This window comes from Paenibacillus alginolyticus DSM 5050 = NBRC 15375 (assembly GCF_000422905.1).
Taxonomy (GTDB): Bacteria; Bacillota; Bacilli; order Paenibacillales; family NBRC-103111; genus Paenibacillus_E; species Paenibacillus_E alginolyticus.
This window is the reverse complement of record NZ_AUGY01000010.1, coordinates 57672-162156: the sequence shown is the minus strand read 5'-3', so window position 1 is coordinate 162156 and position 104485 is coordinate 57672. Positions and strand designations below refer to the sequence as shown.

85 protein-coding genes, 4 pseudogenes and 2 riboswitches (1 of these 91 running past the window's edge) are annotated in these 104485 nt (G+C 44.1%); of the genes and pseudogenes, 16 read left to right on the top strand and 73 right to left on the bottom strand.

Annotated features, from left to right (window positions below; translation table 11 throughout):
* The 4 genes and pseudogenes from G519_RS0105225 to G519_RS47245 all read right to left on the bottom strand — a co-directional run.
* A pseudogene (locus tag G519_RS0105225) lies at nucleotides 1-209 on the bottom strand (ISL3 family transposase); the annotation flags it as partial.
* 308 nt (nucleotides 210-517) lie between these two features.
* On the bottom strand, nucleotides 518-1621 hold the full coding sequence (locus G519_RS0105220; protein WP_029193789.1) for an SGNH/GDSL hydrolase family protein: 1104 nt from the start codon (nucleotides 1619-1621) through the stop codon (nucleotides 518-520).
* A 279-nt stretch (nucleotides 1622-1900) separates the two neighbouring features.
* Nucleotides 1901-2731 (bottom strand): amidohydrolase family protein, encoded by an 831-nt coding sequence (locus tag G519_RS0105215; protein ID WP_029193788.1) that lies wholly within the window; start codon nucleotides 2729-2731, stop codon nucleotides 1901-1903.
* Between the two features lie 3 nt (nucleotides 2732-2734).
* Nucleotides 2735-4609 (bottom strand): ADP-ribosylglycohydrolase family protein, encoded by a 1875-nt coding sequence (locus tag G519_RS47245; protein ID WP_051253078.1) that lies wholly within the window; start codon nucleotides 4607-4609, stop codon nucleotides 2735-2737.
* 687 nt (nucleotides 4610-5296) lie between these two features.
* On the opposite strand from G519_RS47245, the gene G519_RS0105205 reads away from it, so the two are divergent.
* Nucleotides 5297-6748, top strand: a complete 1452-nt coding sequence (locus tag G519_RS0105205) for an IS1182 family transposase (protein WP_029193787.1) — start codon at nucleotides 5297-5299, stop codon at nucleotides 6746-6748.
* Between the two features lie 176 nt (nucleotides 6749-6924).
* Here the strand turns inward: G519_RS0105205 and G519_RS49940 are convergent, their stop codons facing one another.
* The 15 genes from G519_RS49940 to G519_RS0105130 form a co-directional block, all read right to left on the bottom strand.
* Complete coding sequence (locus G519_RS49940; protein ID WP_154669539.1) at nucleotides 6925-7083, bottom strand: hypothetical protein; 159 nt, start codon at nucleotides 7081-7083, stop codon at nucleotides 6925-6927.
* Nucleotides 7084-7138: 55 nt separating this feature from the next.
* Entirely contained in the window at nucleotides 7139-9316 is a 2178-nt protein-coding gene (locus G519_RS41775) for a hypothetical protein (protein WP_036632079.1), read from the bottom strand.
* Nucleotides 9317-9417: 101 nt separating this feature from the next.
* Nucleotides 9418-11100: a type 2 periplasmic-binding domain-containing protein gene (locus tag G519_RS0105190; protein WP_029193786.1), complete on the bottom strand. Its 1683-nt coding sequence runs from the start codon at nucleotides 11098-11100 to the stop codon at nucleotides 9418-9420.
* A gap of 50 nt (nucleotides 11101-11150) precedes the next feature.
* Complete coding sequence (locus G519_RS0105185; RefSeq protein WP_029193785.1) at nucleotides 11151-12044, bottom strand: carbohydrate ABC transporter permease; 894 nt, start codon at nucleotides 12042-12044, stop codon at nucleotides 11151-11153.
* 40 nt (nucleotides 12045-12084) lie between these two features.
* Nucleotides 12085-13047: an ABC transporter permease gene (locus G519_RS0105180; RefSeq protein WP_244280017.1), complete on the bottom strand. Its 963-nt coding sequence runs from the start codon at nucleotides 13045-13047 to the stop codon at nucleotides 12085-12087.
* Nucleotides 13048-13205: 158 nt separating this feature from the next.
* On the bottom strand, nucleotides 13206-14828 hold the full coding sequence (locus tag G519_RS0105175; RefSeq protein ID WP_029193783.1) for a response regulator: 1623 nt from the start codon (nucleotides 14826-14828) through the stop codon (nucleotides 13206-13208).
* On the bottom strand, nucleotides 14821-16554 hold the full coding sequence (locus G519_RS0105170) for a sensor histidine kinase (RefSeq protein ID WP_029193782.1): 1734 nt from the start codon (nucleotides 16552-16554) through the stop codon (nucleotides 14821-14823). The genes G519_RS0105175 and G519_RS0105170 overlap by 8 nt, the downstream gene beginning before the upstream one ends.
* A gap of 400 nt (nucleotides 16555-16954) precedes the next feature.
* Nucleotides 16955-19348, bottom strand: a complete 2394-nt coding sequence (locus G519_RS47240) for an EAL domain-containing protein (RefSeq protein WP_051253073.1) — start codon at nucleotides 19346-19348, stop codon at nucleotides 16955-16957.
* A 114-nt stretch (nucleotides 19349-19462) separates the two neighbouring features.
* Nucleotides 19463-19548, bottom strand: a riboswitch (cyclic di-GMP riboswitch).
* A gap of 219 nt (nucleotides 19549-19767) precedes the next feature.
* Nucleotides 19768-21480 (bottom strand): adenine deaminase C-terminal domain-containing protein, encoded by a 1713-nt coding sequence (locus G519_RS0105160; protein ID WP_029193781.1) that lies wholly within the window; start codon nucleotides 21478-21480, stop codon nucleotides 19768-19770.
* A 21-nt stretch (nucleotides 21481-21501) separates the two neighbouring features.
* On the bottom strand, nucleotides 21502-22563 hold the full coding sequence (locus G519_RS0105155) for an ABC transporter ATP-binding protein (RefSeq protein ID WP_029193780.1): 1062 nt from the start codon (nucleotides 22561-22563) through the stop codon (nucleotides 21502-21504).
* 15 nt (nucleotides 22564-22578) lie between these two features.
* Nucleotides 22579-23367 (bottom strand): ABC transporter permease, encoded by a 789-nt coding sequence (locus G519_RS0105150; protein WP_029193779.1) that lies wholly within the window; start codon nucleotides 23365-23367, stop codon nucleotides 22579-22581.
* A gap of 4 nt (nucleotides 23368-23371) precedes the next feature.
* Entirely contained in the window at nucleotides 23372-24193 is an 822-nt protein-coding gene (locus G519_RS0105145) for an ABC transporter permease (protein ID WP_029193778.1), read from the bottom strand.
* Nucleotides 24194-24220: 27 nt separating this feature from the next.
* Nucleotides 24221-25153 (bottom strand): nucleoside hydrolase, encoded by a 933-nt coding sequence (locus G519_RS0105140; RefSeq protein ID WP_029193777.1) that lies wholly within the window; start codon nucleotides 25151-25153, stop codon nucleotides 24221-24223.
* Between the two features lie 69 nt (nucleotides 25154-25222).
* Nucleotides 25223-26332, bottom strand: a complete 1110-nt coding sequence (locus G519_RS0105135) for an ABC transporter substrate-binding protein (RefSeq protein WP_036632072.1) — start codon at nucleotides 26330-26332, stop codon at nucleotides 25223-25225.
* A gap of 261 nt (nucleotides 26333-26593) precedes the next feature.
* Complete coding sequence (locus tag G519_RS0105130) at nucleotides 26594-26941, bottom strand: hypothetical protein (protein WP_029193775.1); 348 nt, start codon at nucleotides 26939-26941, stop codon at nucleotides 26594-26596.
* Between the two features lie 331 nt (nucleotides 26942-27272).
* Nucleotides 27273-27361: riboswitch (cyclic di-GMP riboswitch) on the top strand.
* Between the two features lie 129 nt (nucleotides 27362-27490).
* Between G519_RS0105130 and G519_RS0105125 the strand changes: the two genes are divergently transcribed.
* Nucleotides 27491-27853 (top strand): response regulator, encoded by a 363-nt coding sequence (locus tag G519_RS0105125; RefSeq protein WP_029193774.1) that lies wholly within the window; start codon nucleotides 27491-27493, stop codon nucleotides 27851-27853.
* Nucleotides 27854-27961: 108 nt separating this feature from the next.
* The gene (locus G519_RS0105120; RefSeq protein WP_051253071.1) at nucleotides 27962-28876 is read left to right on the top strand and encodes an HD-GYP domain-containing protein; all 915 of its coding nucleotides are present in this window, start codon (nucleotides 27962-27964) and stop codon (nucleotides 28874-28876) included.
* 76 nt (nucleotides 28877-28952) lie between these two features.
* Here the strand turns inward: G519_RS0105120 and G519_RS48735 are convergent.
* The 15 genes and pseudogenes from G519_RS48735 to G519_RS0105045 all read right to left on the bottom strand — a co-directional run bounded on the left by G519_RS48735 (nucleotide 28953) and on the right by G519_RS0105045 (nucleotide 44362).
* Nucleotides 28953-29230, bottom strand: a pseudogene (locus G519_RS48735) (winged helix-turn-helix transcriptional regulator).
* Nucleotides 29231-29678: 448 nt separating this feature from the next.
* Nucleotides 29679-30518 carry a carbohydrate ABC transporter permease gene (locus G519_RS0105110; RefSeq protein WP_029193772.1) on the bottom strand — a complete coding sequence of 280 codons (840 nt, stop codon included), beginning with the start codon at nucleotides 30516-30518 and terminating at the stop codon, nucleotides 29679-29681.
* Between the two features lie 11 nt (nucleotides 30519-30529).
* Nucleotides 30530-31399 (bottom strand): carbohydrate ABC transporter permease, encoded by an 870-nt coding sequence (locus G519_RS0105105; RefSeq protein WP_036632070.1) that lies wholly within the window; start codon nucleotides 31397-31399, stop codon nucleotides 30530-30532.
* A gap of 95 nt (nucleotides 31400-31494) precedes the next feature.
* Nucleotides 31495-32817, bottom strand: a complete 1323-nt coding sequence (locus tag G519_RS0105100) for an ABC transporter substrate-binding protein (protein ID WP_029193770.1) — start codon at nucleotides 32815-32817, stop codon at nucleotides 31495-31497.
* Entirely contained in the window at nucleotides 32807-33760 is a 954-nt protein-coding gene (gene rbsK / locus G519_RS0105095) for a ribokinase (protein ID WP_029193769.1), read from the bottom strand. The genes G519_RS0105100 and rbsK overlap by 11 nt, the downstream gene beginning before the upstream one ends.
* 26 nt (nucleotides 33761-33786) lie before the next feature.
* Nucleotides 33787-34260, bottom strand: coding sequence for a ribose 5-phosphate isomerase B (gene rpiB / locus G519_RS0105090; RefSeq protein WP_029193768.1), 474 nt, complete (start codon nucleotides 34258-34260; stop codon nucleotides 33787-33789).
* A 284-nt stretch (nucleotides 34261-34544) separates the two neighbouring features.
* A complete protein-coding gene (locus G519_RS0105085) occupies nucleotides 34545-35555 on the bottom strand; it encodes a LacI family DNA-binding transcriptional regulator (protein WP_029193767.1) in 1011 nt (336 codons plus the stop codon).
* Nucleotides 35556-35839: 284 nt separating this feature from the next.
* Nucleotides 35840-36979 carry an exo-beta-N-acetylmuramidase NamZ family protein gene (locus tag G519_RS0105080; protein WP_029193766.1) on the bottom strand — a complete coding sequence of 380 codons (1140 nt, stop codon included), beginning with the start codon at nucleotides 36977-36979 and terminating at the stop codon, nucleotides 35840-35842.
* Nucleotides 36980-37264: 285 nt separating this feature from the next.
* The gene (locus G519_RS0105075) at nucleotides 37265-37972 is read right to left on the bottom strand and encodes a PIG-L deacetylase family protein (RefSeq protein WP_029193765.1); all 708 of its coding nucleotides are present in this window, start codon (nucleotides 37970-37972) and stop codon (nucleotides 37265-37267) included.
* Entirely contained in the window at nucleotides 37973-38941 is a 969-nt protein-coding gene (locus tag G519_RS0105070) for a GNAT family N-acetyltransferase (RefSeq protein ID WP_029193764.1), read from the bottom strand.
* A gap of 33 nt (nucleotides 38942-38974) precedes the next feature.
* Nucleotides 38975-39835, bottom strand: coding sequence for a carbohydrate ABC transporter permease (locus tag G519_RS0105065; protein ID WP_029193763.1), 861 nt, complete (start codon nucleotides 39833-39835; stop codon nucleotides 38975-38977).
* Between the two features lie 54 nt (nucleotides 39836-39889).
* Nucleotides 39890-40795, bottom strand: coding sequence for a carbohydrate ABC transporter permease (locus G519_RS0105060; RefSeq protein WP_029193762.1), 906 nt, complete (start codon nucleotides 40793-40795; stop codon nucleotides 39890-39892).
* Between the two features lie 90 nt (nucleotides 40796-40885).
* Nucleotides 40886-42331, bottom strand: coding sequence for an ABC transporter substrate-binding protein (locus G519_RS0105055; RefSeq protein ID WP_029193761.1), 1446 nt, complete (start codon nucleotides 42329-42331; stop codon nucleotides 40886-40888).
* A 73-nt stretch (nucleotides 42332-42404) separates the two neighbouring features.
* Nucleotides 42405-43319 (bottom strand): N-acetylmuramic acid 6-phosphate etherase, encoded by a 915-nt coding sequence (murQ, locus tag G519_RS0105050; protein WP_029193760.1) that lies wholly within the window; start codon nucleotides 43317-43319, stop codon nucleotides 42405-42407.
* Nucleotides 43320-43495: 176 nt separating this feature from the next.
* Nucleotides 43496-44362 (bottom strand): MurR/RpiR family transcriptional regulator, encoded by an 867-nt coding sequence (locus G519_RS0105045; RefSeq protein ID WP_029193759.1) that lies wholly within the window; start codon nucleotides 44360-44362, stop codon nucleotides 43496-43498.
* 102 nt (nucleotides 44363-44464) lie between these two features.
* On the opposite strand from G519_RS0105045, the gene G519_RS48730 reads away from it, so the two are divergent.
* Nucleotides 44465-44614, top strand: coding sequence for a family 4 glycosyl hydrolase (locus G519_RS48730; RefSeq protein WP_409371989.1), 150 nt, complete (start codon nucleotides 44465-44467; stop codon nucleotides 44612-44614).
* Nucleotides 44615-44802: 188 nt separating this feature from the next.
* Here G519_RS48730 and G519_RS0105040 read toward each other — a convergent pair whose 3' ends face one another.
* The 17 genes and pseudogenes from G519_RS0105040 to G519_RS0104970 form a co-directional block, all read right to left on the bottom strand.
* Complete coding sequence (locus tag G519_RS0105040; RefSeq protein WP_029193758.1) at nucleotides 44803-46008, bottom strand: ATP-binding protein; 1206 nt, start codon at nucleotides 46006-46008, stop codon at nucleotides 44803-44805.
* Nucleotides 46009-46153: 145 nt separating this feature from the next.
* On the bottom strand, nucleotides 46154-46873 hold the full coding sequence (locus G519_RS0105035) for a ThuA domain-containing protein (protein ID WP_029193757.1): 720 nt from the start codon (nucleotides 46871-46873) through the stop codon (nucleotides 46154-46156).
* Between the two features lie 32 nt (nucleotides 46874-46905).
* Nucleotides 46906-47964, bottom strand: a complete 1059-nt coding sequence (locus tag G519_RS0105030; protein WP_029193756.1) for a Gfo/Idh/MocA family protein — start codon at nucleotides 47962-47964, stop codon at nucleotides 46906-46908.
* Between the two features lie 32 nt (nucleotides 47965-47996).
* Nucleotides 47997-49025: a LacI family DNA-binding transcriptional regulator gene (locus G519_RS0105025; RefSeq protein ID WP_029193755.1), complete on the bottom strand. Its 1029-nt coding sequence runs from the start codon at nucleotides 49023-49025 to the stop codon at nucleotides 47997-47999.
* A gap of 34 nt (nucleotides 49026-49059) precedes the next feature.
* The gene (locus G519_RS0105020) at nucleotides 49060-49614 is read right to left on the bottom strand and encodes an HAD family hydrolase (RefSeq protein ID WP_029193754.1); all 555 of its coding nucleotides are present in this window, start codon (nucleotides 49612-49614) and stop codon (nucleotides 49060-49062) included.
* Nucleotides 49607-50623 carry an ABC transporter ATP-binding protein gene (locus tag G519_RS0105015; RefSeq protein ID WP_029193753.1) on the bottom strand — a complete coding sequence of 339 codons (1017 nt, stop codon included), beginning with the start codon at nucleotides 50621-50623 and terminating at the stop codon, nucleotides 49607-49609. Before G519_RS0105015 ends, G519_RS0105020 begins: the two co-directional genes overlap by 8 nt.
* A gap of 2 nt (nucleotides 50624-50625) precedes the next feature.
* Nucleotides 50626-51669: an ABC transporter ATP-binding protein gene (locus G519_RS41765; RefSeq protein WP_036632067.1), complete on the bottom strand. Its 1044-nt coding sequence runs from the start codon at nucleotides 51667-51669 to the stop codon at nucleotides 50626-50628.
* Between the two features lie 29 nt (nucleotides 51670-51698).
* Nucleotides 51699-52844 (bottom strand): ABC transporter permease, encoded by a 1146-nt coding sequence (locus G519_RS0105005; protein WP_051253069.1) that lies wholly within the window; start codon nucleotides 52842-52844, stop codon nucleotides 51699-51701.
* Nucleotides 52845-52847: 3 nt separating this feature from the next.
* The gene (locus G519_RS0105000; RefSeq protein ID WP_029193751.1) at nucleotides 52848-53846 is read right to left on the bottom strand and encodes an ABC transporter permease; all 999 of its coding nucleotides are present in this window, start codon (nucleotides 53844-53846) and stop codon (nucleotides 52848-52850) included.
* 90 nt (nucleotides 53847-53936) lie between these two features.
* Nucleotides 53937-55901: an ABC transporter substrate-binding protein gene (locus G519_RS41760; protein ID WP_244280016.1), complete on the bottom strand. Its 1965-nt coding sequence runs from the start codon at nucleotides 55899-55901 to the stop codon at nucleotides 53937-53939.
* Nucleotides 55902-56315: 414 nt separating this feature from the next.
* Nucleotides 56316-57020 carry an ABC transporter ATP-binding protein gene (locus G519_RS0104990; RefSeq protein WP_029193749.1) on the bottom strand — a complete coding sequence of 235 codons (705 nt, stop codon included), beginning with the start codon at nucleotides 57018-57020 and terminating at the stop codon, nucleotides 56316-56318.
* Nucleotides 57004-57186 carry an ABC transporter ATP-binding protein C-terminal domain-containing protein gene (locus G519_RS53465; protein WP_409371988.1) on the bottom strand — a complete coding sequence of 61 codons (183 nt, stop codon included), beginning with the start codon at nucleotides 57184-57186 and terminating at the stop codon, nucleotides 57004-57006. The genes G519_RS0104990 and G519_RS53465 overlap by 17 nt, the downstream gene beginning before the upstream one ends.
* A gap of 95 nt (nucleotides 57187-57281) precedes the next feature.
* Nucleotides 57282-57816 (bottom strand): annotated as a pseudogene (locus tag G519_RS41755) (ABC transporter ATP-binding protein); the annotation flags it as partial.
* Nucleotides 57809-58750, bottom strand: coding sequence for a branched-chain amino acid ABC transporter permease (locus tag G519_RS0104980; protein ID WP_029193748.1), 942 nt, complete (start codon nucleotides 58748-58750; stop codon nucleotides 57809-57811). The gene G519_RS0104980 and the pseudogene G519_RS41755, both read right to left, overlap by 8 nt.
* A gap of 10 nt (nucleotides 58751-58760) precedes the next feature.
* Nucleotides 58761-59152 (bottom strand): annotated as a pseudogene (locus G519_RS52895) (ABC transporter permease subunit).
* 10 nt (nucleotides 59153-59162) lie between these two features.
* Complete coding sequence (locus G519_RS52890; protein WP_244937250.1) at nucleotides 59163-59639, bottom strand: branched-chain amino acid ABC transporter permease; 477 nt, start codon at nucleotides 59637-59639, stop codon at nucleotides 59163-59165.
* A gap of 28 nt (nucleotides 59640-59667) precedes the next feature.
* The gene (locus G519_RS0104970) at nucleotides 59668-60819 is read right to left on the bottom strand and encodes an ABC transporter substrate-binding protein (RefSeq protein WP_029193747.1); all 1152 of its coding nucleotides are present in this window, start codon (nucleotides 60817-60819) and stop codon (nucleotides 59668-59670) included.
* 291 nt (nucleotides 60820-61110) lie between these two features.
* Here G519_RS0104970 and glpX point away from each other — a divergent pair, with 291 nt between their 5' ends.
* The 3 genes from glpX to G519_RS0104955 all read left to right on the top strand — a co-directional run bounded on the left by glpX (nucleotide 61111) and on the right by G519_RS0104955 (nucleotide 64501).
* Complete coding sequence (gene glpX, locus G519_RS0104965; protein WP_029193746.1) at nucleotides 61111-62076, top strand: class II fructose-bisphosphatase; 966 nt, start codon at nucleotides 61111-61113, stop codon at nucleotides 62074-62076.
* 274 nt (nucleotides 62077-62350) lie between these two features.
* Nucleotides 62351-63562, top strand: a complete 1212-nt coding sequence (locus G519_RS0104960; protein ID WP_127528313.1) for an MFS transporter — start codon at nucleotides 62351-62353, stop codon at nucleotides 63560-63562.
* A gap of 99 nt (nucleotides 63563-63661) precedes the next feature.
* On the top strand, nucleotides 63662-64501 hold the full coding sequence (locus G519_RS0104955; RefSeq protein WP_029193744.1) for an aldo/keto reductase: 840 nt from the start codon (nucleotides 63662-63664) through the stop codon (nucleotides 64499-64501).
* 167 nt (nucleotides 64502-64668) lie between these two features.
* Here the strand turns inward: G519_RS0104955 and G519_RS0104950 are convergent, their stop codons facing one another.
* From G519_RS0104950 to G519_RS47235, 5 genes are all read right to left on the bottom strand, one after another.
* Nucleotides 64669-65568 (bottom strand): LysR family transcriptional regulator, encoded by a 900-nt coding sequence (locus G519_RS0104950; RefSeq protein WP_029193743.1) that lies wholly within the window; start codon nucleotides 65566-65568, stop codon nucleotides 64669-64671.
* Nucleotides 65569-66723 carry an MFS transporter gene (locus G519_RS41745; RefSeq protein WP_084160028.1) on the bottom strand — a complete coding sequence of 385 codons (1155 nt, stop codon included), beginning with the start codon at nucleotides 66721-66723 and terminating at the stop codon, nucleotides 65569-65571.
* Nucleotides 66724-66810: 87 nt separating this feature from the next.
* Nucleotides 66811-67470: a type 1 glutamine amidotransferase domain-containing protein gene (locus G519_RS0104940; RefSeq protein ID WP_029193742.1), complete on the bottom strand. Its 660-nt coding sequence runs from the start codon at nucleotides 67468-67470 to the stop codon at nucleotides 66811-66813.
* Between the two features lie 174 nt (nucleotides 67471-67644).
* A complete protein-coding gene (locus G519_RS0104935) occupies nucleotides 67645-68301 on the bottom strand; it encodes a YheC/YheD family protein (RefSeq protein ID WP_029193741.1) in 657 nt (218 codons plus the stop codon).
* Between the two features lie 91 nt (nucleotides 68302-68392).
* A complete protein-coding gene (locus tag G519_RS47235; RefSeq protein WP_051253067.1) occupies nucleotides 68393-68950 on the bottom strand; it encodes an Hcp family type VI secretion system effector in 558 nt (185 codons plus the stop codon).
* A gap of 222 nt (nucleotides 68951-69172) precedes the next feature.
* Here G519_RS47235 and G519_RS0104925 point away from each other — a divergent pair, with 222 nt between their 5' ends.
* A complete protein-coding gene (locus G519_RS0104925) occupies nucleotides 69173-70537 on the top strand; it encodes an MFS transporter (protein WP_029193740.1) in 1365 nt (454 codons plus the stop codon).
* A 396-nt stretch (nucleotides 70538-70933) separates the two neighbouring features.
* Here G519_RS0104925 and G519_RS0104920 read toward each other — a convergent pair whose 3' ends face one another.
* The 6 genes from G519_RS0104920 to G519_RS0104895 form a co-directional block, all read right to left on the bottom strand.
* Nucleotides 70934-71818: a carbohydrate ABC transporter permease gene (locus G519_RS0104920; protein ID WP_029193739.1), complete on the bottom strand. Its 885-nt coding sequence runs from the start codon at nucleotides 71816-71818 to the stop codon at nucleotides 70934-70936.
* 17 nt (nucleotides 71819-71835) lie between these two features.
* Nucleotides 71836-72726: an ABC transporter permease gene (locus G519_RS0104915; protein ID WP_029193738.1), complete on the bottom strand. Its 891-nt coding sequence runs from the start codon at nucleotides 72724-72726 to the stop codon at nucleotides 71836-71838.
* 70 nt (nucleotides 72727-72796) lie between these two features.
* Complete coding sequence (locus G519_RS0104910; protein WP_029193737.1) at nucleotides 72797-74515, bottom strand: extracellular solute-binding protein; 1719 nt, start codon at nucleotides 74513-74515, stop codon at nucleotides 72797-72799.
* A gap of 160 nt (nucleotides 74516-74675) precedes the next feature.
* Nucleotides 74676-75800, bottom strand: a complete 1125-nt coding sequence (locus G519_RS0104905; protein WP_029193736.1) for a response regulator transcription factor — start codon at nucleotides 75798-75800, stop codon at nucleotides 74676-74678.
* Nucleotides 75793-77553, bottom strand: a complete 1761-nt coding sequence (locus G519_RS0104900; RefSeq protein ID WP_084160025.1) for a sensor histidine kinase — start codon at nucleotides 77551-77553, stop codon at nucleotides 75793-75795. Before G519_RS0104900 ends, G519_RS0104905 begins: the two co-directional genes overlap by 8 nt.
* A 30-nt stretch (nucleotides 77554-77583) precedes the next feature.
* Complete coding sequence (locus G519_RS0104895; protein ID WP_029193734.1) at nucleotides 77584-78507, bottom strand: AraC family transcriptional regulator; 924 nt, start codon at nucleotides 78505-78507, stop codon at nucleotides 77584-77586.
* Between the two features lie 131 nt (nucleotides 78508-78638).
* Here G519_RS0104895 and yicI point away from each other — a divergent pair, with 131 nt between their 5' ends.
* Nucleotides 78639-80960: an alpha-xylosidase gene (yicI, locus tag G519_RS0104890; RefSeq protein ID WP_029193733.1), complete on the top strand. Its 2322-nt coding sequence runs from the start codon at nucleotides 78639-78641 to the stop codon at nucleotides 80958-80960.
* 141 nt (nucleotides 80961-81101) lie between these two features.
* On the opposite strand, the gene G519_RS0104885 is transcribed toward yicI, so the two are convergent.
* The 5 genes from G519_RS0104885 to G519_RS0104865 all read right to left on the bottom strand — a co-directional run bounded on the left by G519_RS0104885 (nucleotide 81102) and on the right by G519_RS0104865 (nucleotide 88252).
* The gene (locus G519_RS0104885; protein WP_036632066.1) at nucleotides 81102-82670 is read right to left on the bottom strand and encodes a response regulator; all 1569 of its coding nucleotides are present in this window, start codon (nucleotides 82668-82670) and stop codon (nucleotides 81102-81104) included.
* Complete coding sequence (locus G519_RS0104880) at nucleotides 82648-84486, bottom strand: ATP-binding protein (protein ID WP_244280015.1); 1839 nt, start codon at nucleotides 84484-84486, stop codon at nucleotides 82648-82650. The genes G519_RS0104885 and G519_RS0104880 overlap by 23 nt, the downstream gene beginning before the upstream one ends.
* Before the next feature lie 86 nt (nucleotides 84487-84572).
* Nucleotides 84573-86261 carry a type 2 periplasmic-binding domain-containing protein gene (locus G519_RS0104875; protein ID WP_084160024.1) on the bottom strand — a complete coding sequence of 563 codons (1689 nt, stop codon included), beginning with the start codon at nucleotides 86259-86261 and terminating at the stop codon, nucleotides 84573-84575.
* Nucleotides 86262-86336: 75 nt separating this feature from the next.
* Nucleotides 86337-87224, bottom strand: a complete 888-nt coding sequence (locus G519_RS0104870) for a carbohydrate ABC transporter permease (RefSeq protein ID WP_029193729.1) — start codon at nucleotides 87222-87224, stop codon at nucleotides 86337-86339.
* Between the two features lie 59 nt (nucleotides 87225-87283).
* Nucleotides 87284-88252: an ABC transporter permease gene (locus G519_RS0104865; RefSeq protein WP_036632063.1), complete on the bottom strand. Its 969-nt coding sequence runs from the start codon at nucleotides 88250-88252 to the stop codon at nucleotides 87284-87286.
* Nucleotides 88253-88446: 194 nt separating this feature from the next.
* On the opposite strand from G519_RS0104865, the gene G519_RS0104860 reads away from it, so the two are divergent.
* Complete coding sequence (locus G519_RS0104860; protein WP_036632061.1) at nucleotides 88447-90069, top strand: cellulase family glycosylhydrolase; 1623 nt, start codon at nucleotides 88447-88449, stop codon at nucleotides 90067-90069.
* 465 nt (nucleotides 90070-90534) lie between these two features.
* Here the strand turns inward: G519_RS0104860 and G519_RS0104855 are convergent, their stop codons facing one another.
* Together G519_RS0104855 and G519_RS0104850 are read right to left on the bottom strand one after the other, a co-directional pair.
* A complete protein-coding gene (locus tag G519_RS0104855; RefSeq protein WP_029193726.1) occupies nucleotides 90535-91506 on the bottom strand; it encodes a Gfo/Idh/MocA family protein in 972 nt (323 codons plus the stop codon).
* A gap of 358 nt (nucleotides 91507-91864) precedes the next feature.
* The gene (locus G519_RS0104850) at nucleotides 91865-93013 is read right to left on the bottom strand and encodes an MFS transporter (protein ID WP_051253085.1); all 1149 of its coding nucleotides are present in this window, start codon (nucleotides 93011-93013) and stop codon (nucleotides 91865-91867) included.
* A 286-nt stretch (nucleotides 93014-93299) separates the two neighbouring features.
* On the opposite strand from G519_RS0104850, the gene G519_RS41735 reads away from it, so the two are divergent.
* Complete coding sequence (locus G519_RS41735) at nucleotides 93300-96017, top strand: EAL domain-containing protein (protein ID WP_051253066.1); 2718 nt, start codon at nucleotides 93300-93302, stop codon at nucleotides 96015-96017.
* 101 nt (nucleotides 96018-96118) lie between these two features.
* Entirely contained in the window at nucleotides 96119-98536 is a 2418-nt protein-coding gene (locus tag G519_RS0104840) for a beta-propeller domain-containing protein (RefSeq protein WP_029193724.1), read from the top strand.
* A 63-nt stretch (nucleotides 98537-98599) separates the two neighbouring features.
* On the opposite strand, the gene G519_RS41730 is transcribed toward G519_RS0104840, so the two are convergent.
* On the bottom strand, nucleotides 98600-99832 hold the full coding sequence (locus G519_RS41730) for an MFS transporter (RefSeq protein ID WP_036632059.1): 1233 nt from the start codon (nucleotides 99830-99832) through the stop codon (nucleotides 98600-98602).
* A gap of 416 nt (nucleotides 99833-100248) precedes the next feature.
* Between G519_RS41730 and G519_RS0104830 the strand changes: the two genes are divergently transcribed.
* From G519_RS0104830 to G519_RS51985, 4 genes are all read left to right on the top strand, one after another.
* Nucleotides 100249-101199, top strand: coding sequence for an ABC transporter permease (locus G519_RS0104830; protein WP_036632057.1), 951 nt, complete (start codon nucleotides 100249-100251; stop codon nucleotides 101197-101199).
* A 79-nt stretch (nucleotides 101200-101278) separates the two neighbouring features.
* The gene (locus tag G519_RS0104825) at nucleotides 101279-102997 is read left to right on the top strand and encodes an extracellular solute-binding protein (RefSeq protein WP_029193722.1); all 1719 of its coding nucleotides are present in this window, start codon (nucleotides 101279-101281) and stop codon (nucleotides 102995-102997) included.
* Between the two features lie 82 nt (nucleotides 102998-103079).
* Nucleotides 103080-103454 carry an ABC transporter permease family protein gene (locus G519_RS51990; protein ID WP_244280013.1) on the top strand — a complete coding sequence of 125 codons (375 nt, stop codon included), beginning with the start codon at nucleotides 103080-103082 and terminating at the stop codon, nucleotides 103452-103454.
* A 58-nt stretch (nucleotides 103455-103512) separates the two neighbouring features.
* The gene (locus G519_RS51985) at nucleotides 103513-103746 is read left to right on the top strand and encodes a hypothetical protein (RefSeq protein WP_244280012.1); all 234 of its coding nucleotides are present in this window, start codon (nucleotides 103513-103515) and stop codon (nucleotides 103744-103746) included.
* A 42-nt stretch (nucleotides 103747-103788) separates the two neighbouring features.
* Here G519_RS51985 and G519_RS49935 read toward each other — a convergent pair whose 3' ends face one another.
* The 3 genes from G519_RS49935 to G519_RS0104805 all read right to left on the bottom strand — a co-directional run.
* Nucleotides 103789-103956: a hypothetical protein gene (locus tag G519_RS49935; RefSeq protein WP_154669537.1), complete on the bottom strand. Its 168-nt coding sequence runs from the start codon at nucleotides 103954-103956 to the stop codon at nucleotides 103789-103791.
* A 28-nt stretch (nucleotides 103957-103984) separates the two neighbouring features.
* Nucleotides 103985-104188 (bottom strand): hypothetical protein, encoded by a 204-nt coding sequence (locus G519_RS0104810; RefSeq protein WP_029193721.1) that lies wholly within the window; start codon nucleotides 104186-104188, stop codon nucleotides 103985-103987.
* Nucleotides 104189-104443: 255 nt separating this feature from the next.
* Nucleotides 104444-104485 carry the 3' end of an NAD-dependent malic enzyme gene (locus G519_RS0104805; protein ID WP_029193720.1) on the bottom strand. It continues 1380 nt past the right edge of the window, so the window shows 42 of its 1422 coding nt (coding positions 1381-1422); the start codon falls outside the window, past its right edge; it ends in the stop codon at nucleotides 104444-104446.

The window sequence follows — 104485 nt, the reverse complement described above, 5'->3', positions numbered from 1 at the left end:
TTTTTTTCAAATGCTGGCAGATGCCGGACAGTACGTAAACCGTTGCTCCCTTTAAGCGTGACGGCTTCATCTGATAGACAAATCGGACAGCATTGCTTTGAGGCCATAGGCACCGCTTCAATCTGTATTTCATCTGCATTCATCGGCAAAATCTGGTGAATCTGTAACTCTGGTATGTTAAGCATTTCACTGATATACTGGATTTGCATCTGTCTATTCCTTTTGTTGTTTGGTAGGACTTACAACAATACTGGATTGGCAGATGTTTTTCCATTTTCAACCGTAGTTCATACCGTCAAGCACTGATTTCTGTTTTGAGCCAAAAAAATAGCTTGGATGGGAATATAAAGTCACTTACTGAATCATTAAGTAACTATCCACCATCCCACTCAGCTCAGTGAAAACCATATCACACCTAGCTAAATTGGGGTAAGCTTCGACTTGTCGCTAACACTTAAGAATTCTTGCAAGTAATATTATAAAAAAAGAACCTCGCGAGTAACCTCGCAAGGCTTTGTTATTTCAATATCCCGATCAGTCCCAAGTGAAAATTCGTCCCCTTGCATTCCGGGCAGTTTCCATGAACAACCTCCAGTTCAATATGGTGTGTTCCCTCCATCAGCTCGTCAGCAATCCAGTAGATTTGAAACCATCCTCCATCTCCGCACCAATCCGGCCTTTCCCGGCAGGTAATGATGGCGTCCGCTCCATCCAGCCGATAGCTGAACTCCGCAGACTTTTTGCCGAAATCGAATGCTAATGCTAGCCCCTTTCCTACAAATGAGAAAGAGAGCTTTGCTCCAATGGCCGATGTACTCAGTATTCGATCTACCCTAGGCATAACAGCAGTCGATCGTCTTATCGTCCAAGGTCCTTCCAACTGCACATCTTCAAAAGGCAGCAGTTGCACGTTCTCCCAGTGACATGGATTGAGCGGAGTCAGAAGTGGCTTCTCTTTCTCCTTGTCGACTCTTTCTAAGGTTTGTTCAGTTATCCGGTCTCTTTCCAAAAATGAGATCACACTCTGACCGTAGCTCAAACTGCCTCGATGGGTAGGATGAAGGCCATCCGGTAACCATTCATCCCAGGTCATCCGACCTTTCTTTACTTCGTTCCATGCATGCAGCCCCATCCAAACCGAACTGATTCCATAATGTTCTGCCAATTGTTCAAACTCTTGGATCGTAGCAGGAACCACATTATGGGACATCGCATCGTACATGTCTTGGCAATACGTGTAAACGATCACGAGATTGCTTCGCCCCTCCGCCAAGAGCTTGCGGATCAACCCTTCTCTCGCCCGCATTCTCCTCTCGGAAGGTGTCCCATTGTCATTCACGGCAAATTCGATAAAAACCAGATCACACGCACGATCAATCAAATCGCGGTCTGCCCGGAACACAGCAAGGTCGCTTCCCGTTGCGCCGATAGCTGCATTTTCTACCGTTATGCGAGCATGCGGGAACGATTCAACGAACCAACGCGTGACGGGCTCGGGCCAATTGTGTGCAGCTCTTCCATCCTCCGTAATGGACCCTCCGATAAATCCAATCGTCAATTTCCCTTGCTCGAGTTTATTCCATATCTTTGACAAGCTGTTTCGATGTTGGTTAATGTCCATTCTTCTCACCTTTCTCTCTCAATATCGTCAAATCGACCCTTCCCTTTGCTCTTGGAAATAAGTCGTTTTTTACATACATTCCTTCGTAGATAAAGTTTAATGAACCATCTGGTTTGAAACAATGTACCTTGCTACATTTATTTGAAAAATTCTACGATTTTTTTGAATCTAAACTTTGGTTTATGTCGATGTCTATGATATCTGTATGTGACGGATTCGATAAACGCAAAAGAGCACTTGCGGTCATTGAACGACCACAAGAGCTCTATATAATCAAGCCTACAATAATTGATAAAATCGTGCTGCATTACCTCCAAAGATAGCTAAATGATCCTCACTAGTCAGGTTGGAGGGCAATGCGTTCATCAAAGCCAAATAAACTTCATCATAGCTGCAAGTAGCTAGACATACTGGCCAATCGCTGCCAAACATCACTCGATCTGTGCCAAACACTTCGATGACATGATGCACATAAGGAGCCAGATCCATCCAGTTCCAAGCTTGCTGATCAGCTTCTGTTACTAATCCTGACAGCTTGCACATGACATTAGGAAATGCAGCCAGTTCAGCCATCTCCGTCTTCCACGGTTCGAGGATGCGTCCAGCGATAAAAGGCTTTGCCGCATGATCGACTACTGCCCGAAGTGTCGGAAAGCTTCGAAACGCCTCCAGTATATAAGGATGATGCCGTGGTCTAAGCTGCAAATCAAGCGGAAAATCATCCTTGACCAGCTGCTCCATATTCTGCATGACTTGCGGTCGAAGAATCCATGAATCCGGCAGATCCTGAAGCATCGGACGAAAGCCAACAAACCCTTTATACCTTCGAAACTTAGCATATTGCTCGCTAAATTGCGGTGAATCCAGATCTAGCCAACCGACCACTCCAGCTATACTTTCATACTCATCATATAAAGAGAGCAAGAATTGCGTTTCCTCCAGCGTCGGCGCGGCTTGCACGACAATCGTGCGTTCGAATTGATATCGACGAAGTGAATCCTGCAGCTGCTCCGGCATATAATCCACATATAAAATACCCTGCTCAGGAGTCAACCAGCCATAGTCTCCGCGTTCCGTCTTCCAATAATGCTGATGCGCGTCAATTCTCATAGGTCACCCAAACAAAATATCGGTAAAATAATAGTGCGGACCAGGTATTGTGGTGTTAAGAAGTGCCACTGGTAAGACATAAACTTCTAGAGGACAACCATTTCTTATAGCCTCTACTTCAATCTCATAGCTTCCTACAGGTAGTGTCATTTCAATCCTTTGTTCTTCCGGAGCCCGATGATAAGCTGGCATGAATTCCAACGATTCTTTACATTCAATGACGATTTGACCGTTTAGTTTCAATACGATAGGTCCTCTTGCGGCCGCAATAACACGAATCTTTCGCTCTATCGGGTTGAAGAGCTTCGTTTGAGCGCGGTATAAGCCATCGTCATCACTACCGAGTTCCTTCTTCCAATCCAATTGATTGCCTGGGAAAAATACTTCCTTCCCTTCGCTGCTGTTCGGTCCCCAAATCATCCACTTTGAAGCGTTTACCAACGAAAAAGGAACCTTCTGAGCAGCCCATACGGATTGGTCGTGAAATCTCGTCCAAACGAATGCAAGCTCATAACTAGACTTAGCGATCGCGGAAGCTCGGATTTCTGTATGCCATTCGATCGATTCATTAGGTTGTAGGCTCACTTCAAGTGAATTCGGCATCTGCCAGTCCTCGGGCACTTCTAACGCAATATTGCCTACAATTGATGTTAACGAACGGTTGGTGAACGTGATATGCAGCTTCTTCTTCTGATTCACTCCGATGGCTGGACCTTCTTGACCAAAATCGATCTCAAGCTCAGCATCCGGACTGTTATGAGTTCCTTGCGGCAGCAAGTAGTGATTAGCCGTTACCTTCCTCGTCCAAAGCTCCTTTATTTTCCCTTCCGTTTCGTTCGTTTCTACGGGTTGGTTCAAGGTTGTCGGAAGGTCAGGATGCACCAGTATGTCCGTATCCCAAGCTGCAAGAATTTGTTTGCCCATGCGAATGGTACGTCGGGTTAATTCATCCAAATCCTTGGGTGCTGGAAATCCTTTAATTGGCGGACTGACGACAACCCGATCGCCGACAGGCTTCACCCATTTATCCGGCAAACCTTCTGGACCAAGCAGCATGCCTAATATAGCGCCAAGTGTAGCTGCTGTACAATCGGTATCATAACCGCAGTTGACCGCTTTCAAAATCGCATCCTCGAAATCCTCGCCATATAACCAGCCAAGTATGGTAAACGCAATATTTTGCGGGGCATCCGTAAAGTTATCATTGCCATGATGCTCCAGAATGAGCGAACGCACTTCGAGCCAATTCTTCCCTTCCTTATGCCAATGGAGCAGATCTTTCAATGCATTGGCGGTGCGACAATTTTCAGGTATATAGGTCATGCCGATCTGAATCAAGCGATCCCGATCCTTTTCATAGAAAATAGCGCTCTCGAGGGCGGCAAAAAACATTTCTCCGTACACCCCTTCTCCGCCGGCATGATCCACAATAGCGTCCTGATATGCATAATGAGCTGCTGTACTAGGCGATCCAGGAGTCACCATGGCCCAGATTTCGGAACGAATGGGTGAACCCATACACTCTTTGAACGGATTGTTGAATGATCCAGCAACGGGTGCAAGAAGACCTCTTCTTAGATTCGTAAGCGCGTAACCATACTCATCAAATGGGAAAAAGATATGCTCCAACCACTCCTGCCCAAGCTCTCGCGCAGTCAATCCCGGACCGTATTGCTCCAACGCATGCAGCCACACCAATTGTAAGTCCAAATCATCGTTCTCCAAAGGACCATCCGGCAGCTCCGGATAAAAGGTCAACTCTAGCAGCTCCTTAACGCCCTCTACCGGTGCACCAAGTGTTCCCCCTATATTTTTCCCAAGCCATCCCCCATATACGATGCGATAATAATCTTGTTCATTCAGAATTCGGATACTCATGTAGAAACCTCCGTCAGTTGTTATCGTGTACACAACTTCATCATAAGATCGGTTTCTTCAAAGAGCCATGTCCATCGTTATGTTTTCAAAAGAATAAATATTAGCGGATGTCATGGAACGTCGATCAGCTATTTGGACAAAAAAACCCCCGGAATCATGCGGGAGTAACTATAATGATAGCCTCCTCAAGCATGAGAAGCTTTTTTTCATATTAATTTCTTCGCTGGGCCAGGGGATAATTGCAGCACATATAAGCAAACAGCAGCTGAGAGGTCCTTTTCTGACGTCTCGCGCCACTTTCACTCCATTCGAGCCTCCGAGACTGCCTTTTCTGCCTTCTCAGGACGCAAACACGCTAACACCCCTTCTCTCAGCAGCTGAGAGATCCTTTTCAGACGTCTCGCGCCACTTCAAATCCATTCAAGCCTCCGAGACAGCCATTTCTGCTTTCTCAGAACGCAAACACGCTAAATCGCCTTCTCTCAGCAGCTGAAAGGTCCTTTTCAGACGTCTCGTTCCAAACTCAAAACAAATAAATTCTATCGTGCAAAAAAAGGCACTTCGCTAATAAGGAGGCCACTGAAAAAGTCCTTTCATACGAAAAAGGTACAGTCCCTCAAAAAAATTGAGGAGGCTGTACCTTTTTTGCCGTATAATTAAGGCATCACGAAAAGTGGGTGAGAGCAGATGATTCGGCAACAACAAACTTTGGTTCTGAGTCCTTACGCGGCACTGTATGACATCGTCGTGCCGAAGGACAATATGCTCCGTCAAATCAACGAACTGGTGGACTTCACTTTCATATATGAGGAACTGGAAGCAAAATATTGTTTAGACAATGGACGTAACGCCATTGACCCCATTCGCATGTTTAAATATCTACTGTTGAAATCCATCTTTGAACTATCTGACGTAGACATTGTCGAGCGCTCTAAGTATGACCTTTCGTTCAAATATTTCCTAGGTATGGCGCCGGAGGATCCGGTTATTGACCCGAGTTCGTTGACGAAATTTCGCAAGCTACGGTTAAAGGACATCAACCTGTTGGACATGCTTATCGGGAAGACGGTAGCTCTCGCCATCGAGCAGAATATTCTGAAGAGCAACTCCATTATCGTTGACGCTACGCATTCGAAAGCGCGCTATAATCAGAAATCACCGCAAGAAATTCTACAAGATCGTACACGGAAATTACGAAAGGCCGTTTACAGCGTGGATGAATCGACCAAAGTCAATATGCCAGTAAAGAACACGAGTAACGTACTCGAAGACGAAATTAAGTATTGCCAAAAACTCGTCGCCTTCATCGAAAACGAATCCGGAATCGCACAAGTGCCGAAAATTCTTGAGCCGCTCAACTTGTTGAAGGAGACGGTGGAAGATGACGTCGAACAACTTCGCCTGGTGGCGGATCCGGATGCTCGTGTGGGACACAAGAGCGCTGACTCCGCCTTTTTTGGATACAAAACACATCTAGCCATGACCGAGGAACGTATTATTACAGCGGCTGTCATTACAACTGGTGAGAAGAATGATGGCAAACAATTGCAGACGCTCATCGAAAAAAGCAAAGCAGCTGGCATACAGGTCAACACTGTCATTGGCGATACCGCGTATTCGGAAAAGGATAATATTTCGTACACGAAGAGTAACGAGATTGAACTCGTAGCAAAACTCAATCCGCTCATCACGCAAGGCAGCCGTAAGAAGGAAGACGAATTTCTGTTCAACAAAGATGCCGGCATGTACGTATGTCCAGCTGGTCACATGGCGATCCGAAAGGCTCGTGAGGGTAAAAAAGGTGTCGGCCAAAACCAGACGACTACCTATTATTTTGATGTAGAGCTATGCAAGCGGTGTCCGCTCAAAGAAGGCTGTTACAAAGAAGGTGCCAAAAGCAAGACGTATTCCGTAACCATTAAATCCAATGAACATTTGGAGCAGATGGCCTTCCAAGAGACGGAATACTTCAAGGAGAAGTTCAAGGAGCGGTACAAAATTGAAGCAAAGAACAGCGAACTTAAACACGGACACGGGTATGATGTCGCCACATCCTCGGGTCTGCTTGGCATGGAAATGCAAGGTGCAATGACTATATTCGCTGTAAATCTTAAGCGAATATTGAAACTGATAGATTGAAAACACGGCGAGTAGACCGATATAGAGACCCTAAAAAAAGACATCCGCCCCCTAAAAAATGGAGGTGGATGTCTTTTTTGCAATTTGTGCGAGACGCCCGTAAAAAACATAAGTTCTTCAGTGGCCTCCTAATAAGCGAAATGCCTTCTCTTACAAAGTGCCGAAACACCAAGCTGCTAGGTTTCAAGCGTCTTTCTTATATCTACGTCCATCTCTCCATTAAGCTGCTTGGCATAATCGCGCATCAAATCAAAATCAGGATTGCAGATTTCCTCCTGCATGCAGGCTTCATCTACATCATGCGTATTCAAAAGATTCCTATTCTCGTTGTCCATCCTACTCTCTCCTTCCTTCTTGAGAGTAGGTTTTCCATTCTTATACAATTTATCCCTATTCGAAAATGACCGTAACGAGGGTCCCCTCCGGTACGCCGGGATAGCGGATCAGAAGCGTTCGAGTTCCGGGTTCCCAGCTTCGATCTATGATTTCAAGACCATCCGCGATGACAAGATCGGGTTCCTCTGTTAATTGGAGCCTTGTACTAACGGTTACGCCAGCAGGCGCCTCGGAAACGAACTGGAGCTTCCCATTTACGACGGCTTTCTCGTCGCGAATTCGCGATGAACTGACGATGACTGCTGAAGTCAGATCAGCAGCAACCTCAAGGTCAAATAGCAGGCTGCCCTTGCCTGGTTCGACAACCGGATTGCTCACAACAGCAAGTCTGGCATCGAAAAGGTCGATATAGCTGCCATGAACAGTGACAGCCTCATCCGTAAGCGACTCCGTCATGACGCGTGTCGCGACATAGGGGCCTCGGCGGATTTGAAGGTAATGCTTTTCACGCAATGGCTCCTCTTCTCCGAGCATGGCTAGTGCACGCTTTACGCTTTCGCGGACCCAATTCGCGCCTTCTTCGGATTCGGCCAGTCGGGCTGGATGTACGCGGTGGACAATAACACCGCCTTGACCTACCCGGTACTCCCCATCCTCAAGGCGGCGTCCGATCCCAATCGCCTCGAAGAGGTGATCGTCTGGCCGCTCGTAGGCTTTGGCACCTCGGTTCCACCATTCCTTGACACTGTGGTACGGGTCACTGCCATCTCCCACATAGATCAAGCAGCCTCCATCTCGTATCCACTGCGACAGCACTTGATGAAGACCGGCGTGCTCCGGCTTCATAAATTCATAACTGAGCAGCAGCACCCGATAATCGTCCAAATACCCCGGGAAATGAAGCAAATTATCCAGCTGCACCGGGCGAAGCGGTATGCCATGTTTAACAAGCGGCAGCGCCAGCCCATAGAAAGCTGACCAATTCAGCATCTCTTCGTGATGCTCGGAAGGGAGAATTAGCGAACTGATGGTGCCATCGTAACGAAAGCCAGCCTCATCTGACTGCAACTCAATGTCTCCCCGTTGGAACATCGCTGAGTTGGCTAGTAGAAGACCGATGCCATCCGTTTGTTCATCGGAAATGGTTTCCTCATGGCGGTGCATATCACGAAGTACATGCATGACGGTCATCAGCTCGGTCGCGTAATCGGGCGGGATCATTTCTTTTCCCTTGCCGTCTTCCTTCGGGTAGGCAACCTCGAACACTCTTCGCGGCCAAGGGCATATCTCATAATTGTTTACATAAGGATGAAGCAGAGAAGCCACGACTGTATCTTCATAATTGACTTTATAGTCCGACCACGTGTAATTCGGATTGTCCTCAATTGGATCATGCAGAAACCACATATCACGACCCGTGCCGCGAACGAGCTCTTGCATGACGCCGTACTCAAGGAATGCCGTTTCGAACGTTCGCTCCTCACGGATGCCTTTGTACACATTGCGCGTACGCGCAGTCCCCGTCCATACTTGAGCAATAAAACCGTCGCAAGCTGGCATGTTAACGAGCAGCGCTTCCGGACTCACAATCCGCCACTGCGTGTAATTGATCAGACTATGCGTCGGCACATAAAAACGGATCGCACGCCCATAATGGACTTCCGCATATTCCTTCATCTGCGCACATAAGCGATCTAGCGTACGATAGTACAAATACGCCTTTAACTTGGACGCTCGGTATTGCGCGTCTGGCGACTCATGAGGCGGTATCCACGGCTCCTGATAGAAGATGCGCCATTCCCGCTTGATGGCTTCCGAATATCCACCGGCTACCCAAAACTCCGGCTCCTCCAGATGGATAGCTTCGGCCCCACAATCAATTGCCCGCTTAATACCGGCAGCAAGGTACTCGCTGAAGGAAATCGTCGGGACCATATAAGGTACGTCTTTGCCGTGCAGCAGCCGGTCGCCGGCGCGATTGGTCTGAGCTTCGTCCCAATGATCACGGCCGTCATACTTTCCGTACAAATAGTCCTGGTATTCTCCCCATGACACTCCTGTCATGAGGTGGATGATATAGCCCTTTTCTTTCCACCCGGCGATTCGTTCCTCTAAATCGTCCGAGATGCCATAGACCATGACAAAATCGCTGCGCAAATCGTACTTTGCCCCATACGGCCGCGATTCTTGGAAACCCGTCCATTCCTTCCTATCCGATACCGGTCTCGACAAAGGTAATCCCTCCTCCAGGAGTTCACGCTCAGCAGAACAAGAACGGGAGAGTCTTATTGCCTCTCCCGTCGTTCTCCGCTAAAGCGGCCTCTTGTTATGTTTTAGTTAGGCATTTGAAATTTCACAACGTCTTTGCCTTTTAGATTATCATTCGTGAATTTGATCGCTTCGCGATAGCCTGTTTTCACCATCTGCCCACGTAAATCATTAATGATTTTGAGTGCAGCCTCGTCGGATTTGGCAAATATCGCTTCCTTCCAAGCATCCCCTGTTTTATCCATGGATGGCTTGAGCGATTCCCATTGAGGAGCTTTCGTAATGACATCCCAAGGATTATAGGCTGTAATGACTTTAATGCCGTTCGGTCGTAAAATTTTACGCGCTTTCTCTAGAGAAGCCACGCGATTCTGATCGGCCCAGATGTCCCCGTTACCTTTGGAATTCGTGCGGTCTAGACCTGTCAAACTTTCGTAGCCGACGCCGATCCCTTCGTTCTTTTTCAGCTTCCCGGTTTTGTCATTCACAAACTTATCAAACCATTCCTTTTTCGCTGTCGGTTTGCCGTTTTGCATATCCCAATGAACGCCTTGAACACCGTACCGAGTAAGCATGAAGCCTTCATCAGAAGCTAGGAAATCCAACAGGCGCAGGGCCGCATCCACATCCTTTGCTTGCTTCGTAATGACAGTCACATTGTTGCCTTGCACGCCTAGATCAGCCGGACGGTTGGCTTCAGCGCCTGCTCTTTCCAGTGGACCTACCGGCACATAATCGCTGCCCGGGTGAGACTGGACGTAGTCCTTGGAGGCATCTAGAATAGCCGGATAGTGAGCTGCGAGGACGGCAACGCGCCCTTGCTTTACTTTCTCATTCGCGATTGGATCCGTCTGCGTGAACGCTTCGGGATCGAGCAACCCTTGGGAAATCAGCTTCCGATAATATAACGTGTAGTCTTCGTATTGTTTAGTAAAGAAATTATTCTCTAGAGAGCCGTCCCCTTTATCGAGGAAGCCGGAACCCATAAACATCTGATCGCCGATATTAACAGCCCAACCGTTGTGAAAGCCGCCGAGTGGAATGACCGGTTGACCGCTTTCTTTGAGACCCGCATCCTTGATTTTCTTCAAGAAATTGTACAAGTCGTCCTTTGTTTTGACGGACTGCGGGTCGACGCCTACTTTATCTGCAATGTCTTTGCGTACATAGAAACCGTATAGCCAGTCCATAGCATCTTTGTCCGTTGCAGGATGATTTTGATATAGCAAATATTTTTTGCCGCTATAGGCGTCAATCGCTTTTTCGTAAAGAGCAGGCGGTACGTTCTCTTTGGCGATTTCTTTGGCTAGGTTGGGATAATTAGCCAGCTTGCCGGAGAGATCAACCAATTGGCCCTCTTTGGCAGCTTTGACGATGCCATCCAGCTCACCGCCCCATGCCGGTCCCGTATATATATCAGGCAGGTCTTGCGTTGCGAAGATCGTGTTAACTTTCTCCACTTCGCTGCCTTTCGTGTATTCCATTTGAATCGTTACCCCGGTTTTCTCCTTAATCACTTTGGCGACGGCATTCATATCGCTCTCAGAACCGCTGGAACCATTCCAGTTGTGCAAAACTTTAAGTGTGACCTCTTTTTTGGTGTCCGATTTGGCTGTATTACTTGGACTTGTGCTTGAATTTGCGCTTGGGCTTGGAGACGTTTCATCCTTCTGAGTACAACCTACTAAACCACCAGCAAGCGTTAATGCTAATACAACGGAAGCACCTCTAGACCATTTCTTTTTCATGAAAACCCTCCTTCATTCATATATGATAAGCCCCCCAAAATCGAGGACAGCTAACCCTTAACGGAGCCTAGCAAGACGCCCTTGACAAAATATTTTTGCAAGAATGGGTATATGCATAAAATCGGGAAGACCGTGATAACCAAGAGTGCCATCCGTAACGATTCCGGCGTTGAACCGGCTGGATTCATGCTAATCGTTTGTCCTCCTTGCTGCGCTGCCCGCTGCATCGAATTCGAGAGTGCTTCCGCTTCCGTCAGCATTTGCTGCAGCAGTGTTTGAACAGGAACTAGGTTTTTGTTGGATACGTAGTAAGCCCCAGCAAACCAATCATTCCAATGTGCGACACCTATGAACAAACTTATTGTTGCAAGTACTGGACCAGATAAAGGCAGGATAATTTTCAAAAAAATTGTGAAATCGCCGTATCCGTCAATGCGTGCCGACTCGTCCAGCTCTTCCGGTATCCCCTGCAGGAACGTCCGGATGATGACGATATGCATGAAGTTGAATAACATCGGAATGATATACACCCAGAAAGTGTTGATCAGATGAAGCTTTTGCAGTGTGATGAAGTAAGGAATGAATCCCGCGCTGAAGATCGTTGGCAAGAAGATATAGAAGGTGAAAAACGTTCTTCCCGGCAGTGTTTTCTTCGACAATGCGTAAGCCATAAGGGTACACAAAAGCACGTGTAGAAATGTGCCGAGAATCGTGCGCAGCAGTGTAATTTTGTAAGCTTGCCAGATGCGAGGGTTGTGGAACACTTGCGCATAGTTATCTAAGGTAAACTGCCGAGGCCAGAAATACAGCGCACCCTGCATGGAGTCATTTCCATCGTTTAACGAGTACACAAGAATGTAAATAAACGGGTAGATCATCGAGAAACCGATCAGTGCCAGGATGATATAATTTAGTGTGCTGAACAAGGATATATTGCGCTTCATCTCATCACTTCCTTAGCGTCTTCGTGAGTAAACACATGCTTTAAAAAAGGGACACGTCGCTGTATTTCTTAGAGATTCGGTTGACGACCAGAATCATCACTAAACCGATAATGCTTTGGAACAAACCAACGGCAGCCGCATAGCTTAGTCGACCTCCACTAATACCGGAAGTGATGACATGTACATCGAGGACACTCCCGATTCGGGCAGTTGCCGGCCCATTCAAGAGCAGCAATTGCTCGTATCCGGCGCTCATCAAGCCCCCGACGGAGAGAATAAAGAGAATCACAGCAATGTTGCGAATACCCGGGAGCGTGACATGCCACATTTGCCGAAAACGGTTCGCGCCGTCAATCTTTGCCGCTTCGTACAATTGCTGATCAATCCCGGCTATCGCCGCCATATAGATGATGGAGTTCCATCCTATGTTTTTCCATACATCAGACCCCAATATCATGGGATAAAACCATGTTGTGTTGTAAAGGAATTGAATGCGTTCCATGCCTAGTGAGGCAAGCAGGTCATTCAACGGTCCGCCGTAAGGAGTTAGGAGGCGCTGCATCAGCGTCACGACTACGACCCAAGAAACGAAGTAAGGTAAGTAAGAAAGGGTCTGGACAACCTTTTTGAATTTCACTCTGCGAACTTCATTCAGAAGAATCGCTAGAATAATTGGCATTGGAAAACCGATAAGAAGCTTTGACAAACTGATCACAATGGTGTTCCGGACAAGCTCTGTAGCTTGATAGTAATCGAAGAATTGACGAAAGTATTTCAAGCCGGCCCAAGGACTTCCTGAGAAGCCGCCGGTGAACGTAAAATTGCGAAACGCCACTTGAATTCCGTAGAGGGGAACGTAAGAAAAGATGAAGAACCAAATGATGCCTGGCAGCATGAATAAGTAAAATACTTTATGCTGCCAGATGCGTTTCCACAGCAAACGCTTGAATGACATCGATTTTCGGGGTTGAACTTCGGCCATAGAATTTGTAAATGATTCCATTGTAAGCGTTTTACCTCCTTATTGGACTTATTCATAGGTTTCATTTGTTATATTCATTATATCAGATATGAATGCCCACTCGGTAGTCCAAATATTTATGATCAGGTATCACTTTCTTTGGAATTGTCATGTTTTTTGTTTCTCACTTTATCTTATTTTCACTTCATCTTGAGCCGTTCCCTGAACTGCGTCGGCGTCATCTCGTAGTAATCTTTGAATACCTTTGTAAAATAGCGGTAACTTTGGTATCCGACCTCATTCCCAACTTGAGCGACGGTTAATGCCGTTCCTTCAAGAAGTTCCAAGCTCTTCTCCATGCGAAGCCGAACGAGAAAATCCACGAAGTTATAACCCTTCTCTTGCTTAAATAAGGTGCTGAAATAAGAAGCACTGATCCCCACATATTCAGCGACTTCATGAAGGGAAATATCCCGAGACAGCTTGATCTTCATGTATTCAATGCCTTTGGAGACCGGCGACAGAGCAAGGGCTTCGATTGCGATCGATTGCAGCATAAACTGAATCAACTCTTTCGCCTTCTCGGCAAGCTCAGCATACGTTTCCTGACAACGGATTTCCTCAATAAACATTTCCATGACTTCACTTATCACAGGAAGTGATTTAACTTCCCTCAGCTGACGAAACAGATTAACGAGCATTTCGCCCACAATGAATCGTATGGCATCCTCCGATTCCCCGCTGCTGCACAAGCTCCGCAGAAATTCAGTAAAGAGTCCATAACCCCCTTGCTCGTCACCATGCTTGAAGGCGATAATGAGTTTTTTTTCAAGCTCAGTCGGGTAGAAGCCTTCGCTTTGTCCTTGCGGTGATGGATGATATAGATTGACAGACCCTTTACCCGTGAAAAATTTACACCTAAGCGCCTTGAACGCTTGCTCATAGGCCTCAGGAACATTGGAAATACCCTCGAACCGTTGACTGCATCCCACTGAAAGTTGAACGCTAAATAACCGCAAATAATTGTTTAAACCCTCTTGGAAAGCTTGGCCTGCTAGAAGTCCTTTGTTATCGATCTCACTTTCTGGTCCTGCTTCAAGGAGAAAAACGTAACGGTTCGGCGGCAACAGCACAGAATCCACCGCTCCGTACTTGTGAGAAATTTCATCCAAGATATTATGAACGATGAAACGGCATAGCTTCTGATCTTCATCGTTATAATGATCGGTGAACTTAGCGTAATCATCGAATTCCGCGACAAGCATAAGAAATGAGCCATTCACGATGTCTAATTGAGCGTCAAATGGATTGAACCAACGCTCTGGAGAGATCATGATGTCTTTACGTGTCAGCCAGCGCTCATACATTTGCGCTTTTTGGAGCAATGCCTTCTCCTTCTGCATTTGATTCGCATATTGGATTTTCGTCGATTGCAAATGCCGCTCATCCAATCTTCGCGCAATGACCTCGAATACTTCTGTTAATTGCTCTTTGGTCACCGGCTTCAGCAAATAATCACGCACGTCAAGCTTAATGGCCTGCTGTGCATAATCGAATTCCCCAAAACCGCTAAGAATGACAATTTCCACAGGCTCACCCGGCAGCGATCGGATGCGCTCCGTTAGTTCCAAACCATCCATGTAAGGCATCCGTATATCGGTCATCACCACGTCCACTTCAGGACGATCCTTCAGGATTTCCCATGCTTGCTGTCCATCTTCCACAATCGCAATAACTTCAAAACCATTTTGCTCCCAATTAATAACCTTAGTGAACCACTTGCGTGTTGATAATTCGTCCTCCACAATAAGCAGCTTATACATGTTCAACCTCCTCAAGCACTGGCAGCGTTAATACAACATCCGTCCCTTTCCCCAGCTCCGACTTAATTGACAAGCCATACTCGCTGCCGAAATACATCCGAATTCGACTGTTCACATTGTACAATCCGATGCCCTTGCTGGGTGAATGATCACTTAGCAACGTTTCTGCTTGTGCCTTCGTCATCCCCACACCATTGTCACGAACGGTCACGATGACAGCTTGCTCCGTCAGTTCGCCTATCACGGTCACAGAGCCTCTTGCCATCCCCTTCAACCCATGCTGGATCGCATTTTCCAGGAGAGGCTGAAGGATAATTTTCAAGGTATAGAGACTTGGTATCCGCTGATCTATTTGCCATTCGATCGTATGACGAGCACCGAAACGGATTTCTAGAATCTTTAAATAACAGTTGGCGTGATCAATTTCTTGTTCGAAAAGGATGGTGTTACTTCCCTTGGATACCGAGATTCGAAAAAGGTCTGCTAGTGCGATGACCATGCCTATGGCTGTCTGCTTCTCGTCCATGTCTATCTCGTTCTTGATTGCATCCAGTGTATTGTATAGGAAATGAGGATTAATCTGAGCTTGTAAAAAATTGAGTTCCATTTCCCTTCTTTCCAGCTTCTCCACATAGTTTTGGTGAATGAGGTCTCGCAAATTATCGAGCATATTATCAAAATTTCGATCTAGTTCATCGATCTCATCGCCTTTAACACGGACTCTGCGGCTCGTAGAGAGCACCCCTCTGCCTACCCGGGATACTTTGGCGTGGAGACGTCGGATCCCGCGGGTCAGTTGACGGGTTATTAGCAAGGTTAGAAAAGAGAAAATAATCATGCAAATGATGCTGACTGTCACAATCGTTTGGCGAATTTCATTCACTTTGGATTGAATCGACGCTTTGGGTACAAGAAGGTACATCGTCCAGTCCACATTCTGGAGCTTGCGGTACCACATGACATAGTCGGTTCCTTGTATATGTAGGTTCAGCTCGGACTCTGAGCTTCGATCCGCACTCGTCCGTTCGACGATTTCCTGTGGAAGCGGCTTGCCAAGTTGATCGGTGTCAGGGTTAAACATGATGGTTCCCTTACTGTCTGCAATGATTAAGCTTCCACTTGCGTCTACTGCTTTGCTGCCCCTCGTTTCCTGTACATACGTCACAGAAGGGATTTGGATCGTTAGCTTGATGTAACCAATTTTCTTAAACTCCCCGATACTGTAAATCGGCCGTACCAACGCATAATAATATTTACCGTCATATTGTTCAAGAATCCAAAACTTCGAGTCCGGTATCTCATTCAAGCCGAGAACCTTTCGAAGCCTATCTACTGGAAAAAGGTATACGCCATCGGACATAACATCCGGTGATGTGGAGAAAAATTCGATGCTCTCGACATCGGTCGCCTGATAGGCTTGAATAAACCGGACCGCACGAGAGATTTCCCGATTCATGATAATAATGCCTTTTTCCCGGTATACATCGGGTTCCGAAAGCACGTTTTGAACGGACTCCGACACCGTTAAATTGTCAAGAATGCTTTCATAGAAGCGGATATTGTAGTAAATGCCGTTATTGGATTGGACTAGGATCTTTTGATAAGAATCAGATACGTACCGGATAATGAGGTCTGACATTTGATTAAGGAAGTAATTCGTTAACCCTACAATCGGAAGCAGAATGGTTACCAAATATACGATCATTAATTTTTTGTGCAGCTTCATGCATGTCTATCCCCCTTAGTTTAAGTAAGCATAACTGTCTCTTCAATTCCCTAAGGGGACAGACATTTCTTTTATGGTAATAATTAACCAACGAGATTGCGCTCATTCCACCCAATTATAGTAAAGCGATTGTGTATTCGGCTTCGAATGGATTGACTTGCCATTTGTATTATACAATATATCGCTAACATATTGTACATGTCATTTAGATCATTCAATAATTTATAATCGCGTCATTTAGGCCATGTTTCGACATAATAAACTACTATATAAAATTGCAGGCTGGGCCTCATATCCTAAGCGATAGATGGTTATCAAATCACAAAAAAAGTCAAGCCAGATTCCGCACAGCATCCCTGACTCAACTTATTCAATTGATCTTATAATGTATTTACATATGTCATTTTGTTTCGGGTACCTGAAACAAATCAGAAGAATTCAACATCTCTATGATTCTGCCGGCCGGCACCGGTTTACTGATGAGAAATCCTTGAATCTGATCGCACCGGTATGTTTGGAGAATACGAAACTGCTCCGGCAGCTCAACTCCTTCCGCCACTACGGTTAACTGAAGTCGGTGAGCCATTTCGATCAACGACGATACGACAACTTGACTTCGAATGTTATCTGCCAGTTGATCGATCAACGTTTTATCAAGCTTCATACATTGTATGGGGAGTTGGCATACATATTTCATTGAAGAATAGCCTGCTCCAAAGTCGTCAATAGAGATCATAAAACCTAGATTACGCAATTCGATCAATATGTTAATCACTTCATCAAAGTTTTCGATTGCAAAACTTTCCGTCACTTCCAGCTCGAAATGGCATGGATCGACCTCTTCTTCGGCGAACAACCTGCGAATTCGGTCAAGAAAGTTTGGCTGCAGCAGTTGGACACCCGAAATATTGATGGCAACGATAAGAGATAGGTCTGCAGTTTGCTTTCGCCATGCGTTGAATTGCTGACATGCCGATCGCATAATCCATTCACCTATCTCATTAATGATTCCAGAACACTCAGCAATGGGAATAAATTCATAAGGAGATACATGGCCGAGTTGTCTGTTCGTCCACCTGAGCAGCGCTTCCACCCCGACAATTTTATTCAGTGCCAAATCCAATTTCGGCTGGTAATGAAGAGTAAGCTCGTCGTTGTCAATCGCACATTTCAAGTATTGCTCTAAGAGCATCCTTCTGGTCCGAATGGCTTCAATCGATTCCGAGTACAAGCGGTAATTATTTTTGCCTGATTCTTTGACATCCAACATAGCCACATCGGAATGATGAAGCAGGCTTTCCGAATCCTTTCCATGATCAGGATAAAGGCTTATTCCGATACTGGCTGAAATCGTGGCACGATAGCCACCTAGATCGTAGGTCACATTAATCGCCTCTTTGATAACCTTCGCCAAGTATTCAATTTGGTTGAAGTCGTGTTCGTAATGGGAAACAATGCAAAATTCGTCGCCCCCCAATCGGCAAAGGAATTCATCATCCTTCATACAGAGCCCTAATCTCCCGGCAACCTCAATCAGCAGCAAGTCTCCCGTATGATGTCCCATCGTATCATTGATTAGCTTAAAGCGATCCAAGTCGATGAAGATTACAGCAAAGCGGAATGGAAGCTGATCGTTTTGTGTAATGATTTTCTCAAGATACTCGAAAAAAGCTTTCCGATTGTTCAGACCGGTTAAATTATCATGATTCGCTTGATATTGAATTTCGTTTTGTGATTGTTCGAGCGACGTCATCATGTGGTTAAACGATTTCACGAGCTGTGTAATCTCGTCTTTGCCGGTTTCCTGAATGCGTATCGAAAAATCTTGTTTCGTTTTGATCACATTCATCCCATTGATCGTTTGGTTCAATCTAGCAAATATCGTTCGCTGAAGAACGCAGCTAATAATGAAAAAGAATATCAAACCGGAAAGCCCGAAATAGAACAAGTAAAATAGGACACTTCTCTGAGCTTCCTTGTATAATTCTCTCGACTTCACGAACTTCAGGAGAACGGCGGGTTTATTATTGACGTCAGAAAGCAATGAGAAGCCTGTGATCGTTGTTTTATCGGACACGGTCCAAAACGGCACAGCGTTTCCCGAAACGTTTACAGTTGAAGCTTGAGCAGGAGGAGTAAAAGATGGATCCACAATAGATATACTTAAAGGCATGTCTGTTTTTTCGGAAATATACTGAACGTAATTCGAGTCCAAGAAACGAGCGAAAACCAAGGTTCCGTGAACGGGTCCTTCATTGTTGCTCGTTAAAATCGGGTATGAGGTTGCGATCAGCGGCTGCTTATCAACCATCAATAACCCCATCTTCCGGGAAGAGGCGTCCGACTGTTCAAGGAAAGAAGCATACTTTGTCTGTAGTGTATGGATGAATGTACTCGGATAGCTAAGTGGGTGGCTATTGCCATAATCGTAAGCTTTTCCGAAGTAAACTTGTTTTTGGTTATTCATCAGAAGTGTTATATTAAGACGACTTGACATAAATAATGAATCCGTATAATTGACCGTGAGATAAGGATCAGTAGCAGTAGGAATCGTCGGCCTATCGATAAAGTTGTATGTATCGTCCCAGCCCGCATAATTAATCGCAATTGCACCAAGATTTGTATACTCATCAAAATAAGAAAGAAGGTTTTGCTTCATGTTTTCACGCAAACTTTCAAGCTCCATCTGCTCATAATTGCGCAAAAGAGCTCTCTCTGAAATGAAGTATAGAAGTGAAAGCATGCAAAGCGTGGTCATCCCAACGTAAATGATGATTTTCCGGCGAAGCGACATGGCAACATCAACCTCCAATGATGAATTTCTTTAAGCAATAGTCCTTAGGTTGAATAGCTGCCAATTATCTCCGTTCAAAAAAAACCACATCAGCTTAGGAGAGTGGCTTTCTTTTACGGCAACTGGCTGGCGTGGCGCATTGCCCTATAGCCCCTTTAGTTTTGCGTCCCCGGATTTCTGCGGGTTTGCCTTTAACGGTATTCATATATGTATTTATCTCATTTGATTATAATGGACTATAAATAAACACACAATATATAGTTCTAAAGTATTATAAAAACTTCCCGAAATAACTACGAAAGTGCAGATATTTTTGCTAAAATCATTTAAAAAGAGGCTATCCTCAAGTAGATTTATCTACTTGAGACAGCCCCTTTTTCTATGATTTCAATTAGCTTCCACCCTGAATCCGTGAAAGTTCAGTTGTGTATGATTAAAGGCACAACTTTCCCTACATTCACATCAATTAAACCATAATCCGTTATTTTCAGTGCTGGACTAACCGGTAATGAATGCGTACTGATCGACATGATCGGATTATAATGACGGTAGCCTAATGATTCCATAGCCTTGCGCAGCTGCTCAACTTCCTTGGCGACTTGCTCCAAAAGGACTTCGGTTAAAATACCGCCGACAGGCAGCTCAAGACTTGCAATCACCTCGCCGTTCTGGGCAACACTAAAGCCCCCTTGATTCTTGATGACCTCATTCACAGCGATCATCATATCGACGGGATTGTGCCCGACAACAAGCATGTTATGGTTATCGTGGGAATAAGTCGTTGCTATGGCTCCTCGCTTGATCGTATCACCGCCGATTAAACCAAAAGCGCGATTCCCGTTTTTTCCGTAGCGTTCAAACGTAGCGATAAGTCCATAGCCGCTATCCTGCCAGTTAAGCTTTCCTTGACGAACCTCTACATCGACCTGCTGCTCCTCTGTAAACGTGGATCCATCTTTCACCATCATTGCTCGGCAAGCATACCAGCCATCCGCTATTTCTGCGCTCACTGAGAAATCCGCATCAGTTAACGGCGACATATGCACGCTTTGATAATAGTGGTCAGGAAAAGCGGGTGGATGGACGATTGGTTCGTAGGGTTCGTTTACATCATAAACCTTGCGGCCATGCTTGTACACTTGATCGATCGTCAGCTGCTCCAGATCGGATATCAGTTGAAAATCGCCAATTTTACCGGGCGCAATAACGCCACGATCATACATCCGCATTCTTTTGGCTGGAGAAAGTGTGCTGGCATAAATGGCTTGCTCAGGCTTCATGCCCATGCCAATCGCTTTACGAACAAGGTGATTCAAGTGCCCCCGACGCTCGAAGGAGTCGGCCATCACATCATCGGTTACAAAGCAATAGTGCTCAGATACCTCATGTTCCATTAAATACGCCATCACTTCAGGCGTCATCGATTTTTCTTGAATTTCAATAAACATCCCCGCAGCGATCCGAGCTTCCATGCCCTCGATCGATTGATGTGTATGATCGGAATCTACCCCGCTATAGATCATTCGATGCAAGTCCAGATCCAATAGTTTCGGGACATGACCTTCAATAATCAGATGAGGATAATGAGTGCGGATATGATTTAAAATATGGTTCGTTTTGCAATCGGGATCCGTTATCACATCTACGTAGTTCATGATTTCGCCTAAACAAATGATGCGTTCTGTACGAAGCAGTTCATCCAAATCCTCGATTTCAATCGCGCCTCCGGTCGTTTCCATCGAAGTGGCAGGAACCGAGCTCGGGATGGCATAGAACATGTCCGCTACACAGTGCTGGCTAGCTTTAATGAATTCCTTTACCCCATCAAGTCCGAAGACATTAGCGATCTCATGAGGTTCTGGAACGATAGTTGTAACACCGTTGCGAATGAGTCCGTAAGAGAACGTCTCCGGCGTAACCATCGTGCTTTCGATATGCAGATGGATATCAATGAGACCGGGAATCATATAACGTCCTTGTCCGTCCAAATGCTCGGCCGCCTCGAAGTTATCGGCAGCCCGTTCCCCGATATATAGAAACCTTCCATCCAAGATCGCTGCATTGCCTTGGATAAATATTTTAAAATAACTATTATAAATTCGTACATTCTCAATCAGTAAATCTACACGCATCTGCCTTCGCCTCCAAGTACATTACTCAACTAGAACTAATTTCTCGCTAGGAAAAAGAAGCCGGACCTCTTGACCATTCTGGTATGGAAGCTCCATTTCTTTATTCACTGTGAAATTCCCCAGCTCCGTCTCGACAACGTATTGATAGCTTCTTCCAAGGAAGGTGCTGACCTTGACACGACCTGCCAATCGATTCGCTCCTGCATCGATTTCATCAGGCTTTTCAATCACGACATCATCCGGGCGGATAGCCCCTTGCTTGCCCAGCTGTTCTCCTTTGCTGGCATGCTTCGTAACAGCGAACATATAGTCTTTCACCTTCAACGCAATCTCATCGTTTCCATCGAATCTCGAATCGAAATGAATAAAATTCGTAAAGCCAATAAACCGAGCCACAAATTCCGTTTTCGGATATTTAAATATCGCCGCTGGAGCGCCCAACTGTTCAATGATGCCTTTATTCATAATCGCGACTTGATCGGAGATAGAGAAGCACTCTTCCTGATCATGTGATACATAGACAGTAGTAATACCAAGCTCCTGCTGAATGCGGCGGATCTCCACACGCATGTTAATACGCAGATTCGCATCCAAATTGCTTAGCGGTTCGTCGAAGAGCAGCAGTTCCGGCTCGATCACAAGCGCCCTGGCAATAGCAACCCGTTGTCTTTGGCCGCCTGAGAGCTCCTTCGGAAACCGCTTTTCGAAGCCGGACAAGCTTACGATATCCAGGATATTCCGGACCCGCCGATCGATCTCTGCCCCGCTCACTTTCCGAAGACGCAGACCGAAAGCTACATTATCATAAATGGATAAGTGCGGAAACAAAGCATAGCTCTGAAACACGAATCCGAAGTTCCGTTTGTTGACGGGAACGTGCGTATAATCTTTTCCGTTTAGCGAAAATTTGCCCGCCTTTGCCTCTATGAATCCTGCGATTAGCCGCAAAGTCGTCGTTTTCCCGCATCCACTTGGACCGAGCAGCGAGATCAGACTTCCTTTTTCAACACTGAGGTTGAAGTCTTGCAGAATATATTGCTGGTCATAGGCAACCGAAATATTTTCCAGTGATAGCAATGCCATGGATGAAAGCCTCCGTTATCGTTTGGTGAAATAGGATAAACCCATCAACCGTTCAATGATGAACATAAGTACGGCAGTGAAGAGCATGAGTAAGACAGATATAGCGGCAATTGTCGGGTCAAAATGATTCTCCACATACGTCAGCATCTGTATTGGCAGCGTACTGACTCCGGGACCCGTCATAAAGACCGAAATGTCGACATTATTAAATGATTCTAAAAATGCAATAAGAATGGCTGCGATAATACCGGACTTGATGTTCGGCAGGACGACTTTGAAAAAGGTTTTAAGCTGACCGGCGCCAAGACTTAATGCAGCTTCCTCAATCGCAAAATCAAAATTCGATAAGCTTGATGCAATAACGCGGATGATAAAAGGAAGCATAATCACGGTATGTCCAATCAGCAGTGCTGCATAGATCGGCAAGTGATAGGTGACGATAAGGTACTTAAGCATCGTAAACCCAAGCACGATACCTGGAATAAGCACCGGGGAAATAAAAATCGCATTCAGCGCTCCTTTTCCCTTAAACTCAAACCGGCTTAACGCATAAGCCGCTGGGATACCAAGCAGCAGTGCAAACAAATTACCGATCATCGATACGATAACAGAGGTACCCGCGGTCTTCATGAACATCTTGACTTCCAAAATGTTGCGGTACCATTTCAATGAGAATCCTGTCGGAGGGAATTTCAATACACTCCCTGGCTCAAATGAAGCAAATGCAATAATGACGAGCGGCCCGAGCAAGAATATATAGACAAGTAGTGTAAATAAGGCCAGTCCTCGATTCTTCTCTCGCATACTTCTACCCCTTCGGATTTAATTTAGTAGCCAGTTTGTTCATAAGCGCGATAACCACGAAGGTGATCACGATCATAATCACGGCAATGACGGAGGCGAGATACCAATCGTTCAGTGTAATCGCATTCTGATAGAGGAATGTGGAAATGACCCGCTGCTTGCCTCCGAGCAAAGCTGGTGTCGTATAAGCTGTCAGGCTTCCGACAAAAACAAGGATACTGCCTATAATTAATCCGGGTACACTAAGCGGCACGATAACCTTGACGAAAGCCGTAAATCGGTTGGCTCCCAAGCTCTCCGCCGCTTTGATCAGATCCGGATCTATATTCTCAAGAACACCGACCAACGTAATAATGATGAGCGGTAAAAACAAATGGAGAAGACCAATCATCATCGCAGCAGGCGTATACAAAATATCAAGTGGCTCTTGGATGAGACCAATGGCCATCAAAGCATTATTGAGCAGCCCTTTTTTACCCAAAATTATCATCCAGCTAAACGATCTGACAACCGAGCTTGTAAGCAGCGGAAAAATAGCTAATGCAAGTAAGATCGCCTTTTGTCTCGGACTTTGTTTGGAGATGAAGTAAGCTACTGGAAATCCAAGCAATATACAAAATAATGTAGTTACCAAGCTGACACGAAGCGTTGTCCATACGATTTTGAGAAAATAAGGGTCTTTAAAGAAGTTCAAGTACCCTCCAAGCGTAAATGTCCCTTTATCGAAAAAGGTTGAACCTATCGTGAGTAGGATCGGTACCACCATGAAAATCGTCAAGAAAAGTAGTCCCGGTAGCAATAATAAAAATAAGAACTTTTTTTTCATGTAGCTTTACTCCTGTTCCTGGGTTCGCTAGGCACGCAGCGCATTTATAAAAAGCTGGAGGAATTCGTCAGCCGATACATCCATACAAACATGAACATTAGCCTCTTTGGATAAGCGGTTCTGGAAATCGCATACAGTTTGTCCGTCGCAAAGCTCGCTGCGTGTTTCGACATCTACGTAATAATGGCGCGTCGTGACCAGCTGTTTATTCAGAGCCACTCCGACTGCAAGCGGATCATGAAGCGCACAGGCCCGAACTCCGTTACGTTCATAATAACGCTTCATATAGTTTGCTGTGCTTTCCTGAACATAACGGGCTATTGGAGAATCACCGAGCTCGCGAATATGTTCATCGGTTAGCAGCGCTTTACGCGTTACATCCAACCCTACAAGGGTTAAAGATGGAAAACCTGCCTGGAAAACGATCTTCGCGGCTTCCGGATCGACATACATATTGTACTCCGCCGTGGGCGTTATATTGCCGAAGCCTTGAACAACGCCGCCCATCACAATCACTTCCTTGACCTGATGAATCAGATCAGGATGCTTCATAACCGCCAAAGCCAGATTCGTTAGCGGAGCTGTCATAACTAAAGTGACTTCTCCGACATGCTCCCGCACTTGATTTACGATAAAATCGGATGCGTGTCCAGCAGTCGTCTGCATATGAACCGGCATATCGCTTAAAGCGCCGCCAAGCCCATCATTTCCATGGACATGATGCTCAAAGTGAGAAGCTCGCATCAATGGCTTATCTGCCCCTTTAACCACTGGAATCTTCTCTTCCATCCCAAGCAGTTGGAGGATCTTGCATGTATTCTTAGTCGCTTGATCCAGAGAAACGTTGCCATTCACGGTTGTAATTCCGAGCACATCCATATTTCCGCTGCGAACGGCCAGCAGAATACCTAACGCATCATCCACACCCGTGTCTACATCTAGGATGACCTTCTTTTTCATGACTAAGCCCCCTTAAGTCCTATTGAAGAAATCAAGGGTATATTGGCATATACCCTTGATTGGTTTTATTTATTGAGCAACTTCCTTGTTCCAACGTGCAATCCATGCTTTAAGATTTTGATTGACGATTTTCATATCCAATTTGCGAAGTTTACTCACAACGTCTGCGCCATAAGTAATTCCCGTAGCTTCTTCAGTCGAAAGCTGAAGTGTCGTGTTTACAGGTGAATCTACTTTTGCTTTCGCTGATTTCTCCTGTACTTCTTTGCTCAAATGCCAGTTGATGAAATCTTCAGCCAGCTGCTTATTTTTACTTCCTTTAATCACGTTGACCGTATTCATAACGGCGTAAGCTCCTTCTTGCGGGGAGACGAACTTCGTTTCTGGTACTGCTGCTTTCAAATCCTTCACATACATTTCCATGATAGGACCCGCTGCAATTTCCCCTTGCGAGAACATGTTAACGAATTCGGAAGTTTGGCCGTAATATTTAACGACTCCTTTGTTCAGTTCCTTAACCTTTGCGAAAGCTTGATCTTCGTTAAAAGTCGTGTTGCCAGCAACCACAGATGCTGCATCCAAGACCATTGGGCCTGTTGTTGCCGTGATATTAGGAAGAGTCAGCTTCTTGGAAAGCTCAGGACTCCAAAGGTCGCTCCATGACTTGATTTCTTTGGTTGTTGCTTTCGGATTGTAGGCAATACCTAGTCGACCTACTGTGTAGGCAGGACCGTAATCTTCACCCAGTGGCGCTTTGGCCAAATCATAGATGTCTTTCAAATTCGGAATGCGACTGCGATCGATTTTATCGAAAAGTCCCGCTTCAATTCCTTGTTGTGCGTAATAGTCAGATAAATAAATGAGATCCACGCTCGAGCTGCCTTGTTTCACTTTGTTCAAACGTTCTGCGTTATTGCCTATTTCGAGAACAATCTTAGCGTTATGCGCTTTCTCAAACGGCGCGTACACTTCTTTCTTGAAGAAGTCATCCGAAAACCCCCAGGTGGAAATGACTAAAGTTGTAGGTTCCCCTTTGGATGCCGATGTGGCAGCGGCTGTGGGTGCTGTTGTAGCTCCACTTGTATTGCCCTGGTCCTTCGCGGGCGCTGTGCCGCAACCTGTCAAGGCTAGTCCTACTACAGATAAAGAAATTAAACCACGAACCATTTTTTGTTTCATTATTCATCGTCCTCCCAGTTTTATCATGTATGATTTTTTATGCGTGAATCCCCTGTTAAATTTTTACTAGTATTCTTCAAGACCCTAGATCTATGCGCATCTCGCTCTAACGGCAACATGCAAAAAAAAAGAAAAGTACCCTTGATAGAAAGAAGCTTCTAACAAGAGCACTCTTCATTGTAAACAATGCAAAGTGACATCTATTGGTATACATGTGGTTTTCTCTTAAGATAAATCAAAAGAGAACACCGCCCGGCAAGACTATTCGGTTTGTTTAAGAATAATATTCGTTATTGCCCTTTGCGTCGGCGGATCATAGTCCCTTAATACGGCATCCATGGATAAGCCAAGTTCTTGCTCCAGCCTTTCACGGATTCTCTTCTTGTATATGGAGGACATATAAAAATCGACTTCGTGTTTGAGCGTTGGCGCCTCGCCTTCTAATGCGGTTGAACGTGGTGAGCGGCGATGTTTGGCATGAAAAGTAATAATGTTTTGTTCTATTGAAACCTTCAGCAGTGTTGTGCCAAACCCGAACAGCTCTTTGGAAATTTCGTTATAGAGGTGACACAGCTTCTTCTTGTATTCATTAGAATCTAGTTGTGGCATGGAATCACCTTCAAGATTAATTGTCAACCCTTACGCATGTAAAATCTATCTTAATAATACATAGGATTTCAGAATTAATCAAGAGAATCGTTCGTCTTTCTCACTAAAAAAGGGCATTATTTAACTACAACTCATCTAAATGATCCAATTTCCCGAATGTCTTACAAATTTTGATGCAAATGTTGGATCTTGCTTACAGGTGCTTCATGCTTATCATGCATTTTTCCCTTAGAATGTGTATATTATTCAGGAATGATCACTTCCTTTACCACTAGTACTTTATTACTGGTAACTAGAGTGGTATACTTAAAAAAATAGCAATTCTTCTGTTATACGATAAGAGCAAAGCTAATGAAAATTAGTGACGCAAAGCTACAGGAGCTAAGGCGAATTACTTCGCTATGCTTGCCAGTTACCGAAGGAAGGGATATATCCACGACTCCCCTTATTCTTCTAATATGGGGAGTTTTTCTTATGTAACGAATTATTGTAGCTATCTATAACAGTAAACAGCTAGGTAGAAAGCCCCCCTGAAAGGTGATAATTAAAATGGCGAGACTAATGGTTGTAGATGATTCTATGTTTATGCGATTGATGATTAAGAACATCCTCTTAGAACTAGGGCATGAAATTGTAGCCGAAGCATCGAATGGACTTGAGGCAATCTCTCTATTTTTACAACATTCTCCTGACATCATTACGTTGGATATTACAATGCCTGAGATGGATGGTATTACTGCATTAAAGGAAATAATAAATTACAAGAGCGATTCAAAGATCATTATGGTGTCCGCAATGGGGCAACAATCATTTGTGATTGAAGCTATTACCCTTGGCGCTAGAGATTTTATTGTGAAGCCCTTTGATAAAGACAGAGTAGCTGAAGCTGTAAAAAAGGTATTGAATACGTGAATGCCCTCAAAGCTTTCCACCTGTACGCCTCGCCACTCCACTTTCCGGACCCAATTGTTAGAATACAAACTTAGTAAATCACAATACTTAAACAAGGCGGAATTTCCTATGCATTTACGATCTAAAGAAAGAGTAATCACTCATTTCAGCCGTGATTATGTATTTCGATACGGATTCTTTCTAACTCTACTATTGAATACGATTATATATGTATTTATTTTTCCTGAGTTTGATACATATGCTTTTTATCTGCTTTCAGTTGTATTTCTTGGCATTGGCTTTTCGAAAAAACCGTTGGCGGTCCTAATCATTCTTTGTACAATGGTAGTTTTATTGAGGTCCTATGTAGAATTTAAACAAATCCCTCCCATGGATTCGTTCCTCACTCTTTGGTGTGTGTATGTGATCATGACCCTCATTGCGACTAGAATGGAAAATAATTACCAAAAAAGAAGAGAAGTCACATTTGACTTGATCTCAGCTCTAACGAAATCCTTAGATTCTAGAGATACATACACCGCAAGACATTCTGAAAAAGTAGCTAATTATGCTTTAAAAATCGCAAAAGAGATGAAACTTTCCAGCGAGCAATGTGATGCCATTTATGTGGGCGGCTTACTACACGATATAGGCAAAATCGGTGTTCCCGAATATATACTTACGAATACAGGGCGATTATCGGATGAGGAGTTCAAAATTATTCAAAAACACCCCGTTATCGGCTACGAAACAATTAAACATATTTCTGCATTTAACAAAAACGGTATAATGGATATTGTTCTATATCATCATGAAAAATACGATGGAACAGGGTATCCAGAAGGATTAAAAGGCGAAGAAATCCCTTTATACGCTCGCATCATGGCTATTGCAGATTCTTATGATGCCATGACATCTACACGTGTCTACAGGAAACCTCTGAGTAAAGAATCAGCTATTAATGAAATAAGCAAAAAAAAAGGGATACATTTCGATCCACATATAGCTGATCTCTTTATTGGGATATTAAATAGAGAAAAATAAGCTAGGTGGAATCCTAAAAACAGAAACCAGGTAACAACACAAGAATGTGTTATTGCCTGGTTTTTTATTACGTATTCTACAAATTAAATCCAAATCTCTTTAATTCAACAAATATACGTTCCAATCTCCGTCCTTTTTCCGTTAACGTATATTCAACGCGTGTTTTTGGGCTAATCCCATCCATTGATTCAGCAGATCGCTGAATCGCAGCGTACCTTCGATAAGAAGGTCCCGAATAATTAAAAAGGTCCATTTCGTCCCAATCACGTCATACCTACTGGATACAACACAAGAAAAGCAAGTGCAATCTTTCTTTGAAACCGTTGGCCAGTTCTCCACGTGGAAAGTGGACATATTTTGACGTAAGGATACAAGGAAGCCGATGCTTCTCTTGGGAATGATACACAGAAAAGGCACTTCACGCAACCTGCCTATTTTATTGTAAAGACTTGTTCCAATCACTGAGTGATTTTACCCAACTTCGATAAATAAGCACCAATATTGCCCTGGAAATCCAACGTGTTTCCTTGGGAATCAGGGTGGTGCCAATTCATCGCATGCTAGTAGTATAAGCAAAAAAACAATCTCTCCCTTCTCGCAAGCATCGGTCAATTCCGCAAGATACTTAGCTGTGATAATCATATATTTAAAACCAGTGTTTTTCACGACCCGAACCACTTTACCGCGTCAAAATGAACCGGGTTATGAAAAACGCACACAATCAAGTCTTAGACAAACACATTAAACAGCAAAAAAAGCGTATCCTGCCTCATCACGGCAATCTACGCTCTTTGCTATTTGTCTATTTGATTCCAGACGTCGCTATACCTTCGACAATATATCGTTGAAAGAACAAGAAGATTAAAAATACCGGAATAATGGAAACCACCGACATGGCGAATAGCGACCCGAGAGCTGCCTCACCGCCAGCATCGGTAAACATGCGAAGCGCAAGTGTTACGGTATATTTTTTCACGCCACTAAGGTAAAGAAGCTGGCTAAAGAAGTCATTCCATGTCCAAATAAATGTGAAAATCGTTGTAGTTACGATGGCTGGAGTCGTCAAAGGCAGAATAATCCGCGTATAGATGGTGATTGGACCACATCCGTCGACTGTAGCTGCTTTATCTAGCTCGCGTGGTAGCGTTCGTATAAATTGAACAGTTAAGTAAATAAAGAATCCTTCTACAGCAAAAAATTTCGGTACGACGATCGGAAGAATGGTGTTGACCCATTCCAATTTATTGAAAACGATGTACTGGGGAACAATAAGCACATGCATTGGAATCATCATTGTCATTAGCATTAAGGCAAACATGATTTTTTTTCCTTTAAACTCCAATCTTGCGAATGCATAAGCCGTTAGCGAACAAGATACGATGTTGCCAATTACAGCCAACCCGACCATGAGCAGCGAATTCAAATAAAACGTGCTGAACGTTGTTCCCGATGTACCTTTCCACCCTTTAAAATAGTTCATGAGCGTCAAATTTTTCGGTATAAGACTGTTATCCGTCAAAATCGTTTCCGTTGGTTTAAACGAACTGATGATCATCCATAATACGGGGTACATCATGAGTACGATACCTGTGATAATAAGTGCGTGAAGCAGTAATTTATGAACCTGAACCTTCATTGCCATCCCCTCACCCCCTAATCTCCATAATGAACCCATTTTTTTGATGTCAAAAAAACCAACCCTGTAAAGCAAGCAATGACAATGAGCAGTACCCAGGCCATAGCAGAAGCATAGCCCATCTGAAAGTTACCAAAACCGTTCTGGTACAAATACAGCGTATAAAATAGGGTAGAATTCACAGGTCCACCTGTACCGTTACTGATAATATAAGCAGGTGTGAAAGCCTGAAACGAACTGATAATCTGCATGATCGCGTTAAACAAAACAATCGGTGACAGAATCGGCAGGGTGACATGAAGAAATTGCTTCCATCTGCCAGCACCGTCCAGTGATGATGCTTCGTAGTAATCCTGCGGGATTTGCTTGAGTCCGGCTAGGAAGATGACCATCGGCGAACCAAACTGCCAAACCTTCAGCAAAATAATCGACCAAATCGCATAGTCCGGAGTCCCCACCCAACTCGGCATATCGATTCCGATAGTTCCAAGCACTTGATTAACAATGCCGTGCTCTCCAAACACCTGCTGCCATAATATTGCAATGGCCACGCTTCCGCCAATTAACGATGGCACATAATAAATGGCACGGTAAATGCCTAGCCCCCGAATCCCTTTGTTTAACATCAGCGCCAGAAAGAGAGCAAAAGCTAACTCAAGTGGAACAGCAATGAGAACGTATGTAAACGTAACCTTCATTGCTTGCAAGTATTGAGGATCCGAGGTGAACATGGCAACGTAGTTTTTTAATCCAATCCAGTTAGGACTGTTCACAAAATTATAATTCGTAAAGGAGAGGTACAATGAACTGAGAATCGGAATGGTGCTGAACAACAACAGACCAATCAGCCAGGGCGTTAGGAAAAGGTATGGGATGATCCATAACATCGTTTGCGGTTCAATAATGTCGACATGACATGAACTCCTCTGTGTGAACAAGGGCTCCAGATTTGCTTCTTGAGCCCTTGCCCTTAGTAAATGACTTATCGGTTCAGAATTTGATTCGCTTGTGCAAAAAATTCGTCTACTGCCTGCGGAATCGTTTTTTTACCGAATGCGATCGCTTCATTATTGGAAAGCAGCAGCTTCTGTACGGATGTGCTACCGCCCGGCATTGTTGGATATGGTTTCGTGGAAGGCAGCATTTCATTTACAAATGCGTATTCCTTGCCTTCTGGAGCGCCGAGTAACGGTTTTATCACTTCTTGCATTTTCTTGGAAGCTTGCGGGCCATGCTCACCTAGAAAAATTTGAGCCGCTTCTGGATCATTAGCGACGAAATCGATGAGCATAGCTGATTCCTTTGGATGTTTGGTTTTCGCAGTAATTCCGAGCGATGCTACGATCAGCGGAATCTTTTTATCGCCTTTCGGATCCATCGGATAACTTACGATGCCAAGCTCGTCTTTGGCGCTGCCTTGATAGATTTTCAGCTGATTGGAGCTTTTACTGATCATGGCCACCTTGCCACGCGCGAGCATCGACTGTTCCTGCGTTTTATCGCCTTGTTCAGCTTGAATCGCTGGAGGCGGCGTTAAGCCGTCTTTCCGCATTTTATCCCAAAAGGTGAACCAGTCCGTCAAATCCTGTTTCTCGATGCCAAGCCCCTTTTCTTTGAACACCGATTTGCCTCTTTGTTGGGCGAATAACTCTAACACCCGATAAACGCCACCTTCGTCCTCAGTAGCCCACGCATCATTACCTAATGATTTTTGGACAGTTTTTGCTGCTGCGACATAGTCGTCCCATGACCAATTATTTTTGGGCAGCTCTAAGCCCGCTTTTTTGAACATGGCTGTATTATAGAGAACACCAGTAATATTATGTCCAAGGCTAATCGCATACAGCTTGTCGTTAACTTTACCGCCGCCTACATCGATGGGATCGAAATCCTTCGTATTCACGGCTCCTGATGAAACAAACGGGGTCAAATCAAGCATCATATTTCGGGTCACAAAATCGAACTGGAAGAAGCTGCTTGTTTGTATAACATCAGGCGCATTGCCTCCCGCCGCTTGCGTCGTGAATTTCTCTGCATATTGATTCTCTGTTGTAAATTCACGCGAAACCTTGATGTTCGGATGTTTTTGTTCAAACAGATCGAATAGTTTATTCATCTTGTCATGACGGGCTTGACCTCCCCACCATGCTACGCGAAGGTCAACTTTCTCAGCTGCAGCAGGTGCAGTTGCAGCGGTCGGCGTCGTAGTCGTTGCCCCATTATTCGTTTCTTTCGTACTGCAAGCAGATACTCCCAAAACCAACATGATGGACATGATAGAATGAATAATTGTTTTATGATTCATAAACTTCTCCTCCATTGGATCGTTTATTGTGAAAGTGTTCCACTTCGATTCTGCTTGGCATCGCTGGTTGAGCGCCCAGCTTTGCAACTGACAATGCTGCTGCTTTTTGAGCAAATTGTACCGCTTCTTCAAGTGAACCGCCTTCGGCGAGGTAGACGCCAAGCCCTGCATTAAAGGAATCGCCAGCCCCTGTGGTATCCACGACTTCCATTTGATGCGCTTTCAAATGTTGAATGGTTCCCTTCTCGGAGTAAGCAGCCCCATCGCCGCCAAGGGTCATAACGACACGTTTTACGCCCTTATTGATAAGCGTCGAAATGATTTCTTCCACGCTGGCATCCCCGTCGGCCTGACCGGTAATGATAAGCTTGCCTTCCGTTTCATTCGGAGTCAGGATATCCACTTGCTTCAGAAGTGCTTCCGATAGCTGGTTCGCAGGAGCAGGATTGAGTATTACCGGAACCTGATGGCGGTTCGCAATTGAAACGGCTTCTTCTACGGTCTCCATTGGAATTTCCAATTGAATCAAGAGCAGATCCGAGGAGCATATGACCGACTCCGCTCGTCGAACATGATCAGGTGTCATTCGGGCATTGGCTCCTGAGGAGACAACGATGCTATTTTCTCCGGATTCATTCACCGTAATCATGGCCACTCCGCTCGATATGCCAGCTAGCGTTGAAACATATTCTGTATCAATGTTCTCTTGGTTTAAATGGGCGAGCAGTTCTTGACCAAACCCATCGTCACCAACACAGCCAACCATGTGCACCTTTGCGCCAAGCCGGCTGGCGGCCACCGCTTGATTGGCGCCTTTACCGCCAGGCATGGTAGAAAACTGCCCGCCTAGAATCGTCTCTCCTTCAAGAGCTATCCGAGGCGCTACGACGACCAAATCCATATTCAAACTTCCGACAACAACAATTCTTGCTGGTTGCGCCATTGTAACCTCCTGTGAATTCAGCATTTTTACTCGGAAACCGCTGGATTCTGCGGCGTGTACTGGCGCTCCATCTCGTGCAGTTTTTCAACTCTTCTGCGGAACTCCTCTGCGGTACTGAATTCCGCTTTCAAGAAGCTTTCGAGCAGTTCCACTACGATTACTGGACCGATAATTTGTGCGCCAACACACATAACATTGACGTCATCGTGTTCCACACACTGATGTGCGGAATAGATGTCGTGGCAAACGGATGCGCGAATACCCGGTATTTTATTCGCTGCGATGCACGCTCCCACACCTGTTCCGCATACCATTATGGCTCGTTCTGCTTCACCCGAGAGCACTGCTGCGCATACCGTTCGGGTAATATCAGGGAAATCGACAGGATTACTATCATACGATCCATAATCCATCACCTCGTGCCCCAAAGCTTTTAAAGCGTTTACAACAGTCTCCTTTAATGGAAAGCCTGCATGGTCTCCTCCAACTGCTATTTTCATGTTCGTTTCCTCCAAGATGTTTTTATTTTTTTAAAAATAGGATGCGATCACTTCGCGGAATCTGATACATTGCGTACAAGTTACGGTAAAAGTAAGGATGATTTGTCGCGTGGTTTCCGGCTTCAGTAAAAATTTACTTTTAAGCTTAATTATGAGCATTTTTTTGGTTAATCGATTAAATAACCGCTTTAAAAAAATTGAAAATGAGCCGATGAGTCCACTTATCGGGTTTACGACAGCTGCTCTTAAGAGCTTTTCTCTTCTGGTCGAAAACCCTATTGGTCTTATTCACCCGTACAGCCACAGGAGCGTCGGATAATCAATGTTGTATCCATATACATAATTTCACGCTTCACTTGCTTTTCATTTATTCTAACGAGCATTAAGTTCGCCGCGTGTACACCCAATTGATAGGCTGGCTGCCTAACCGTCGTTATCGGCGGATCCACGATATCTGCCCAATCGGGGTCGTCATATCCGAGAACCGCGATCTGGTCGGGTATACGAATTCCCGCTTCCTTTAAGTATTTATACGCCCCTAGTGTCATCGAATTGTTGGAAACAAACACGGCATCCGGCTTCGAATCCTGCTCCATCAGTTCTTTCATCTTGTCGTAACCGCTCTGGATAGTGAACAGTCCCTCTTTCACAAGCGTGTCCGATAAAGCAACACCGTAATCCTCAAGCGCTCTCTTATAGCCGATCAACCTGTCTTTGCCTGTACTAATGGAAGAAGGCCCAGTAATAATTGCGATTTTACCGTAACCATGCCGAATCAGATGTTCGGTGGCAGAATAAGCCCCCTGAATATTATTCGTCATAATCACATCGGAATTCATGAATTCCGGGCACCTGTTCAGGAATACAATGGGAACACCCGTCTTATCCAGGGATCGGAAATAATCGCCTGAGTTACCAGCGGAGGAGACAACCAAACCATCTACCCTTTTGCCGATCATCACTTCAAGATACTTTCGCTCTTTCTCCACAGAAGAATCCGTGTTGCAAAGTAGAATGCTATAGTTGCTTTTGGATAATTCTTCTTCGATTCCTCTTACAACAATAGAGAAGAATGGATTGGCTACATCCGAGATTAGCACACCAATGATGCGAGATTCCTGTACGCGCAGGCTCTTGGCTACAATATTAGGCTGATAATTCAGCTCTTCAATTGCCTTATTAATCTTGTCTTTGACTTCTTCACTAACGTATTTCGTTTCATTTAGTGCATTGGATACGGTAGCCGTAGATACGCCAGCTAGCTTAGCTACCTCTTTGAGTGTCGACCTCTTCAATTAGCCGTTTCACCTCCTTATTTAATCGATTAACTGAATTATAAGGCTGGAATATCTTTCATGTCAATATAAATGTCTACGCTTTCTTTTTAAAGTAGTAAATTGCACCTTTTTTCCTTGCTGTATCTCGTTTATTCAAATACAACGACTCCTTTTCAAGTTTGTGCGTTCTTTAATCAACAGCCAAAAGAGCATGTTCCGATTTCGTTGAGGGAACATGCTACTTCTGTTTTTTTCCACAAGATCAACTGCTCGTAAGTAATTCATTAGTCGCTCTAAACGCCTTAATACAGATGATACTGCTGTTTCATGTGTGCAAATTCCCGACTTTCGTCCCGAAATTGCTCCAACAGCACCGAAACATCTAATGGATCTTCACGATACACCTTATCCCCGCACAATAAATCAATAAAAGGCCTGGATCCCTCTTTCAGCGGTGGAAGGAACGAAAATTGTTCATAGTTACGCTTAATGGTATACATCAATGTAATCGCTGTCTCCAAAGGACGAATCGCTCGGGTATCCAGCACATGAAGCTGCACACCGCTGCAAGACTCCCCCTGAAATTTGGAAAAGGTCGGTTTAAAATAAACCGGACGGAAAACGACCCCAGGCATTTTCTTGCTGTTCATATCGTCCGCCAGTTGTTGAGCGTTGATAAACGGAGCTCCAACTATTTCAAAAGGAATTGTGGTTCCTCTGCCTTCAGACAGGTTAGTACCTTCAAATATACAGGTGCCTGGATACAACAATGCTGTTTCAAACCGAGGAATCCCCAAAGAAGGCATCACCCAATGTCGACCGGTATCAGCGAATTGCATCTTCCGCTCCCAGCCGTTGGCACGAATTACATGGAGATCACATTGCCAGTTCATTTGATCGTTAGCCATGGTGGCCACCTCACCGGCAGTCAGACCGTAACGCACACAAAGTGGGTAATTGCCAACAAAAGATTGATAGTCCTGCTTTAAAATGTTACCTTCTACCGTCACTCCATCCAGTGGATTGATCCGGTCCAAAATGACAAACGGCTTGCCTGCTTTCGCACAATCTTCCAAAGCATATAGCATCGTATAAATAAAAGTGTAGTATCTTGCACCTATGTCCTGAATATCATAGACGACCATATCAACCTCATCAAGCATTTCCTGGCTCAGGCGCTTGGAATCCTTACGGTACAAGCTATGCACCGGCACCTGTGTGATCGGGTCCAGATACGTTTCTACCAGGGCACCTGCTGCTTGATCTCCACGAACACCGTGCTCCGGTGAAAACAAGGCTGTAAGATTGAAATTCTCATGCAAAATTTGAATGGTGGATACGAAGTCATTGTTTAAGCCGGTAGGGGCCGTAATGAGTCCCAATCGTTTCCCTTTGAATATATGAGTGTACTCCCCAATGCAATCGATACCGTTTCTGATCATAGCTGCCTCCCACATTTTGTTTGATAAAAAGAAAACAGATGCTGCCGTCCTTGACGAGCGTGTTAATTATGGTTGATGCTAAGTACGTTTCGCTTAAGATCTGTTGCTCATCTGTACAAAAATCATCACCTATCCGAGTGATTATCCATCTAAATCTCCCTTGTGCATGGCAGCAAACTGCAAAATCGAAGGTCATACTCGCTTCTACCCAAACGTATTGTTAAGAAAACCTCTAACGAGGCCATTCATGAATGAATAGCCGCGTGTAGAGGTTGGTTTTATTTGTTATAATTCAGTTTTGAGCACACGCATATTTTCTTCTGGAATCATGAAGGTTTGTGCATATTCTTTTCTGGCTTCAAGGCCGCGGACTCTCATCAAATGCTTGTAGTATTCCAAATACTTGAACGACTTGCTGCCGGTTACGAACCAGTGCGTGGAGACGGCCTTCACCCATAGATCAAAGGCTTCCTGATCATAGTCGACATACACATACGGACGGTAGTCTACCGCATCCTCCCAGTTCTCTGCATAATACAATCTCTGTGCAAAATGGGCAGGAAGCTCCCGCTCAAACGTCGGCAAGGCGGCAAAAAAGCGGGCGTCATTGACGATGCGATGTGTTGTCATATGGTCCTTGTGCATGCTGTTCTTCCAATGCGTAATAATGACGTTCGGACGAACTTGACGAATGACGTCTGCTACTCGAAAACGCATTTCTTGGTTATCCTGCAGCTCGCCATCTGGAATGTCGTCGAATACGAACGCTTCTCCGCCAAGCATCTCGGCAAAGGTTTTCGCTTCATTCACTTTCTGTACGCGATATTCGGCCATATCTTGACCTGCCGGAACGCCGCGTTCTCCTGCTGTCAGCGCTAGAGTCGCAATGCGGTCCCCCTTCAAAAAGTGACTTGCCAATACGCCTCCTGCGGTTAATTCGGCATCACCCACATGGCCACCAATGGCCAGAATCGATAACTTTTGCTCGCTCACTCACACAAACTCCCTTCTCATAACAGAAAATTGTTTGACGGTTGTAAAGCCTGCCTTCTCGTAGATGCGGATAGCCGGATTCGTACTGCCCGTATAAAGCGACATGTAGTCGGTTCCAATCGAGCGAAAAGCCTCACACAGTTTAAAGAATAAAATGCTGCCCAACCCGTGTCCCTCATGATCAGGAGGCACGCCTATTCCGGCGAAATAGCCTCGGCCGTTGTCCTGACGAATCACAGGTCCTGCAAATCCGATGACCTTGTCTTTATATGCAGCAATCACAACTGGCACACCATCTGCCGTGCTTTGCCCGATTTCCTTTTGCCATAAAAGATTATCAAATCCTTGGAGCATTTCATCTACGCCGTTATGCTTTTCCGAATTAAACAATTCCACCGTGTAACCCTCAGCGGCTGCTTTATTTTCTTTGGCCATTACATCCTCCGGGATGGTGAAGCCATCCAGCTTCAAATACATGCCGCACTCTTTGGCACGCTCCACATACCCTGCTCGCAGCAAAAATTTATACAATTTACTCTCAATCGGCACACCTGGCGCATTGTTATGCTCATGCTTTGGAGTCCCCGGTATATACCATGGCAATAACATCGGGTTAAAAAATAAAACATCGCCTTGCTTTTTCCCCTGCTGCTGAAAGCGATGCTCCAAAGCGTCTAACATGCCTTGATAAATCTCATCGGTTTTGAAGTCTTCAGCTAGAACGATGCAAGTGATGTACCCAGCCACTTCTCCAAGCGGCAGGTCATCACCTGTACACCCGCAGGCAAAGCCTTTAACCTCATTTTGATCCAATAAAATAAACGTATTTTGACCATCGAAATAAGGGTTTGCCGTGAAAATACGTTCAAAGCTTTGTTCGTTAAGCTCCTTGTAGCCTTCTTTCACAGCTTCTTCATTCCATAAGTCGATTATCGCCTGACGATATTGTTGATCCCAGGACACTATCATGCTGAGTGATGCCTCCCCTACGCGCGGCTTGTATTAACCCTTCACCGCTCCAACCGTTACACCTTCTAAGAAGTACTTTTGCAAGCTGAAGAAAAGAATAAACATCGGCAGTGCTGAGATCGTAGCCCCCGCCATCATCGGCGCGATAAACGTCGTATTGGCGAAGCGGAAGTTTTTCAAACCAACTTGGATCGTCTGCATATCCATCGTATTAGTGACAAGCAGCGGCCAGAAGAACGTATTCCAGCTATCCATAAACGTTAGAATTGCCATTACAGCGAGCACCGTTTTAGACAAAGGCAGAATGATTCTCCAATAGATGGTGAATTGGCTGCACCCTTCGATTTTGGCGCTTTCCATAATCTCGTTCGGGATGCTGCTCATGAACTGTTTAGCCAGAAAAATATTATATACCGTAACGATACCCGGCATAATTAACGCGCTGTACGTATTTTGCAATTCAAACACGTTAACAACTAGAATATACAAAGGAACTTGCGTAACTTGGTAAGGAATCATCATGGAGACAAGCAGTACCGCGAACAGCACGCCTCTCCCTTTAAAACGGAGTTTAGAAAATGCATAACCGGCCATGCTGGCAAAAATGACGTTGGACACCATCACGGTAGTCGCCACGATCAACGAGTTCAAAATCCAACGATACGAATACTCGCTGTAATCAAAGAAATATTTGAAGGAAGCGAATGTAAACTTGCTAGGTAAAATGGAGTAGCTCACCGCTCCGGCCTCAACCGGATCAGCAAAGGATGAAATGACCATGAAATAGATCGGAAATATCGTCGCCAAAGCAAAAAGTAGAAGGGCGATAAAAATGATTGAATTACGTATGGTTTTTACTTTAGGTTTTCCTGCATGATTGCTATATAAAGCCATTTTTTATCCTCCCATTATAGGGATCTTTGAGCGGAGCTCAAAGTCTCTCCGATCTTAATACTCGACGTCTTTTCCTGCATATTTAAACTGAATAACCGAAATTCCCGCGATAATAAGTGCTAGAATCAATGATTGCGCCGCGGCTTTACCGAATTCAAAATAAGTAAAGGCATTATTGAAAATTAGTAGACCCACCATCGTAGTCGCATTGTTCGGACCGCCTCCGGTCATGAGGTACGCGTTCTGAAACACTTGGAAAGAACCGATAACACCCGTCACCAAAAGGAATAATGTCGCTGGTTTCAAAGAAGGAACCACGATATGCCACAGCTTTTGGAAAAAGTTCGCTCCATCCATTTCCGCTGCCTCGTAATACGTATCATCAATGCCAAGAAGACCTGCCAGATAGATGATGATGCTCGTGCCATGACTGGACAGCCAGGACATCAGAACTAAAGAAAACATCGCTGTTTTGCTTGATCCGAGCCAGTTCTGATTGGTGAAGCCAAAGAAATGAATCAACTGATTTAAAATTCCGCCTTCCATCGGATCGAAGATCCAAAGCCATACGACGGATAAAGCAACACCTGAAGCAACTACAGGCAAGTAATAGACACCTTTGAAAAATCCCTGCGTTTTTTTCCTGAGCGGCAGAATCAAAATAGCGATCACCATGGACAAGATCAAGTTAACAGGTACAGTCAGAAGTGTATAAACGACGGTATTGCGCATGGCTTGCCAAAACAAACCGTCTTTCACCGTCGAAACATAATTGTCAAATCCAACATAGGTAGAACCAAGAGGTTTGTATTCTTGGAGACTGATGATAAACGCGCTTACGACCGGATATGCGGTGAACATTGCAAAGACGACCAAAGCAACGGCAATAAATGCATATCCCCATGCTCCTTCTCCTCTGATTCTCCTTCTTTTCATCGGTTTAGCGATATGAGTAGCCATTTGTCAAACCCCGTTTCAGAAAACTCGGTTAAAATAGTTCGGATAGCCGTGTAGCATGCTTCACGACTATCCGAGGTTTACAACTTATGATTAATCTTTCACAACGCCGTCGGCGCCAAATGCAGCAATCGCCGCGGTTTTCACAGCTTCATACATCGCTTCAGGTGTAATTTCACCTGCGATTAGACCTTGGAACTTAGGTACGATAACTTCTGTTTCCAATTTGATCGCTTTAGCACCCAGTTCTGTCGGGATATCCGAACGAGCAGGTGTTGCATTTTTCAACATGTAGTCAACCGCAGCCACGTTCTCAGGACTTCTGTCAATTTTCATGCTCTCAGCCGCTTTTTTACCGCTTTGAGTAATGTGAGCAGAGAACAGATCACTGTTTGTTGCTGCAGCATTTTTACCGCTAGCTAAGAAGTAAGCCGCTTTTACAACGTTTGCTTTGTGCTCAGCCGTTGGTTCCTTTTTACCGCGGAACGTCATGTAACCGTCAACGACCGTAGCGAATGAAGGTTTTGCACCTTGGAAAGTTGGAGCCGGCAATACAACATAATCAACTGGGATCGAGTCTTTTACAGCACTTGCATCAGCTGCTTTCAGCTTCGCATTGTTCGTTTTAGCTGAATTTTCAAACACCGCAAGACCTTTACCAGTGATCATCGTTTGACCTGTCAAGAACATGTTCCAACGTTTACCTGCATCTACGGAGCTAAGCTCTTTCGGCATGGAGCCGTCATCAATCAATTGACGAAGATCTTTGAGCAATCCTAAGTAGTTTTTGCTTGTGTAAGCATATTTCAAATCTTTATTAAACGCGTGAGGCATACCGGCATTTTTGGCCATGATACCCAAGTAGTCAACGGCTGCAACGCCTTTCACAGCGAATACGAAGCCATAGCGCGTTTTGCCGTTTTCCGTTACGACGCCTTTTTTGACCGCTTGTCGGAATTCATCGTACGTCCAACCGCTCGTTTGTACTTTCTTCCAATCGATACCGGCCTTTTCCAAGAACTCTTTATTTCCGCCTAGTGCGTGAACTTCCATATAAGCAGGGAAGCCGTAAAGTCCTTTGCCGTTCTTCATGTATTCAAGCGGAGCTTTCTCATAATCGTTAATCATCTCAGGAGTTGCCGCATCCGTAATGTCCATGAGCAATCCTTGCTGCAAATACTTAGGGATACCGTCAGAGCCTCCGAATGCAATATCCGGCGGGCTGCCTGCATTCACTTGCGTATCCAATTTCTGTTTCATATCTTCCCAGCTTGCTGGTTCAATTTTGAGCGTCAGGTTCGGATACTGAGCAGTAAAGTCCTTGGACATTTGTTCGAACTGTTTTTGGTAGTTCGGTGAAACTGGCGGCAGCAAAGCCGTGATGGTATCTTTCGCTGTTGAAGCGCCGGCTGTAGCCGCTGGAGCCGTTGTTGTACCTGCTGGTGTACTTGTTGCTTTCGTGCCGGAAGTACCACCGCAAGCTGTTAAAGCCATGGTTAAAGCGACGACGGATGCTAATACGGGCATTTTTCTTTTCATGAAAATAGACCTCCTAATATAGGGATCTTTGAGCGTGCGTAGCTCAAAGTCTCTCCTTTTGATATTGAGTTAATTACACAACTTTGCTAAAAGTACGTATGGCTGTTTTCAAACGGCCGTCGCATTGCTTCAATGCTTGTTCTGCCTCCGCTGCGTCCAAACCAGTTTTTATCATCATAATGGCTAGCTTACAATTCATGGAAGCGCTTTCCAAATGGGTAATAGCGCACTCTTCATCTACCCCTGTTGCTGCCCTAATGATACGAACCGAGCGATCATACAATTTGATATTACTTGCTTTCATGTCTACCATGAGGTTGTTATAAGTCTTTCCTAGCTTCACCATCGTACAGGTCGTCAGCATGTTAAGAACCAGCTTCTGTGCTGTCCCCGCTTTCAATCGGGTAGATCCCATAATCGCTTCCGGCCCAACCACTGGCGCAATACACACATCACAGACAGGCTCTAATTTCGAATTTTTGTTATTCACTACGCCGATCGTTGCTGCACCAATGTCCTTTGCTTTTTGCAAACTGGCAATGACGAATTGTGCGCTTCCACTGGCCGTAATTCCAATAACAGCATCCTTGTCAGTCACACCGCACCGTTCAATGAGTGCGATCCCCTCCTCCGCGTTATCTTCAAAACCTTCAATTGCTGTTCTTAGTGCCCCATCGCCACCGGCGATATGACCTTGCACCAGCATGGGGTCAATACCAAAGGTAGGAGGACATTCAGAAGCGTCGAGTACACCGAGTCTGCCAGAAGATCCAGCCCCTACGTAGAACATTCTGCCGCCATTTTTCAGAACATGATGCAAAATATCAACCGCTTTCATAATCTGCGGTATTTCTGCTCCCACTGCAGCGGGAACTTCAGCATCCTGCTCATTCATTAAACGCAGCATTTGTTCCGTTGTACATTCATCCATCATCTGTGTTTTCTCGTTAATCTCTTCCGTAGTCAACCCCGAGAGATACTCATCCATAGCCATCCTCCTATCCTGTTTGATTCAATTTCTATTTTCATACTAACGAAAAATTTCACGACCGTCAATAGTTTTTGAAATTTTATTTCTTTTCACAATAAACATTTGATTTTTTATTTCATTTAACAACAAAAAAAGACAACGGCTTTATCTGGCAAAGGCGTTGTCTTTATCTTTTATTTGCGATGTTTGCTGCTGGCAATAATATCGTGCGTTTTAGCTAAATATTTCTTCACTTTCTTGTATTCCGCACTAGCTACGCCAGCAAAAAGAATATCAATGACCGTCAGCATAGCAATTCGCGATCCCATGGCACCGCTTCTGATAGTTACCTCTGGTGTCGAGATGCTCAGAACGATGTTCGCCTGATCTGCTAACTCGCTTTTATTATATTTGGTAATGGCAATAATGCACGCGCCATTCTTCTTGGCTATTTCTAGTGCATCTAGAATTTCTATCGTACTGCCTGAATTTGAAATAAAGATGGCCACATCACTTTTATCCAGCATGGTAGCTGCCGTAAGCTGGCTGTGCCCGTCCGTGTAGGTATGGCACATCTTGTTGATCCGCGAAAATTTCTGCTCCGCATCGATACCGACCAGACCGGAAGCACCAATTCCGAAAAAAGCAATACGGTTGCTTTCTCGCAGAACCTTTACAGCACGGGCTATTTCATTTTTATCGATGACACTAAGGGTATCTTCTATAGATTTACTATTATTGCGAGAAATATTAGAGATAATGACGGATAGATCATCCCCTGGTTGTATATCGGTGTACTGGTTCTTCTCATCATCATCCATAGATCCAATTGAGGCTGAGATACTTACAATAAAGTTCCGGTATCCTTTATACCCCATCGTTTTACAGAAACGAAGCACGGATGCGTCACTGGTCTTCGTCAGCCCGGCAAGACTCTTAATCGAAAGATGCGGGATTTCTTCTAAATTCTCCAAAATGTAATCAGCCACCAACTTCTCTACAGGAGTTAGGCTGTCTTTCATATCACGAATCTTTATCAAAATATTATCATTAATTGACATATATATTTCCTGTTCACCCTATTTTCTCTGAGCTAAAATTTTAATCTCATCATACGTTATAATTGCTCAAAAAAACAAGATTAATATCTAAAATTGTAAACAATTTACCTACACCCAGAACTGATCGAAGGAATGATTAAGCGAAAAGACGTATTACCAATAGATGAACTAGTACTTATGGATATTGATGCAAGAAAGCTGGAAATTGTGGGCAAACTATGTGAACGCATGATACAGGCAGCGATTCTCTGAATATTCTAGATAACACAGCCAGACAACTGGCTTACTCCACGGTTGGCTGTATGCACAATCTGGATTTTGGTCAGGAAGTCGATATCATTCTGGCTGAGAGTCATTTAGGCCGTAGAACAAGACGATCGTTAATCATGAAATATCAGAATTTCCGAAATAAAGGATCTACGTTCCGCGCCCATCGTATCTCATAAAGCCTCCAACAAACGTTGTCGCTCATTCGCTCCCATCGCTAAGTGAATAAGGTGAGCCACCAATTTTTTCTGTTCTGGATTTAATCGGGCAAAGACTTTTGGCTCAAGTTGACACATTTCCCTGATGACAGATTCCAGCTCTTGTTTTCTGGTAGTGTCCTCAGGATCGTCTTTAAAAATTGGAAATGCCTTGGATTCCGCAAACTCTTCAATCACATGATCCGCGAATAAACCTAAATAAGGCTTCCTTTTTTGCTTTATAAACGTGTTGATTTCTTCAATTAAAAATTGAAATGCTTCGCTTCTTCTGCTTGCTCCAAAAGATAACTCCAATTGTCCGCCATTGTCTTCACTATCAAAGTCAAAATGATCAAACCCCTTACTTTGAATATAAACACTATGATAGAATGAATCACCTTTGTTATTAAAAGTTGTCGGCTGCTTATGCTTCTCTTCTAAATGTGAATCGAGAAAGTAAAGTTTGGAATATTCATGATTGATTCGGTCTTTCCAACGAACATATTTGATTGTAAACTCCGTTTGTGTAGGCTCATGAACGATTTTAAAACATTCTTTTTCGGCTATCACACACGAGTAGTCTAAGGAAACGCCATCTATTTTAACATCGAAATGTTTCTCAGCATGAAGTTCTAGGAACCACCCAAATTCCTTACATAAAAAAGTCAACAAATCCTCATAGACAAAATCTTTCATGATATTATGAAAAGTTACCGTCGTTCCTGATTCTTCATCTGTTAGGATGTTATTCGTCACCTCATAGGTATCCAAATTTTTCGAATGAATACGAATGGTATACGTATTTTTAAGAAGGCCGTCCACATAGGTCGTAGTCCATGCTGCATCAGAAGCAAAGTGATGGAAGGTTAATCGACCGATTCCATTTTTTCCATGCATAGCCGAAGTCGTTCTGGCTCGCTTTTCAGGATCAATTTGCTTCTCAGACTCGAAAAATGGCGTAAACTTCCGTTCTAACTCTTTCCTATTTATGCCATAACCGTTATCCGCAATGACAATTTGATCTATGCCGCCTAGCACATTTTTATGAAGCTTTATATCTACAACAGTAGCTTTTGCATCAAATCCATTCCAAATATATTCAGAAATAGCTTGCAAATAATCAAACTTACGAAGAGTTTTTTCGATACCTTTTGAGGATATTTCTATCTTGCTTTTGCCCAAAACGATCAACCCCTTCAATGAGTAATTACGCCAATACCTACAAATCTATCATATTCCAAATCTATCATTCCGTATGTCGATTCATGCTTGCCAGGTGCAAATCTTTTTCGACAAAAAAACGACACCTCAAAGGTGTCGCTTTACATTACTTTTTAATTTCCTCCAGTGGAGAATGATGTCCGTAGAACGTTTTTACTCTTATAACCGGGGCTGTCCATTTAACCGCATTGGCGATCACGCGCTGAACATCTTTGTTGTGATAGGTAGGATAAGTCTCATGTCCTGGACGGAAATAGAAAATTCGGCCTTGACCCCGACGGTAAGTGCAGCCGCTGCGGAACACCTCGCCCCCCTCAAACCAACTGACGAAGATTAATTCATCAGGCACGGGAATATCAAAATGCTCTCCGTACATCTCCTCTTCCGCCAAATCGATAAAGGGACCAATTCCTTCTACGATTGGATGTGATGGATCAACAACCCAAAGCCGCTCTTTCTCGTCCGCTTCTCTCCAAAGCAGGTCGCAGGATGTCCCCATTAGCTTGCGGAACATCTTGGAATGATGGCCTGAATGCAGGACGACCAGCCCCATCCCCTTATGTACCCGGTCACAAATACGATCGACGACATCATCCTGAAAGCCCTTGTGATCGACGTGCCCCCAATAAATGAGAACATCGGTAGCATCCAGCTTTTCTTGGGTTAGTCCGTGCTCAGGCTCATTAAAGGTTGCAAAGCTAATCTCAAATCCATCCTGCCTGATACCATCAGCAATGGCTCCATGCATCCCTTTGGGATATATCCTGGCTACCTCTTCTTTTCTTTGCTCTTGCAGAAATTCATTCCATATCGTTACTTTAATCATACAACTCACTCCTTTTCTAACAATGAATGCAGTTATATGCTTCTCATTACTCCGTCTTTTGCTGAATCTATGATCGCTTGCAGCACTTGTTGATTACGGTATCCGTCTATGATTGTAGGGAGTAATTGCGAGTTAGCTTGTTCCAAATAATCCACAAAATCCTGCAGCATGGGCTTCATCGTTTTCTCGTCCAAATGAATGACTTTTTCTGTTAGCTCCAGCTTTTCGCCTTCTCTAACCGTCAAATGAACTTCATTCGGTTGTTCGACCGAAATCCTGACGGTGCCTAGATCGCCAAACAACGTAACCTGAAATTGATTTTTCGTTCCAATGGCATTTTTATGGGTATAAAAGGTGCCCATGACCCCGCCTCCAAGCACACACTGGAATCCGGTAAAGTCATCCACGTCTACTTCAACGAGCTGATTTGTCCGCGGATCCGTTCGGTGATCGATAAACGTGCTCATCATACCGGCTACTTGCGTAAATTCTCCTACAAAAAAGCGTGCCGCATCCACCATATGAGAGCCTATATCCGCTAATATACCTGACCCTGCCATCTCTTTATTAAACCGCCAGGTGTACTCCTTGTTAAACATAGGCGCGTTTTCCTCTTGCAAGTAGTGGGCGGCAATATGCCGAATACGCCCTAAAGTCCCTTGTTCTACAAGCTGTTTAACGTATTGAAAGCAAGGTCTGTAGCGGTAGGAAAATCCAATCATGCAGGGTATCGGATTTTTTTCATACAAGCGTAATAATTCATCTGCTTCTTCCATCGTTCGTGTGAAAGGTTTTTCAGAAAATATCGGTTTACCGCATTCTATCGCATATTTTAAGATGTCATAATGGAATTTATTCGAGACACCGGATATGATAAAATCAACGTCGGTATCAGCTATAATCGCTTTATAATCGCTATAGCGCTTCTCAGCCGATAAGTTCAATCGATCACCGACCTCTTGAACCGCCTTCGTATTCACATCACAAATGGCTGCAACTCTCGTATTCGCAATTCTCGAAAGATGGTTCATATGATAATCGCCAATTCCTCCAAGACCAATAATGCCTACGTTCCATATGTCTTTGTTCATCCTGCTGCCCTCCCGATATTGTCTTCAACTACTTATCCAATCGTCAGACAAGAATTTCTTTCTATAATTTTGCTTTCAATAATCATATTTTCCGAGAAATCCCCTTGCAGAACGCCTAATTGGTGCATTAACAATCGGACAGATTGAGCTCCTAATTCCGAAGGCTGCAAATCCATGCTCGTCAAAGACGGGTTCGATTGAACCATCATAGAGAGATCTCCGCATATGACAAACAAAGATACATCTTCTGGTACACTGAGATTCAAATCCTTGAGTGCATTAAGGACACTGAATGCCGTGCGGTCATCATCTGCAATAATCGCGGTCACTTTCTTCTTCTGGTTACCAAGGATTTCAATTGTCTCTGCATAGCCATAGTCCATGTATTCACTAGTATTTAGGGCAGGCTTATGATGAATCATGTGATCTTCCACATCAAGTTGATGATCTTTCATCGCCTTGATAAAGCCTGCTTTTCTATCGATGGACACGGTCATAAGCTCATTTGCATTTAAAAACATAATGTCTTTATGACCCTTGTTGATCAAATATTTGCATATGCTGTCAATAATCTTGTGATTGTCGTTATCCACGCTGAAAGATTTATGAATATTGGTATTCATGACTCTGCCGACAGTAACAAAGGGGATTTGTTCACCATGCATGAGGTTGATACGGTCATCATCGGTCGTTGGGCTCATCACAACAGCACCATCAATCGGATAACTCGACAGGAATGGTGTTTTCACCTTTTGCACAGGAATCATATCAAGCAGAACCCTGTATCCATAATAGGAAGCTTCCAAAATAACGCCATTGATGAACTGCGTATGAAATGCGCTAAAAAAGAAGCTGCCATGCGGGATTGTCAATCCGATCGCCATGGTTTTCTTCGTAGCCAAGCTTCGCGCAATATGATTAGGCACATAATTTAATTGTCTGGAGACCGTCATGACTCTCTCTTTTACTTCATCGCTTGTGGGTCTTTTTTGGCTAAAAACATTCGACACTGTCCCTTTAGAGACTTTCGCTAATTTTGCTACTTCATCAATTTTAGCCATATATAATCAAACATCCCTTCAGAAAACCATCCATTTATCCTAATTCTTCATTGAGTTTTTCTACTAAGTCAATTAATTCCAGCGGATGGTTGATCGTATAATCAGGTATTTCACTTTCGTCTGCGTGTAACTTCGGGTATCTAGGAGTCCAGCTCAAGAAGATACTCGTAATTCCCATTGCATTAGCCCCTTTAACATCGCGGCTTAGGTTGTTGCCCACCATGACAATACGGGAGCAATCCTGCTCGCTGAGATCCAACGCTCCAATCGCAGCTTTAAACATACGAGGACTTGGTTTAGAAGCTTTAATCGTCTCTGAATAAATCATCGTGGTGAAATAATCATACAATCCATTTTGCGTTAAAATATTTTTGAACGATTGCGCCCTACCGTCGGCTACGATGGCCATTATATATCCACGTTCGGCAAGTGTCTTCACCATTATATCGGCCCCTGGAATCACATTGGCCCTAATGACAATATCATGGTCATCTCTAATTTCGGTTCCTTCATCAATGATCGTATCTCCGCAGTCCAGAAAAACTATAAGCTTCTTTGCATTAGGATCAATCGTTGTCGTATCACTCATGTATTACACCTCTTAAGTTTAATTGATTCGCATAGTGGCATGCAGCATAATGATTTTCGCCGACGGCTTGCAGCTCCGGTTCTTGCTGCGTACATTTATCGGTCTTATACGTACACCTTGGATGAAAGTGACATCCGCTTGGAGGATTAGCTGGATTAGGAACTTCTCCTTCGAGAATAATTCGATCCTTCTTATAATTCGGGTCTGGCTCAGGTACAGCCGACAATAGCGCCTCCGTATAGGGATGCTTGGGATGATCAAATAACGAATCCACCGGCGCCAATTCTACAATTTTCCCTAAGTGCATAACCGCTACTCTGTCGGATATGTTTTGAACGATGGATAAATCATGAGAGATGAAAATATAAGTGATCTGCAGCTGCTCTTGCAGGTCCTTCAGCAGATTAATGATTTGTGCTTTAATTGACACGTCCAGCGCCGAAACAGCTTCATCACATACAATTAGTCTCGGTTGAGAAATAAGTGATCTCGCAATAGCGATACGTTGTCTTTGCCCTCCGGAAAAGGCATGCGGATATCGTTTGAGATAACTGACATTTAATCCGGTCTTCTCTGCGATTTGGGTAACTTTGTCATCCAATTGTGATTTCGTCAGCTTAAAGTTGGCGAGCAGCGGCTCAGCTATAATATCGTATACGCTCATTCTCGGACTCAGTGATGAATAGGGATCCTGAAAAATCATCTGAATATCTTTTCTATATTTCTTGAATTCTTTGCCTCGCAGCCCTAAAAAATCAACTTGCTCTTCACCTTCAGGTTGATAGATTACTTGGCCTGATGTCGCATCCATCCCTCTAACAATACAGCGGCCTAATGTCGTTTTGCCACAGCCTGATTCGCCGACAATGCTTAGGGTTTCCCCTTCCAATAGCTCAAAAGAGACGTTGTTCAAAACACGAATGGATGAAGGCTTGCTAAACAGCTTATTTTTGGATTTTACTTGAAAATCCTTATTTAGATGATTTACTTTCAGTATAGGTTTAGACATCCTTATTCTCCTTCACCCTTATCCTTATAAAGAAAACATCTAACCATATGGCTATCAGATATTCGAGTTTTCGGCACGGTCTGTTTATTGCATACACCATCAATCCGATCCTTACACCGTTCGTAAAATCCGCACATTGGAGGCATATTGAATGCCATCGGAACTGTTCCTTCGATCGATTCTAGACGTGTATGTCTATTTCCGCCTAGTCTTGGCATCGATTTGAGCAGACCCTTCGTATACGGGTGTTTAGGATTATTGAAAATTTCTTCTACTGTCGATTGCTCAACAATTTTCCCTAGATACATGACGGCCACTTCGTCGCACATTTCTGCTATGATCCCAAGATCATGCGTCACGAGCAGAATGGCCATTCCAAATTCCTGTTGGAGTCCCTTCATAAGCTCTAACACTTGTGCTTGAATGGTTACATCCAGCGCAGTCGTAGGCTCATCGGCAATTAACAATTCTGGATTGCAGGACAAGGCCATTGAGATCATCGCGCGCTGGCGCATGCCGCCGGAAAACTCATGCGGGAATTGGTCGAACCGCTTCTCTTGATCGGAAATACCAACTTTACCGAGCATTTCTAGCGCTATCTTCTTGGCTTCTTTTTTATTTTTGGTGCGGTGGATTAAAATAGATTCCATGATCTGATTCCCGATCGTATACATCGGTGAAAATGCCGTCATGGGTTCTTGAAATATCATAGCGATTTTGCGCCCGCGAATCGATCGAATCTGTTTACCACGCGAATCTAGAGATAGCAAATCCAAATCGTTTAGCGCCTTCTCAGAAGTGGAGTGATAAACAATCTTCCCTGAGGTTTCACACTCTTTGGGATTAATACTGATGATCGCTCGACTGGTCAGGCTTTTTCCGCATCCGGATTCGCCAACTAGACCTAATGTTTTTCCTTTTTTTATCTCAAAATCAACACCATCTACCGCTTTCATTTCCCCATTATCCATTTGAATTCGAATTTTGAGGTCTTGAACGGAAAGCAGGGGTTGTTCGGATTGTGAAACAGAAGCTTGAGATGTCATAATATCTCCTCGCCTTACGCTAATATGGATTATTTCTTGTATGGATCAGCAGCATCGCGCAATCCGTCGCCTAGAAAGTTAAAGGTTAATACGGTAACGATGACAAATCCTAAGGGAATTAGTTTCCATGGATACAAAGCAACATTCTCGATCTGTTGAGCTTCCTGAAGCAAAACACCCCAGCTGGTAGCAGGAGAGCGTATACCGAGTCCAAGAAAACTCATGGCCGTCTCGCCGAGAATCATACCGGGTATGGCTAATGTTGTTGCCACTACCAAGTAGCTGATAAAACCAGGCAAAAGATGTTTAATAATGATTTTAGCATCGCTAACGCCGGCTATTTTGGCCGCTAGAACGTATTCTTCATTTTTCAACGAAATAAACTTTCCTCTTGCTACCCTAGCTAGCTCCGTCCAACCAATAAAGGCGAAGATAATGACGATATAGATATACATGGTTACTACGGGCACACGCGGTGGTATGGCTGCCGATAGTGCCATCCATAGTGGCAGCGTCGGAAATGAACGAATAATTTCAATGAACCGCTGAATGACTGAATCGATCCATCCTCCGAAATATCCTGATACACCGCCGATAAACAAACCTAAGACAAAGCTAATCGTTACGCCAATGAGAGGGATACTTAATGAAATTTGACTTCCCATCACAATACGCGATAATAAGTCCCTGCCCATCCCGTCCGTACCGAAAATAAATACACGACCAGGCTGATCCACTCCAAATAGATGTCTATTCGTTGGAATCAAACCAAGAAATTTATAGCTTTCACCCTTGACGAAAAAGCGGATCGAGTGGCGAACCTTCTCATCCGGAACAAACACTTTACGAAGTGTAACCGGGTCTCTGGCAGACTTTAGGTCATATACAAACGGTCTAAATTGAAATTTGCCCTCGGCATCTATGAAGCTCACTTTAGCTGGAGGCGCATTCACATATTTACTGTCGTAGCTCTCCAACCCGTAAGGCGCTATAAACTGAGCAAAGAGGGCGGCTATGTAAAAACAGGCTAGAATCACTAAGCTGATACGGGCTAATTTATGCTTCTTTAATCTGTGATACATAAGACGCCATTGTGAGCTGTAAAAGACATCGCTATTTTTCTTCGGCTTGATCGCGTTTATTTTCTGTTTCCCTGCTATCGGAATTGTTTTCATTGGTTACGTACCTCTGAACTCTGTGCGAATTTTTGGATCGAGCCATGCCAATAAAATGTCCGAAATCAATGTCCCTATAACCGTTAACACAGCCATAAACAATAACCAGGTACCTGCCAAATACATATCCTGAGCTAGTAATGCGTTATACATAACGGGGCCTTGAATGGGTAAATTCAATACGATCGCCGTAATTGTAGAACCTGTGAAAATGGAGGTTAGTGACCATCCAATGGTACTAACGATTGGATTCATAGCGGCACGCGTCGGATACTTAAGCAAAATTTTCGTTTCCGATAAGCCCTTTGATCTTGCGGTCACCACATTCGGCTTATTCAATTCGTCCAGCATTTGGCCTCTCATGACTCGAATCAGCTCTGCCGTGTTTGCCAAACCAATCACAATAACAGGGATAATCATATGCTTCAGTAAATCAAGAATCTTGTCCATCGACCATCCTGCATTGACGAATTCATTGGAAAATAGACCAAGCAGAGGATCGCCAAAATATACATAAGAGAGGTACATTAAAATAATAGCCATCAAGAAATGAGGGGTAGCCATGCCAAGAAAGCCTATTGCTGAAAAAATATAATCACCAATCGAATATTGTCTTACCGCACAGTAAATACCGATGGGGATTGCTACCGCATAGGTAAAGGCCATCGTTACCAGAGAAACGATGATCGTTAACCCCATGTATTGCGATATGACGGCCATAACTGGTTTGTTATAACTGAAGGAATACCCGAAGTCGAAATTAAAAATAATATTTTTCATCCACGCTAGGTATTGCATAAACCATGGTTGATCCAATCTTAAGCTTGCTCTCATTTCATCCATATCTTGTTGCGTCATGACATCGCCTGCCACAGACATCTTAGCCGCATAAGTCGATACATAGTCACCGGGCGGCAGTTGAATGATGTAGAAGACGATCATTGATATAAAAATAACGACGGGAATTACCAGAATGATTCTTCTTACAATATATTGGAGCATCTCTATCCAATCCTCTCAACTCAATTCGAAGATGCTGTTAAAGACAATAAGGGGAAAGTTAAGTTCCCCCTTATTGGTTACAGGTTTAACTTAGGGTTTAATATAAAATTGCGAAGGATGACCATGCCCTAAGCTGCGGAATTCATCCGAGAAAACCAAATCTTTCGGTATGTTACCCATTTTATTTGAAGCGACAACCAGCGTTGGAGTTGGACCGGCATAACCAATAATCCATTGATTCTTTTGATGAAGCTTAATGATCTCATTTCCCCATTTATTAATTTCCTCTTTACTTGTAGATGATTTCACTTTGTTCCAGTAGTCCAGAATTAAGGCTACATCACCTTCTGGTTTGACGCCTTCTTTGCCATTGGATGAAGTAAACAATCCGTAATGTCCGAACCAAGGAGTCAGCACTCTCAGAGGAACAAGCGTATCAGGCCGGAAGGCTACATTGACTAATGAAATATTTTCAGTTGTCGCTGGAATCTTATTCGAGTACTTGAGTTCTTGCTGAGTTCCTGCATCCACAACCTTAACGTCCATCTTAATCCCTACTGCTTGATAATACTTTTTAACTAATTCTAGAAAAGTTGCTGAGTTCGTGCTGCCTTCAATAAACGTTATCGTTAAATCCGAGCCGTCTGCATTCAAACGGAAATTATTTTTATCCCGTTTCGTCAAACCTAACTCATCCAATAATTGATTGGCACGATTCACATCGAATTTGCTCCACTGGTCCGACCAGCCTTTTTGGAAACCAACTAAGCCCTCCGGAACCGATGCTTGCACAGGAGCACCTAAACCATTCGTAACGATCTCGGAAATTTCTTTACGATCAACGGCAACAGACAGTGCTTCTCTAAATTTAATATCCTGAAACAGCTTGCGCAGGTTAGGGTCTGGCGTGGTCTGATTGAGTTGAATACCGGCACTTGACCAAGTTGGCGTGGTCCAAGGCATCACCCGGAACCCTGCTTTCTTCTCATTTTCTTTCAATACGGTGAAATCTTTAAAATCAAAGGTAAGAAGATTATAATCTCCCGCTAGTGAACCAAGAACTCTTTGAGCGGGGTCTTGAACTTTGGTAGCGACAATGCGGTCCATATAGGGTAGTTGATTGCCTTCGCTATCCACTTTCCAATAGTAGGGATTTCGTTCCATAATAAATTGATCACTATTCGGATCGTTTTTAGCGACCCAAGCTCTTAAAGTCGGGATTTGTGGGTTTACCCAATAATAATAGCCCGTTGCTACCAAGAAAGATTTGACGTCTTCAAAGCCCCATTTTTTAGCAATTTCAAGTGCTTTATCTTGGCCTACAAACTCAGGCAGTATCGTTTTTTGGAAATGTGCCGGTGCAAAGAACCATTTGTTGTCAATGGCAACGCGCTCCAGGAACATCACACTTGGAAACTTATGTACGACTTTAAAGCTGTAATCATCTATTTTCGTAACTTTAGCTAAAGCTTTTTCCCCTGTCACCGGATCGACGGAGTAATAAGCGTCATATATTTTTTTGCCGAAGGTTTCTTTGGTGAGCATGTGCTCCCAGTAGAACAGGACATCATCGGCTGTGAATGGCATACCGTCTGACCACTTCATGCCCTTCCTTAAATAAATGGTGAATTCAGTGGAATCTTTATTCACCTCAAAACCTTTGGCCACATTAGGTTCAACAGCGCTTCCATCCTTGTTAAAACGGAAAAGCGCCTCCTCTGTAGGTTGACCGACCGTCCAACGATCATTAGGTCCGGTCCAAGGCATCTTCCAATCGCCGCCATATTTACCGATCTCATCGGTTACTTTTTCGACCATGATATCTTCCTTAACCGGCATACGTTCAATCACAGGTTTCAACGTGCCTGCACCGACGAGCTTAGTTAACATCGGGGCCTCTTTGAAGCCGTCAGCTTTTACTGGTGCAGATGCAACAGGAGCTTTCGTTGCCTGAACGGCTGAACTTGGCTTTGGATCACCTTCACTCTCACATGCTGTAAAAACAACGGCAAAGATCAACATCATCCCTACAAAAAACAACTTATTCTTGTTCAAACCTATCCCCTCCATGATTATACTGGTACTTCAATCTTCTTCATCAAGCTCTGAAAATTGTTTCCCTTCACCTCCTAGGTAGATTATGCATTAAACCGGTTTAATACAGATAAATGAGCAGTATGTAGGTCGTAAATCAAGTTAAGTATATATGGAGTTAAACCGGTTTAATTGAATTTACAAAAAAATTGCAGGCGCTTAATAAGCTATAAGTTAGAGGGGACATAATCCATCCTCTTTAAACCGGTTTAATGCAGGAACAGCACGTGTGTAAGCGCTTTATCTTTTGTAATATCGTACATCGAATTTAAGTCTATTGCAATACTTTTTTTGGAAGAAATTAGGGTTTGATAAAAGGCCAACCGAGTAATAATCGGTTGACCTTTGCTACTTGCGCTATTTTCAGTAAAAAGATTAATGACCAAGGTACGCCTTTTTGACGTTGTCCTGCGTTCGTAAATTGTGTGCGGTATCGTGAAACCTGATTTCCCCATGCTCCATCACATACCCGCGATCAGCCACAGATAAAGCCATGGAGGCATTTTGCTCGATCAATAGCGTCGTTAATCCTTGCTTCTTGATGATGCGAATCGTCTCGAAAATATCTTTGACCACAATCGGTGCCAAACCCATGGACGGCTCGTCTAAAATAAGCAGCTTAGGCTTCGCCATTAGCGCACGACCGATGGCAAGCATTTGCTGCTCGCCCCCGCTCATCGTACCAGCAAATTGACTTTTTCGTTCAGCTAGCCGCGGGAATAATCCAAATACGAAATCGATGTCTTGCGTAAGTTCTGCCTTCGATGCTTTTCGTGAATAAGCTCCCATTAGCAGATTGTCAACTACGGAAAGCTTAGGAAATATTTTTCTTCCTTCGGGGACCATAACAATCCCATTCTTCACAATGTCATGAGTAGACATGCCATTTATTTCTTTGCCGTTGTATTGAATGGACCCCTGGGAAGAAATGGTTCCGCAAATCGCATTAACCGTCGTCGATTTGCCCGCTCCGTTCGACCCGATTAATGTGACAACTTCACCGGCACCAACCTGAAGAGAAAGCCCGCGAACCGCATGAATGCTTCCGTAAGAGACGTTAAGATCACGAATTTGCAGCAATGGGCTTCACCTCCTCGTCAATCTCGCCAGTCTCGTTGGTCTCGTCCGTTTTTCCGATATACGCTTCGATGACTTTCGGATGTGCGATGACCTGCTCCGGTTTGCCGTCCGCAATTTTCTCGCCATGATCCAGCACGACAAGCCGATCGCACAGTCCAACCACCATTCCGACGTTATGCTCGATAAGAATGACCGTCGTTCCATTGTTTCTGATTTTCCGTACTAGATCGTCGACTTCCTTGGTTTCCTTTGCGTTCATTCCAGCCGTAGGTTCATCGAGCAGCAGCAGCTTAGGATCCGCAACTAGAGCTCGGGCGATTTCTACTCGCCGTTGATTGCCGTAAGATAAGCTCCCCGCCAGCTCCTGCTCGAATCCATTCAAACCTACAAGCTCAATAGCCTTATGGCTCAATTCTGCCACCTGCTCTTCTTCAACTCTGGAAGCGCGCATGCCGAGAATGGCGGACCAAAGACCGGATTTGGTTCGGCCGAACATGCCGACTTTCACATTTTCTAACACAGTTTCATCCTTCAGCAGGCGTATATTTTGAAACGTTCTGGACATTCCGCTCTTCGCGATGCGAAACGGCGCAAGCCCTTGAATCGGCTTGTTCTCAAAATCAATCGTGCCTTCGTCTGCCTTATAAATGCCTGTCAATATATTGAAGAACGTCGTCTTCCCAGCTCCATTCGGGCCGATAAGACCAACAATCTCTCCTTGCTTTACCTCGAAATCAACCCCCTGGACAGCCGTGAGTCCTCCGAAACGTTTCGTGATTCCTTTTACTTTAAGCATCATTGTCACCGTCCTTTGGCATTCCCGCTTTGTGCGGCTGCAAGGACTTAAGTTTGGATCCCATCTTGCCGAAAATCCCTTTCGGATAACGTACCACGAATACCATCAACAGCCCGTAAATGATCATTTTGTACATATCCAAATACTTCATATCGATAAAATCAAGCTTGAACAAACGGAACATTTCAGGAAGTAAATACAAGAGACTGACACCGAATAACGTACCGCGAATGCTCCCCAAGCCACCGATTACTACCATGCTGAGCACAGTTGCCGAGACGGAAAATCCGAAGGAATCCGCACCGATAAAGGACACTTTATGAGCGAACAATGCTCCTGCAGCACCAGCGTAAGCCCCGCCAATTGCGAACACAAGCACTTTATAGTAAGTCGTGTTAATTCCCATCGCCTTCGCAACGGTTTCATCTTCCCGAATAACCATCCACGCTCTGCCGATACGGGAGCTGGTCATTTTTTTCAGAACATAGATGCCGACAGCCATGACAACGAGTACAAGCAGTAGATACCCTGTGTTATCCAGTTTCCAGCCGAACAAGGAAGGCGAGGGAATGGAATCAATCCCATAGGCACCTCCGGTAATTTCGGAGTTTTTGAAGAACGATTGAATAATCAATCCGAGCCCAAGCGTCGTAATGGCCAGAAAATCTTCCCTTACCCGCAGACTAGGCAGCCCCAATACAGCACTGAATACGAACGTGATTACAACCGCTAATATCATCGAAACCCACGTATCCAGCCCACCTTTCACCGATAAAATGGCAGAAGCATAAGCTCCGATTCCGAAGAATGCAGCGTGCCCGAGCGATACTTGACCCGCGTAGCCCGTAATCAAATTGAGTCCCAATCCTAATAATATATAGATGACTAGAAAAACGATGATATCAACGTAATAAGGATTCAATAGACTGTCCATAAACGATCACCTATACCTTCTCGATGTTTTTGCCAAAGAGTCCAGATGGTTTTAACAGAAGGATAAGGATTAAAATGATAAACGCAATCGCATCTTTATCTACAACCATCCCTGTCATAAAGCCGTCGCTTAGCGATTCTACAAGTCCCAGGATGAGACCGCCGATAATGGTTCCCGGTATGGAACCGAGACCGCCCAATACGACGACGCAGAATGCTTTCAAGCCGGGTATCGAGCCCATCGTCGGATACATCGATTGAAGTTCAAAGCGACCAGTATCCCTGCAGCGGCAGCGAGTGCCGATCCGAGCAAAAAGGTAACAGCCACAACACGGTTGACGTTTACTCCCATCAAAGAAGCTGCGCGCAAATCCTGGGATGTCGCTTGAATCGCCAGACCCATTTTCGTAAATTTAAGAATACAGAGAACTTAGTCCGACAATACCGGCAGCAATAATGATAAGTTTCATATTCGTAATCGTAATCGACGGTGTCAGTTGAATGATGGAAATTTCGATTCCCGTCTCTGGGAATGCTTTTGTGTCCGATGAGAACATCACTTGAAAAATATTCTCCAACACGATGGCTATGCCGATGCCGCTGATTAAAGTAGTGATCGGATGTGCCCCCCGCAAAGGGCGGTAAGCATATTTTTCGATGAGGATGCCTATCACGCCTGATACAACCATGGCGAACAGAAACGCGACTAGAAAGTGCATGTGCAGATACGTCATACCGACCATGGCTGAGAAAGCTCCGACCATATATATCGTACCGTGGGCAAAATGAAGCAGCTTAAGAACCCCATATACCATCGTGAGTCCAACCGCAATCAATATATAAATGAATCCGATGGAGATGCCGTTAATCAACTGCTGTATAAATACCAATGGGATCCATCCTTTCAACTGCTGATTGTTAGTTATAAGTTTTAGATTTGACGAACTGGAACTTCCCGTCCTTAACTGTCATGAAAATAACAGGTTTAATGACTTCGTGATCTTTGCCGAACGTAATTTTCCCCGACGTACCTTCCAAGTCTTTCGTATCATTGATAGCTTGCTTTAATTTTTCCTTATCGGTCCCGACTTTTTGCATCCCCTCTAAAATAACCATTGCAGCATCATAGCTCTGCGAGGAAAGCATGTCCGGAATATCCTTAAATTTATCCTGCCATTGATTGACGAATATTTTCACTACAGACCGGCTGTCGGAAGCATAAAATGAAGTTGTGAAAGTCGAACCTTCTGTATTGGTTTTTCCCAGCTCCAAATATTTCGGTGAATCGAAACCATCGACGCCAAGCAGTTGAGCGCTAATTCCCGCTTCTTTCGCTTGCTTCACGATAGCCGCTGCTTCATTGTAATAACCAACTACGTACAAGCCATCCGGATTGGCTGCTTTGACCGCGGTCAGGATCGAGCTGAAATCTTTATCCCCCATCTTAAACGGACGTTCAATGCCAATATTCGCACCCAGCTTGCCAGCCTCTTCCTTAAATGCAGTAAAAATCGATTTCCCATAGTCAATATCAACGTAGAGTACGGCGATGTTCTTTTTCTTCAAATCGTTGACAGCATAATCGGCCATTGCTTTTCCTTGCAGTGGACCTGTATAGATGACGCGATTCACGTAATCGCCGCCTTTGGTCGCATCTGGATGCACGGCGTAAGCAATCACCATTGGAACTTTGAGTTCCTGGATTTTTGTGGCAATCGTTTTCGTCGGTCCACTGTAAGCGCCTCCAACAATGGCAACAACTTTATCGTTATTGATTAGCTTTTGAACACCTTTTAACGCTTCTTCAGGTTTTCCTTGATCGTCTTCCGCTATCAACTCAACCTTCTTGCCTTGGATACCCCCTGCTTTATTGTACTGCTCAATCGCCATTATCGCTGCATCTCTGCTATGTGTCCCGTCCGTCGCTGTCGGCCCCGTTAATGGACCGATCCAACCCAATTTGATCGTATCGCCGGCCTTATTCGCTGAGTCACTAGACTTTGCTGCGCAACCCGAAACCATTAGAGATACAGTAATTACACCTGCTGCAATCATCGAGAACTTTTTCAATTTATTACCCCCTATTTGATTTATGAGTTTATCTTAATGTAAAAGCGCTTTCATGAATCTAGTCAAACTTGCGGAACACTAGCATAATTTTGCTGCGCGGTTAAATGCCTGTAAAATACCGGGCTGCAATAGCCCGGTATTTTGTTTATTTTGAGAACATCATGCATAGAAATAATAGTAAGCAAAGACGAAATCGGAGATTAGGCTAAATCTTTTCATCATAAGAATATAGAATGTCCTTCTTTATTATGGGAAACTAGTGAAATCTAAATAAGGATAGGGAGAGAAACTATGGAACGAGAACTTGCATTGGAGATTGTTCGAGTAACGGAGTTGGCTGCGTTAGCATCAGCTCCTTGGATGGGCAGAGGAGATAAAAATAGTGCGGATGGAGCTGCAACTTCAGCCATGCGCGCTATGTTCGACTCAGTATCGATTCGGGGAACTGTCGTTATCGGAGAAGGTGAAATGGATGAGGCACCCATGCTCTATATAGGTGAACAAGTAGGAAGCATGAATGGGCCGGAGGTAGACATCGCGGTTGATCCCCTCGAAGGAACCGATATTGTGGCTAAAGGCTTGAATAACGCGCTTTCGGTCATTGCTGTAGCAGGAAAAGGGAATTTACTTCATGCGCCTGATATGTATATGGAAAAGCTAGCTGTTGGCCCGGCACTTGTTGGAATTCTAAGTCTAAATGATCCTATGGAAATAACACTCGCGAAAGCAGCAGAGGTCCTGAATAAGCAAGTTTCAGATCTGACGGTTATGATACTTGACCGAGTTCGTCATGAATCGCTTGTTAAAACACTGCGAAATGTTGGAGTCAGGATTAAATTTCTTTCGGATGGTGACGTCGCTGGCGCAATGGCTCCGGCTTTTCCTGAAGCGGGGATCGATCTTTATGTCGGTTCTGGCGGGGCCCCAGAAGGCGTGCTTGCTGCAGCAGCGTTGAAATGTCTAGGTGGAGAGCTGCAAGGTCGCTTGATGCCTGCGGACAGTAGCGAATATGACCGTTGTATTGAAATGGGTATTGAGGATCCTAACAAAATCTTGACGATGGATGATATGGTTGGGACTGAAGATGTTATTTTCGCTGCAACAGGTGTAACACCTGGCGAGTTCTTGGAAGGCGTGCGTTATTTACCGGATCAGCGCGCTGAAACGCATTCCATTGTCATGCGAGCAAAAACCAAAACGATACGCAACATCCGTACTTTACACTATTTGCCGAATAAACCATTGCTGAAGAAATGATCCTCCTCCACATATATAGACTGAAACGGGAATGAAAAAGACTAGTCCAAACGCTAATCCTTCGATATTGAAGGGCTTGGCGTTTTTTTGTTGAGCTGAGTGAGATCGTAGCCGCTTCGAAGGATACTTTTTAGTACCTATATACCTTAAAAATCCCTATAGTACTTAAAAGTACGTACTTACCAAAAACACCTCAGCGGTTTTATAATAGCACTTGTGGCGGCGAAAGCAAAGCTAACAGCCGTTCATAATACATGTAAGTAGGAGGCAAAATATGAATCATTCCATCATACAATCTGCATCACAACATAAAGTGAAGCAAAATTCAGGAACATGGGCGCTTCTTGCCCTTGCCATTAGCGCATTTGGAATCGGAACAACGGAGTTTGTTCCAGTAGGCCTGCTCGCGTCCATCGCAAGTGACTTAAACATTGGCATTACGCTTGCTGGCCTTCTTATTTCTGGTTATGCGATTGGCGTCGCGGTCGGAGCTCCAATTCTCACCGCGCTCACCAATCGGATAAGCCGGAAAACCTTGCTCATGTCGCTGATGGTTGTTTTCATCATCGGTAATGCTGTCGCTGCACTTTCACCATCATTTGAAATATTGCTTATTGCACGTTTCATTACCGCATTTTCCCATGGTGTCTTTTTCTCCATTGGAGCGACTATTGCTGTTCAGCTAGTATCACCAGAGAAAAAGGGCAGTGCTATTGCTCTCATGTTCACTGGTCTTACCATCGCCATTGTTACCGGTGTTCCATTGGGGACATTTATCGGGCAAGCCTTCGGCTGGAGAGCAACTTTCTGGGGCGTAGCCTTACTGGGTGTAATTGCGTTCATTTCCAGTGCCGCGCTCATTCCTAAAAATCTCAAGCAATCTCCACCTGCTAAATTTTCAGATATGTTTCGTCTGCTCACCAATGGCCGTTTGGTTCTGGGCTTTCTTATTACGGCATTCGGTTATGGAGGGACGTTTGTTGCTTTCACCTATTTAACTCCACTCTTGCACGATGTGACTGGCATAAGTTCAGGCATGATTAACATTATCTTGATCATTTATGGTGTGGCTGTTGCATTCGGTAACTCTGTGGGTGGCAAATTAGCCAATAAGAATCCTTTACGCGCACTATTTTGGATGTTTATTGTTCAAGCAGCCGTTCTAATTCTTTTAACATTCCTTGCTCCATTTAAAGTGGTTGGTGTGATTGGTGTTATTTTAATGGGCATGCTTGCTTTCATGAATGTGCCTGGCCTTCAATTATATGTCGTGGGGCTTGCTGAAAAGTATGTACCTTCAGCGGTCGATGTTGCATCAGCGATCAATATTGCAGCGTTCAACGTCGGTATTGCTATTGGTTCAATCGTCGGTGGGATTATTATCGACTCCATTGGGCTTATTCATACCCCATGGGTTGGCGCTTTAATGGTTCTCGTTGCCATCCTACTCACAGGTATTTCTGCAAAGCTGGAACGGAAATCATAATGGTCATATCGAGCAAGCCGTCTTTGAAATCATGAGTCAAATCAAATAAACAGAAACACGGTAGACTTACTTTTCACCCAATATTAGGAGGATAATCAAATGAAAAACTTACAAGATACAATTCAATTAAACCATGGTAAAGCTTTTCCCTGGCTAGGTCTAGGCGTCTTTCAGGTCGAGGATGGCGATACCGTCATCTCAGCCGTTGAAGAAGCCATTGTCGTTGGCTATCGACATATTGATACAGCAGCTATTTATCAGAACGAAGAAGGTGTTGGAGAAGGGATTCGTCGTGGTTTGAAACGCACAGGCCTTCAACGTGAAGACTTGTTCATCACCTCTAAATTATGGAATGCTGAACAAGGCTACGATAGCGCAATAGCAGCTTATGAGGAAAGCATTAAGAAACTAGGAGTAGAAAAGCTTGATTTATACCTTATCCACTGGCCCGTTGAAAATAAATATCTAGAAAGCTGGAAGGCGCTAGAGTTTCTGTATCATGAAGGCCGTGTCGGGGCTATTGGCGTTAGCAACTTTCACATTCACCACCTTGAAAATCTGCTTAAAGAAGCAGCTGTGAAACCGGCTATTAATCAAGTTGAGCGTCATCCGCGACTTGTCCAAAATGAACTTAAATCTTTTTTAGATAACAACGGGATTCAAGCAGTCGCTTGGGCACCTCTGATGCAGGGAGAGATTTTGCATGAACCCGTCATCCAAGCTATTGCAGATCGCGTGGGAAAATCAGTCGCTCAAATCGTCCTGCGTTGGCAGCTGCAAAGCGGTTGGGCCACGATACCGAAATCCATTCAAGCAAAACGCATTCAGTCGAATGCAGATATTTTTGATTTCTCATTAACTGATGCCGATATGGCTGCTATTTCTGCCCTTGATCAGCATCGCCGTGTGGGTCCAGACCCTGATCATTTTGATTTTTAAGTTTAAATGAAATAAGTTAAGATTTAATATACGAGGCTGTCCCGATTGTCATTTTGGAACTGCCTCTATCTTTTTTACTCCACTAAGAAATAGCAACCCAAGGATAATACGAGGAACGTCGATGCGATATCTGGAATTCCCTCCCCCCGAAACGAATGGATGTTCCGCTATACTTCATTTTTGGAGTCAGTTGGAGGCATGTTACCCTTGAGAGCTTCAATCAATATTCTTAATTTTGGTATTGTTGAATTTTTGATTTTATAGGCAAAATATAAATTATTCGTTACTTTATAGGGTTTACAAATTATTTTTACTTTGTTTGTTTGCAAGGAGTTCGCCAGCATATATGTAGGCAATAAACTAATTCCAGCCCCATGCTCGATAGCAGATAAAATAATATGCAAATCGGGTAAAACATGTTCTGGCTTCATTTGAGGTCTTTTTTGAAAATTCTCTCTCCAAAATCTTCGGATAATCGGTAATTCTAGACCGTAACTAAGCCATGTTTGTGAACATAGCCAAGCTTCTAGCTGCTTCGAGTCATTGAAATCAGGCTCCTCATAATGATATGGAGCTACTATAACGAACTGTTCCTCTACATAATGCAGATATTCAATACCAGGTGCTGTATATTTTTGCGAGGTCACAATGATGTCGACCTTGTCTTCAGTTAATAGGTCTAATATATACGCGGCAAGCCCGTAATAAGCAAATACACGCATATGAAAGGTATGGAGATAAGGAGCCAATCTTTCTCTGAAAAACTCCTGTGCGGTGCCGATTTTTACAACCGGAAGTGTAGGCGATGAGACGGTCTTGAAACTTAACGTTGTCTCCTCAAGTGACTCAATAAGAGGTGCCAATTCTGTATAAAGCTCTTTGCCACGTTCAGTCGGAACCATTTTCCTAGCAGTCCTTGTAAACAAAGGTTCACCAACCTCAGCTTCTAATGAAGCCAGATGCTGACTCATCGCAGGTTGTGTCATAATCCGCGTTTTGGCTGCTTCCGATACAGAACTATGCTTATAAATAGTGATAAAACTTCGATACCATTCAAAATTCGCCATTCACAAGGTCCTCTCGCACGATACTGTCTCATTCATCTCTATTATATATCCGCTCCATTCTGTTTTCACTTCACTTTCGTTCTCATGAACAAAAAAGCCTCGATTCAAACTCAAGGCTCCCTTTTCATGTGTAGATGCTAGGGTAGGTGCTTCTTTGGCTGTATTTAACATGTGAAGTTGCAACCCGGGTACAATACCAAATGCCGCTATTCCCAAAATGAATATAGTAATCAAAGCAAGAATTTTGTTCTGATCGGTTAAACTAAACACGGCCAGAACGATTGCTAAGAGGGTCAGGATTCCAATAAGCGAGGGCATCAGTTTCCGGTCTGCCAGCTTTCCGCCATAAATATTTCCTATCGTTATACCTATACCGAATAAGACAAGGATGTAGGAGATCGAACTTGGTGAGAACCCCGAGATATCCACCAAAATCGGCGCTATATAGGTAAATGCTGTAAAGACGCCACCGAATCCAAACACAGTCATCAAAAGAGCAATATGTACGGCAGGTCTCCGTAAGACACCTAACTCCTGACGCAAGCTTGACTGTACAACTTTGACCTGAGGAACGAGTATTACAACTCCAATCAGTGCAATGATCCCAATAATTGTGATTGCCCAAAACGTTGACCGCCACCCGTAAGCTTGCCCCAAAAACGTGCCTATCGGAACACCAAGGATATTAGCCAAGGTTAACCCAGTAAACATGATAGCAATAGCGCCAGCTCGCTTTTCTTTGGGAACCAACTGCGCCGCAACAACCGAACCTACGCCAAAAAAAGATCCGTGCGTCAATGCCGCAATGATGCGAGCAATCATTAGTATAGAGTAATTCGGTGATAGTGCTGCTAGTGCGTTCCCTGCTATAAAAATAAGCATAAGTAAAATTAATAGCGCCTTACGCTGCATTTTATGTGTAGCGATCGTGATGAAAGGTGCTCCAATAGCTACTCCAAGCGCGTAACCAGTGATGAGCATACCAGCTAATGGGATAGAAACATTCAGGCTCGCTGCCACTTCTGTAAGCAAACCCATAATGATGAATTCGGTCATTCCTATGGCAAAAGCCCCTAAGGTGAGTGCGTATAAAGCTATTTTCGATCCTTTGCGTAAAGATACTGGAGCATTATCGGAAAGGCTAGCTGTACTCAAGTTTGTTCCCTCCTTCATATTGATTCATAAATTAAATAACAGGACAACAGATGAATGTCGTCCTGTTTTGGGGCAATAATTGAATAATTAGTTCAGTTTAGCAATAACTTCCTTGGTTACACTTCGTGTTGATTGCGGGTTTTGACCTGTAATTAAATTTCCATCCACTTCATAATGATCGTTCCAATCTGGTGCGGCAACAAAGATCGGGCCCGCCTGACGAAGCTTGGACTCCAATAGGAAAGGCATAAATTGATCCAAACCTGCCGCTTTTTCTTCGGTATCTGTAAAGGCAGTAATGCGTTTACCCTCAATTAGATATTTGCCATTTGATAACTTTGCATGAACCAAACCTGCTGGTCCATGACATACCGCAGCTACGATTTTACCAGCCTCATATAGTTCTCTGAGTAAGGATTGAAGCTTTTCGTTATCTGGCAAATCAAACATCGTTCCATGGCCGCCTGGCAAGAAAATCGCATCATAATCCGCTGCTTTAACCTCATCTAGTTTGATAGTATCTGCAAGAAATTGTTCCGTATCCAATATTTCTTGTGGCAAATCTGCACTCAAACTATTTTTATCAATTGGGGTTTTACCGCCTAAAGGACTAGCTACGGTGATTTCAAATCCTTGTTTTGAAAACTCTATATAGGCCTCAGCAAATTCGGAAAGCCAAAGTCCTGTAGACTTTTCACTATTTATTTGATTGGCTGATGTGACCACGATTAATATATTTTTTTTCATTTTGTTTCCTCTCCTCTGTATCTGTTTTGTTGTTACAAGCCCTATTGTAGCTTTAGATGTCCTATAAATCCAATTAGATATTCGATGGTTATTCATAAAAATATTTATATCAAAATCGTGTGTAATCATAACAAAACAACCTGAGACCAATTAAATTGGCTCAGGTTGTCGTCTCTAATGAGGCTTTGTATTCACTTCAAAAATCCATACATTTCCCCGCTTGTCGATGCCGAAATCGTAACCGAGCATTCCAATGCCTGGATAGCGAGATTCGAGCAGCTTCGTGCAGGTTCGGGCAACTCCGCACATCGTATCAAATTTGGATTTGACAAGCGAAGCAGGGAAAGTCCGACGCAGCGCATGAGTACCTTTAAGCAACGTGCCGCCTTGGCAAAGGTTTGTGACGAACAGACCTGGACGCGCCAATCGGCCGACAACGGCTCGGATGATCCAAGATCGACCCATTTTTTTCAATTTGACACGATAATCTAAGGGTCTACCGTCAATTGTAGCTAAGTCAATGCCTTGCTGCAGCATAAACGGGCGGTTTTTGCGGATCTGGTTTAACGTGGAAAAGAGCTCTTTCCATGAGCGATATATTCTTTTTGACCCGCTGTTGTGCAGCAAATAACGGTTGCCCGTTTTTTTGATTTTTAATACACTGCTTCCCCCGGTTCCAATGATCGGCTTTGCCACGACAAATGCATATTGTCGCAGCATGGCTTTCAGGTTCGAAGCGCTAAAGCGGCGCATGTTAGGAATATGCTTGGCAGCGCCGGCATGCCCCAACAAAACGGAGAACTTCGACCATTTATTAGCAACCAGACGCATAAGGGATTCCTCCTTCCGTACAAGGCTTCCTCTATGCTAGAGTATTCCTCTTCCGTCAGAAGGGATAGGGACAATCAAATAAGTGAATAACTTATTTTTTCACATTCTTCATGAAATCCCAGCCGCCCGTATTCGTATTTGCAGGCTTCCCATCTGGTCCTAAGGCTGTGTATTTAAAGGTAATCGCTCCATAATTCAACTCAATGTTTTCATCTAAATTATTTAAGTTATATTTACTAACGCTAATCCTTTCTAAATCGATGGTTACGATCGGTTGCCTTTGTTCGCCATTCTTAACGAATACAAGCTGGCCTTTCTCAATGGTTTTTCCCATGACCATATCCATAAACAAAGGTACGGAAGAAAGATCAAAATTTTTACTGAAAGCCATCGGCTTCCGAACCGCTTTACCTGCACCATATCCGCTGGTTGAACTGCTGTTTAATGTAGAGCTATTTTCGAATTCGAATGAAACATCTTGAAGCTGAATCCACTTTTCATATCCTTTCGCTACGGATTCACCTGTAATTCCATCTAATTTCAGAAAAACAGTGAAATTACTACTTTCCGCAGCTGCGGGAACAACGCCAAAAGCTAGCACAAACAAGCAAATGGTGAAGAAAATTATCGAGTTTCTGAACCTTCTCAAGCATATCACTCCTCTTCTAGTTTGATACAATATGTATCAATTGACATAAATATAGCCGATAATTTTCCTTTTGTAAATGAGGCTTTCGTCAATCTTTGGGCAACTTAAAAAGTAAGGGATTGAGGCACACATTCATTCTTCAATCCTAGACCGATTTTTATCAAGCAGTCCAACTTAAATAGGATTATAATGATTAAAAAAGAGAGAAAAGAGAGAAATGATATGTTTAATAAGAACAAGCAGCTTTGGCTAATCACAGCCGTAGGCCTTGGAGTGCTCTTAAATCCGCTGAATACGTCGATGATTTCAGTTGCATTCTCGCGGCTGCAGACCGAGTTTCATGTCACTTATAGTGCCATCTCTTGGCTGATCGCTACTTATTATGTGGCCAGCGCTATTGCTCAACCAATTATGGGTAAAATAAGCGATATCTACGGTCGCAAGCGAATCTTCTTAGTTGGACTTGCTCTCGTTACGGTATCATCCATGCTAGCTCCGCTGTCACCGAGCATAGGCTGGCTTATTGGCTTTCGTGTTATTCAAGCGATAGGAACATCTTCGCTGTACCCAGCGGGAATGGGGATAATTCGCAGCAGCATCACGGATAATCAAGCGAGGGCACTTAGCGTGATGTCGATTTTTTCTTCCACGTCGGCGGCCCTCGGTCCATCGATTGGCGGGTTTTTGATCCAGTATGGGGATTGGCCAGCTATTTTCATAGTTAACTTTCCAGTTATCCTCATTGCTTTATTGCTTTCTATCAAAATTCTTCCGAAAGACGGCCCGCGCAAGTCACTCTCCAAAAGCGGACTGGACTTGTGGGGAATTGCCTTTTTTGCAGCACTTATCGTAAGTTGGCTATTTTTCTTTCTTTCCTTCGAAAAGAGGATCAACTACTGGTATCTTTTTACAAGCTTGGTGCTGAGTTATTTATTCTATAAATTTGAATTAAAGCGCACCCAGCCGTTTATTGATGTGATCTTTTTGAAAAAAAATCTCAACGTTTGTTTGGTCTATGTCCAGTTTATTTGTGTCAACATCGTGTTCTATTCGATCATGTTCAGCATTCCTTCTTATTTACAGCAAGTCCGACATTTCGATGCGCAGCAGGTTGGCATGATGATGCTGGCCTTGTCAGGATTAGGAATTTTCACTACGCCGCTGGTTGGCAGATGGATTGACCATTCCGGCTCCAAAACACCGCTAATCACAGGTTCACTTATCGTTATGGCGGGTTCACTGCTCATTTTGCTTATTCATGAAAATTTAGCTTCCTTAGCTATATTTGCAGTCCTATCCGTATTCGGCTTGAGCAGCGGGTTCCAAAATCTCGGATTGCAGACGGCTTTGTATTCCTATGTATCTGCAGCTGAGACAGGAATAGCTTCGGGTTTGTTCATGACCTCCAGATTTATGGGGACTATCCTGTCCTCCAGTTTACTAGGAGCTATCTTTAGCCATGAAATCACCACACAGCGGCTGCATGCTATGGCCATCGTATGCGCAGTAATCAGCTTGGCAACACTCGCATTATCGATATTAATGCCAAGTCATTCTATCCGTACCAAAGCAGTTCAAAGTAGATGAGCACCTGATCTAAAATGCCCCACACAAACACAAACACAAACACAAACACAAATGGCTGTCCCAAAAGTAGATAAATCTACTTGAGGACAGCCTTCTTTTTCTGAAAATTGAAAAGACAGCTGAGCTGCAAGGTGATACCTGCCCAACTGTCCTTGTTTTTGTATTCAGCTGCTTTCTTTTGCGGACTATGGGCAATGGAATGCCACCTTAACGCTAGTTCGCGGAACGCAGATGCTCTATTTCGGGAATTCTGCTCTAGAAATCGAATTAAGGGAACGTGAGGACGCTATTCGAGCAAATTGATCATTCCGGAGGCAAAAAACGCGAAATACGCCTCTACGTTCCATTTCGCCACGATTTTGCATGTTTTCGCTCAAATAACGCCTCCTCGTTCCCTTACTCTTTAACAGACCCTAACGTAATCCCATGAATAAAAAATCGTTGGAGAAACGGATATATGATGAGAACCGGGATCATAGCAATAAAGATTTTAGCCGCGTTCAAGGTCTGATTAGAAAGCTCACTCATCTTCTGAATTTGTTCCGCGGTCATGGTATTGGCATCCACAATAACGACCAATTGCTGAATGTAAGTTTGCAGCGGGTAATGATCCGCATTCGACATCAGCACAAGACCATTAAAAAACTCATTCCAGTGATATACGATACTGAACAAAGTTACAGTTGCCAACACGGGAACCGCCAGTGGAATGAAAATTTTGATAAGCATATACCAAGGCCCCGCACCGTCGACAAGTGCCGCCTCTTCCAATTCCTTAGGCAGATTGCGGAAATAGTTAATAACCAGAATCACACTGAAAATCGGTACACTGTTACCTAAGACAAGTGCCCAAATATTATTGATCAAGCCTAATGATTTAACCGTTTGATACCAAGGAATTAATCCTCCATTAAATAGCATGGTAAACACCAATATCCACATCAGCACATTTCTAAACGGTAAGTCCTTCGCGTTTTTGGATAAGGGGTAACCCATCAGAATAATAATCACGAAGTTAAGACTCGATCCTAGAACGACTCGCTGTATGGAAATCCAGAACGAGTTAAAAAACTTACTGTCACCCATGATCTCATGATAAGAGTTAAAATTAAACCCCACCGGCCATAAGCCAACTTGCCCCGAGGATGCTGCTGCATTATCACTTAACGAAACAGCAAGGGTATACCATAAAGGAAGAACACATAATAACGCTATGCCAACCAGCAGCACGATAAGGAAAAGATCGAATACTCTGGAGCCGATTGTTGTTTCTTTGACCATTTTCATGCTCCTTTATATTAAAAAATACGATAATTTGCAAACTTAGCAGCTAGGAAATAGGAAGTTGTAATTAGAAGAAAACTGATGACTGATTTTAATAGTCCCATTGCCGTTGCCAATCCATACTGGAGATTCAATAAACCTGTCCGATAGACCCATGTGTCAATAATATCTCCGCTTGAATAGACAAGAGGATTATAGAGGTTGAAAATTTGGTCAAATCCAGCATTTAAGACATTGCCCAGGCTGAGCACTGAAAGTAAGATAACCGTTGTTATAATGCCAGGAAGTGTGACATGAACTAATCGCTGCCAGCGAGTGGCACCGTCAATCGCAGCAGCTTCGTATAGCGCAGGATTGATCCCCGTTAAAGCCGCCAAAAAAATAATCGTGTTAAATCCGAATTCCTTCCACACGTCACTTCCCACGATAATAAAAGGAAACCATTCCGCCTTGGCAAAAAACAAAGTCGGGCTTATACCGAATATGCCCAAGAAGCTGTTAACAGGTCCTTTATAAGACAATACGTCCAACAAGATACCCGAAAGAATGACCCACGATAGAAAATGCGGTAAATAAACAATCGTTTGTACCCATCTTTTTAAAAAAGCAACGCGTAATTCATTCAGTAATAAAGCGAAGATAAGCGGTACAATCATATTCGCAATAATCTTCATGACGGCGATAAATAACGTATTAAAAAACACCGTTTTACTATCATTAAGCGTGAACATATACTTGAAATTTTCCAAGCCGACCCATTCGGAACGAAACATGCCTAAACCCGGATTAAAATCTTGAAAAGCAATGACAATCCCGAACATAGGAACGATACTAAACAGCGTCAACCAGATAAATCCAGGAAGAAGCATGAGATAGTAATGTTTGGCAAACCCTTTCGTAACCATCCTACCGATCACTTCCATTCTCTCTATTGTAAGGGAAAGGCGCCAGAGTTCTCTGACGCCTCCATGCTTCTTACTGTTTGATACTCTCATCGATTTCAGCCAGAATTTGATCTCCGCCCTGCTTTTTCCAATCTTGTACGAACTTATCAAAAGAATCCAACGGTGCAGCGCCCATAATAATTTTGAGGAATGTTTCCTTCTCTAATTTATCAAGTAAAGCCCATTTGCTTTCCATGGTTTTCGTCTGCGAATAGGTCACGCTATAGGTTTTCTTGAACGGCTGCTGCAGCGGGGATATCCCTACGAATGTGGAGTACATACGCTTCCATGTCCCTAAATCCGCGTTAGGATCCCAGTATTGAATATCATTCTTGTCATAAGGCTCGAGTTTTACTTTTTTCACTTTTTCAGCATCGGCTTTTAGTAATTTATATCCTGGAATATCTAGATCCTCCGGTTTCTTGGTACCTGCAAGAACCTCTTTCATCATCTTGTAAGTGACATCCATCTCATCCATTGGGGCAAAAACAACACGTAAAGGATAGTTTCCAATTGCCACTTTGACATCGAATTTGGATTCATCACGCAGCAAAAGATTTTCCATTTGAATAGCGGCTTCCGGATGCTCGTAACCTTTTCGAACAACCAGATATTGATTGGACGGGTTCCCCATGTGCGGTGTGAATTCACCATTCACATCCAATGGAGCCGTATACGCTTGCCAATTTGCCTTCGGATTATTCTTAATCGCATCGGCTAATGGACCGTACCCTCCAGCCCACCATAGTCCAAAATAAATGCCTGAAGTTCCATTCTTAATCAGTTCCTGCGCATCCTTCCGAATGGTCATTTCCTTATCAATTAAACCTTTGGAATAGAGATCACGCAGCTTCGAGAGAGCTTGCTTCGTTTCTGGCTGAAGGGAGCCATAGGTTGTTTTACCATCTGCACCTTTTAGCCAAAATCCTGGATAAGAATGATACGAAGAAAAGATAGGGTCGAAACCATAGTTATTATTATTGGGATTGATAAAATCGGCATTCAGTAAACCGCCTAATTGCGGGCCTGTTATGCCAATGGTATCGGCTTTTCCATTCCCGTCTGGATCTTGTTCGACAAAAGCTTTGGCTACTTTTTCTAATTCGTCGATGGTTTTAGGCGGTTGAAGGCCTAATTTGTCCAACCAATCCTTGCGAATCCACATCATATGAACCATATCTGATTCTGTCGTGACGTTAGGAAGTGCATACATCTTCCCATCAACGGTAACAGCTTTAAGCGCAAGCCCTTGCGTCGTTTCAATGATATGTTTGATCGCTGGCGAGGCGTATTTATTATAAACTTCGGTTAGATCCGCGAGTTGACCGCTTTTGACCATCTGTCTGAATTGTGTATCTTTCACAACCAACGCATCCGGCAAATCGTTACTGGCTATGGATAAATTAACTTTTTGATCGTAATCTTTACCGCTGGCAGCCTGCCAAACAATTTTGGTATCGATATTCAAGTTGTCTTTGATATAACGGGTATACGGGTTGTTCTCAGGGGAGTCTCCCGCTGGCAAGCTCTTATCGGATGCATCTACATCTTTACCAATTTTAATCGTAATCGGTTTGGTCGATTTGGCGAATGGACCCGCTTCACTTGGCGCGGTTGCTGATTGTGTTGCACCCATTTGCGCAGGCGTAGCCTCCGTTTTGGGTGATTGCTTCGCCGTCTCTGAACATGCCGATAATACGACTAGCATCCCAGCAAGTAACAGCAGCATGCTTTGTTTAGATCTTCTCATATAAAGCCCCTTCTTTCGCTTTTAGAATTTATCTACATCCTAAAAGTATCACGAAATATCACGCTGCTAGGATGGAAAACGGTTACAGATGTAGAGAGGTAAATGACCGAGAATTCGCAGGTAATCCCCTTTTTCTCATGAATTCACAGCATTTGACCCACTAATTTTCGGACATTTCTCTACCCGTTGCACTCTTCAGCCGATACTCGCTTGGCAACAGGCCTGTTTGCTCTCGAAAGGTGCGGCTAAAATACTTTTCATCCATGTATCCCACGTTCTCAGCAATCCAGAGAATGGTCTTGTTCGTATAAAGCAGATACTCCTTTGCTTTCTCTATGCGTTTGTGGCGTAAATGCTCACTAAAATTTATGCCTACAATTTCTTTAAAGCACTGGCTGAAGTAGCTTCTACTCATGTTAACCCGCTTCGCAATGCTCGAGGCCGTAATCTGCTCTTTCATCTCATCATTTGCGATGTAAACAGCTTTCATCACACAGTCTACAACCTCTTGTGAAAAAGAGGGTTTATCAATCGCCTTGCGAATCTTTTCACGAGTAACCATCAACCAATCCTCAACCTCATGCCAACTTTCGAATGCATCAGGCAATTGGATTTCCGCCAAATCAATCGGATGAAATAAAAGATTCCACTTGTCGATTAACGCATATAGCAACCCGATCAGCTTCGTTTGAGGCAAACGCAGCTGCTTCAAATCATGGACATGAGTCGTAAAGAGGTTATCCTGATAGACCCATTCGTGACTTGACCATTGCTCCTTCACTAGGCTTAAATCTTTTCGAGCTGCCTCCAGTTGGTGATTGTCCCCTTCATAAGCTGCAGATCCAACGCCATTTGATGGCTCACTATCATAGAAGATATCATGTGGATTAGGTGCATGCTTCTGCTCCTCCTTAATCCGCTTGTAAATCCGCTCCAACACTTCCTCAAAACGCTCCTTTTCAAGCTGAACCTTGGCAATATAATCAATAGCCCCTAGTCTCAGTGCTTCTTGGATATATTCAAAATCCTGATGGAAGGTTAGCACGACGGTATAAATACTTGGATATTGCTTTCTCACGATTTTCAGTAACTCGATCCCCGACATAACAGGCATCGCCAAATCAGTCAGCAATAAATCTATCGCGTTCGCTGCTATAAATTCCAAGGCTTTCTCGCCATTACTTGCTTCCCCAACAACCTCCATGTCAAAATCGTGCCAAGGCATGGCTGATATAAGACCTTTGCGAACCAATTTATCATCATCGACAATCATCACTTTAATCATGACGGGTTTTCACCTCCATAATAGGTAAGGAAACAAGTATGGTTGTCCCTTTTCCGATAACACTCTTAATACTCAGGGCCGCCCGGTCGCCATATTGGGATTCGAGCATTCGCTTGACATAATTTAACCCAATCCCCATACCGACTTTTTTGTTTTCCGTTTCCGCATTATGCAATAGGTTATGAATCGTTTCTTCCGACATGCCTGAACCGTTATCATGAATCGAGATCTGAATCGCATTCGTTAAACTGACATCTACCTTGATGTACCCATCATCACTTAACCCATGATAAAGCGAATTTTCGACAAGCGGTTGGAGGATAAAACGAGGAACCGGCATGTTCCATACCTCTTCATCGACATTCATCTGGACATCAAACTTAAAATCATAGCGGATTTGCTGTAAAATCAGATATTGCTTTAAGGCTTCTATCTCTTCATGAATGGTTGAGGCCTGTCCCAGTTTGCCTAAATTATAATGCAGCAGCTTATTTAATGAGGATACAAGACGATCGATTTCGTTCTGACCATTCATGACGGCTAACCAATGTACCGTATCCAACGTATTCATCAAAAAATGAGGATTAATTTGATAGAGCAGCTTTTCTACCTCAAGATCCACTCTTCGCTTCTCTTTTATTTCGACTTCGGCAAATAAATTCCAAATTTGTTCTCTCATTTGCCTAAATTGATGCAGTAGAAAATCAAACTCTGGTATTTTTGTTCGTACGGTAACCGTCTGGGTTCGGTTTTGCGCCATCAGCTTGATTTCTTTATTAAAGCCATTCAAAGGGAGATATACCATCTTCCATAAGAGCCAAGCCATGAGTACACTCATCCCTAGAAAAAGGAGTGAAAACAGCAAGATTTGAACAAACCACTGATTCATTTCTTTGTTGTAATCCGCTTTCGGAATGACCGACACGATACTCCAGCCTTGATTGCTTGCCTGCCTAAACCAATAAAATTCATTATATGTACCAAAGGTTTTTTCTTTAGAAAAGTTGGGGAAGATCGTATCTTTCACAAAGGAATTGGGAAGCTCACTAAACGCGATTCTCCCATTATTATCTAGGAAAACATGGAGATTCGTTCCTCCGAATTGATCATTATTCAGAATGTTTTGTGTAAGATGAAACCCCGTTTCAATGTAGACATAGACATCGTCACGTTGAGGTAAATCCACTTTCCTTCGTGCAGATAAAACAAAATTATTATCAAATTGATTGTTGCTTAAATGAGGACCGTAATAAGAAATTCCCGAGTATTCTGCAAGCAATGGCAACTTTTCAGGGGAAAAATTCTCCTTTACGCCCGAATTTTCGAGATCATACGTATGGTCATTTTGAAAATAGTATAAGGTTAAACCAATATTGGGATTGGTAAAGGTGACTAAGCTTAATTCATCTTTTAATTCACTTATCATTTGCGAGCGTTCGAAAGATTGACTTGCTGGAAGCGATAACATTTGATCCAACTTCTTACCGACACTTCCTGCAAAAGCAAGCTGTTGGGATACATGATTCAAATTGCTTATCGTACTTTCTAAGGAAAGCTCTACTTGCTTTAAATTGCTTTGAATACCGCTCTGAATTTTATTAGTAAGAATGGAATAAATCGCGTAATAAGAGATAAGAACGATACAAATAAATGGAATCAATGTACTGCATAAGAAAATAATAAAAATCCTCTTTTTCAACGTTAAGTAATCGTATAGAAATGACTTCACATTCTCCAACATCTTAACAAACATCTGCAATCACTCCCCCCGATCAGGCTAAATTCAACTAGAAACAATGATTCGTGAATATCCCCCCGTTCCCTCGTTTGTCCTTAATCTTTTGCGATATTCAGAAGGTGTATGACCAAAATGCGTTTTAAACACGCCGATAAAATAACTCAAGGTATTGAAGCCCACATCAAACGAAATCTCAGTAATCTTCTTGTTGGTATCCTTTAGAAGGAAAGCCGCTCGCTGCGCCCGCACCTGGTTTAAGTATTCCAGTGGACTTTTTCCTGTAAAACCCTTGAAATATCGGCAGAAATAAGACTCGCTGAAAGAAACGATCGCCGCGAGGTCCTCCAATCGAATCGGACTGCTGTAGTTCATTTGCATATATTCGATAATCAGCTTTAAACGATCTATGTGCGTAGGGTTCACAGAAGGAGGAAGCTCACGAAAAGCAGGACCTCCCAGCATTATTAGCTTTGAAATGATTACTTGCAGCAACCCCTTTGTAGAAAGCTCATATAACGGCCTTTCATTTATATTCAAATCAAACACTTGCAACAACAACGCTAATAGCTCCCTCTCCTCAGCCGTATGATGGGTGATGTGGGCAGGAGTGACAAATTTCTGCTGGATTAGCGGGTTAATATATTTCTCACGAACGAGATCAAACCTCTCGCCTCCCAAAATATCCGAATGAAACACCACGGCAGTGAAGAAACATTCTTCGTTTGCGGATATACGACCAGAATGAAGCTGACCGGAATTCACGAAAATTGCTTCCCCAGCTTCCAATTCATAGTCATCCATAGAAACACGGAATACCGCCTTACCCTTGGTAAGCATGAGAAACTCCAACTCATCATGCCAATGGAGTTCAAGCAGTTCTTCCCCTGGCTGGCAGCAGATTTCATACACTCGGATTGGATAAAGCGGATCACCGTGAATGCGGTCCTCTTTTAAATTGGCTTGCTGCATGGCGGCAGTTCCCCCTTTAGAGAATTTCAAATCGTATGTCAAAATACTGATATTATTTAACAATATAACGAAAGGAATGGCGTTTTTAAATCAATATAATTATAATACAACACTTTGGAGGGATGATGGCAATGAAATTTTCTAACGGTTATTGGATGGCAAAAGAAGGCTACACCGTCCTTAATCCTGTCGATGTCCGCGATGTACATCAAGAAGATAGCAGTCTGACTGTATATGCTGCCGCACGGAAGATTCAGCGAAAAGGGGATACCTTAAATGGCGCGATGCTAACTTGTGAATTGAGCTCGCCCCTTCCCGATATCATCCGTGTACGATGGACACATCATGCAGGCAAGCGCTCGCAAGGACCAGCTTTTGAATTGTTCGATAATCTGCAAACTCCTGTTTCTATCGATGACAGCAACGATCATGTGACTATGAAATCCGGCGGATTAAGCGTAAAAGCCAGCAAACATAGTACATGGGGAGCTGAATTCTTCTTCGAAGGCCGTCGTTTAACCGGTACCAACAGTAAAGGTGCGGGGCATATTACCACAGCAGACAAAGAGATTTACTTTCGCGAGCAGCTCGAGCTTGGCATTGGTGAGCATATTTACGGATTAGGAGAACGGTTTACAAATGTAGTGAAGAACGGGCAGACCGTAGATATTTGGAACGAAGATGGCGGCACGAGCAGTGAACAAGCCTACAAAAATATACCCTTTTACTTATCCAGTAAAGGATACGGCGTTTTCGTCAATCATCCCGAGCACGTTTCGTTCGAAGTCGGCTCTGAGGTTGTGTCCAAAGTCCAGTTCAGCGTACCTGGCGAGAGTGTGGAGTATTTCATTATTGGCGGCAAAACGCTAAAAGATGTTCTGAATAATTACACGAAGCTTACCGGTAAACCCGCTTTGCCGCCGGCATGGTCGTTCGGTCTGTGGTTAACAACCTCTTTCACAACGGATTATGATGAAGCTACCGTGAACAGTTTCATTGACGGCATGTTTGAACGAGACCTTCCACTGCATGTGTTCCATTTTGATTGTTTCTGGATGAAGGAATATCAATGGACCAACTTTGAGTGGGATGCCGATATGTTCCCCGATCCGGTAGGTATGCTTGGACGTTTAAAGGACAAGGGGCTCAAAATTTGCGTCTGGATCAATTCATACATTGGTCAGAAATCACCGCTCTTTCAAGAAGGCATGGACAAAGGATATTTGGTCAAAACCTTGGATGACCATGTTTGGCAGTGGGATCTCTGGCAGGCCGGCATGGGGCTTGTCGATTTCACCAATCCGGAAGCCACAGAATGGTACAAAGGTCATTTAAGACGGCTGATCGATATGGGCGTGGATTGCTTCAAAACGGATTTCGGTGAGCGCATCCCGACCGATGTCAAATACCACGATGGTTCGGATCCATTGAAAATGCATAACTACTATACATTCCTATACAATAAGGCCGTATTTGAAGTGCTGGAAGAAAAACTCGGCAAGAACGAGGCCATGTTATTTGCCCGCTCCGCTACGGCCGGAGGGCAGCAATTCCCCGTACACTGGGGCGGCGACTGCTCGGCCAATTACGACTCCATGGCGGAGTCACTTCGCGGAGGCCTTTCACTCGGTTTATCCGGTTTCGGATTCTGGAGCCATGACATCAGCGGTTTTGAAAAGACGGCCCCGCCCGATATTTATAAACGCTGGGTAGCCTTTGGCCTACTGTCTTCCCACAGCCGTCTGCACGGCAATGAATCTTACCGTGTCCCGTGGCTGTTTGACGAAGAGGCGGTCGATGTACTCCGACATTTTACCAAGCTAAAAAGTACGCTGATGCCCTATCTGTTCGCAAGTGCTATCCAATCCACGGAAATGGGGATTCCGATGATGCGCGCTATGGTGCTGGATTTTGCATCAGATCCGTCCACTCATCATCTGGATACGCAGTACATGCTAGGTGACAACCTGCTCGTAGCCCCAATCTTTAATGATCAAGGTACGGTGATGTACTATGTTCCCGAAGGTCGTTGGACCGATTTCTTCAGCGGACGAGTTGTTGAAGGCGGCAAATGGCAGGAAGAAACGCATGGCTATATGACGCTGCCCTTGCTTGCTAAACCTAATACGCTGCTTGCCATAGGGGCAAATGAGCAGAAGCCCGATTATGATTATGCGGATGGCGTATCTCTTCATTTGTTTGAATTGGAGGATGGATCTGTCGCGGAAACGTCGATTTATGACACGCAAGCTAATCTGCAATTAACCGTAAAAGCCGTCCGAATGAATGAACTGGTCGACATCTCTATTCAAGGCGGAACGAAACCTTTCACCCTTGTACTAAGAGGCATCAATCAAATCTTATCCTTAGAAGGAGCAACTTGGACAAGATCAGCCATCGGCGTCGTGCTGACACCTGAATCTGGCGTATCGAAGATAGTCGTGAGATTGTAATAAATAGGGGCATATAAAAACAAAAAATGAGTTGGCAAGGTTCTTGCCTTCTCATTTTTTGTTTCCTGTCGATTGCATCTGAAGGTCAACCGACCCAATTTACGTTCCATCAGCAATTTGAAAAGTTCAAGCATCTTTCACTCACCCATGCCTCATCACATGCCGTTGATCCCGATACTCCTGTGGACTTACGCCTTCCAGCTCTTTGAACACACGGCTAAAATGCTTCGTATTCTCAAAACCTGCCATTTCGCTGATCTCATAAATCTTGTAATCGGTGGATGCGAGCAGTTCCCGCGCTTTATCAATACGCAGCTTTTTCAAATAATGGACAAAGCTTTCGCCTGTGAATTCCTTAAAGGCCTGGCTGAAGTAAGAATAATTCAAGGATACATGATTGGAAACCATGGTCATGTTCAAATCCTTCTGATAATTGTCCTGCATATATTGAACAGCCTTTTTCATTTCTTTATGATCAATGTGAAATGTCTTCATGCTTCGCACATAGTCATTTAGCCGATGCAGCAGACCTTCGACACTATGGAAATAATCGTGGAAATAGTTGAAATTGGAGATGTCCCCGACTTTCTTAAATAGCCGCAGTATTTCAACGGACTCGCCTCCGTAGACGTGGAATACTTTATCAAAGACCAGATCGTTGAAAGATTTGCTTATGCCTTCGAGATACGCCAGGTCAAACCGAGCAACTGTCTTCATATCGAGCACTTCGAGCAGAAGCGCCGTCATTTCTTTATTACGATCGGTTCCAAGCATGTTGCCGATCTTTTGTATCGTTTCCGCAGGCACGGTGAAATCCCTGCTTTTTTGACGGACAGATTCAAAACGGGCTACCCCGGGAGCAGACTGCAGGAACGTATATTTCAGCGCTTGCTGCGCCTCCTCATAAGCTTTATGCAGATTCGTTATTCCGCAAGTAAACTCACTGAGTCCCATACTATAGGAGAAATAACCGGAACCGATAATACGCTCCGATAAATACTGAAACAGCTCCGCATGCTCGGCAACGAGAACGAGCTGGTTCTTCTTATCGAACACATATCCACGCCGCTCCCGGACGTGTTCAGGAGCATTACTTATCTCCGCTTGAATGCGAGCCAAAAACTCGGCATGCCCCATCCCCTCGATGGTCCCCCTATACTGGAGAACACCGAACTGGAAACCCTCTTCGATCCAATCCATTTCAATAGTCTGCAATCTACTGCGTAAGTCATCTTCAGCCAAATGGGACTGCCTGAGCAAATAGCTTAACTGACTTTCTTTATAGGCTTCCCGCTGATGGCTGGAGTTGGTCAACTGCGCTGTCATTTGCTCCTTTTGCTTGAGCTCCTTCTCCAGTCGGAGCATGGTGCGGGATAACTCATCACGGACAATCGGCTTCAAGAGGTACTCCTTCACATCGCAGCGAATCGCTTCTTTCGCATAGTGAAAATCATCATGACCGCTAAGGATAACAAGGGTAGGCTTCGATTCCAGCTCCTGTATGCGATTAATCAGCATAATCCCATCCATCACAGGCATACGTATATCCGTAATAACAATGTCGATGGGCGTACTCACTATCACTTCTAAGGCTTCTGCACCATCGCCGGCGAACTCGAACTCATAAGTGTCTGGAAATTCGCGAACGATCATGGCTTTCAAACCAAGACGGATATTTTTCTCATCATCAACGATAAGTACTTTTCTCATCAGCAGACATTCCTCCGGATAAAATTAGATAAGGCAGCGTCATCATCACACGCGTGAATTCACCCTCTAGACTCTGGATCTCAATACCGCACTCATTCCCGTAGTACATCTTAATTCGCTGCGTCACATTGCGTAGTCCAATCCCATTCCCCTCATTTTCCCTCGAGGCTTGAGTGCTGTACTTCATATGGAAGTGAGCATCTTCCATGACGATTTTTTCATGAAGCTCCCCAAGCTTCTGTTCGGACATGCCCGCTCCGTTATCTGTGATCTCAATGATCATCCAGTCTTCCTTTTTACAGGCTCGAATCATAATGACGACTCCCTGACGCCTTGCCTTGTCTACATTCATCCCGTGCTTGACGGCATTTTCTATAAGAGGCTGAAGAGACATCTTCAGCACTTCCTGCTCTAAATAGCCCTCTGGAATATCGAGTTTCAGTTCCAGCTTGCCGTCATAGCGGATATTCATAATCCCAATATAATTCTGAATATGCTGGATTTCGTCGTGTAAACGCACATGATCATTTGACCATTTCAGACTATACCGCATCATAGCGCCAAGAGAAGTTAACGCATCGGAGATGGTATACTGAGCCTCGACTTCCGCCATCATTTTCAAATTAAGCATTTGTCGAAAATGATGGGCAAGCTCGCCAACTTCCCCTCCTGCATCCATATCAATTTGCACATTGAGGTCGCCTCTGCGGACCTTTTTCATCGAGTCGCGCAGAATGTGCAGTTTTTTTAAAATAAGGGACTGCAAGAAATAGGTGATAACCGACAAGAGCGCAATTAGCACTACAGCAGCTGCGATAAATAAATTGCGGGTTTGCTTGATTTGCGTAACGGGGTTTTTCAGTGACACGACATTCAGCAAATGAGCCTCCAATTGATCAATTGGCGTCGACAGGCAAAGATACGGCGTATCACCAACTTTAAACGTAAAACTGAATTCCTCCTGATGAGGATGGGCTTCCCAATCGTTACGAAGCTGCTCCAAATTCATGCCTTTGAAAAAGTCGCTCCCGGAATCCGTGAAAATCCGTCCCGATCGGTCCACGACAAGCATATGAGACTGTCCGTCCTGAATTGGACTGAACGTTTTCTGAAAAAATTTATCAATGAGCATATCGACTTCAAGAATTCCGACATGCGTATCATTCGGATAATAGATTTCCCTAAGCAGCGAAACATAAGTCGAGGCCGCCTCATTATCGGAGGTCTCACGGGTCATAACGTCCTTCTCATTCTGTAAAATTTCCCACCAAACCGTGCCTTTTTTTGCTAAAACGCTCTTATGCCAAGCTCTTCCTGCAATTCGACTTTCTTTAAAAATTACGGGCCAAATTTCCCTCGTTTTCGGATTATCCGTGAATAAACGCACATTGGTGATATTCGGATTGTTAAACATGAGTCTTTGCAAGTTTGAAAACGTATTCATGTTAAAATCAACCAACTCATTAACCTCGAGCTCACGGGCATTATGCAAGTAATCAATCACTTCTCGATCTGCAATGGAGAGCTGCGCTGTACGTCCCACAATTTCAATGTTATTAAGAATGTTGGCCTTCTCGCTCTCTAAAATAAACAGGTTTTTCTTCAGCGTGTCTTGAATGGTATTCTGATAAAAACCATTAAACAAATACCACGAAAACACAATAATAGGAATTAATATGATGACAATATAAGCAACAATTAATTTAACTTGTATGGAAATACGGTTCGTTAGCTGAGTAAACCGAATCTTACCTTTTCGCAGCACGTCTCCCATGGCATTCACATCCAGTTCTTCAAGCTCTAGTTCTTTTATCATAATACAAAATGTATTGGAAGAGGGGAATATTTGCAGTGAAAAACCCGAAAACCTGATGAATCTGGTTTTCGGGCTTCATTTCTGGATTACTTTGAGAATTCGGCAATCTTCTTGATGTTGGATTCAAATTCTTTCTGTTGGTAGGTCTGAATTTTATCCAACCCAGCTGCTTTCCGATCCTTTTGAAATTTATCAAAAAGCTGATCAAATTCGGCATCTGATTTGGCAAGCAGCAGCTTCGGCAATGTCTTGCCCCAAGTCTGAGAGATTTTACTATTGGCGATACCTTCTTCGGATGTCCCCGTCGGGGTAATGTTATCGTATTGTGAGAAGCTCTTTGTCTTGCCTTTTGTCCAATCCTCAGGCTGTTTGGCTGGTTCAACACTTGGCGGAGCCCATTTTAAATTCATGTTTGTATCCATCAGCATCCAGAATGTATAGGAAGATCCATACTTTTTATCAAATGCAGCGCGATCTTTGTTTAGTAAATCAACAACTTCCGGCTTGAATTGGTCTTTGCCGCCGATTGTATCATAGCTGACACCTTTTTCACCGAGGAATAAGTCTTTGTTACCCTCCTCACTGATCAGATAGCTCAAGAATTTGATGGCTCTTGCTTTATCTTTCACATCCTTAGAGATCAGTGTTACCGTCCAACCGGAGATGCCTGGACCTGCTAAGGTTGGTGCATCTTTTTTCGAATTTGCTGGTCCATCAACGGCAATATACGCGGTGTTCGGATCTTTTTGATACAAGGAAATGTTTTGCTTCGCCATATCTGAACGTTGATAAAGCATGGCAAAATAGCGGCCTTGTGCAATTTTCTCTTCCATCTGCGGACGTTTATCGATGAAGATATCTTTGGCTAATAATCCCGATTCATTAGCTTTACGGAACGTTTTGAGCCAGCTTACGTATTCTGGATCGGTCGAACGATCGTATAGCTTGCCATCTTTTTCATAAGGAACAGCAAGGAAGTTCTGTATGTACCCCTCTAGGGAGTAATTTCCAGTATCCGTGAATTCATGCAGCCCAAGCGGAATAAGCGGCTGCCCATTTACATCTGGGAACTTTTCTTTCGCTGCTTTGAGCGCATTCAAGAAACCTTCTTGCGTTCTCATATCTGGCTTGCCGAGTGCCTCGTACATATCTTTGCGAACCAAAAATGTCTGGTTGGATACGAAGTTTTCCCCATACTTCTTGTAGTCCTGCGATGAGGACGAAGCATTCGGGTATCCGTAGAACTTCCCGTCTTTTTGTGTATACCATGAGGTCTTGGCAGGATCCGCTACCTTGAAAAAATAAGGATCGTATTGCTTCGCAAGGTCACCAAGTGGAAGCACCATGTTGCCTTCGATCATTTTCTTCACGGCATCTTCATACCATCCGAGGGTAATGAAGTCAGGTAGTTTGCCAGATGCAATCATCGTGTTAAGCTTCTCGTTCTCATTGCCTGCCGGTACGATGAAGTTCACATTAACGCCTGTTTTCTTCGTTATATATTGAGAGGTTGCATCAACACCCCATTTGTTCGGGAACCAAGAGAAGTTCAAATACCAATCAAACGTAATGGGCTTCGTATCTGACTTCCAGCCTGGTTCATCGGCATTGGCGGCTGCTGGAGCAGCGCTTTGCTGCGCCGCATCGGCTGCCTTAGTTGGCTGAGGGCTGGTTGAGCTGCTTGAACCCTTATCCGTGGAACATGCGGTAATAGACACAGCTGTGAAGAGAGCAAGCAGCGTAGTTAATGTTTTTCGTGATTTACTGATCGTCATATACGTTTCCCCTTTTCTGCATCATAATGATATGTTAAATCTCTGTCAAAGAACAGAGCATTCACAACTATGGTATCAACCCTTAATGGAACCAATCATGAATCCCTTTACAAAATACTTCTGCAAGAACGGGTAAACGATAACGATCGGTAACGTTGTCACGACCATGGTCGCGAGCTTGATGGACTGAGAAGATACGGTTTTGGCAATACTGCCCGTTGTCGCAGCGGCCATTTGGTTCGAGCTCGATTGCGCGACAACGCGATACAGATAAGTTTGAATCGGCTGCAGATCGCTTTGGTTAATATAGATCATCCCGGTGAAGTAGTCATTCCATTGATATACACCATGAAACAATGCAATCGTTGCGACAACAGGCATGGAGACAGGAAGAATGATTTGATAAAAGATTTTGAAATCATTTGCTCCGTCGATCTTGGCCGCTTCCTCCAGCGCATCGGGAATTTCCCGGAAGAATGATAAGAATATGATGAGATCAAAGAAGCTGAACATGGCTGGGATGATGTATACCCAGAAGCTGTCGAGCATGCCTAGATCGCGGATCAGCAAATAGTAAGGAATTAGCCCTCCACTGAAAAATAAGGTGATGGTACCAATGACCATATAAACGGAACGGCCAATGAGCTCTCTTCGTGAGAACGCGTACGCCACCATCGCTGTGAAGAGTACATGGACAACAGTGCCCACGAGTGTTTTGGCTACGGTGACACCCATGGCTAGCATGATACCATCGTTGGCGAATACAGCTTTGTAGCTGTCTAAGCTGAACACTCGTGGCCACCAATAAATTCCCCCTCGCATGGCGTCATTGCCGTCATTCAAGGAATTAACGAGCACGTACCATATGGGATAGAGGGTTGCGAAGCATATAGCGAGCATTAGCAGATTATTAAATTGATCGAACGCGGCCTCTTTGAAGGTTCTGCGTTTCAATGAGAGCATAGCTGGAGTACCTCCTTAGAGCTTTTTCGACTAGAAAAACTGGTATCCGATGTAAATGTTTAAAATAAAGAGGTATTGTTTAAACGTTTGGTAATGAAGTTTGCCGAGAGGAGCAGAACGAGCGAAATCAGTGATTTAATTAACCCGACCGCAGTTGCATAGGAAAACCGGCTTTGCTGAAGACCGACTTGGTACACATATACATCGATAACGTTGCTGGCACTTTCGTTAAGCTGGTTCTTGAGCACCAGAATTTGATCGAAATTCGAGTTGAGAATACCGCTGACGGCGAGAATGAATAAGATGGTGATTGTTCCCTTAATGGACGGCAGCGTAACATAAAACATTTTCTGAAAACGTCCTGCGCCATCGATCGTCGCCGCTTCATACATCTCAGGGGATACACCTGACATCGCCGCCAGGTATATAATCGCGGACCATCCCAGCTCCTTCCAGATGTCAGAAGTAATGATGATGCTCCAGAAATATTGAGCCTCGGCCAAATAACTAATCGGTTCTTCTATGACATTAAGCGCGAGCAGCATCTTATTAATAATCCCCACGTCGGCTAGCCATGTGGCGAGGATGCCGCCAAGAATCACCCACGAGAGAAAGTGTGGTAAATACGATATTGTCTGCACCAGCTTCTTAAATCGCATAGAACGAAGCTCGTTCAAAAAAAGAGCGAAACCAATCGGAAGCGGAAAGCCGATAATTAACTTGAGTAAGCTCATCCCGAGCGTATTCTTAATGACATAGCCCAAATTGTCATCATCCCAAAACGCCCTAAAGTGCTCCAACCCCGCCCACGGCGCTGCAGAAATCGACTTAATGATATTAAAATCTTTAAATGCAATGATGATCCCGTACATCGGAACATAGTTGAAAACGATCATCCAGGCGACGCCGACCAGCGCCATAACTTGTAAATAACGTTGTCCGTACAATTTGCGAAGCAGCCTTATAGCTTGGCCTTTAACGGCAGTTGACTTAGGAATCGGAACGGGAATATCCACATCTGCGTTCATCCTGGCTGCACCTCCAATACATTCCACTTTTATGTAAGCACTTTCACTATCATCATTGTATGTGTTTCCTTCTTGTGATGTAAGGGTTCAAATTTCAGCTATGGTTACTGTTTTTCAGGTGGTGTTCCGCCTGTCTCCATTCGGTGCTACCATACATTTGTAAACGCTACATTGAAACCATGGAGGTTACGGATATGATGAACGCTAGCGGAACAGGTTTTATTCGTGCTGATGGCAGACGGCTCGTTGATGGAAAGGGCAAGCCCCTGCTGCTCAGAGGTGTCGGTTTGGGCAACTGGCTGCTGCCTGAAGGGTATATGTGGAAATTTACCGGGGAAGGCGGTGACCGCCCGAGGCGGATCGCCCAGAGAATCAGTGAACTGATTGGCGAAGACGAGGCGCTGCAGTTCTGGGAGACATTCTATGAGCGTTACGTGACGGAGGCAGATGTACGACGAATGGCTGAAGAGGGTTATAATTCAGTACGTTTGCCGATTAATGCCCCTTTCGCATTGGAAGAAGGCACGAATGGATCATATATAGAATCGCATCTGCAATTAATCGATCGCTGCATCAATTGGTGCCGCTCCTACGGACTGTATGTGGTACTCGATCTGCACGGCGCTCCGGGAGGACAAACTGGCGCAAATATCGATGATTCCGTGAACGATCATCCCGATCTGTTCACAGATCCCGTTCAGCGGAATCTCACGATTGCTTTGTGGGTTATGCTGGCGGAGAGGTACAAGCATGATGACATCATCGCTGGTTACGATCTGCTGAATGAGCCGTTGCCGGATCACTTCAGCCAATATTGGGACCAACTTGTCCCGCTCTACAAAGATATAATTGCCGCTATTCGCCAAGTCGATCCTCATCATATGATCATCATCGAGGGTGCGCATTGGGCCACGAATTTCAGTATGATAACAGAGCCTCTTGACGACAACATGCTCTTGCAATTTCATAAATATTGGAACGCCCCCGATACAGAAAGTATTCGGAACTATTTGGACAAGGGCGCTGAGCTGAACGTTCCGCTTTATATGGGTGAAGGTGGAGAAAATAACGCTGAATGGTATGTCGGTGCCTTCCAGCTGTTTGAGGATCACGACATCTCATGGAATTTCTGGCCCTGGAAAAAGTTAGACACGCTAAACAGCCCTTGTTCCATACGAGCTCCCAAGGACTGGGATAAGATTCAGGCCTACGTAGCTGGTGGCGAGCATCCGGGGAAAGATACAGCAAGAGCGATTCTATGGGATTATTTAGATGCCATTAGGATCGAAAATTGTGAGTATCGTCAGGATGTTGTGAACAGTATGTTGCGCCGTGCACCGCTTCGCATCGCAGCTCCTTACTACGGCTACAAGGGCGCGGGTATAGACCATTTTGCTGTGCCAAAGCAGCGTGGCGACCAGACGGTCCCGCTTCGTCCAGCGGACGGTGTGTCATTTGGCTTTGCCTATCCATCGGCAGAGAACACGGTAGATTTCGCCAATCATGGCGGAGCATCGCGTTCCGCGCATACAGTCATGTGCGTGCAGCTTGAAACTGACGAGTGGCTGCGCTACGAGTTCAACGTAGGAGCAGAGCGCCCTTACAAGCTCATATTAGGAGCGGCTGCGGATGGTGAGTCCGCTTCCTTCGAAGTAAGACTAGGCGACGGCTGGGTTAGCGAGGCGCTATTCGTAGACGGTGATGCATGGTCAAACATTGTCGCTGCTGAGGAGCTTGTGCTGCCGAATGGCAAGCACGCTATTGTGGTTAAGGTCTTGCAGGGAAGAGTTAGACTGCAATGGGTGGAGCTCAGCTAAGAACTAGAAAGGACTTTGAAAGCAATAAAAAAGGGCTGTCCCAAAAGGGTTATAGACCTTGAGGGGTATCTACCTTGAAGATGGTTGCATGTATCCATGAGGACTTCCGCCAAAAGAGGAGGTCCTTTTGGGCCTGAGTTATTCTTAACGGAACGACACGCCGCTAAATTGGATGAAATGAGCTGAAAATTGAATTATCGGAACGAGAGGGCGTTATTCGATGAAATTTGTGCGATTCGAAACTAAAAACAACGGAATAGCGTCATTACGATCCCCTAGTAGAAACCTACCATGGTAGATGGATGCATGTGCCCATGAAGAAGAAGCCACCCCTCTCATGTATTTAACATTTTCGGGACGGCCTCTTTAGATCATTCGAATCCTTTTTTACTTTACACAGAGACACCAGCTAAACGCTCAGCAGCTTGTCTTTCATCAGTCTTTCATTCATCAGTCTTTCTTTCCTCATCCAATTTGAACGGGCATTCCCAGTTTCGCTGATTTGAGCGCAGCAACAGTCACCTGTTGTGTCTTAAAGGCATCCTCGTAATCCGAAAGAATACGCCCGGTATCCCCTGTTTTCAGCGCATGAATGAAGGCTTCATTTTCTACGAGATAGGGATTAACTAATCTTTTAATTTCAGAGGTTGCATGAGCTTCGATCAATTTCAAACGTTCCGTATCCCACTCCAGCATGCCCTCCTGCGTATAGCAGGTAATCCCCACCTTGCCCAGTCCATTTGGCAGCACGCACGTATTAGAAATATTAGCAATAACACCGCTGCTAAATTTCAAGGTCACCGTTCCCACATCGGCTGCCGTTACCCCATCAAATTGCTTGTGCATCACTTGATTGCCATACAAAGCGTAGACTTCATCAATCTCTCCTACACAGTAACGCAGAATATCGACCAGATGTGTACTTTGTTCTATGAATTGTCCGCCTGATCTCTCTTGATCTCTCCACCATGCAACTTGAGGCATATCTCCCATCCAATTGCCTGTGATCATGCCGACATTTTGCTGGCCCAACAACTGTTTCATCTTACTTACTGTATCTGTATAACGAAAATGATAGCCAACGGACGTAATCAGGGGTTTCTTGCGTAATTCGGTTAAAATCTGATAGGGCTGCTCGGTATTCACACCAAGCGGCTTTTCCACAAAAAAAGGAATGCCTCTTTCAATAAGCTGCATTTCAAACTCTCCGTGCGACATTGGCGGCACTAGAATATATACAGCATCCAAGTGCTCGGCGTCCAACATCTCACTAACACTTTCATAGCTTGAGGGAATGCTGAAACCCGAAGCAAACTCCTCCGCTTTTGCCTTACTCGTCCCGCATACCGCTTGGATCTGCACGTCTTCCATTTCTGTTAAAATTTTTGCGTGCATCTTACTGAACCCGCCTGTACCGATAATGCCAATATGTAACATGTTTACAAGCTCCTGTTCTTTTTATATTTTTGCACAACTGTAGAGCCGCCTGCCGCGTCTATCCACGCACTCGCTGCATCGCAAAGTTGCCATCTAGGCTGTTTCTCTTATTATAGCATCATACATAAATACAACGTCAGTATACATCCCACATTCGATTAAAAATAAATAAAAGAGCTAGCTCTTCCGTCGTTCGAAGAACTAGCTCTCTTATTTAAGCATCATGATCCCATCCTACACATGGCTGTCGACTCTCGAACAATCAATTCGGGCTGCAAAACGATGGAAAAATTTCTTTTGGACCCTTGGATCAATTTTAGTAAAAGACGCACAGCATGCTGGCCGATTTGCCCGCATTTCAAGATGAGCCAAGAACTTTCTGTTTTCTACGAATCCATATAACAAATCCAAACACGATAACACAAGTCATAGATACCCATGAACTGTATAAAAAAACTTGTCTCATCCCGTAAGCTGAGCTCATAATGCCACCCAAGAAGCTGCCGATAATACGGGCGGCTCCAAGGCTGAGCAAGCCGTTGAGCGTTTGACCGCTGGCCTTCCATTCTGAAGGCACTTCACGGTTGATAAACGTGGCAAGCGTCACAGAAAGCACGATGAAAATAACTCCGTGCAGCAGCTGCACCGGTAATATCCATAGTGGATTCCCGATTAAAGTAAACAAGAACCACCGGATGGAGGATGCGAGCGCGGCCACAATCAGAATCGCGGATATAGGGACGCGTTTTAAAATCCAGCCGGAAAACAGAAGAAACGGCAGCTCACTAAGGGAAGAAATCACCATCGACCAGCCTAGCAGCATACTATCTCCTCCCATCTCCTTGAAGTAGATGGGGAAGAATGCGTAGTAGTAACCCAAGGTGATTTGAACAACAAAGTTGATACCCAAATAAAACATCAGCTTACCATTACGGAAAAGCTCCCGGAATCGTTTGCCAGTGACGTTAGTCTGGCGGCCGGCAGCTGGTGGAAAACGCCAGAGCAAGAGCACTGCGGCGGCCATGGTTCCAGCGTAGACCGGGAACATCGAACCAATGTGCGACTTGGCTGCGATGCCGAAAGCAAGAGACATGACAGCGAAGCCCACTGTACCTCCTAGGCGAATCCAACCAAAACTCCAAGTGGGACGCCTGTCCAATTCTTCCAACGTAATCGCATCGCTGAGTGCAAATATAGACGTCTGAAAAAACGTAAACACACAGATTAACACAAGCAGGTAAATGAAATGATGAGAGAGCGGGAAAAACAAAATGGAAACACCGCTACCTATCAAAAGAAAGCGAAGTACGCTATTCTTCGTCTTGGCTCGGTCACTGAGCGCCCCCCAAACCGGTTGGCCAAACATCGCAACCAAGGGCCCAAGGCTGAGAAGCATCCCAATTTGCTCCTGAGAAAATTGAGCGTTATGCAGGTAAACCGGCATAAATGTGCCATAAACAGCGTTTCCCATGTATATAACCACGTAAAACAACAAAAAAGCGTTCATCTTCGTTGTCAGCCCCTTCTTCCCTTTTAGAATCATACATCATTTAGAAAGCAATCCCTTCCATTTCACGAACGAATAGTCGGCATTATAAACTCTACGACAGTGTAGTGTGCGGTTCAAGAACTATTTTTTTAAGAATTTCGAGATGTGCTACAACATCGTCGGGATCTAGGCAGCTCCTCTTCCATAGGGACTTGCCACGCTATTCGATTTATCGTCTCGGATGAAGGAATTTATCATTTTTTGTCGAAATTTTTAGGTACTATTAACTACTTCAGGAGATTATATGAAAAAGCAATTTAATACCCCTAATATAGATCCTAAACCAAGTACTGAAGCTTTCATAGCCCTACAAAATGATAATGATTACCTCAAAAATACCATTCTCGATATCGTGCAAGGTATTGAAAGTGAGGTCAAAGAAAGTTTTTTTGTTCACTTGGTACAATATCTGGCTCGCGTTTTAAAATGCTCTTATGCTTTCATTGCTGAAGTTGATCATCCCTTTGTAAAAACAATCGCCATGTATAAGAAAGGAGAAATGATCGAGCAATTTGAATACAATTTGGAAGATACACCTTGTGAAAATGTTGTGAATGAAAAACGTCTCTGTTGTTATCAAGAGTATGTACAGCAATTATTTCCTTTGGACTCGGATTTGACCAAATATGATATTCAAAGTTATCTGGGTATTCCTCTTTTACATGTTGATGGTACTGTAATTGGCATCCTTGTTGTGATGAATGATCAGCCGCTTCATGACAGGTCACTTGCAGAAACGATATTAAAAATCTTCTCGTTTCGGGCATCCGCTGAGCTCATACGATTGTTGGAAGAGAGAAAGTTGAAAATAAGCGAGCAGAATTTATTAACCTTAATTCATACGATGCCTGACATTGTTGTTTTTAAAGACGGTAAAGGCAGATGGATCGAAGCGAACAATACGGTTCTCCGACTATTTAATTTAGATCATGATACATACAAAGGTAAAACGAATAGCGATTTCCAAAAAACCAATGAATTTTACCGAGAGATGTTCATTACATGTGAAGGAACGGATCAAGAAGCTTGGGAAGCACGCAAACCGATAACTTTTGAGGAAGAAATTAAACGTCCCAGCGGCGCAAGTATGATGGTTGAATATACCAAAGTGCCCGTTTTTGATCATAAGGGAAACCGACAATGGCTCATTGTTATTGGACGTGACATTACGGATCGGAAATTCGTACAAGATAACTTAATAGGTCAAAATGATATTTTAGAAATGATCGCAAAAGGTAAACCCATTGGGGATATTTTGCATCGAATTATTGAATTAGTCGAACAACAAAGCGGCGCTATTTGCTCGATTCTTTTATTGGAAAAAGAACGCTTGAAACATTGTGCAGCACCAAACCTGCCTGAATCCTATATTCGTGCGATTGATGGCGTGGAAATAGGTCCAGCTGTAGGTTCATGCGGCACGGCCGCTTTCTACAATACCAAAATCATAGTTTCTGATATCGGGAACGATCCTCTATGGGATGACTACCGCGAGCTTGCGTTCGACCACGGGCTTAGAGCTTGTTGGTCTGTACCGATTACGGATAAAAAAAATCAGGTGCTTGGCACATTTGCCATGTACTACAAAACTCCGCATGCTCCCCAAACCTATGAGATTAAATTGATTGAACGGGCGGCCTATCTGGTAAGTTTGGTAATTGAACGGGATAAAGCGGAAGCAACCATTCGTCACATGGCTTTTCATGATTCTTTAACCGAACTTCCGAATCGAAAATCGTTTCAACATATGCTCGAAAAAGCCATTGTTGATGCTGAGCGAAACGATCAAATCGTTTCCGTGCTTTATCTGGATTTGGACCATTTCAAAATGATCAACGATTCCATGGGGCACTCCTTGGGAGATGTTCTATTGCAGAATGTTTCGGATCGTTTGAAAGATATGATCATGACCAGAGGCGTTGTCTCACGTCAAGGCGGAGACGAATTTACGATAATGTTGCCCAACACAACCAGGCAGGAAACGGAAGATATTGCCAAATCAATTTTGGTTGCTTTGACCACTCCCTTTCGAATTCAAGATCAAGATTTATATATCTCAACGAGTATCGGAATCAGCATGTTTCCTTTGGATGGGAGCACTTTTGAAACATTGATCAAACAGGCAGATATCGCGATGTATCAGGCGAAGAACCAGGGAGAAAATTTATACCAGTTTTATGTAAAAGAGAATGAGTATCCCGCTACTGAACATGTTGACCTCTACAGAAAATTAAGAAAAGCTTTAGACAACAATGAATTTGTTCTTGTTTATCAACCGCAATATGATATAGCATCGAAAGAATTCATAGGTGTCGAAGCATTAATTCGGTGGAATCATCCCGAGAAGGGACTCATCTCTCCGCTGCAATTTATTCCATTTGCCGAAGAAGTTGGACTCATTGTTCCAATTGGGAAATGGGTCTTGCATGAGGCTTGCAAACAGTGGCGTTTATGGATGGACCATTTTGGACGTACATTTAAAATGTCCGTCAATCTATCCTCGAGGCAGATGTATGAACCGGACTTAATAGAATTGATGACCCAGATTTTGAATGAAACAGGGATGGATCCCCATTACTTGGAAATTGAAGTTACGGAAAGCATCACGATGAATCTGGACCGTGCAACGATGCTGCTTTCCAAATTGAAAGGCATTGGCGTAAGCATTTCTATTGATGATTTTGGTACGGGGTTTAGTTCATTGGCGTATTTGAAGAACTTCCCGATCGACCGCATTAAAATCGATCGCACATTCATTAAAGACCTTTCAAATGATATAAGCGATCAAAACATCGTGAAAACCATCATCGCTTTGGGTATAAATTTAAATCTAAAAGTAATTGCAGAAGGCGTCGAGTCTGAGGAGCAGCTTACTCTGTTAAACGACTATGGTTGTCATGAAGCACAGGGATATTTTCTGGGGCTTCCCATGTCTGCGGATCACATCGCTAAGCTTATTTAAAATATTTTCAAATCGCTGAAACAATTCAGAAAGCTCATCCGTTAAGTGGGTATAGATAAAAATAATGGAAACCCTCATTAACCTAGAAAAGGATGAAGAAGATGAAGAAAAAAGGGTTGGTCGTCGGCCTCCTGCTATCCGCTACGATCTTAACGTCCGCATTTACTCCCATCTCCATTAACGCCGATCAGGGACCAGTGGTCCGGTTTGAGGGCCAACCGATCACGTTCTCGCAGCAGCCTAGATTAATAGACGGTATTCTAATGGCGTCTGTTCTGGATCTTGCAATGGCTTTAGGTATGGAAGTGACATGGAGTGAAGCAGAACGGCTGGCGGTAGTTACTGGCAGCGGGTATGAGCTGAAGCTGCCAATGAATTCAGACTTTGCTTACGTGAACGGTAAAGCAAGCACCATTTACGGCAATACGCAAATGGTAAATGGTTCTATGTACGTTCCCCTGCGCTTCTTTATGGAAAGTTCAAATCATGTTGTTCGCTGGGATTCGGCTACTAGCTCGGTGAACGTCACGAAGCAGGCTGACAGCTTGCCCGTAGTCGGTACCTATGACCACTTGGTCACACTTTTGACGCAGAATGAGGGTAATGGGTCCGCCCAAGTTAGTTTAATAACCAAACAAGCTAAAGCTGAAACCACCTCCGGCAACGCTTCAGTTCCAGCTGGCGCCAGTGCTGCTGTTGCAGTCCAAGATTCAGCCAGGGCAGCGGCACCCGGCTACTCGGGCACGAATGTGCAAGTGGAAGGCGTGGATGAATCCGATGTCGTCAAGACAGACGGAACGTACATCTATACGGTAAACAAGCAGCGTATCGTAGTCACACAGGCTTATCCCGCCGACCAGATGAAAGTGCTGAGCATTCTTGATTTCCTGGGAAATCAAGACACCCAGTTCCAGCCAAGTGAAATCTACGTAGACGACAAACATCTGATCGTGATTGGTAATTCTTATCAGAACTATAAACCGGTCCCTTATAATGGGGCTGGCGGCACCACACAGAAGAAAATGATCATGCCTATGAGATCCCAGGGAACCGCGAAGGTCATGGTTTACGACCTCACAGACCGCAGCAGCCTGAAACTTGTGAAGGAAGCTGAGCTTGAAGGAAACTACGTTTCTTCCCGCAAAATCGGATCGTCGCTCTATTTTATCTCCAATAAGTACGTGAATTACTACCAATACCGGGAAATGACGGATAAGGAAGAAGCGAAGACTGGGCTTGCTCCTGCTTTTCGGGATTCTTCAGCTGGCGATTCCTTTACCTCTATTCCACTGGATCAGGTCTATTACTTGCCGAAAGCTCTTGAGCCTAACTATGTGCTCATCGGAGGCATTAATCTGAATGAATTGAATCAGACAATGAATGTCACTTCTTACCTAGGCTCAGGGCAGAACGTGTACGCGTCCGAAGAGAACTTATATGTGGCCGTAACGAATTACGAACAGATGCGAATCCAACCCATGAGGATGCCTGCTGGTGATGCTGCACAAGGCATACGTGTCGGTGAACCGAACAGAGCCAGCCAGCCTTTTGAACTTCCTAAGCAGGAAACGATTATTTATCAATTCGGGCTGAACGAAGGTAAAGCAGCGTACAAACATACAGGCATGGTGCCGGGACGCTTACTCAATCAATTTTCCATGGATGAGCATAACGGCTACTTCCGGCTTGCTACAACAACAGGCGAAGTGGGACGGACGGATGAGGGAACTTCGAAGAATCATGTCTTCATACTGGATGCGAACCTGAAAGAGAAAGGCAAGATCGAAAACATCGCTCCAGGAGAACGGATTTACTCCACCCGCTTCATAGGCGACCGGGCTTACATGGTTACCTTCAAAAACACCGATCCGCTATTCGTCATGGACTTACAGGATCCCGCTAAGCCGAAATTATTAGGTGCACTGAAGATTCCTGGATATAGCGATTATCTGCATCCTTATGATGAAAACCACATTATTGGCTTCGGGAAAGATACGATCGAAGTCGACAACAAAAATCCGAATGGACCGCAGTCCATTGCCTATTACCAAGGTATGAAAGTGGCGCTGTTCGATGTAACCGATGTGAATCATCCAATAGAGCAATTCAAGGAGCTGATCGGGGACCGCGGCACGGATTCCGAGCTGCTGCACAATCACCGTGCATTGCTCTTTAACAAGGAAAAAAATCTGCTTTCCTTCCCTGTTAACGTAATGAAAATCGACCCGAATCAGGCGACAACCAATCCGAAGATGCTTGCCAGCGCATACGGCAATTTTGCATTTCAAGGCGCGTACGTCTACAGCCTTGATTTGGAAAAAGGCTTCCAGTTCCGTGGCGGCATTACCCATCTTTCTCAGGATGATCTGCAAAAAGCCGGACAATATGTTCATGCCGGGGATAAACAGGTGCAGCGTGTTCTTTATATCGGTGATACGCTTTACACCGTCTCCAACGGATTGATCAAAGCGAACGACCTCAGCACGCTGAAGGAAAAGAACTCGGTAGTAATTCCGTAGTCCTTGTCACGACGAATAAAGCCCCGATTCCTATAAGGATCGGGGCTTGTTCGTTCTCTAGATTCATTTATTTCCAACAACTGTGTCTCCAATGCTCGGTTGCCGGACGTCCATTGATTTTCGTTTGGCAATGAACAACGTCAAGATCCCGCTTGATATTGTAATAATGGCGAGCGTCAGCAAAAATGTGGAGATCCCGAACCAATCGAGACAAGCGCCGGTCGCAAGCAGCGAAATCTGGAACATGACGCGGTCAAGCATGCCTCGAAATGAGAAAAAGCGGCCTTGTGCTTCTTTGGGCACTTTGATTTGGAAGAGTGTCGATACCATCGGAAAGAAAAAAGCGACTGCGCAACCAAACAATACGAAGGAACCGAGAACCGCATAGCTGCTTTCGCTGAAGGACATTCCTGCAAAAGAAAGAGCAAATAATAACATGAAAAGCGTAGAGCTGGTTACCAGATTCCGCATGCCGATCGCACGCTTTGCAAATAGACCTGCAATCAAAATGCTCGTGCCTTCTAAAGAATAGATCCAGCCCATCAGTTCCGGTTTGTGCTGAATTTGACTAAACTTCAGTACAAGCAAATTAAAACCGCCTAGAAACAAGGTAATAACTCCGCTATTGATAAGTGCGATGAATATAGACGGTTCTGCCCGAATGAGTGGAAATAACTCCGTAAAGCGGATTTTCTCCTGCTTTCTTGCACCCGCGGAATCCGCAGTATTTGGAATCCTCAATTGTGTAATAAGCATCACGAGAATGACATAAAAAGCAAGCGACAGCGCATAGACCGTGTACAAATTCATCATGGATACCAATATACCTGCTACAGCAGTACCGCCGATTCTCGCTATTGTAATCACGTTAAAGTTTAAGCTGTTCGCTTTAAGCAGCTCGGAGGCCGGAACGACGGAAGGCAGCGCTGCTTGTACGGTAGGCATATAAACAGTAGCCGCTACTTGCATGATGACGACGGACAACAGCATAATGGCGACGGATTGGTAGTGAATAGCCGCAAACATGACAATCGGAGCCAGACAGCGGACAAGCCCTGATATAAACAATATTTTTTTCTTATCATAGCGGTCTGCCCACACCCCGGCTTGCGGCGAAATGAGTACACCGAGAAATAAACCACACATCAAGATCAAGCTCTTGCCTAAATCCGACGGGACGTGGCTTTGCATAAATTGCAAATTAGCAATAATACTTGTCCAAATACCTGCGCCTTGAATGGCTTCTCCGATCATCATGAAAACAAATGTCCGATTCCGAAGTAACGATTGATTCATACCTAATCTCCAATCTATGTTGACACTCAGAATCTTCCAATTATAGCACGTATGTTCGTTGATTGTCTATGAGAACACGAGAACTATTCAGAACCGGGCCGATACATTTACATTTTCTTATAAAACTTAACGAACAAAATTCACAAAAGTCCATTAATCTTAGCTAGAAATGATCTTTGGACATCTCACATTAAAGGAGACAGTAATCGCAGCTTCAAGTTCGATTGTGCTTTGAGAAAAAACGTTTAGTCTCCAATATGGTATCGGTACCATGTTTATCAAGAATGCGAAGTGATTTACACACCATAGCTGCGTGAAATCTTTGATAAATCTTTGATGTTCGGGAATATTTTTTTATTTCAATATGGTATCGATACCATAAAATATTCATTCAAAAGGTTGGTGATTTTGCATTCATGATTCCTCATTCATCGTCCCCCCTTGCAAGAAGTGTTACCCGGCAAATTCTTTGGAAAAAAATCTTATTGCATCGCTATCTATACCTGATGCTCCTGCCCTGCTTGGCATTCTTTATCGTCTTCTCGTACGTTCCGATGGGCGGAGTCATCCTAGCATTCAAAGAGTACAAGTTTAACAAAGGTATCTTGGGTAGCCCCTGGATCGGATTTGATTACTTTAAGACGTTCTTTCATGACTATCAAAGTGGGTTATTAATCAAAAACACGTTAATTATCAGTTTCATGAAACTTTTTGTGTACTTGCCGTTTCCCATCCTTCTGGCTCTCATGTTTAATGAGCTCCGTACCAAGTGGTTTAAGAATGTAGCCCAAAGTATCTCCTACTTGCCTCATTTCCTTTCTTGGGTCGTTGTCGTCGGAATGATGCAGCGAGTGCTGGCACCAGATACTGGGATGCTTAATCAACTCACCGCCTACTTCGGAGGTGCCGGGGATACATTTTACATGATGGAATCGAAATACTTCTATCCGATCATGTTCGGCAGCTTCATATGGAAGTCGATCGGCTGGGACTCCATCATTTATCTGGCTGCCATTGCGGGCATTAATCCCGATATGTATGAAGCCGCCAAGATAGATGGAGCTAGCAAGTGGCGAGAAATATGGCATATCACCTTACCTTCCATAGCGCCAACCATTGTCTCCTTGTTTATCTTGTCGCTCGGAAGCGTCCTGTCGGCGGGTTTCGATCAGCTGTACTTGCTGGGAACACCGGGAAATAGAGCGTTGTCTGACATACTGGACACTTATATTATCCGGATAGGTCTAACAAGCGGCCAATACGGGTACGCCACTGCTGTCGGGCTGATGCAAGGATTGATCGGTTTTATTCTCGTCATTATCGCCAACAGGCTCTCTCGCAGACTTATGGATACATCTCTATGGTAACGATACTAGATTGACTATTGCTTTCGAAAACCGCCATCAGGCGTTTTCTATAAAAACAAGCATATAAAGGAGAATGGAAATGTACAGAAAATGGTTGAAATGGGTTGCTGCACCGATGATCTTGTCTTTAATTCTCGCTGGCTGTAATGGTTCGGGCAATGAGAACGTCAGCAAAACAGCAGCAAGCAGCTCCGCTTCAAACGGCAAACCGGCAACATGGATTGCGGATCGTAAAATCAAAGGGCTTGTCTTCATGGGCACTGACGATTATACGGAAGATATGAACGCCGAGGTCAAGCAGAAGATCAAGGATCTTACCGGTATCGATTTTGAAATTCAAATCATGAAGGCAAATCGTTCGATCGAAGGATTAACTGCTGGTTTAGCTTCAGGTGACCTGCCGGACTTCATCGCCTTCTACCTGAACAACAGCGGACGTCCGGAGATGAAGCTGGTCCTGAAGGCTGCGCGAGATGGCATGTTCACCGATTTGACGCCATTAATGAAAGACACCAAAGTTTACAGTAAATATTTGCAAAACGATTATTTGCCAACCGATACGAAAAACAGCGTCATGTTCCGTCCTGAGTTTAAAGGCTCCTCCTACTTTGTTCATATGAACATCCCACGCGATGGCGGTTATTTGACCCGGAAATACGTAGGCGGTCCGTATATTCGTAAAGATATTGCAGAAGCGCTCAAAATCGATCCAAGCCAGATCAAGACGACAGATCAATTGTATAAACTGGCCCAGCAAATTAAAGAGGGCAATTTTAAGGACAAAAATGGAAAAAACGTGTACCCTATCGGACCTGGTTACTGGGGAACGGGAAATAACAAGGATTACTCCATTCTGTTCAGTGATTTGATGTGGGGATCGGACGATCAACGCATCAATCAGGATGCGAACGGGAACATTCTGCATGAGGCTGAAACGGATTTCGCTATGAAAAAAGTGGAGTACATGCAAAAGCTGTTTAAAGAAAAGCTGATTAATACCGAGATGTTCACGATGGACGAGAGCCGTGCGACAGAAAACGTCCTGAACGGATCGTTCGCCATCATCGGAGATATGCATAATTATCAAGATTTTAACCAAGACGGTCATTTCGTTCCACTCGGCCCCTTAAATAAGGTAAATGGCCCCTACCAAATGCAAGTGGATTATAAATCCGGAAGTTCCGCATGGGCGATACCGTCCAAAACTAAAAATCCGCAGGATATCGTGAAATTTGCCGACTTCCTTGCCAGTCGCGAAGGCAAGCTGCTGTGGAGATATGGAATCGAAGGCAGAGATTATACACTGGACGCCAAAGGCAATCCGATTGTGAAGCAAAGTGTGCTTGACTTGAAGAAGAATTCGCCGAACGAGGCGAAGAAACTCGGATTTGCTGGAGTAGGCAACAACTGGGGCGAGCTGCTGGGAAGCACGGACATCAAAAATGAAGCCGATTTCGGTGAAGCGGAATATGGAGATTCGGTCAGTCCGGCAAATAGTGCAGGCGCCTTGGCCATTGCAAAAATGTGGAATTGGGATGAGAAACGAGCAAACGCCAAAATCGTTGATGGGTATACACCACTAGCCTTCATGGGTGAGTTCAAGAACGTAACTGCGCTGCAGGCGGCGCTTGACAATTACAACGTCAATCTGGTGAAAGCCTACTACAGCAAGGACCTGACTGAAGCTAAGAAAATTCTAGATTCTTCGTTGCAGCAGTTGAAGAACGCAGGCGTGGATGATTACCTGAAGCTGCTGTCGGAGAAGAATGCCGATCCGAAGACGAAAATTAAATTTTAGACTTTAGCATGCATATAGCGACAGAGGCGGTTTTGTCCCCTTCGGATGAAATCGCCTTTGTCCTCACAATGAGGGAGTGGCCATGGGAACAGAATTCTACAAGCTTAGCAGCGGAGAAAAAACATTAAAAGTTGTCAATTTCCTTCTTATTTTTCTACTATGTCTGATGATCATCCTCCCCTTTCTTAACGTATTTGCTTTATCGTTCAACCCAGGTAAAGACGCCGAAAGAGGCGGCATTTTTTTCTGGCCGAGAATCTGGTCGCTTGAAAATTACCATGAAGTGTTTATCTCTTCCAACATCGGCTCGGCCTTTGCCGTCTCGGCATTCCGTACGATACTTGGCACGATCTCAGCTGTATTCCTGACTGCTATGGCCGCCTTTGCAGTGAAATCAAAGACTATGCCTGGCGTTAAATTCTTTACATTGGTTATATTCTTCACCAACGCTGTTTAACGCGGTCAACCATTGGAACGATTGGTTTACTGGAGCATTCTTTGTCCGAGATGCTGCTTTGCGGCCTTTATCCACAATTCTGCAGGAGATGCTGGCCTCGGCTGAAGCTATGCGAGATACGCTCAATCAGGCGGCGGGCACGAACTACGAGCTGCTGGATAAAATCCAGGTGACCGGAAATTCCTTGAAAATGGCCACCATTATAATCGTAGTAACTCCAATCGTGCTTATTTACCCGTTTGTTCAGAGATATTTCGCCAAAGGTGTAATGATTGGTTCATTGAAGGAGTAAGTCACTGGAAGGCGGTTATGCGGTATTCTTTCAGCCGGATCCTCATACCCCCTTCCACGGATATGGATTACCCGATAGAAAACGACGAACATCATCATCCAGCTTGATTTCCTTGGGTCGTTGGGTTATTCCCTTCTGATCTTTTGTTAGTTTCTCCGACATCGTTCCGTCATAGTAAATGGGATGCGTTTTGTCTTTTTCCACTTTCACAAAATTCACCGCCTTATTTTTTAAAATTTCATTTCACATAACATTGAGGTGGTGGAGATATAATGAATGTTGATTTGCTGCGGGAATATAGTCTGCCACCCACTAGGACACCCTTTTCATCGTAGCTCTCAATAAGTCCGCCGCCTATCCATTTCCATTCGGTCAAAACCATCACGTATTGTCCAAAGAGAATAGCGTTATCGAATTCACTGTCTTGTTGAAGCGTTTTCATGAAATCCTCCTAATGGCTCGGATTCCTTTCCTAAAAATGATTATGCTTTAGTATATTCCGAGAACTCCAGCTTATTAGCAACTCAGCCGTCTTTATCAATAAAAAAACGAACGGTTGCGAAGAAGTGACAAGCACATGATCTAATGAACTGTTACTACAACAAAAGACGGTTAGAGCTCAACAAAGGAGCTTGCCACGGCAAGCTCCTTTGTTGGATATTCTAGAGAATATCGAATTGTCTTTTATTTTTTGTATCTAATTGGATTCTCTCATGCTTTTTCGAGCAACCCCGGTACG

What these genes read in the sequence shown, in the direction of transcription:
- G519_RS0105220 (WP_029193789.1), bottom strand. Translation starts at nt 1,621, where the DNA reads ATGGACATTAACCAACATCGAAACAGCTTGTCAAAGATATGGAATAAA.
- G519_RS0105215 (WP_029193788.1), bottom strand. Translation starts at nt 2,731, where the DNA reads ATGAGAATTGACGCGCATCAGCATTATTGGAAGACGGAACGCGGAGAC.
- G519_RS47245 (WP_051253078.1), bottom strand. Translation starts at nt 4,609, where the DNA reads ATGAGTATCCGAATTCTGAATGAACAAGATTATTATCGCATCGTATAT.
- G519_RS0105205 (WP_029193787.1), top strand. Translation starts at nt 5,297, where the DNA reads ATGATTCGGCAACAACAAACTTTGGTTCTGAGTCCTTACGCGGCACTG.
- G519_RS49940 (WP_154669539.1), bottom strand. Translation starts at nt 7,083, where the DNA reads ATGGACAACGAGAATAGGAATCTTTTGAATACGCATGATGTAGATGAA.
- G519_RS0105190 (WP_029193786.1), bottom strand. Translation starts at nt 11,100, where the DNA reads ATGAAAAAGAAATGGTCTAGAGGTGCTTCCGTTGTATTAGCATTAACG.
- G519_RS0105185 (WP_029193785.1), bottom strand. Translation starts at nt 12,044, where the DNA reads ATGAAGCGCAATATATCCTTGTTCAGCACACTAAATTATATCATCCTG.
- G519_RS0105180 (WP_244280017.1), bottom strand. Translation starts at nt 13,047, where the DNA reads ATGGAATCATTTACAAATTCTATGGCCGAAGTTCAACCCCGAAAATCG.
- G519_RS0105175 (WP_029193783.1), bottom strand. Translation starts at nt 14,828, where the DNA reads ATGTATAAGCTGCTTATTGTGGAGGACGAATTATCAACACGCAAGTGG.
- G519_RS0105170 (WP_029193782.1), bottom strand. Translation starts at nt 16,554, where the DNA reads ATGAAGCTGCACAAAAAATTAATGATCGTATATTTGGTAACCATTCTG.
- G519_RS47240 (WP_051253073.1), bottom strand. Translation starts at nt 19,348, where the DNA reads ATGTCGCTTCGCCGGAAAATCATCATTTACGTTGGGATGACCACGCTT.
- G519_RS0105160 (WP_029193781.1), bottom strand. Translation starts at nt 21,480, where the DNA reads ATGCGTGTAGATTTACTGATTGAGAATGTACGAATTTATAATAGTTAT.
- G519_RS0105155 (WP_029193780.1), bottom strand. Translation starts at nt 22,563, where the DNA reads ATGGCATTGCTATCACTGGAAAATATTTCGGTTGCCTATGACCAGCAA.
- G519_RS0105150 (WP_029193779.1), bottom strand. Translation starts at nt 23,367, where the DNA reads ATGCGAGAGAAGAATCGAGGACTGGCCTTATTTACACTACTTGTCTAT.
- G519_RS0105145 (WP_029193778.1), bottom strand. Translation starts at nt 24,193, where the DNA reads ATGAAAAAAAAGTTCTTATTTTTATTATTGCTACCGGGACTACTTTTC.
- G519_RS0105140 (WP_029193777.1), bottom strand. Translation starts at nt 25,153, where the DNA reads ATGAAAAAGAAGGTCATCCTAGATGTAGACACGGGTGTGGATGATGCG.
- G519_RS0105135 (WP_036632072.1), bottom strand. Translation starts at nt 26,332, where the DNA reads ATGAAACAAAAAATGGTTCGTGGTTTAATTTCTTTATCTGTAGTAGGA.
- G519_RS0105130 (WP_029193775.1), bottom strand. Translation starts at nt 26,941, where the DNA reads ATGCCACAACTAGATTCTAATGAATACAAGAAGAAGCTGTGTCACCTC.
- G519_RS0105125 (WP_029193774.1), top strand. Translation starts at nt 27,491, where the DNA reads ATGGCGAGACTAATGGTTGTAGATGATTCTATGTTTATGCGATTGATG.
- G519_RS0105120 (WP_051253071.1), top strand. Translation starts at nt 27,962, where the DNA reads ATGCATTTACGATCTAAAGAAAGAGTAATCACTCATTTCAGCCGTGAT.
- G519_RS0105110 (WP_029193772.1), bottom strand. Translation starts at nt 30,518, where the DNA reads ATGGCAATGAAGGTTCAGGTTCATAAATTACTGCTTCACGCACTTATT.
- G519_RS0105105 (WP_036632070.1), bottom strand. Translation starts at nt 31,399, where the DNA reads ATGTTATGGATCATCCCATACCTTTTCCTAACGCCCTGGCTGATTGGT.
- G519_RS0105100 (WP_029193770.1), bottom strand. Translation starts at nt 32,817, where the DNA reads ATGAATCATAAAACAATTATTCATTCTATCATGTCCATCATGTTGGTT.
- rbsK (WP_029193769.1), bottom strand. Translation starts at nt 33,760, where the DNA reads ATGGCGCAACCAGCAAGAATTGTTGTTGTCGGAAGTTTGAATATGGAT.
- rpiB (WP_029193768.1), bottom strand. Translation starts at nt 34,260, where the DNA reads ATGAAAATAGCAGTTGGAGGAGACCATGCAGGCTTTCCATTAAAGGAG.
- G519_RS0105080 (WP_029193766.1), bottom strand. Translation starts at nt 36,979, where the DNA reads ATGATCAGAAACGGTATCGATTGCATTGGGGAGTACACTCATATATTC.
- G519_RS0105070 (WP_029193764.1), bottom strand. Translation starts at nt 38,941, where the DNA reads ATGATAGTGTCCTGGGATCAACAATATCGTCAGGCGATAATCGACTTA.
- G519_RS0105065 (WP_029193763.1), bottom strand. Translation starts at nt 39,835, where the DNA reads ATGGCTTTATATAGCAATCATGCAGGAAAACCTAAAGTAAAAACCATA.
- G519_RS0105060 (WP_029193762.1), bottom strand. Translation starts at nt 40,795, where the DNA reads ATGGCTACTCATATCGCTAAACCGATGAAAAGAAGGAGAATCAGAGGA.
- G519_RS0105055 (WP_029193761.1), bottom strand. Translation starts at nt 42,331, where the DNA reads ATGAAAAGAAAAATGCCCGTATTAGCATCCGTCGTCGCTTTAACCATG.
- murQ (WP_029193760.1), bottom strand. Translation starts at nt 43,319, where the DNA reads ATGGATGAGTATCTCTCGGGGTTGACTACGGAAGAGATTAACGAGAAA.
- G519_RS0105045 (WP_029193759.1), bottom strand. Translation starts at nt 44,362, where the DNA reads ATGTCAATTAATGATAATATTTTGATAAAGATTCGTGATATGAAAGAC.
- G519_RS0105035 (WP_029193757.1), bottom strand. Translation starts at nt 46,873, where the DNA reads ATGATTAAAGTAACGATATGGAATGAATTTCTGCAAGAGCAAAGAAAA.
- G519_RS0105030 (WP_029193756.1), bottom strand. Translation starts at nt 47,964, where the DNA reads ATGAACAAAGACATATGGAACGTAGGCATTATTGGTCTTGGAGGAATT.
- G519_RS0105025 (WP_029193755.1), bottom strand. Translation starts at nt 49,025, where the DNA reads ATGGCTAAAATTGATGAAGTAGCAAAATTAGCGAAAGTCTCTAAAGGG.
- G519_RS0105020 (WP_029193754.1), bottom strand. Translation starts at nt 49,614, where the DNA reads ATGAGTGATACGACAACGATTGATCCTAATGCAAAGAAGCTTATAGTT.
- G519_RS0105015 (WP_029193753.1), bottom strand. Translation starts at nt 50,623, where the DNA reads ATGTCTAAACCTATACTGAAAGTAAATCATCTAAATAAGGATTTTCAA.
- G519_RS41765 (WP_036632067.1), bottom strand. Translation starts at nt 51,669, where the DNA reads ATGACATCTCAAGCTTCTGTTTCACAATCCGAACAACCCCTGCTTTCC.
- G519_RS0105005 (WP_051253069.1), bottom strand. Translation starts at nt 52,844, where the DNA reads ATGAAAACAATTCCGATAGCAGGGAAACAGAAAATAAACGCGATCAAG.
- G519_RS0105000 (WP_029193751.1), bottom strand. Translation starts at nt 53,846, where the DNA reads ATGCTCCAATATATTGTAAGAAGAATCATTCTGGTAATTCCCGTCGTT.
- G519_RS53465 (WP_409371988.1), bottom strand. Translation starts at nt 57,186, where the DNA reads ATGGTGGTTGGACTGTGCGATCGGCTTGTCGTGCTGGATCATGGCGAG.
- G519_RS0104980 (WP_029193748.1), bottom strand. Translation starts at nt 58,750, where the DNA reads ATGGACAGTCTATTGAATCCTTATTACGTTGATATCATCGTTTTTCTA.
- glpX (WP_029193746.1), top strand. Translation starts at nt 61,111, where the DNA reads ATGGAACGAGAACTTGCATTGGAGATTGTTCGAGTAACGGAGTTGGCT.
- G519_RS0104960 (WP_127528313.1), top strand. Translation starts at nt 62,351, where the DNA reads ATGAATCATTCCATCATACAATCTGCATCACAACATAAAGTGAAGCAA.
- G519_RS0104955 (WP_029193744.1), top strand. Translation starts at nt 63,662, where the DNA reads ATGAAAAACTTACAAGATACAATTCAATTAAACCATGGTAAAGCTTTT.
- G519_RS0104950 (WP_029193743.1), bottom strand. Translation starts at nt 65,568, where the DNA reads ATGGCGAATTTTGAATGGTATCGAAGTTTTATCACTATTTATAAGCAT.
- G519_RS0104940 (WP_029193742.1), bottom strand. Translation starts at nt 67,470, where the DNA reads ATGAAAAAAAATATATTAATCGTGGTCACATCAGCCAATCAAATAAAT.
- G519_RS0104935 (WP_029193741.1), bottom strand. Translation starts at nt 68,301, where the DNA reads ATGCGTCTGGTTGCTAATAAATGGTCGAAGTTCTCCGTTTTGTTGGGG.
- G519_RS0104925 (WP_029193740.1), top strand. Translation starts at nt 69,173, where the DNA reads ATGTTTAATAAGAACAAGCAGCTTTGGCTAATCACAGCCGTAGGCCTT.
- G519_RS0104920 (WP_029193739.1), bottom strand. Translation starts at nt 71,818, where the DNA reads ATGGTCAAAGAAACAACAATCGGCTCCAGAGTATTCGATCTTTTCCTT.
- G519_RS0104915 (WP_029193738.1), bottom strand. Translation starts at nt 72,726, where the DNA reads ATGGTTACGAAAGGGTTTGCCAAACATTACTATCTCATGCTTCTTCCT.
- G519_RS0104910 (WP_029193737.1), bottom strand. Translation starts at nt 74,515, where the DNA reads ATGAGAAGATCTAAACAAAGCATGCTGCTGTTACTTGCTGGGATGCTA.
- G519_RS0104905 (WP_029193736.1), bottom strand. Translation starts at nt 75,800, where the DNA reads ATGATTAAAGTGATGATTGTCGATGATGATAAATTGGTTCGCAAAGGT.
- G519_RS0104900 (WP_084160025.1), bottom strand. Translation starts at nt 77,553, where the DNA reads ATGTTTGTTAAGATGTTGGAGAATGTGAAGTCATTTCTATACGATTAC.
- G519_RS0104895 (WP_029193734.1), bottom strand. Translation starts at nt 78,507, where the DNA reads ATGCAGCAAGCCAATTTAAAAGAGGACCGCATTCACGGTGATCCGCTT.
- yicI (WP_029193733.1), top strand. Translation starts at nt 78,639, where the DNA reads ATGAAATTTTCTAACGGTTATTGGATGGCAAAAGAAGGCTACACCGTC.
- G519_RS0104885 (WP_036632066.1), bottom strand. Translation starts at nt 82,670, where the DNA reads ATGAGAAAAGTACTTATCGTTGATGATGAGAAAAATATCCGTCTTGGT.
- G519_RS0104880 (WP_244280015.1), bottom strand. Translation starts at nt 84,486, where the DNA reads ATGATAAAAGAACTAGAGCTTGAAGAACTGGATGTGAATGCCATGGGA.
- G519_RS0104875 (WP_084160024.1), bottom strand. Translation starts at nt 86,261, where the DNA reads ATGACGATCAGTAAATCACGAAAAACATTAACTACGCTGCTTGCTCTC.
- G519_RS0104870 (WP_029193729.1), bottom strand. Translation starts at nt 87,224, where the DNA reads ATGCTCTCATTGAAACGCAGAACCTTCAAAGAGGCCGCGTTCGATCAA.
- G519_RS0104865 (WP_036632063.1), bottom strand. Translation starts at nt 88,252, where the DNA reads ATGAACGCAGATGTGGATATTCCCGTTCCGATTCCTAAGTCAACTGCC.
- G519_RS0104860 (WP_036632061.1), top strand. Translation starts at nt 88,447, where the DNA reads ATGATGAACGCTAGCGGAACAGGTTTTATTCGTGCTGATGGCAGACGG.
- G519_RS0104855 (WP_029193726.1), bottom strand. Translation starts at nt 91,506, where the DNA reads ATGTTACATATTGGCATTATCGGTACAGGCGGGTTCAGTAAGATGCAC.
- G519_RS0104850 (WP_051253085.1), bottom strand. Translation starts at nt 93,013, where the DNA reads ATGAACGCTTTTTTGTTGTTTTACGTGGTTATATACATGGGAAACGCT.
- G519_RS41735 (WP_051253066.1), top strand. Translation starts at nt 93,300, where the DNA reads ATGAAAAAGCAATTTAATACCCCTAATATAGATCCTAAACCAAGTACT.
- G519_RS0104840 (WP_029193724.1), top strand. Translation starts at nt 96,119, where the DNA reads ATGAAGAAAAAAGGGTTGGTCGTCGGCCTCCTGCTATCCGCTACGATC.
- G519_RS41730 (WP_036632059.1), bottom strand. Translation starts at nt 99,832, where the DNA reads ATGAATCAATCGTTACTTCGGAATCGGACATTTGTTTTCATGATGATC.
- G519_RS0104830 (WP_036632057.1), top strand. Translation starts at nt 100,249, where the DNA reads ATGATTCCTCATTCATCGTCCCCCCTTGCAAGAAGTGTTACCCGGCAA.
- G519_RS0104825 (WP_029193722.1), top strand. Translation starts at nt 101,279, where the DNA reads ATGTACAGAAAATGGTTGAAATGGGTTGCTGCACCGATGATCTTGTCT.
- G519_RS51990 (WP_244280013.1), top strand. Translation starts at nt 103,080, where the DNA reads ATGGGAACAGAATTCTACAAGCTTAGCAGCGGAGAAAAAACATTAAAA.
- G519_RS0104810 (WP_029193721.1), bottom strand. Translation starts at nt 104,188, where the DNA reads ATGAAAACGCTTCAACAAGACAGTGAATTCGATAACGCTATTCTCTTT.